The organism is Luteibacter jiangsuensis (assembly GCF_011742555.1).
In the GTDB taxonomy this organism is placed as follows: domain Bacteria; phylum Pseudomonadota; class Gammaproteobacteria; order Xanthomonadales; family Rhodanobacteraceae; genus Luteibacter; species Luteibacter jiangsuensis.
Map to the genome: position 1 here is coordinate 565,474 of NZ_JAAQQR010000003.1, position 115,343 is coordinate 680,816.

Below are 115,343 nucleotides of genomic sequence, written 5' to 3' on the forward strand. Positions count from 1 at the left end.
TGGCCTTGAGTACCGACTGGTGGGCGCGGTCGAGGTCATCGAAATGGCCGAGCAGTGCCTCGATGCGCCCCCCCACGTCGAACGGTTCGAGCATATGGCTGCGCACGAAGTCGGTCAGATTGCCAACCGATTTCATGGAAACCGTCTGATGGAACAGCTCCAGCGCCTGCTCGTGCTCGATGCCGAAGCGGCGGCGGAACCAGGCGCCGTAGGGCGGGAAGCTGTCATTCAGTTCGCAGCCCATCGCGCGCAGCTTCTTGCGCAGGCCGTTGATGTCGCTGCCGAATCCGGAAAAGTGCTCGGTGATGGACAGTTCCCGCTCTACAGTCACGAACAAGCGCGCGGGCTGGCCCTGTGGTTCGCGAAACCAGAAGACTTGCGCCAACGTGACCGCCTGGCCGTAGCCTTCGTTACGAAAGACACCCAGGATCACGCTGTAGCTAGTGGTGTCGCGTAACGCCACCGGGCGGGCGCTGCCGGTGGTTTCGTTGCGCTCGCTCTTGTAATGGCCCAGCACGTAGGACCGCAGTGATCGCTCACGCGTCTCGGCGCCTGCGGCCTTGTTGTAGGCGATGCGTTGCGCTGGCACCAGCAGCGTGGTGACGGCATCGACCAGGGTGGATTTGCCCGAACCGATGTCGCCAGTGAGCAGGCCGTTACGCCCATCGAGTTCATATCGCCAGACGCGCCGGTCGAATGTGCCCCAGTTCAGAACTTCCAGCCGCTGCAGGCGAAAGCCGACGCGGCTGTCGTCGGCCACGAAATCGAGCTCCTGTGGCGAAAAATCGTTCATCGGCCAGCTTCCTTGTCGTGATCGGCACCTGACAATGCGGTGCGATAGCCCTCCAGGCGCGCATCGAAGTCGGCCAGCCACTGTGCCTCGACGAACGCCTTGAGGATGCGCCGCACCTCGTAGCGAGGTGCCTGCTGAGCTGCGCCGGCAACGGGCTTGAGCTTGCGCAGATAGCCCAGTTCCACCACCTTGGTGATGGTCGAATCCACTTGGTCGACGAGGCGCGCCTCGTTGGTGCCTTCCGGCAGAAACACGCGCATCAGTTCGGCGATCTCCTCGCGCGACAGCACCAGCCGGGTATCGCCGCCGCCGGCGTCGGCTTCAGCCAGGCGCTTGCGCAGCAAGGCCAGCATCAGGCTGACCGGGTAGGACAGCGGCCGTCGCGCGATCAGGCGCGGCGGACGGGGTGTGGCGTCCACATCCTCCGGCTGCGGCTGGCTTTTGAAGAAGGCGTACCCCTCGGCTTCGTCCAGTACCAGATCCAGCAACAACACCGCCGCCTGCTCCCGCACCCGCGCTTGCAGGCTCAACAGGCTGGCCCATAGGCGCTCGTCGTCCTGACGGTACAACACGCCTTTGAGCAAATGCACCATCAGTTGCGAGAGTTCCGCTACAACGGGCGGGCGCGACTCGGTGCCGCCTTCTGGATCATCCTGGTGCATATCGTTCATGGGGCTCCGCTCTATCCGTCGCAGCTTGCGTTCAACGCGTAAAAATCACGCGGGGCATTCGCACCCGCCGTCGTACCGTTGAGCCAGGCGCGTCCTGCACGGCCCATTCGATGATCTCCTGCACATCGTCATCCACCGTGGCTCTGAGGCCATCCAGCGCGCGGCTGCCCGCGTGTGCCAGTTCCAGCCAGGTGACCAGTTCGGGCAATCCCTGTTGCAGCGGTTGCGTCTCTAGCAGCGCGCGCAAGCTGATCTGCGACTGCTGGCGCAATGCCTGCCGCAGGGCCTCACGCAGGCGAGTCTTGTCCACGACGTGCTGGTCGAACAGGCGTGTGGTGTCGATGTCGTCGTCCTCGCCGGATTCAAGTATCAGTTCCGCCAGGCGTGGCTTGGCATGGAGCGCAAAAAGGGGGCGTTCCTGCGGCAAGGCGATGTCCGCGCCCATCTCGTCGAGGAGCATCACTTCGCCGGCCGGTGGCATGTCGCGCAATGCAAGCGCCTTGGTCTCAATGCTGCGCAACAGTTCGAGGATGCGACGGTTTTCCTGGAAGGCCCGGTCATCCAGGAAGCGGCGCAGTTGTTGCGACAACTGCGCCACCATGCGTTGGGTATGTTCGCCCGCTTCCAGCCAATCGTGGTGCACCCGGCGGGTGCGCGGCTCCGGCTTGAGCGCAGCCACGGCGGGCAGATCGAGGATCTGGTCGAGCCGTGCGGACAGTTCTTCCTGGCGACGGCTGGACATCAGGAAATCCCAGAATGCACGGAAGCTGCGCCCCTGGTCGGAATCCCCGATGGCGTCGCGCTCGCCCATGACTTCGTCGAGTAAAGCCCCCTTGCTGCCGTCCCACAACGCGATCTTCTCGCGGACGCTGCGGTCGAGTTGGCGGAAGTTGTGTTCTACCTGGCGGAAATCGCTCAGCAGTTCGCGCGCCAACTGCTGGAATTGCAGGAAGCGATCTTTGATGGCCGTGTCATCCATGAGCGGCACATCGCCGGACAGGACGCGGCCGATTTCGGCATCGACCTCGTTGCGCTTTCGACGCAGCTCCTCCAGGCGCCTGGCCGGATCGGCCTCGCTTCCAGTGCTGATCTGCTCCAGCAGCGCGAACATGGTCAGCAGGCGCGATTCCGTACCGACGAAAGGCCGTTCGGTCAGCGACACCAGCCAGGCGATGGCCTTTTCCGTGGCAGGGGTGAGATCGAACTGGGCCTCGTCGGTGCCGGGCTTGTAGAACTTGCGCAGCCAGCCCTTGTCCGGCGCGCACCAGTCATTCAGGTATTCGGTTGCGGTTTTCGGATACACCTCGACACCGAGCTGTTCGCGCAGCGCAAACAGCTCGTCTTCCAGCATTTCGGCCAGATCCGCTTCGCTCGTCAGCCGCACGTTCGGTGCAACGAACACCCGGTATAGGAAGCTTGCTACCAATGGCGCATGTGGCGAGGCCAGCAATCGCCATGCAGGATGCCGCTCGCGGTATGTTGTCAGAGTGAGGTGGTCGATTGCCATGATGGGCCGCCTATTCGGACCGTTCGAAGAAAACGAGGTACCGACCCGAACGCGCGGACCACCTCGTCCAGCAAGCTGGAATCAAGGCGGTCAGGACACTCATGCGAACCGGATCAAGGTTTTGAGAGCCTTGATTGCAGTCGTGCGCGGCTGAGGCGCCACGGGCGCCGCCCGTCAGCATCCAGCAAATCGATGTTTCGACCGGCTATTCGAGAAGATTGTTCCCTCCGCAGATTGCCTGCCAGTTAGCGGAAACCAATGGATCGACGTATCTAAATGATTGGGGGGCGACCATTCCTCGCTCTACCTCATCAAGGCCTCTAGGCGACTCAAACCGCCGGGGATTTCTCACTTCAATGGCGACAGCACGCTCTCTTCCATTGAAGTACGACCGAAAGAACTCTCTCGATATCCCGGCATGGGCCTTGGTCGACTCCCAAACCTTCGTGGGGCGGCCGTCGATGACCCCTCCAATTTCGAAGTCACCGATGACCTTGCCAACAGGCATTGTCGCGTAGATGAGTACTCGGGTCACAGCAGGGTTCTTGAAGATACTCTTGCGGAATTCGAAGCGCTTCTCGCCCGATAGAATCTTGTCCGCGTGCTCAGGGTGTATTGACAATAAGACTTGCACTGACGCCTCCCAGACCGAGCACCTGCTTGAGTTGAGCTTCACGAAGTGGCACCGACGACCATCTTTCCGCACGGTTCAAACCGACAGTATCGGCGAGAACCTTCCGAATGATACGTTTTGGAAGCGCGATGTTGTAGCTAAACCGTATGACCCGAGTGTACTTCCTGTGCGCGTAGAGGTCGGTGAGCTCCGATCTATCGAAAACGCTGTATGGAAGCGCGTAAGATAAGAAATCTTCCAAAGTCTTGAACGAGTTTAGCCATCGAAATTCTTCGAAGACGCAAAGACTGGTCGCCACCGCGCTGTACTCAGCGGACTTGCCGGCTTCGGCTGTACGGTAAATCAGGATGGTGTCCCCCGGTAGGAGGTCTTCGAGTCCGGGGATGGACGACAGGTAGACCTTGTGAATGCTGTTCGTGGCTGATGTGTCGGTAACAAGCGACGTATCTTCTGTTTTGAGAATTGAATCCGGAAATAGCTTGCTGTGGTACTGAGGGTATATGGAAAGGAGGATGTGCTTTGTCCTTGGCGTAACCCGTACGAGCGGAAATGAAGTGGTCGCGGTTGCGCCTAGGGACACCATGCTCCGCGACATGACGTCCTCGGGCAGCCCACCCACCATCTTTTCTGCGACTTTGACAAAGCCGTACCGGGCGAGGAGTGAGACCAGTCCCTTGTGCTTTGGGAACACCGTTACATAAACTTCAACGACATTGCAGGTCACGGCGATATCAAAAATCTTCTTAATAAATCGTTCGCCTAGTTTTGTGCCGTGTGCGTTGACCTTAAATGTACCGATTTTCAGTCGATGCAGAGCAGGCATTATCGGAGATACATCTCCGAGCTGCTCACTCTCTTGCTTCGTGTAGAGAAATCCCTGCAGTTTCCCGTAGTCGTCGAGGAAGACGAACGCCCGCTCGTTCTTCTTCTTTTCGAACCATTTGTCAAAGCCGGGATAATCAGCTTTCAATGAATCGAAAAACGGGTCTGAAAGGTCAATTTCCGTAAATCGCTTCAGGGACAAAACGCCATCTGTTCCAGTCACCACGCTCTCCTTGATTCCCTATGAGTGACAGGGCGCCCCGAGGGCGCCGTGCAGGCCAAGCATACCCCGGACTGGGGTAGCATGAGGCGGTTTGCAGGTCGGCCGGTAGGTGCCGTGACGCGCTAGCGTACGCGAAATGACGCTATAGCTATCGCACCGCCTAGTCACGTGTCCGGGCTCAAAGTCGATCCATGCCAGGGAGGATGGAGGATCGAAGAGAGCGTTCCCTTCCCCTGCTCAGGGCTTTTCATACATCGGATGTGCAAGGGCATCTCGGTTGTCTTTCGGCCCATCGTTAGAATCAAGTGTTCGCATCATCCGTTCGATGTTTTCGATAATGTCAATTTCCGCTGGTCGACAGATCGCCTCGGTCCGAAGCATAGAGCACCGACGCTTTTGGTACGCACTCAAAGCCGTCGCGCGACCCCACCATGGTGCGAGCAGGTCCCTCGCCGGCTCGCGCTGAAGCTGAAGCTGCCGTCTCGGCACTTTGCTGATGCTCCTGCGGGGGCCTGCCCCGTATCGGTGTGTGCGGGACGATGGACGATCTGCCCCTGCCGGTTAACGTAGCTACCTTGTTCAAGCAATTGAGGTGAGCTGATGGTGGGCGTATCCGAACGCTGGGCAGGCAGTTCTCGCGCTTTAACGTTGGAGCCAGATATCTGCGGCAGCGACAACATGCAAAGTAGAAGGGCGAAGGTCACCCGAACGGCGAATGACATGAGAATCTCCGTGAGCGTTTCTCCTGACATCGGCATGGCAATGCCCTGGCTTCAGCACGATGTGAGTGCAATTTCGGCAAAGCGGCGATCAGTTTGGGTGGAGGTTCTACTCGGCGAGACCCTGGGCAACGCGATTCAACGCTACCCCCATTTCAGGGTTGGCTAGCCAAACCGGCCAAATACCATGCGGAGGGTTGCCCACGAGACCTCCCCGCATGCGCCGCTGTCGCCTACCCTGTCGCCTCCAGCGACTCGCCTTGAGTCTGCTCGCCCTCCTTTGCTTGCACGTTGTGTCCGCACAGAACGCGCCGACACACACCACCTACGGCACCTTCGGCCTCGACATGACGGCCATCGACTCCACGGTCCGGCCGGGCGACGACTTCTGGGCGTATGCGAATGGCGCCTGGGCAAAAACCGCGCACTTCGCAGGCAACCAGGAGGTCGTCGGCGTCGCGGTGGATTTCAACGCGCTGGCGGACGCCCGCGCGTTAAGCCTCATGGACCGCCCGGCATTCATGACCTCGACCGACTCCGACCAGCGCAAGGTCGCGCAGTTCTACGCCAGCTGGATGGATACGGCGACGAGGGAGCGCTCCGGCCTCGCGTCGCTCCGTCCCCTGCTGGTTCGCATCGCCCGCCTGAAAAGCCGTGCCGACCTGAGCGCGGCATTCGGCGCTGCGGAATTCGCCTCGCCTTTCGACATCGACGTGGCCCCGACGGCTGCGGATCCGAAGCGGAACGAGGTTGTGGTTTCCGCTGGAAGCCTGGGCATGGCACCCAGCTATTACCTCCAACAAGGCGCCGCTTTCGACGCGGATCGCGCAGCCTATCGGCACTACATCGAGCAGATCCTCACGCTGAGCGGCTTCACGGCACCGGCTGCCAAGGCCGACGCCATCGTGGCTCTCGAGATGCGCATGGCGAAGGCGCAAGCGCAGGGCACATCCGCGGCCGACATGGTCGTGCCTGTCCCGGCGCTGCCGAAGCAGTTCCCTCAAGTGGCATGGCGCGATCTTCTCAAGGCACGGGGGCTTGGCGATGCGCAGGAGCTTCGCTTGCAGTCGGGGGCATCGGTGCGAGCGCTTGCCGAGCTTGTGGCCAGCGTCCCCGTGGACACATGGAAGACCTATCTCGCGTTCCGCCTGGTAAGCGACCACGCCGACTATCTCCCGGCAGCGTTCGCGACAGCGCGTGAAGCCTTCTACGACCGCACCCTGTATGGCCTCACGGCGTCGCGTGATCGGGCGAGCCAGGGCGTTCGGCTGGTCGAAAAGGCCATGCCCGAGGCGGTGAGCCGGTTGTATGTGAAGCGTTACCTCGACACGGCGACGAGTCAGGCCATCCGCGAGATGTTCGACAACGTGAAGGCTTCTTATGCCGAACTGATCGACCGCGCGGCTTGGATGGACGAACCCACCCGACAAGCGGCGCGCGCCAAGCTGGCGGCATTGACGGCGTGCATCGGCGGTCCGGACTTGACCACCGACTTTTCCGACCTCGCCATCGCGAAGGACGACCTGTTAGGGAATGTCATTCGAAGCGAGCGTAAGCGCGTGGCACTGCTGGCGGCATCGTTGGCATCGCCACCCGACGCCTGCGCCCGCTATGGGTTCGCCCAGGGTGGTAACGACTTCTACGTGCGCGAAGAAAACCGGGTGCTCATTCCCTCCGGCAGCATGATTCCGCCGTTCTTCGATCCTGCGGCCGATCCGGCGGTGAACTACGGCGCGATCGGCGTCACGATCGGCCACGAGATAGGGCATGGCTTCGATGTGGACGGCGCCGCATTCGATGGGCATGGGAGGCGAGTGAACTGGTGGTCCGACGCATCGCGCAAAGCGTTTGCCGGAATGGCGGCCAGAGTGGCTGCCGACTACGCGACCATGGAAGTGCTGCCAGGTCTGCACGTGGATGGCGAAAAGACACTCGGTGAAGACATGGCCGACCTCACCGGCACCCAGGCAGCGTTCATGGCGTATCGAAAATACCAGCAGCGCCACGGCAAGGCGCCCGTGCTGAACGGTACGACAGGCGAACAGCGCTTCTTCCTGGCGCTGGCGCAGATGCGGCGAACGAATGTGCGCGAGGAAACCCTCCGGTTTCTGGTAGCCTCCGACACGCACACTCCGCCCCGGCAGCGCGTGAACGGTGTCGTTCGACATATCGATGCCTGGTACGACGCATTTTCCGTACGGCCCGGCGACGCGCTCTATGTGGCACCAGCCGACCGTATCCATCTCTGGTGATTCTCGCAGCCCATGGCCACCGCCACCTCCGATGTGCCTCCGCCGATTCGGGTGCTCGTCGTGGACGATCACCCGATGATGCGCCAGGGCCTGCACTCGCTCATCGGCCATGAGGCAGACATGCTTCTGGTGGGCGAGGCGAGCCGTGGAGACGAGGCCGTCGAAGCGTTCCGGCGCCTGCAGCCGGACGTGGTCCTGATGGACTTGCAGATGCAGGGTGGCGACGGACTGGGTGCCATCCGCTCGATCCGCGAGGTGTCGCCGGAGGCGAACATCGTGGTGCTCACCAGCTATGCGGGCGATGCGCGCATCGCGCGTGCCCTGGCCATGGGGGCCAGGGCCTACCTGCTGAAAGCATCCGGTGCGCAGGAAATACTCCGCGCCATTCGTGCGGCCGTGCGGGGGCGGCGGACCGTGTCTCCGGCAGCGGCGCGCCAACTAGCTGACCATGTGGGCACGGAAACACTCACGTCGCGGGAAGTCGCGGTGCTTCGCCTGGCTGCGCAGGGCCAGGGCAATCGCGCCATCGCGGCGTCGCTGCTCGTTTCCGAGGAAACGGTGAAGTCCCGAATGCGCAGTATCTTTACCAAGCTTGGCGCCGATGACCGTACCCATGCCGTTACCCTGGCGCGCGAACGGGGTTTCCTCGATTCCTAGGCGCTTACAGGTACGCGGTGCGGCGCGGAATCCTCACATGGATCTCCGTGCCTTCTCCCTGCGCCGTTTCGATCCGGATACTCCCGCGCAGGAAGGCCAAACGCTCGCGAATGCCCCGTAATCCGAAATGTCCCGTGGTCGATGCGCGTTCCACCGCGTCCGGATCGAACCCCAGGCCGTCGTCCGTCACCACGAGCCAAAGCTGCTTCGTTTCGTATGACACCGTGACATCGACCCGTGACCCTCGCGCGTGGCGAAACGCATTGGTCATCGCTTCCGTGGCAATGACAAGCAATGAGGCAGCCGTGCTCTCGCGCAGCGGCACGGGCTTGCCTTCGAGCGTGAGGGTGAAGGCGGGCCCATGCAAAGAAGCGAGGCGTTGTCCTTCGGCAAGCAAGGCGTCGTAAAGTCCTACGCCGGCATCGGGTGCACCGCGCAGTGTCTGGATGCGGTCGCGCCCTGCCACGATCACCTGTCTCGCCTCTTCGGCAACCTGGGCGATTTCGCGCCGCTCTTCGGTTGGAAGCGTGGGGCGGCGGGCCAACGCCTGCATGGTCAACATGGCGCCCTGAAAGCGCTGCAGCAGCGTGTCGTGTATGTCCCGTGCCAACGCGTCGCGTTCTTCCGAGCGCACGCGTAAACGCAGTGCCACGGCACGCATGCGCAACCACAGCACCAATACGAACAAGCCCGCCAACGCGCTCACCCACAAGACGGTAAAGCCCGCCGTCTCGCGAAACGCGGCCGTTCGGTGGATAGCGAGGACGGCCGGTTTGGCCGAGACCTCCGTGCCGAGCACCGCCCTCACTTCGAAAGTCGAACGTCCTGCGGGAAACTGGGGGAATGACACCTGCCGGCTTTCACCGGCATCCGTCCACGAGGGTGCTGAAGGAAGCAGCCGGTACTGGAAGCGAACCCGATCCGGGCGCGATAGTTCCGGTACGGTGAAGCGAATGGCCAGGTCTTTCTCGTCCGGCCCCAGGCCGAGCCCTGCGCCGTCCATCGACCGGTGACGGCCGCCGACGTCGACGCCCTCGATGCGAGGCGTCGCAGGTGCGCGAGGCTCGGGGTAGTGCGCCGGATCGATCCACGACAGGCCGGCCACGGTCTTGGCCCAGATCCGCCCGTCCGCGCTCATGCGAAGGCTTGGCAGGCCACGGTCGGGATCGGCACCGCCGGGGATGCCGTCCACGGAGTCGAAGCGGTCGAACTGGATGTGCGTGTTCGGATCTTCCAGGTTCATGCGGCTCGCGGGCATGCGCGAGCGGAAAACCAGCGCCGAGGTTTCCACCCAAAGGAAACCATCACGGTCGAGCGCGAGCCCGGTAACCCAGTTCAATAGATCGGGTGGCTCGGTACGAACGGTTCGGAAGCATGTGCCATCGAAAAACTGCACGCCCCGATCCCCGCCCACCCAAGCTCCCCCGCGGTCGGCGACGACCGCCTTGATGGGGCCGGTTGTCAGTCCCTGCGCTTCCCCTTCGATGGCGAGCTTGCCTTCGGTGATCCACGCGAGCAGGGGTCTTCCGGCAAGCCCCAGCCATAGGGCACCGCCGGAGCCTGCCGCGCCTGTCACGGGAAGGGCGGGCAAGGCAGGCAACGGCATCCACTGCGCGCCATTCCAGACGGAAGCGATTGATGTTCCACGACCCATGTCGGACGCCTTGGCCGCGACGATTTGCCCCGCGCCGGAAATCGCGACGAACGACACGTCGCGTGTGTTCCCGCCATACGGAAGCGGCGCCGCCAGCGATGGTTCGCCGTCGCCGAGGCGCCATACGCCCTGTTCGTTCGCCGCCCAGGCGATGTCGCGTTTCAGATCCAGCGCCATCGAGAACACCAGGGATGGCGGCCCATGGGGCGTTCGGGTGCCATCGGCGTCGATGCGCAGCAGGGGCATGTTGTCGCTGCCCACCCAGGTCGTTCCGCGCGCGGTGGTAGCTGCCTCTACCTGGTGCAAGCCTTCCGGCAGCGGCACGGGCACAAACGGAGTGCGCCGAAAGAGATCCAGGCCCCCTTCGGTCCCGACCCAGATATTCCCGGCGGTGTCCTCGAGCAGAGGCTGCGGGAACGCGCCGGTGAGGCCATTCGCCCGGGTGAACGTTTCCACGACCGGTACATGCCCGTCCCGCTCGGCGACATCGAGCGCTTCCCTCGATGCGTGCAGCACACCTGTCGTGCGGGTGATCCAGAGCGCCCCGCTGCGCGAGACGAGCAAGCCGTTGACCTGCGTGTCGAATATCGGTTTGGCGATCGGTGCCAGCCTCGTTCCCTGACGCCGGAACATGTGGACGCCATCATCGGTGCGGGTGAAGAGGCGGTCGCCGCGGCCAAGGGCCACCTCGCGAATGCCTTCATGTGCCACGGCGATCGAAGCGGCGGCGTCCTGCCCACGCGGCTTGACCCACAGATCGCCGTTGGCGACCCACCACGTATTGCCGTCCGCATCGGTGGCCGGACGCGGTTCGAGGATGCCGGGCACGGTCTGGAACGTACGAAAGGCCTTGCCATCGAACCGGGCTCTTCCCCGTCCGGCGCGCATCCAGAGGAACCCGTGGTCGTCCAGGGCCAGGCGGGAAATGTCCCCAGGGGCGCCGCCGAGCCTTGTGAACGACACGTGTTGGAACTGCGTCAGCGATTCGGCGGGTTGTTCGGCGGCGTACGCGGCCGCCCCCACTCCACCGGCGACGAAGAAGATGAGAGTGAGGAAGGGGGCCCTGAATCGCATGCCCCCTATTGTCCGTTACATCGGCGGCTGGGGCACCGTCCGGTAGACGGCTCAACTCACCCCCGTCGGCCCCTCCAACACCAACCGAACCTTCCGCGCCAGATCCGCCCGCGCATACGGCTTGTGGATCATCTCGAACTCCCGACCGCCCGCGTCCTCGCGCTCGATGGACGAGTTGGCATAGCCCGTGGTCAGCAGGATGCGCACGCGTGGCAGGCGCTCGCGCACCTGACGGGCGAGCATCACCCCGTTCATGCTGCCGGGCATGATCAGGTCGGTGAACAGCATGTCGAAGGTTTCGCCGTCGTCGAGCCGCTTCAGCGCTTCCGAGGCATTGTGCGAGACGGACACGTCGTAACCGTAGTCTTCGAGAATGTCGCGCGCGAGATCGGCCACGTCCTCGCGGTCTTCCACGACCAGGATGCGTGCGTGGCCACGTTGCTCGGCGGCCGCTTGGTGCTGCTTTTCGATGGGGTGCGTGATGTCCTGGCCCACGGCGGGGAAGAACAGTCGCACTGTCGTGCCCACGTTCTCCTCGGAATAGATGTGCACGCTGCCGCCGGACTGGCGGGCGAATCCATACACCATGGAAAGGCCCAGGCCCGTACCGCGACCTTCTTCCTTGGTGGTGAAGAACGGTTCCATCACGCGCTTGATGATTTCCGGGGGCATGCCGGTGCCCGTGTCGGTGATGGCGATCTCGACATATTCGCCCGCCTGCAAATCGCTGAAGAGCCGCGAATCGCCCGCCGCGATGTGCACCTTGCGGGTGCCGATGGTGATGCGCTGGCTCTCCCGGCCGGCCATGGCGTCGCGCGCGTTGATGAGCACGTTGAGGAGCGCCACCTCGCCCTGGGTCGGATCGATGCGACACAGTGGAAGGTCGTCGTCGAACTCCAGGCGGATATCCGCGGCCTCGCCGAGCACGCGCACCATCATGTCGTGCATGCCGGAGATCAGCGCATTCGCGTTCACCGTGCGGCCGTCCAGGCGCTGCTTGCGCGCGAATGCCAGCAACTGCTGCGTCAAGGTGGCGGCACGGTGCACCGCGCGCTGCGACGACTCCACATACCGGGCGACCCGCGCAGGATCGGCATCCGGCTTTTCGTTGGTCATCGCGATACCTTCGAGGTAGCCGGTGATGACCTGGAGCAGGTTGTTGAAGTCGTGCGCGATGCCGCCGGTCAATTGCCCGAGGGCTTCCATCTTCTGCGCTTGCCGGAGCGCGTCTTCGGCATCGCGGCGCCGGCTCACATCGAGCTGGGACGCGAAGAAATAGATCAACTTGCCGTCGCGGTCGTAAATCGGCGAGATGAACAATGCATTCCAGAACGTCGAGCCGTCCTTCTTGTAGTTAAGGATCTCGGTCGCGATTTCCCGGCTCCCTGCGATTGCCTTCCGAATCTCCGCGATCGTGTCAGGGTCGGTGTCCTTGCCTTGCAGGAACCGGCAGTTCTCCCCCATCAGTTCGTCCGCCTCGTAGCCCGTCATGCGAATGAAGGCTTCGTTGGCGAAGACGATGGGGTTGTCTGGCAAGTTGGGGTTGGTGACGATCATCGGCATGCGCGTGGTCTGCACGGCAGCAAAGAAGATGTCGTGTTCGGGATGATCCATCCCGGTGTAGCCCACCTCGACGCGCTTGCCCTGGGGCTTTGGCGTCAGCCATGTCGGTTCGTCGCTCATTGGTGTCCAGAGTTGTGGCGGCAACGGGGCGGTGGGTAGCCACCGCCTTGCGTATCGTCGCCCGGAGTCTGCAAAACGGCATCTTAGCGGCGGGTGACTCCCCGGATCCGCTCTTCACGCAGACATCATGGCGATGGTGGTCTCGCGCATGACCCGGCCGGTTCAGTTCCGGCCGCAGGCCAGCACCACCATGGCACGCGGCGGGCATATGAACGTCTGGCCGCCGGGGGCATTCAGCCCGGGCGCCAATTCGGTGGCTGTCGAGAGGGCCACCGTCCACTCGGGGCACTCGCTGCGCTCGGGCAGCTTGAACTCGACACCTTCGGCCCAGGCGTTCACCAGCAGGAGCAGGGTCGCGTCCGTACCGGGCCGGTGCACACCCGTTTGCTGCGCGCGTCCGTCCATGAGGGCGGCGATCGAGCGTGCCCCGGCATCGGTCCACTGCGCTTCGCCGGCTTCCGAGCCGTCGGGCGCAAGCCACACGATGTCGTGTACGCCGCTGGCCTCGTCATAGCGCCCATCGAGGAAGCGGCCGCGGCGAAGCAGGGGGAAGCGCTGGCGCAAGGCCGTCAGCTCCCGCACGAAGTCCGCGAGCCGGCCCTCGGTCGGGTCGCGCTCCCAGTCGATCCAGGCAATCTCGCTGTCCTGGCCATAGGTGTTGTTGTTGCCGCCTTGCGTCTGGGCGCGTTCGTCGCCGGCCAGAAGCATCGGCGTGCCCTTGGAGAGGAAGAGCGTGGCCAGCAGGTTGCGCATCTGCCGCTCGCGCAGCGCATTGATCTCGGCGTCGTCCGTTTCGCCCTCCGCCCCGCCGTTCCACGAATGGTTGTTGTCGGAGCCGTCCCTGTTGTCCTCGCCGTTGGCCTCGTTGTGCTTCTCGTTGTAGCTCACCAGGTCGTACAGCGTGAATCCGTCGTGGGCGGTGATGAAGTTCACGCTGGCCCAGGGGCGGCGTCCACGCTTGTCGAAGAAATCGGCCGAGCCCGTGAGCCGCTTGCCGAAGTCGGCCAGGGTGCCTTCGTCGCCCTTCCAGAAGGCGCGCACATCGTCGCGGAAGCGATCGTTCCACTCCGCCCAGCCCGGCGGGAAGTGGCCCACCTGATAGCCGCCCGGACCGCAATCCCACGGCTCGGCGATCATCTTCACGGATGCCAGCACCGGGTCCTGTGCCACGGCATCCAGGATGCCGCCGCGCTGGTCGAAGCCCGAGGGTTCGCGACCCAGGATGGTCGCCAGGTCGAAGCGGAACCCGTCCACATGCATGTCGGTGACCCAATACCGAAGCGAATCCATCACCATCTGGATCACCCGCGGGTGGCTCACGTTGAGCGTGTTCCCGGTACCGGTGTCGTTGATGTAGAAGCGCGGGTCCTCGGCCAGCCGGTAGTACGACACGTTGTCGATGCCGCGCAGCGACAGGGTCGGCCCCAGCTCGCTGCCCTCGGCCGTGTGGTTGTAGACCACGTCGAGCAGTACCTCGAGCCCCTGTCGGTGCGCCGCCTTGACCAGGTCGCGGAACTCGTCGCGGTGCCCGTTGGACAGGTAGCGGCGCTTGATCGCGAAGAAACCGATGGTGTTGTAGCCCCAGTAGTTCCGTCGATTCGCCTCGAGCAGATGCCGGTCGTCGAGATAGGCGTGCATGGGCAGCAGCTCCACGGCCGATACGCCCAGCGAACGAATGCCTTCCAGCACGGCAGGCGTGGCCAGGCCCGCGCAGGTGCCTCGCACGTCCTCGGCCACGGCCGGATGCCGCATGGTGTAGCCGCGAACGTGGGTTTCCATGATGACCGTCTCGTCCCATGGGGTCATCGGCCGCTGATCGTCACCCCAGTCGTAATTGTCTTCCACGACAACGGCCTTGGGCACGAACGGCGCGCTGTCGCGCTCGTCGAAGCTCAGGTCGGCGTCGGGGTGACCCACGGTGTAGCCATACAGCTCGTCGCACCACACCAGGTCGCCGGAAAGCTCGCGGGCATACGGGTCGATCAGGAGCTTGTTGGCGTTGAAGCGGTGCCCTTGCGTGGGTTCATAGGGCCCATGCACGCGGTACCCATAAAGCTGGCCGGGTTTGACGTCCGGCAGATAGCCGTGCCACACCTCGTCGGTGTATTCGGGCAGGTCGATGCGGGTCTCGTTGCCGTCGGCGTCGAAGAGGCACAGTTCCACCCGGGTGGCATTGGCGGAGAACAGCGCGAAATTGGTGCCGGAACCGTCGAAGGTGGCGCCGCGCGGGAACGGACGACCCTCCGCGACGACGATGGCGGAGGCAGGGGGATTCTGAGTCATGGACGAGGCGCCGACGGAAGGTGGCCAAGCATCCGGGGCCGACAGTCGAGAGGGCGTTGAGGACGGGCGATGCCCGCGTGCAGGGCGTTGGACCCGCCATGTGCGCTACACTTGTAGTGGCCTGCCATTTTCCCCTCCCGATTGCGGACTACCCATGCTCCTCCCAGACACCGAGTTGGAAGTCATGAAAGCCCTCTGGGAAAAGCACCCGCAAAGCGCGCGTGAATTACACGATGCGCTTGCCGCTCGCACCGGTTGGGCCCTGTCCACCACGCGCACGGTGCTCGATCGCATGCGCGCCAAGGAACTGGTCTCGCGCACCGAAGTGCACGGGCTCGCCGTGTTCTCGCCGGCCAGGAGCAAGGTCGACGTGCTCGGGACCTCGCTGGCCCATCTGTTCCGGGACGTTCTCGAAGTGCCGGGCAGCGTTCCGGTGTCCGCTCTGACCGGAAGCACGCTGCTCAACGACGACGAACTGGCGGAACTGGATCGCATGCTCAACGGCCGCAAGCGGCGCTCATGAATGCGCTGACGGTTCTCACGGGGTGCGTGTGCGGCGTGCTAGTGGGCACCGGCATGGCGGCTGCGCTGGCGCGCGTGCAGAACGGCCTCTCGGCACGAGTGCGTCACGCATGCGCGTCCGCGGCGTTCTGGCTCACGGCGACGCTTCCACTCCCGCTCGTCTGTTTCGGCGATGCCTTCGTCACGCCGAACGCGCAGGCCGTCTGGGGCAGGGCGGCGGCCGTCTTCTCCGATGCGTTGCCTGCCCAACCGTGGCTGGCAACGCTGGCACGCGGTCTGCTTTACGCGGGCATGGCCGTGGCCGCTGCGGGTATGTGTCGTCTCGCACGCCAGGTATGGCGAACGGCCGGCTTGCGCAGGGCCCTTCGTCCGAACGAAGCCACCCGGCCTGCCGTCGCGACGGCGAGCGTGCCTGGTCCCATGCTGATCGGATACCGCCGTCCCGTCGTCGTGATGCCTGAAACGATGCAGGGCTGCGCACCCGGTGTGGTGCAGGCGCTTGTTCGGCACGAGCAGGCGCACGCTGTCCGGTGGGACAACTGGCGGCTTCTGACGGAGAACGCTGCGATGTCGCTGCTGCCATGGTGCGTGCCGTTGCGCGCATTGCACCGGATGCTCGCGGCCGCGCGCGAGGAGCTGTGCGACGCGATGGCGCTGCGGAACGCCGACGAATCGACGCGAATCGGTTATGCGCAGGCACTGGTCGATGCGCTTCGACATGCCGCGACGTACCGCACTCTGGGTTCCACCATGTCGGGGCCCATGTCCGCGCTGCGTCGTCGCATGGATGCCATTCTGGAGCCGTCGTCTGCGACGGCATCGCCGCCATGGCGACAGCGCGGCATCGCCGGCATGGCCCTGTCGACGGGCACGCTGGCCGCCGCGCTCATGTGGTGCGTCGGCGGTGGCCTGGAGACCGTGGCCGGCCTGCACGGCATGACGATGCGCTTCGCGGCCCTGGATGGCACGGGCGGCGTTTATCGCGTGACCACCCTCGGCGGCCCGGCGGAAACGGGCATACACGCATTTGCCCCGGGGCCGTACCAGGTTCGCTTCGCCCGGACGTCTTCCGGCGAATGGGTGGTCAGGACGAGCCCGGTCGGCCAGCCCTGAGCGCCCCAGCGGAGGATTGTGCTTGCCATGCTACAGGTGTAGCGTATGGGCTACATAAGTAGCCCATAGGTGGATCGTGCTCTCAATTTTCCTCGCCGGCCTGTGGCTCGGTTCCAGCGCAACGACCGTTCCGGCAGCTGCCTCGACCACGGAGTCCGCGCCGCCTTCCCTGCTCGAGCAGCTCGCCATTCCAAGTGACTACCGCGTGTCGTTCGAAGACCAGACGGGTCGTCCGCTCTCGTACGCGCAGTTCAAGGCGGCGATGGCCACCCGGCCGTTCGGTGTCGAGAAGGACCGGATGACGCACAAGGCGATCTTGAAGCTCGAAAGCGACGCCGATATCGCCAAGGCGCATGCGGAACAGACCCAACCGAAGTCCCTCGCCATTCAGGGCCATCCGTTTCCGGCTTTCAGTGCGCAAACGCTCGACGGAAAGAAGATCGACTTGGCGTCGCTGCGCGGAAAGCCGTTCGTCGCGAACTTCTTTTTCGCCCAGTGCGCGCCGTGTATTGCGGAAACGCCGGTCCTTTCCGCGTTCCACAAGGCCCATCCCGACATCGCCGTGGTTGCATTCACTTTCGACGATGCCGCCACGGCGCGCGAGTTCGCGCGAGCCCGACATTTCAACTGGCCGGTGCTGCCCGATCAGCAGTCAGTGGCGGAGCAGGCCGGCATCAAGATCTATCCGACCATGATGCTGGTCGATGGCGACGGCATCGTCGCCAAGGCGACGGTTTCCGATGCGATTCACGCGGCAGGCAAGCCGCTTTCCGTGGCCGATCTGGAGCGCTGGGTGAAGGACACCCGATAACTGCGGCGAGGGGGCATTCCCAAGGGGAATGAGCGATATACCTCCGTCTGGCTGACCGGGAGGCCCTTCGCCGCGTAGCATGCGCAGCAGTCTTCGTACTGGAACTCCCCTCCATGTCCTCCTCCACCAGACCTGCCTCCGCGCCGGGCCGGGGCACGCTTTTCGCCATGGCGTTGGCAGCGGGCCTCGCCGTCGCATCCATCTATTACAACCAGCCCATGCTCGGGGTGATGTCCTCGTCGCTGCACGACGCGCGGGTCAGCGGCTGGATACCCACGCTCACCCAGCTGGGTTATGCGGCCGGCCTGCTGTTCCTGCTGCCGCTCGGCGACATGCTGGAGAGGCGCCGACTCATCGTCGTGCAGTTCGGCATCCTGGCGCTCGCGCTGGTGGTCATGGCGCTCGCTCCCGGACTTGCCGTGCTCGCCGTCGCATCCGTGCTCGTCGGGGCGGCCGCGACGGTGGCGCAGCAGATCGTGCCCTTCGCGGCGATCCTCTCCGCACCGGAAAAGCGCGGCGCAGCCATCGGCACCGTGATGAGCGGCCTGCTGACGGGCATCCTGCTCAGCCGCACGCTGGCCGGCATCGTGTCGAGCGTCGCCGGCTGGCGCACCATGTTCTGGGTGGCCGTGCCACTCGCGCTGCTGGGCGCCGTTCTCATGGCGCGCAGCCTGCCGGCGCACCACCCGGCCAGGAAGCTGCGCTATGGCGATCTGCTGGGCTCGCTCATCCACCTTTGGCGCAACGAGCCTGTCCTGCGCCGTGCCGCCGCCACCCAGGCAATGCTCTTTGCTTCCTTCTCCGTGTTCTGGACGACGCTGGCATTGCGCCTGGCCGAGCCGCCGCTGAATCTCGGCGCGGCGTCGGCGGGACTCTTTGGCATCGTCGGTGCGGTGGGCGTGGCCATGGCACCTGTGGCCGGGCGGGTCGCGGACCGGCGTGGCCCGGCACCGGTCATCGCCCTTGGCGCAGCGGCCACGGTGCTGGCGTGGCTGGTGTTCGGGTTCTGGCAGAGCCTGGCGGGGCTCGTGGTCGGCGTGATCGTGCTGGACTTCGGTGTGCAGATCGCCCTGGTGTCGAACCAGCACCTCATTTACGGTCTGCATCCGGAGTACAAGAGCCGTTTGAACACGTTGTTCATGACCACGATGTTCGTGGGCGGTGCGCTGGGCTCGTCTCTGGCCGCGGTCGCCTGGCATCGGGGCGGTTGGCCGGTGGTGTGCGTGCTTGGCGGCGTCTTGCCTATCGGCGCGCTGCTGCTCAGCCTTGCGCGTCGCCGGGCGGCCGAGCCGCAACAGGCGCACTGAGGACATCGGCCTCGTCGGGGCGCATCAGCGCCTCGACGAAGTCCGCAAAGGCTCGTGCCTTGGCGCTGGGCATGCGCCCCGAAGGAAATACCGCCCACAGGGTGACCGTGCCGAACGACCACCCGGGCAACAGTCGGACCACCTCGCCCGAGGCGAGCTCGGGTTGCGCCACCCAGCGCGATGTCACGCCGATGCCGATGCCGGCAAGGATGGCCGCACGCAGCCCTTCGGCAGAGGTGACATGCAAGGGGCCGTCGACGCCCACGCGTTCCGTGCGCTCGCCTTGCCTCGCGACCCATTCGCGCACCAGCCCGTCGTGGCCGTAAGACAACACCACATGGCTCGCCAGGGCGGCGGGATCGTCCGGCACGCCATGCGTTTCCACGTACCTGCGGGACGCCACCAGCACGCGCTCGGAGCCGGCAAGGCGCCGGGCGGTCATCGATGAGTCGTCCAGCGTGCCGATGCGCAGCGCCAGGTCAACGCCGGCTTCGAGCAGATCGATCTGGCGGTCGTCCTGAAGCATCTCCACACGCAGCCCGGGGTGCCGGTCGAGGAATCGGTTCAGACGCGGAACGATCTGCATGCAACTGAACGTTACCGGCACGCTGACGCGAAGCACTCCCGTCAAGGCTGCGCCTTCGCCGCGGGCGGCGTGGTCTGCGTCCTCCAGGTGCCTCAGTGCCAGTTGTGCATGCTCGTGGAATGCGCGCGCCGCTTCCGTCGCCACCAGCCCATGTGTGTTGCGGATGAAGAGCCGCACATGCAGGTTTTCCTCCAGCTGGGCGATGGCCTTGGAGACGGCCGGCTGCCCGAGATTGAGCCGCCGCGCCGCCGCCGAGAACGACCCGGACTCCATGACGGCTTCGAATACCTGCAATGTGGCAAAGCGATCCAAGTCAGCACGTCCTCATGGGGCTGGTGTCACGTCTCGCGACGCACCGTCGAACGAAGGCAGCGACCAGTCATGGAGCGCGGCCCAGAAGGCGATGCCGAGCGCCAGGGGCGCCACGAGCATCGAATCGCTCGTATGGTGAAGCAACACGAGCGACGCGGCCACCATGCCGCCCACCAGGGCGGCGGCGATGACGAGATCGCGCACGCACGCTTTCCATGCATTCGTCTTTTCCAGACGTGCGAGCGCCTCCACGGCGATGACCCGGTGCGTGCGCTCGACGAAGCGCGGGTCGGGCGTGTCGATATCCGCGCCGGCAAGCAGCCGGGCGAGGTCGTGGTCGTCGGGTGTCATCGCGATGTCTCCGGAGCGAGGGTGAGGCGGCGGCGCAGGATGTCGCGCGTGCGGGGAATGATGCTTTTCAGCGTGCCCAGCGGAAGATCGAGTAGCTTCGCCGCCTCGGTGTGTGACCAGCCTTCCACGTCGCATAGCAGAATGCAGGCGCGTTCGCGCGAGGGCAGTGTGGCCAATGCGGCGAGCACGTCGATCCGCGTGCCCGGATGGGAATCGACAGCGTCGAATGGCTCGGCCGACTGCTCGTGCTTGCGGCGCAGGTGCTGTTCATGGCGCTCCATGTCCAGGAAGAGGCGCCAGCCGATGCGCACGAGCCACGCAGGATAGCTGGCGTCGCTGGCGCTGCCGTCGAACTGCCTACATCGCTGCCACGCGCGCACGAACGTCTCCTGGGCGAGATCATCCGCCGTGGCCGCGTTCCCGCAGAGCTTGCGTAGAAAACCACGCAGGCGCGCCTCGTGCCGCGCGACGAGTACGTCGAAAGCCGAGCGATCGCCGGCGATCACGCGCCGGTTCAGCGCATCGTCGGCCGGTTCGGTATCAGCGGCCACGGCTCGCCCGCAGCGAAAGGAGCACGAGCGCGATGCCGGTCAGAAGCGGGAAGAGCGCCACACCCGCGGCCACGCGCATGGCTTCCTGCGTGCCTTGCAAGGCAACGCTGCCGCCGCAGGCCACGCCGATGGCGACGAGTATCCAGCCGTTACGACGATCGGTTGCGGCGCGCTCCGTGGCGGGCACCCGGCCGAGCGCGCGGTCCAGTTGTTCCACGGTAAGGGGCACGCCGGCTTGCAGGCCCTGGCGCAGGGTCCGGTGCAGCATGGCCACCATGGCCAGGCGGATCAGCTGGTGCAGCACGATGAGGATGGCGAGGGCAGTGATGGCACTGCCGAGGAAATGGGCGTCGAACATGGGAATCTCCTGCATGGGTGCTGCCATAACGGATGCCGGGCATCGATTGGATGAGCGGCCATGAACATCCAAAGCCCCCACGAGCCGCGTTTGGATGTCACCAGCGCCAAGCGCTTCCCTGGAGCATCCCATGAAATCCGCCTTCGTCCTGCTTGCCGGCCTCCTGGGCGCGGCCGCCGTCGCGTCGCCTGCGCCAAGCCTGCCCGCAACCCCGCCGCAGGTGGCACCCGGCGACGACTTCGACCGCTACGTGAATGGGTCATGGGAGCGCGAGCATCCGGTGCCCGCCGACCGCACGTCGATCGGAATGTGGCCGGACATCCAGGCCAAGGCCATCGAACAGTCACGCACCCTGGTGGAGGAAGCGGCCACGGCGAAAGCGCCGATGGGCATCCTCTATGCGAGCTACATGAACCAGTCGGTGCGCGACCGGGAGGGACTTCGGCCTCTCCGGTCGTGGCTGGATCGAATCGACACCATCCACGACCGCACGGCTCTCGCTACGGCCATCGGCCAACTGGCGAAGATCGATGTGGGTGCCATCGTCGTGCCTGTCATCGAAGAAGACGACGGGCACCCCGGGCAATCCATTCTCACCCTGCGCGAAGGCCGCCCCGGCCTGCCCAACGCCGATGCCTACCGTGCGACGGAGGGTCCGGCCGGTGCGCGTCGCGAGGCCTATCGCACGTACCTTGTCGCCATGCTGACCGCCACGGGCGTTCCGCCGTCGGAAGCCGCCGGTCGCGTGGATGCGGTGCTGGCGCTGGAGGCGCGCCTGGCCGAGTCGCAGCTCGGGCCCGCCGCCCAGCGAGACGCGGTGGGTTCTTACCATCCCGTTCCGGTTAGCCAGCTGTCGTCGCGTGTGCCGGGCTTCGCCTGGTCGTCTTGGTTCGCGGCGCTCGGTATCGAGCATCCGGATCGCGTGAACGTGGCGCACCCCGCTGTTCTGCGGGCGCAACTCGAGGTGGTCGCAGCCGCACCACTCGACGTGCTGCGCGACCTCCTCCGGTTGAAGCTCATGAATACGTACAGCCGCTATGTGGATACGCGAAGCGCCGCAGCCCGTCTCGCGTACTACGGCGGGGCGCTGCGTGGCACGACCGCGGAACCGCCGGCGTGGAAACGCGGCGTGGACCTCGTGACCAACCTTATGCCCGAAACATTGGGCCGTGCGTACGTCGAGCATTATTTTCCGCCCGCGGCAAAGGCGCGGGCACAAGCGATCGCCGATGACGTGCGCATCGCACTGGCCGCCCGGGTGAACAAGGCCACGTGGTTGTCGCCGTCCGCACGTGCGGAAGTGAGCCGCAAACTGAAGCGCACCCGCATCAGCATCGGTTATCCCGATACCTGGCCTGCTGCCCCGACTGTCGCGCTCCGGGAAGACGACCTCGCAGGGAATGTCGCGCGGCTGACCGCATGGCGTTTCGATCAGGCAGTTGCACGCCTGACGCAGCCTCTCGACCGTACGACGTGGCAGTCGCCCGTGAGCGTGCCGAATGCCTATGCCAGCGCGGCGGCGAACGAAGTGATTTTCCCCGCCGCCCTGCTGCAGCCGCCGCTGTTCGATCCGACGGCCGATCCGGCGGCGAACTACGCACGCCTCGGCGCCACCATCGGGCACGAACTGAGCCACCTCTTCGACGACCAGGGCCTCCATTACGATGCCGACGGACGCCTGCGCGACACATGGAGCACAACCGACGCACAGCGCTTCGAGGCAAAGGCCAACGCATTGGCGAAACAGCTGGAGGGCTATGAACCCCTGCCGGGCCACCACGTGAATGGACGGCTTGTGCTGGGCGAGTCGCTGGCCGACCTGACTGGCCTGCTGGCGGCGCACGATGCGTTCGCCGCGAAGGCGGCGCCCGCAGGCGAAGGCCGTCGCGAGGCTGACCGCCGCTTCTTCACCGCCTGGGCGCAACTGTGGCGCACGAGCTATCGAGAGGCCTATCTCCGCACCCTGCTGCCATCCGACGCGCACCCGCCCGGCGCGGTACGGCTCTCCACGGTGCGCAACGTGGATGCGTGGTACGACGCCTTCGACGTACGGCGCGGTGCCTTGTACCTCGCGCCATCGGAGCGGATTCGCATCTGGTAGCGACACGGCGGTCGTACCGTATCACCTGCGCGTAAGGTGCTTGTCGAGGAAGCTCTGCACGAGTTGCGCGATGGTGTCCACCTGCTCGTCCCAAGGGAAGTGGCCGGCGTCGAGCAGGTGTACTTCCGCATCGGGCAGGTCGCGCTTGTACGCTTCGCCGCCCGCGCCGATGAACGACGGATCGTTCTTGCCCCACACGACGAGGGTCGGTGGCTTGTGTTTGCGCAACCAGGCCTGCCAGGCCGGATACGACGCCACGTTCGTGCGGTAGTCGTACAGGAGTGCCGCCTGGATATCGCTCTGGCCGGGCTGGGAGAGATGCGCGAACTCGTCCGTCCATGTGTCGGGGTTGTAGCGTTCCGGATGCGAGGTGCCGAGGGTGTGGCGTAGTTCGGCTCCCTTCAGCGACACGAACGACTCGAACACCTCCGGATGTGCCTTCGGGTCTTTCCAGTACTCGGCGATCGCCGCCCATTTCTTGCCGAGACCTTCCTCGTACGCGTTCGCGTTCGACACGACGAGCGCGTCGACACGGTCCGGATGCGCCACCATGATGCGGAAGCCGACCGGACCGCCGTAGTCGTGCAGGTAAAGCGCGTAGTGCTTCAGGCCCAGCTGTTGCAGGAGGCCGTCGGTCGTCTTCGCCAGGTGGTCGAAGGTGTAGGCATAGCGTGTCGGGTCTGGCGCGTCGCTGTGCCCGAAACCCGGATAGTCCGGTGCGATCAGGTGGTATCGCGTCGCAAGCAAGGGCATCAGCGTGTCGAACTGTCGCGACGACGATGGGAAGCCATGCAGGAGCACGAGTGTCGGCGCGTCCTTCGGGCCGGCCTCGCGATAGAACACGCGGATGCCGTCCACCGTCGCGTAGTGGTACGTGGTGGTGGCCTGGGTGGACGGGAGCGGGGTCGCCTGCGCAGCGGTTCCCAGCAGCATGCCGGCGGCGAAGAATGCGAGAGTTTTCACGATATCGACCTCATGGATGACTGCCAGCGCTATCGTGGTTCTGCGACGACGGTCGCAGAACAGGCACGATGCCATGGCATGACGGGACGCTGGCACGAACCTGTCATGTTACGGCTCAACACTCGGTCGCCCAGGGCAACGCAAAGGGCCACCATGACATCTCAAGACCGGCGCCACTTCCTGAAGCTTTCACTCGGCGCCGCAGGCGCCGCGTTCACTGCCGGGGTCGTGCCGGCCTCGATCGCCAAAGCCCTGGCCATTCCGGCCTCGCGACGCACGGGCACGCTTGCGGATGTCGAACATGTGGTGATCCTCATGCAGGAGAACCGCTCCTTCGACCATTATTTCGGTTCCCTCCGGGGCGTGCGCGGCTTCGGCGATCCTAGGCCTTTCACGCTGGCGAGCGGGCAACCGGTCTGGAAGCAGCCCTATGCGGCGTCGCCGGACGATTATCTTCTGCCGTTCCGCCCGGAGGCCGACGACCTTGGCCTGCAGTTCCTCGAAGATCTTCCGCACGGCTGGAACGACACGCACGCCGCCATGAACGGCGGACGCTACGACGGCTGGGTGCAGGCCAAGGGCACGACCACGATGGCGTACCTCACCCGCGAAGACATCCCGTTCCACTATGCGCTGGCCGACGCCTTCACCATCTGCGACGCGTACCACTGCAGCATGCTTTCCTCGACCGATCCGAATCGCTATTACATGTGGAGCGGCTACGCGGGTAACGACGGCAAGGGCGCGGGCCCGGTGCTGGACAATGCGGAGAAGGGTTACGGCTGGACCACTTATCCCGAGCGGCTGGAGCAGGCGGGCGTGTCCTGGAAGATCTACCAGGACATCGGCACCGGACTGGATGCCGCCGGCGGCTGGGGCTGGACATCGAATCCGTACATCGGCAACTACGGCGACAATTCGCTGCTGTACTTCGACAACTACCGCAATGCCCAGCCCGGCGACGCGCTGTACGAGAAGGCCCGCACCGGCACGGAGATTGCCAAGGGGCAATCGCCGTTCGCCATTCTGCGCGACGACGTGCTCGCGGGCCGGTTGCCGCAGGTGTCGTGGATTGCGGCGCCCGAGGCATACACCGAACATCCGAGCTGGCCTGCCAACTACGGCGCCTGGTACCTCGACGGTGTTCTCGATGCGCTGACCGCCAATCCCGAGGTGTGGAGCAAGACGGCGCTTTTCGTCACCTATGACGAGAACGACGGCTTCTTCGATCACGTGGTGCCGCCGTATGCGCCATCGTCGCGCGATCAGGGCCTGTCCACGGTGAGCACGGAAGGCGAGCTTTACGCGGGCGGGAATGGATTCGTTGCCGGTGTGTACGGACTGGGCGTGCGCGTGCCGATGCTGGTGGTGTCGCCCTGGAGCAAGGGTGGCTGGGTCTGCTCGGAAACCTACGACCACACCTCGATCATCCGTTTCCTGGAACGGCGCTTCGGTGTGCGTGAGCCGAACATCTCTGCGTGGCGCCGTGCGGTGTGCGGCGACCTCACCCGCGCCTTCGACTTCGCGCGGCACGATGCCGACACCCCGCGTCTGCCGGGCACGAGCGGTTACGAACCAGATAAGAAAACCCATGACGAGCTTCGCCCGACGCCGCCGGACGATCAGCGCATGCCGCGGCAGGAGCCGGGACAACGGCCCGCGCGCGCGCTGCCTTACGACCTGGACGTGCAGGGCAGGGTGGATGTCGCGGCGGGCCGCTATCTTCTGGAATTCATCAACCAGGGCGAAAGCGCGGCGTTCTTCCACGTGTTCTCGTCCGCGCGGACGGATGGTCCCTGGGCGTACACGGTGGAAGCCGGCAAATCGCTCTCCGACCACTGGACCAGCCTGTACAGCGGCAATGCCTATGACCTTTCGGTCACGGGGCCGAATGGATTCCTTCGCCGGTTTGCGGGTAGCCAGCCCACGTTGGGAGAGCACGCCCGTCGTGCCCAGCCCGAAGTTCGCCTGGCAAACGGCGGCCTGGATGGACTCCTTCGCCTCGTCATCACCAACGAAGGCAGCCGCGCCTGCGTGGTCACGGTGACGCCGAGCAACGATTACACCCATCTGCCGCCACGGCGTCACTTCCTGTTACCGGGCGGTCGCGTCGAGAGCCTCTGGGAAATCCTCTCCAGCGACCACTGGTTCGACTTCTGCGTGACCAGCGACCACGACGCGCGATTCCTGCGGCGCCTGGCGGGTCACAGGGAAACGGGAAGGGCCTCGCGCTCGGATCCGGCGCTGTCGCCGGAAACGGGCCGCTCCGAAGAGCGGCCCGTGGTGGATTACCAGGGAAGCGTCTTGCCGAGGTAGGTGAGGCAAACAGGTTTGTATGACAACGGCTCTGTGTGGGAGCCGCTTCAGCGGCGATGGGGGCTCGCGGGCGTGCCCGCTGCCGCGGGATCGCCGGCATAGCCGGCTCCCACAAAGAGCTTTGGCGATTCTTATTTTCTATCGTTCCCGGAGCCGATCGCGCGCGCGATGTCCGCGAACAGGGCGTTTCGGGTCTTGGCGTCGGCGCGTGAGCCGGTGAGGAACGCGGCGACGATCACGGTGTGGCCGTCGGGCCAGGTGACGATGCCGATGTCGTTGAACGCGGCTGTCTGACCGTCGAGCGTGTACGAGGTGCCGCATTTGTCGGCGAAACGCACGCCGGGCGGAAGGCCGGCGCGCAGGCGATTAGGCACCGTCTGGTCGTACATGAGCCGCAGCAGGCGCTGCGTGGAGGCTGCGGAAAGCAGCTTGCCGCGCCAGAGCTTCTCCAGGAAGTCTGCCGCCGCATCCGGCGTGGTGGTGTTGCGCACGTCCACCATGAAGGCCTGGTATCCGCGCTGCCTGCGAACTGCCAGTGCGGCTTCGGTTTCATTCTCGGGAATGGTCTGGCCGTTGGCTGTGTCGTCGAAGATGTGGCTGACGTCGCCTTCGCTCAGGTCGACGCGCATGCCGTCGATCCCGTGATCGCGCAGGTAGCGGGTAACGACCGCCGGGCCGCCGAGCAATCGGATCAACGCATCCACCGCAGTGTTGTCGCTTTCGCTCACGGCCGCCACCAGCAGGCGCTCGACGGTGAAACGCATCTGCCCGCCCGCAAAATGCGCCCCGATCGAGGGGACCGCTGAGCCGCCCACCACGTCCTTGCGGCCGATCGTCACTTCCTGATCGAGGGCGATCTTTCCTGCGTCGACTTCCGCGAGCACGGCCGCAGCCACGGGGGCCTTGAAGACGCTCATCATCGGATAGCCACGGTCGGCGTTGATGCGCGTGCGCTCATGGGTTTCCATGTCCACCACGGTCACACCGAGCGTGCCCGGTTTCGCCCGCTCGGCAAGTTGGGCCAGGGTGTCGCGCAGATGGGCATCCGTGCCGGAAGCCCAGGCAGGCATGGACATGGCCACCGCGAAACACAAGGCCGATGAGGCGCGCAGCAGGCGAAGCATGGATGTGTGCATGGGACCCCCTGGTTGGATGCAAGCCAGATAGTCTGCCGCAATTGGGGCAGCGGGCGGGCAGATCGGCGGCACGATGCTGACCGGCCGCCAGACGGACCGGCAGTGGCCAACTTGTGACTACACGTGTAATCTGGACTACACGTGTAGTCAAAGGGGTGCGTCATGCGGTCTCGTATCGGGGTTATCGCTGCTCTGGGTCTGGCGGGCTTCGCCGTCACGGCCCATGCCATGGACACGTGGGTCCTGCGCACGGACCTCTGGCAATCGCCGGCGTTTTCCACACTCCATGCGCAGCAGGACGCGAAGGCCCTGCACGGCGATCTCGACGGCGATGCCATTCGGGGCTCGGTGGAAGGCAACGCGTGGGCATTCGAAAGCACGGATACGCAGGGTCGAACGTCGCGGTTCCGGCTGCGGCTGGATAAGGACGGAATCGCAGGCACGGCCGACATGCCGGACCCGAACGACGGAACCCGCCGTGTCACGCATGCGGTGACCGGATGGAAGGTGCCCGAGCGCACGGGCGGTCCGCGCGTCTGGGAATATCGGCCGACGAGCTATTCGAATACCTGGGACGCCGACCGGCACCCTGTACTCGTCGTGTGGCCGGGCGACACCATCCACACGACGACGCTCGATTCCGGCGGCGTCGACGAGAACGGTGTGACCCGCGCGCTGTTCGGCAATCCGCAGACCGGGCCGTTCTTCATCGCGGGTGCCGCACCGGGTGACACGCTCGTCGTGCATATTCGTCGCCTGAAGCTCAACCGCGACTACGCCGACAGTCTCGACACCATCGTGGGACGGGCGCTCGGCGCGTCGCTGGCAGGGCAGGCAGGGAATCTCGGCAAGCCGGTCCGCTGGAAGCTCGACCGCGACAAGGGACTGGCGCGCCCCGAGGGGTCCACGGGCGCCCTTGCGAACTACGCCGTGCCGGTGAAGCCGATGCTGGGTGGACTGGCCGTCGCGCCGGGTTTCGGCATGCCGGCGATCTCCACGGGTGACACCAGCCGCTTCGGCGGCAACATGGACTTCAACGAAGTGGTCGAGGGCAACATCGTCTACCTGCCGGTGCAACAGCCGGGCGCGCTGCTGTACTTCGGCGATGCGCACGCCCTCCAGGGCGATGGCGAAACCACGCAGTACGCGCTCGAAACATCCATGGATGTCACGGTGACCGTCGAACTGATCCGGGGGCGTACGGTGTCGATGCCGAGGGTCGAATCGCCCACGCGCATCATGGTGCTGGGACAGGCCGGCTCGCTCGACGACGCACTGAAGGCCGCGAGTACCGGCACGATCCAGTGGCTGCAGCAGGATTACGGCTTGACCCTGTCCCAGGCCGCGCAGGTGCTCGGCACGGCCGTGCACTACACGGTGGCCAACCTGGCCGGCCGGAGCGTCGGCGTCGCGGCGTCCATCGACAAGGCGCTGCTTCCCGAGCGGAGAGTGGGCCCACCGTGAGGTGGGCCCACGTCCGGCCTCACGCGGCTTCGCGCACCGGCGCCGCCTTCTTGCGGCGCTTGAGGTCGTAGCGGTCGAGGTTCATCACCTTCGTCCATGCCGAGACGAAGTCCTGCACGAACTTGTCTTCGCCATCGGCGCTTCCATAAACCTCCGCCAGGGCACGCAGCACGGAGTTCGAGCCGAACACGAGGTCGACGCGGCTGGCGATCCAGCGGAGCTTGCCCGTGCCGCGCTCGCTACCCTCGAACGATTCCCGCGCCGGCGAGGTGGGCTTCCACTCGGTGCCCATGTCCAGCAGATTGCGGAAGAAGTCGTTGGTGAGCTTGCCCGGACGATCGGTGAGCAGGCCCTGGTTGCTGCCGTCCACGTTGGTGCCGAGCACACGCATCCCACCCACCAGTACGGTCATCTCGGGGGCGGTCAGGGTCAGCAGCTGCGCCTTGTCGATGAGCAAGGCCTCCGCCGGCACGCTGTACGCGGCTTTCAGGTAATTGCGGAATCCATCGGCCACGGGTTCGAGCGGCGCGAACGAATCCACATCCGTCTGCTCCTGCGACGCATCGGTGCGGCCCGGGGCGAAGGGCACGCTCACAGAATGACCCGCGTCACGCGCGGCCTTCTCGATGGCCGCACCGCCGGCCAGCACGATGAGGTCGGCCAGCGAGATCTTCTTGCCCCCGGACTGCGCCGCGTTGAATTCGGAGCGGATGGCTTCCAGTCGCTCCAGCACGCGTGCCAGCTGTTCGGGCTGGTTGGACTTCCAGTCCTTCTGCGGTGCGAGGCGAATGCGCGCACCGTTGGCCCCGCCGCGCTTGTCGCCGCCGCGGAAGGTCGAGGCGGAGGCCCATGCGGTGGACACCAGCTCGCCCACGGTGAGGCCGGATGCAAGGAGCTTGTCCTTCAAGGCCTGGATGTCGCCGTCGCCGACCAGCGGGTGATCCACATCCGGCACCGGGTCCTGCCAGATCAGCTTTTCTTCCGGTACTTCGGGGCCGAGGTAGCGGGCGCGCGGGCCCATGTCGCGATGGGTCAGCTTGAACCACGCACGCGCGAACGCGTCGGCGAACGCTTCCGGATGTTCGAGGAAGTGGCGCGAGATCTTTTCATAGGCGGGATCGACCCGCAGCGAGAGATCCGTGGTCAGCATCGTCGGGCGCCGGTTCGGGCCGCCATGCGCATCGGGGATCACCGCCTCGCTGTCCTTCGCCACCCATTGGTTCGCACCGGCGGGGCTCTTCGTCAGCTCCCACTCGTAGCGGAACAGGTTCTCGAAGAAGTGATTGCTCCACTGCGCGGGCGTCTGCGTCCAGGTAACCTCGAGACCGCTGGTGATAGTGTCGCCACCGACGCCGCTGCCATATGAGTTCTTCCAGCCGAAGCCTTGCTGCTCCAGTTCGCCGGCTTCCGGTTCGGCTGCCACGTTCTTGGCATCGGCCGCACCGTGCGTCTTGCCGAAAGTATGTCCGCCAGCGATCAGCGCGACCGTCTCTTCGTCGTTCATCGCCATGCGCGCAAACGTCTCGCGAATGTCGCGCGCGGCGGCGACCGGGTCGGGGTTTCCTTCCGGGCCTTCCGGATTCACGTAGATCAGGCCCATCTGCACCGCGGCAAGAGGATTTTCCAGGTTGCGGCCGTGCTCGGTGCGGTCTTCCTCAGTGCCATGCAGGTGCGGGTCCGCGACCAGCACGCCGTCGTCGTCGGATTGCACCTTGCCGTAGCGATTGTCGCCGCCTAGCCATTCTTTCTCGCGGCCCCAGTAGACGTCCTCGTCGGGCTCCCAGGTGTCTTCGCGGCCGCCCGCGAACCCGAACGTCTTGAAGCCCATGCTCTCGAGCGCGACGTTGCCGGTGAGGATCATGAGGTCGGCCCAGGAAAGGCTGCTGCCGTACTTCTGCTTGATGGGCCAGAGCAGCCGGCGCGCCTTGTCGAGGCTGACGTTGTCGGGCCAGCTGTTCAGCGGTGCGAAGCGCTGCTGGCCGCGACCGCCGCCGCCGCGTCCGTCGCCGATGCGGTACGTACCGGCGCTATGCCATGCCATGCGGATGAACAGCGGACCGTAGTGGCCGAAGTCGGCCGGCCACCAGTCCTGCGAATCGGTCATCAGCGCCGCAAGGTCTCGTTTCACCGCGGCGAGGTCGAGCTTCTCGAACGCTTCCGCGTAGTCGAAGTCGGGATCGAGCGGATTCGATCGCGACGAGTGCTGGTTCAGCAGGTCGACGCGCAAGCGCTTCGGCCACCAGTCCTTGTTCGTCGTGCCGCCACCGGCGGTATGTTTGAAGGGGCACTTCGCTTCGGTCGACATGGCGCAACTCCTCTCGGCAGCCAGGAAGGGGGGAGAACTCCTTTCTGGATCATAGGCGCGTGAAGGAGATTGCAAAAATTGATTGATCCGATAGCAGCTAGAGGCGTGGCCTATCGTTGTGCATTGGGGCAGGCCAACGTCTGCCGAATATGTGCCGGGTGCCATCCACGACGCTCGCGGGGAGACGTGCGCGCCCGAAGGCGCGCACGCGGTGCGGTTACTCCACTGCGGGGAAATCGACGGTCGTGTCGTTGATGCGGTTGAACGTGTTGGTGAACGTGATCATGGAGATCGCATACGCGATGGCAAGCAACTGCGCATCGGTGTAGCCGGCGGCGCGGATGTCGGCCACGGCTTCGGCCGGCACCGTACCGCTCTGGCGGAGGACGCCCAGCACGAAGCGGATCAGCGCATCGCGCTTCGCATCGCCCGTGTTTTCCAGCTGCCGGATGGCGCGCACGTCGTCGGCGCTCAGGCCGGCCAGCTTGCCCAGCATGTTGTGGGCGGCAACACAGTAGTCACAGCCTGTCTGTGCGCTGACGAGGAGCTTGATCGTTTCGAGGTCCTTGCGCGCCAGGCCCGCCGTGCTGAGCGCGGTCTCCGCGTCCAGGTAGGCAGCCGTCAGGGACGGCGACAGCTGGCCCATAGTGGCGTACATGTTGGGCAACTTGCCGCCGGCTGCCTTGCGAACCTTGGCATAGACCTCGGCGGTGGCGCCCGTGGCGGTATCGACGGCGGGAAGGGGGATGCGGCTCATGGCTTGGCTCCGGTGCGTGTGTGGTTGGGATGGAGATAGTCTGGGCGCACGGAGTGATCTCGACGAGCCTCCAATAGCTCGATAAGATGCTCAAAAGTATCACCGGGGGTCGCATGTCCGAAGATGTCGATTGGTTGAGCCGCTTCCTGGCCGTGGTCTCGGTGTCGGGACGGCTGGAAATCCGCTGCGCGTATCGCGCGCCGTGGATCGTCAACGCCGAGATCTCGCTGCCCGGCGAGGTGCCCTACCACTTGCTCCTGCGCGGGACGGCGCGGGTGGAAGGCCCCCAGGGCGAGGTCGTGGAGTTGCATGCGGGCGACGCGGTGCTTTTCCCGCACGGTTCCGCCCATGTGTTGCGCGACGGCAGCGGTCTTCCGCCGGCGCGCACGCACGAGCGGCAGACGCCGAACGTCGTCCTCAGCGAGAACGAAGGCACGGGCGAGCCCCTGGACATGCTTTGCGGCCGGTTTGCCATCGCGGCGCCCCACGACCGCTGGCTGCGCAGCTATCTGCCTTCCACGCTGGTCGTGCGCACGGGCGGCGCAACAGGCGGCGACGAAGCCGATTCCGCCGCGCGGCACCTGGCTTCGCTGGTGGAGCTGATGCGCGCGGAGTCCACCGATGGCCGCCCCGGCGGATACGCGATACTGAACGCGCTGTCCGCCGCGCTCTTCGCGCTGGTGTTGCGCGTGGCAAGTCAGTCCGATGCGCCGCCGCCGGGCTTGCTTGCGCTGGCCGCGCATCCACGCCTCGCGCCGGCGATCTCCGCGATGCTGGCCGAGCCGGCGCGTGCGTGGACGCTTCCCGAATTGGCGGCGTTGTGCAATATGTCGCGCGCCACCTTCATGCGTCGCTTCCAGGAAGGCCTGGGCAAGTCCGCGAGCGAACTCCTGCAGGACATCCGCATGAGTCTGGCCGCCAATGAACTGAAGAATTCCGTGCGCTCGACGGAGGCGGTGGCCGAAGCCGTCGGCTATCAGTCGGTGGCCGCGTTCCGTCGCGTGTTCACGCAGTCGATCGGCATGGCGCCGGGAGCATGGCGGCGGCAATTCCGCATCGGGTCGGAAACGCAGGCGGCGCACGTATAGCCGCATACCGAAATTTCTTGCGTCGCGTCTTACAGGCAAGACCGTTCGCCAATGATGCTTGACCCTGTTCGCGCCTGCCGACTAAATAGCCGGCCGGGCCAGCGTCCGAACCCTCCCTCGCCAAGCGTATCCATGACCGTCACCGCCGATTCCGCTCACATCGACAACCGTCCGCTCGATCGAAGGGACGCGAAGACCCTCGTGCTTTCCGCGCTCGGTGGTGCCCTCGAGTTCTACGACTTCGTGATCTTCGCCTACTTCGCGAAGACCCTCGGCCATCTGTTCTTCCCGCCGGGTACGTCGGACTGGGTGGCGCAGTTGCAGGCTTTCAGCATCTTCGCGGTGGGGTATCTCGCGCGGCCGCTCGGCGGACTGGTGATGGCGCACTTCGGCGACCGCATCGGACGCAAGCGCATGTTCACCCTGAGCGTGTTCCTGATGGCGGTGCCCACGCTGATCATCGGCGTGCTGCCGACCTACGCGACCATCGGCGTGCTCGCGCCGGTGCTCCTCACCCTGCTGCGCGTGGTGCAGGGCATCGCCATCGGCGGCGAGGTACCGGGAGCATGGGTGTTCGTGGCCGAGCACGTACCGCGGCACCGCGTGGGCCTGGCGTGCGCCAGCCTCAGCGCCGGGCTCACCTTCGGCATCCTCATCGGGTCGCTCGTGGCGGCGGGCATGAATGCGCGAATGTCGCCCGCGGAAATGCTCGACCACGGTTGGCGCATCGCCTTCCTGCTCGGCGGCGTGTTCGGCTTCTTCGCGGTGTACCTGCGCCGGTGGCTGAGCGAAACGCCCGTGTTCGCGCGCATGCGCGAACGCAAGGAACTCACGACCGAACTTCCGGCATGGGTGGTGCTGCGCGACCACCTGCCGTCGGTGCTCCTGTCGATGGTGGTCACCTGGGTGCTCACGGCCGCCATCGTCGTGGTGATCCTGATGACGCCGACGCTCATGCAGACGGCGTTCCATGTGGCATCCGCGCGTGCGTTCACCGCCGGCAGTCTCGCGGCGCTGGCGCTCTGCATCGGTTGCGTGCTCGGTGGCCTTCTCGTCGACTGGCAGGGAAAGGCGCGAGCCATGCTGGTGGCGTCGCTGGGCCTCGCCATCAGCACCTATGCGCTTTATGCCGACCTGAAGGCCGGCGGCGCGAACCTGTTCGTGCTCTATTCGTTCGCGGGACTGTTTGCGGGCGTGGCCGGCATCGTTCCCTCCGTGCTCGTCGCGGCGTTCCCGCCCGCGATCCGCTTCTCCGGCATCTCGCTGTCCTACAACGTGGCCTATGCCATATGCGGCGCCGCGACGCCCGTGCTGGTCGGGTACCTGGCGAAGTCGGCCGGCGGTCTCGGTCCCGCGCATTATGTGGGCCTGGTGGCGCTAGTCGGCGCCTGCAGTGCCTTCTACATGATGCGCCAGCGAAAAACGTCCGCCTCGTAACCCGATCGCGACCCTTTCGTTTCACGCTCTTTTCATGCCCGTGACGGCGGCCCTCGGCCGCCCGCATATGACAGTTGCGCCGGCCACGGACGTTGGGCATCCTTTTCTCGCCGCGGCGGTGCCGCCGCGCTTACCGGATCGTTCCCCGCGGTCCACCGTCGTCCTCACACCTCGCTCCAGACCATGACTGACGTCATCACCCTCGGCTGGCGCGAACGGCTCGCTCTTCCGTCGCTCGGCGTTCCCGTCCTCAAGGCCAAGCTCGACACGGGCGCGCGCTCGTCGTCGCTGCATGTGGAATGGCTGGACGTGGACGAGCGGGCGGACGGCACCTGGTTGCGTTTCCAGGTGCGCACCACCCGCAAGGGCGGGGTATCGGCGCCGTGCGAGGCCCGGGCCATCGGCCGGCGTTCCGTCACCGATTCGGGTGGCCACACGACGACGCGCTGGTTCATCCATACCGACGTGGAGCTCGCCGGACGCCGCTTCATGGCGGAGGTGAACCTCACCGACAGGCGGCACATGCTGTTCCCCCTTCTGCTCGGCCGGACCGCCCTCGACGGACGCTTCCTGGTCGACCCATCGCTTTCCTATTCGCAGACGCCGCGCCGCGTCGTCCGGGACCCGTCATGAAGATCGCCATCCTGTCGCGCAACGCGCGGCTGTACTCCACCCAGCGCCTGATGGAGGCGGCGCGCAAGCGCAAGCACACGGTTCGTGTCATCGACCCCCTGCGCTGTTACATGAGCATCGCGCCGCAGTCGTTCGCCATCCATTTCAAGGGCAAGCCACTGGGGCCCGTGGACTGCGTGATCCCGCGCATCGGCGCATCCAGCACCTTCTACGGCACGGCCGTGCTCCGACAACTGGAACTGATGGGCGTGTTCACGCCCAATCCGTCCGACGCGGTGCTGCGCGCGCGGGACAAGCTGCGCTGCCTCCAGCTGCTCGCCGCCCGCGGTGTCGAGATGCCTCTCACCGTGATCGGCGACAACCCGGATGACACCGCCGACCTGATGGCCATGCTGGGCGACCCGCCGCACGTCATCAAATTGAACGAAGGCACGCAGGGCACCGGCGTGGTGCTGGCCGAGAAACGTTCGGCGTCGCAGAGCGTCATCGAGGCTTTCCGCGGGCTGTACGCCAACTTCCTGGTTCAGGAGTTCATCCGCGAGGCGAACGGGCAGGACCTGCGCTGCTTCGTCGTGGGCAACCAGGTGGTGGCGTCGATGCAGCGGTCCTCGGCCCCGGGCGAGTTCCGCGCCAATATCCATCGCGGCGGCACCGCAGCGGCCGTGGAGCTGTCGGACGACGAGCGCCGGGTGGCGGTGGAGGCCGCATCGGCCCTGGGGCTGGAGGTGGCCGGCGTGGACCTCCTGCGTTCCTCACGCGGCCCCCTGCTCCTGGAGGTGAACGCCTCACCCGGCCTGGAAGGCATCGAGGGAAGCACCGGGGTGGACGTGGCCGCCGCCATCGTCGCCCACTGCGAAGCCCGTCTGGCTGAACGGCCGGTCGCCCCGAAGGCCCGAAAACCGCGGGTCGCGAAGGGGTTAACGGCGATTTAAAGGGCCGTCCCCTATAAAGGTCCCACTGTGATTCCGCGACGCGGGGTGACGGTATCGGGGCAGTAGTTCTTTCGGCCCGGGCGGGTTTCCCCGCCCGGGCCTCTCTTTTAGGGAGGCAGGCAGGCCGCGGTGCTGTCCGCTTCACCCATTCCCCGTTAAGCTTGCTGTCGCAATACTCCTAAGACTCAAAGCGACCGCACAACACGGAGTGCCGCATGCGCGTTCTGGTCATCGAAGACAACACCGACATCGCGACCAACATCGGGGATTACCTCGAAGACCGCGGCCATGTTGTGGATTTCGCCGGCGACGGCGTCACCGGCCTGCACCTGGCGGTGGTGCACGATTTCGACGTCATCGTGCTCGACCTCACCCTGCCGGGCATGGACGGTCTGGACGTGGCGAAAAAGCTGCGCCACGAGGCGCACAAGCAGACCCCGGTGCTGATGCTCACGGCCCGCGACTCCCTGGAGCACAAGCTCACCGGTTTCGAGTCCGGCGCCGACGATTACATGACCAAGCCGTTCGCCCTGCAGGAACTGGCGGCGCGCCTGGAAGTGCTGGCCCGTCGCGGCAAGGGCCCGCAAAGCCGGGTGCTGAAGGTCGGCGGCCTCACCTACAACCTCGACACCCTCACGGTCACCCGCGAAGGCAAGTCCATCCAGCTGAACCCCATCGGCCTGAAGCTGCTCCAGGCGCTGATGGAGGCCAGCCCCTCGGTGGTCACCCGCCAGGACCTGGAACAGCGCGTGTGGGGCGAGGAACTCCCCGATTCCGACTCCCTGCGCGTGCACATCCACGGGCTGCGCGCGGCCATCGACAAACCGTTCGAGAAGCCGCTGATCCACACGCGTCACGGTATCGGATACCGCATGGTCGATCCGGATGCGGTCCAGGCGTAAGCTCCGTTTCCGACTCATCGTCACGTTCACGCTGTTCGGGTTCGGCCTGAGCGCCCTGTTCGCGTACGCCGCGCTCAACATTCGCGAGCGCGTCGAAGAGCAACTGATCAATTCGGCCCTCCAGGACGAAGTCGATTCGCTCAACGCCAAGGTGCGGGCCAATCCGAACGTGGCGCCGCCCTTCGACATCGTGAAGGGTGCGACCTTCAGCGACCGCACGATCTACAAGGCGCCGCTGAACTGGCAGTCGCTCGGGACGGGCGTGCACGATCTCTACGAGACGGGCAAGGACGGGCGAAGCCACCACTACAAGGTAGCCGTGCGCAGGGAAGGGGGCATCATCAGCTTCCTCCAGTTCGACGTGTCCCGCGACGAACTCGGCAAGCGCCAGCTCATCACCAGCGTGGTGGCCGCGGTGTTCCTGTTCGGCCTGATGTCGCTGGTGCTGGGCGTGTGGCTGTCTTCGCGCGTGCTGCGTCCCGTCACCGACCTCGCCAGCCGCCTGCGCGATTTTCGCCGCGTGGGCAAGGCCGAGGCTCTGGCGCCGCACTTTGCGGACGACGAGGTGGGGGAGCTGGCCGTGGCGCTCGACGAATACGCCATGCGGCTCACCTCGGTGGTGGAGCGCGACCGCGAATTCAATTCCGACGTGAGCCACGAGTTGCGCACGCCGCTTGCCGTCATCGCCAGTACCACCGAGCTGCTTCAGGGGTCGCCCGACCTCACCGACAAGTTGCGCGAACGCCTGAAGCGCATCGAACGCGCATCGCGCCAGGCCACGGAACTCATCGAGGCATTGTTGCTGTTGTCGCGCGCGGAGCGCCGCGGACCAACACGCGGCGAGACCACGGATGTGGCCAAGGTCGCCTCCGACGTCATCGAGAGCCAGCGGCCGCAGATGGGCGGCAAGCCGATCGAGATCGAACTGATCGCCGACGGCTCGGTGACCGTGAACGCGCCGGCCTCCGTAGTATCGGTAGCCCTGACCAACCTGATCGGCAACGCCATCAAGTACACGATGGAAGGCAAGGTCACGGTGCGCGTGCTCGACGGGCGCATCGACGTCATCGACACCGGCCCCGGCATCAAGCCCGAGGACGCGGAGAAACTCTTCCAGCGCGGCATCCGCGGCGAAAGTGCCACGGGTGGCGGCGCGGGCCTGGGTCTGGCCATCGTGCGCCGCCTGTGCGAACTCTACGGCTGGGACGTTTCCCTGCGGCCACGCCCCGAGATGGCTGGCGCCATCTCGACGATCGATTTCCGCTGAGGAATCGCGACCTGCGCGTCGCAGGACCGTCATCTCACGTGTCATCAAGATTTCATTTAGACGTCCGACCATGTGGCGCTTCCATGGCGCGTGTCGGGCAACCTCAGGGGAGGAACCGCCGCAGCGCGCCCGCGTAAGAAGGGACGTCGCTCGTGTTCTTCCGGCATACCGCTCTGGCCGCCGCCCTCGGCATGGCCCTCGTTTCCGTCGTGCACGCCACGGACACCGATACCACGTCGCCCGCGGCCAATGCGCCGGTGGCGAATCGTGAAAAGGCCCAGGACCTCGACGCGGTCTCCGTGATCGGCACGGGCGAAACGCGCCAGGTGCAGCGTCTGCGGCCGGCCGAGCAGAAGGTGCTGCCGCCCGGTACGAGCTTGCAGAAGGTGCTGAACACGCTGCCCGGCGTGAACGCGCAGTCCGTGGACGCGCTGGGTACCAACGAGCAGTCGATGACGCTCAGCCTTCGCGGTTTCAGCGGTACCCGTCTCGGTTACACGCTCGACGGCATGCCGCTCGGCGACAGCGCCTACAACAACTACAACGGGCTCTCGATCAATCGCGCGCTGATCTCGGAGAACTTCGGCGGTGCTGAGCTTTCCGAGGGCATCGGCAATCTCGGTACCCCGTCGACCAGCAACCTCGGCGGAACGATCGCCTACACGTCGAGCGACCCGCTGAAAACCATGGGTGGACGTGTGGCCCAGACATTCGGCAGCGACCACAACCGTCGCACCTACGCGCGCTTCGACACCGGCGATTACCACTGGTTCTCGATGTACCTCTCCGGCGCCCGTACGGAATCCGATCTGTTCAATCACCAGGATGCGTACAACCAGTCGACGACGAAGCAGTTCAACGGCAAGGCCGTATGGGACTTCGACTGGGCGCGCATCACCGGCTTCGCGGACACGTCGCGCACCACGCAGGCCGACTACTTCTACCTGTCGAAAAGCGAACTCGCTCGCGGCCTCGGTTGGGACTGGGGCGGCTACGCGCCGGACTGGCAACGTGCGATCGGCAAGGCGTACTGCAACAGCGGCACGTTCAACGCCCGGCTGTGCGATCGCAGTGGTCCGGACACCGACGCGGACGGCGCGTTCACGGCCGGGCAGATCCTGCGCGATGACGATCTTTACTACCTCGCGGGCGACTTCTTCCCGAGCGACGCGGTAACGATCCATGCGCAGGCTTACCATCACGAGGACGCCGGCGAAGGCCACAACTGGAATAGCGGTACGTATTCGTACCCTGGCACGGCCCGGCAGCTACCGATTATCTTTCGCAATACCCTCTACACGATCAATCGCTCCGGCGCGATCCTGTCGGCCTCGTGGGACATCGCCAACCACCACGTCGAAGGTGGCGTCTGGTACGAACATAATGTGTCGAGCGCATCGCGCTACAGCAGCTACGTGACCGGTCCGCGCGACCTCAGTGGTCGCATCGACGAGACGCCGGACCTCGGCGTGTTCGACCAGCGCACGGTGTGGAACACACGTCAGGCGTTTCTGCAGGACACGATCCGCTTCCTCGACGACGCGCTGGTCGTCGACGTCGGTGTGAAGAGCCCGCACGCGACCTCGCAGGCAACCGCGCTTCCGGGCGTGGCGGTGAAGCCGATCAGCCCTACGTCGAACAACCAGTTCGCCAGCGGCAAGCTCAGCGCCAGCAAGGCGCTGCTGCCCCAGTTCGGCGCCCGTTACAAGCTCGCCGAGGGGCAGGAGGTGTTCGCGAGCTTCGCGAAGAACATCGCCATGTTCCAGGGCGGATTCAAGCTCGGTCCCCAGGCGGTGAGCCAGGCGATCTGGAACGCGCAGGGCGACCTGAAGCCCGAGAAGTCGCGCAGCCTCGAGGCCGGATACCGCGTCGAGAGCGGCCCGCTGGCCGCGTCGCTCGCGGCGTACAAGGTGCGCTTCGACAATCGCCTGCTGCAGTACAACCCATGCGATTCGCGCCAACCTGTCGGGCCGTCCTGCGGTAACCGCTTCTACAACGTGGGCGGCGTGGACAGCCATGGCGTGGAACTGACCTTCGTCTGGACGCCCGATGAACATCTCCGCTGGTACAACTCGGCGTCCCTGAATCGCTCGACGTATGCCAGCGACTACGTGCAGGCCGGCGTGGTTCAGCACACGAAGGGACGGATCCAGACCGACACGCCGAAGAAGCTCTTCGCGACGCAGATCGACTGGACGCAGGGCGCGTGGTTCGCATCGCTGCGCGGAAAGTACACGGGCGAACGCTTCTACACGTACACCAACGACCGGGGCTTCGGCGGCTTCACCGTGTGGGACCTTTCGGGCGGATACGACTTCGGTGCGATGTCGTTCGCCAGCGACGTTCGCCTGTCGCTCAACGTGACGAACCTTGGCGACAAGCGCTACGCCAGCAACTTCGATTCCAGCGCCTTCGTACCGGCGGACCCGAACGGGACGGCCTATGTGTTCCATGCGTCCGCGCCGCGGCAGTATTTCGCCACGCTGGACGTGCGCTTCTGATGCGCCGCGCGGTCGCGGGGCTGGCCGTCGTCATCCTGTCGTCGCAGGTGGCGGCGCAATCCGTCGCGATCCGCGCGCCCGACATCGCGACCGCGCCGCTGCCGCGATCGATCCAGAGCGATGGCCGGACTTACGTCGACCAGGGCCTTGTCGCCAGTGGCTCCCTGTCCGCCGGCACCGTCGATTTCCTGGGCGACACGCTGGGTTCGTTCTCGTCGCTCTCGATCGAGCCTGGCACGTGGCGGCGCGACGGCGACGCGTATACCGGCATTCTGTGGACGCTACCGGACCGCGGGCGCAACGATCCGGAACATCAGGTGTTCTTCGACTACCGCGCACGGATGCATCGCTTTCGCTTGCGCATGGTTCCCGGAAAGGGCACGTCGATCGCCGGCACCGTCACGTTCATACCCGATGGCGGCCGCGTGCTCGCCGACTTTCGCGGCAAACCCTTCACCGGCGCCGACCCCGGCCCCGGCGTGCTCACGCAACATGGCATCGTGCTGCCGTCGCCGAAGAGGGGGACGGGTGCCGGCAAGGTCTCCCTCGATGCCGAGTCGCTCCAGTTCACGCGCGACGGCGGTTTCTACATCGGGGACGAGTACGCGGCGAACGTCTACCGCTTCGATCGCGGCGGTCGTCTCACGGGCGTGATCGAGCCGCCGCGCGCCGTGCGGCCGCTCGACACCCGCGGCGCGCCCGACTTCACCTCGCTGCGCCCGCCCGCCAGCGGCCGCCGCAACAATCAGGGCGTGGAGGGCATGGCGCTCTCCCCGGACGGCACGCGGTTGTTCGTGGTGCTGCAGAGCGCGCTGGTGCAGGACAGCCGTGGCGAAGACGGCGCGGGTCGTACACCGACGCGCGTGCTTGTCTACGACGTGAGCCGTAACGCGACGCCCAGTCGGCCCGTGGCCCACTTCGTCGTGGATCTGCCGGCATACGACGCGAAGGGAAAGGGCGGCGTGCCCGATCGCACGGCCGCGCAAAGCGAGATCCGTGTGCTCGACGATCACCGGTTCCTGATGCTCGCGCGCGACGCCGCGGGCCGCGGCGCGGAGAGCGATCGTCCCATCGTCTACAAGAGCGTGCTGCTCGTCGACACGACAGGCGCGACGAACCTAGCCGGCACGGCCTACGAGACCGCAACCACCTCGGTGCGCGAGGCGTCGGGTGCGCTGCGCATGGCGATCCGCCCCGCGACCTGGCAGCCGCTGGTCAACCTTCTTAACCCCGCCGACCTGGCACGCGCTGGGCTATCGCTGGCGCCGGGCGCGACGCAGCTGTCCGAGAAATGGGAAGCCATGGACCTCGTTCCCGCGCTCGACGACGGCCATCCCGACGACTGGTTCCTGCTCGTCGGTAACGACAACGACTTCGTCGCCAGACACTGCGTCATGGATGGCGAGCGCTGCGACTCGGCCATCGACAACGACAACCGCATCCTCGTGTTCCGGCTCACCCTGCCGGACATGCGTTCCACGACCGCCTCCCACCACCACTGAAGGCTAACGCGCATGATGAAACGTACGGTTCTCTCGCTGGTTTCCGCCTCGCTGCTGTTCGGCGCCGTCGCTGCGCATGCCAACACGCCGGCCTACGTCGACAGCAAGGAATACAAGGTGCTCCTGGACGCGTCGCGTTTCGCGACGAATCCCTCGACCGCCGCGGCGCAGCTGCTGAAGGATCTGTCCACGCGCCTCGCCGCGCTGAAGTTCGACAAGATGGTCACCGGCAGCTTCAGCGCGGGTGACCGTGACACACTGGCCTACTACGACACAGCGCACAGCTGCTCGCTCTACGGGCGCGGCTATACCGTGCGTACCCGCGCCGGCGACCATTCGGACATCCAGTTCAAGTTCCGTCATCCGGACGAAGAACTCTCGTACTGGACCGACGTCTCCGGCGCGGGCAAGAACAAGGACACGAAATTCGAGACGGACGTGACGCCGGGCAACCTGGTGCTCGCGCATTCGACGAAGCAGAACTTCACCACGACGCCGGCCACGGTGTCGGCGCTCATCTCGCAGTTCCCCGGCGCGTCCGCGCTGTCCGACATCTCTAGCGCCAGCCTGTCGGCGGTCGGTGGCGTCACCGTGACGCAGCAGGAGTACGGCGGCCCCGTGTCGGACATCGGCCAGTCGGTTGCCGAGTTCACGCTGACGCTGTGGTACGTGAACAACGCCGCCACGCCGTCGCTCGCCGAACTCTCGTTCCGCGTCGAAGCCGACGAAGACAGCTATTTCACCACGCCGGTGCTCACGCGCTCGCAAACGCTCAACAAGGCGATCGGCTCGATCGGCAACAACTGGAACATCGCCAACGATGGGGGCAAGACGAGCTGGCTCTACGCCTATCGCTCGGCGGCGTACCCGAACGGTTTCTGCAACTGAGCCATTGATGCATTGGCGAGCATAGCCGCAATGTAGGAGCGCGCCCTGCGCGCGACATGTTTTGGTGCCGTTACCTGGAGCTGGCGCGCCAGCTTGCGGACTGAGGCGAAAAACTGTCGTACCCGACGCGGGCATAAACGCGCAGGGCGCGCTCCTACGTGTCCTTACAGCGGCTCCAGCCAGCCCCAGCGATCGGCGGTCTTGCCGTTGAACAGACCGAAGAACAGTTCCTGCAGGCGGCGGGTGATCGGGCCGGCCTTGCCCGTGCCGATCTTCTTGCCGTCCACCGAGCGGATCGGCGTGACTTCCGCCGCCGTGCCGCACATCAGGATCTCGTCGGCGAGGTAGAGGTACTCGCGCGGCAGGTCGCGCTCGACCACTTCGATGCCCTCTTCCTGCGCAAGGGTCATCAGCGTGTGGCGGGTGATGCCGGTGAGGATCGACGCACTGGCCGGCGTGGTGTGCAAGGCGCCGTCGAACACGAGGAACAGGTTCTCGCCCGCACCCTCGCTGAGAAGGCCCGTGGACGCCAGGGCGATGCCTTCGCCGAAGCCGAGACGGCGCGCTTCACGCGCGATGAGCTGGCCGGAGAGGTAGTTGCCGCCGGCCTTGGCGCCTGCCGGAATGGTGTTGGGCGCGAAACGCTGCCAGCTCGACACGCAGGCGTCGATGCCGTTCTCGAGTGCCTCGGGGCCGAGGTACGGGCCCATGGGCCAGCTGGCCACGGCCACGTCGGTGGGGCACTCGGCGGAGAGGCCGAAACCGCCCAGGCCGCGGAAGGCTACCGGACGCAGGTAGGCGGCCTTCAGGTCGTTCTTTTTCACCACCTGGCGGCAGGCTTCCGCGAGCTCTTCCACCGAATAGGGAATCTCGATGTCGTAGATCTTGGCCGACAGATAGAGACGCTTCAGGTGGTCGGTGAGGCGGAAGATCGCGGCGCCATCGGGCGTTTCATAGCTGCGGATGCCTTCGAACACCGACGAACCATAGTGCAGCGCATGCGCCATCACGTGGACGGTGGCATCGCGCCACGGCTTGATCTGGCCGTTCTGCCAGATCCATTCGGGGTAGTTCTGAGACATGGGATCGCTCCGGAGGGGACCGCCCATGATAACGGGTGGCGCACCCGCCCACATGGCGCGATGCGTCAGTGCGCGGCCGGATGGGCCTCGGGAAGGCGCACCGCTCCGACAGAGCCGGCGCGTGCGCTTTGTGTGGGAGCCGCTTCAGCGGCGATTTCCGCGGCAGCGGGCCCGGCCGCCTCAGCCCGGTGGCCGCAACCAGAGGCAGCCGGAGTCGCGCACCACGGAAAAATGCGCGCGACGGGTCGTCGCGCCGTCGCCGCCGGGGGCCGAGGTCACCGCGTCGATGCCGGAACCCTCGTCGCCTTCAAGGGACACCAGCGGACGGCGGACCAGGGATTCCATGGTGCGCAGGTTCTCCACGGCCCCGGCGCTACCGTAGCCGGACCAAAGGATGAGCCCGCCCACGCGGTTGGCGCTCCGGGCGGCGAACGCCTCGGCGAGGCCGCCGCGAAGCTCGGCCATGTCCTTCGCACAGAGGAGGCCCGCGGAAGGGCCGTCCGACGACGACGTACTCGCGGACGGCGCGGGCAACAGCGACGTGGCGCCGACGCTCGCGCAGGGCTGGTCGCTGTAGACGGGCCGCCCGTCCGTGCCGACGCAGCGGTGGATCGCGGTCTGCGCCGCGGCGGGCAGGGCGACGAAAAGCAGGAGCAGCAGGACGATGGCACGGATCACGGCACGGAACGCGGTGGCGGACGGTGCGTCATCATCCCCGTCCGCCCTTCAGCGAAGGGTGACGGCGCGCACGTTACCGCGCGGCGAGTCGCTCCAGCACCGAGGCGGTCGCCCGCGCGCGGTTGATCGTATAGAAGTGCAGGCCGGGCGCGCCGCCGTCCAGCAGGCGGCGGCAAAGCTCCGCCACCACGTCGGCGCCCAGCTCGCGCACGGCGGCCGCGTCGTCGCCATGCGCCTGCATGCGCTTCACGATCCAGCGGGGAATCTCCGCGCCGCACTGGTCCGAGAACCGGCGCAACTGGCTGAAATTCGCGATCGGCATGATGCCCGGCACCACCGGCACATTCACGCCGAGCTTCGCCACGTCGTCGACGAAGCGGAAATAGGCGTCCGGGTTGAAGAAATACTGGGTGATCGCGCCATTGGCGCCGGCGTCGACCTTGGCCTTGAAGTGGCGAAGGTCGGCCAGGGCGTTCTCCGCCTGCGGGTGCGTCTCCGGATAGGCGGCCACTTCGATGTGGAAGTGATCGCCGCTGTGCTCGCGGATGAAGGCCACCAGTTCGGCGGCATAGCGGAAGTCGCCGGGGCTGGCCATGCCGGAGGGCAGGTCGCCGCGAAGGGCCACGATACGGCGGCAACCGGACGCCTTGTACGTGTCCAGCAGGGCACCGATCTCCGCCCGGGTGCCGCCCATGCACGACAGATGCGGTGCCACCGAGAGCGCATGCTCCGCCCGCAGCCGGCGCACGGTTTCGTCGGTATAGCTGAGCGTCGACCCGCCCGCGCCGAAGGTCACGGACACGTAGTCCGGCGCATGCGCCTTGAGACGGCTCACGGCGGCATCGAGCTGCTCGCGCTGCTCGTCGGTTTTCGGCGGGAAGAATTCGAAGCTGATGGCGGGCATGGGCGACCTCGGCAAGATGGCCGCAGTATAGATATCTTTCTATCCAGATGGAAAGATGGCTAAGAGTCGTGTGCGCATCACAGCGAGCGCCCCATGCTCGCCTGCGCCTGCTGCGCGCGCGTCTCCTCCATGATCTGCGCCTGCCGCTGGTCGTGCTGCTGGATCTGCTCGATGGCCTGTTCGGGTAAGGGCGGCTCTTTTTCCAGATCGATCAGGGCCGGCCGGGTCCGGACGCCGGTCCCGATGAACTCGATCGTCATCCGGTCCTCGTCCAGGCGCACGTCGAAAAGGTTGTCGGCCGTGATCCGGCTGGCATGGCAGGCGGCGGTAAATTCCAGCAGGCGGTCTTCCGAGGCATCCGGAACGCATCGCTCCAGCTCCTTGTAGAGCCCGTGCTGGGGATGGTCCGCATGGCGCGGATCGTTCCGGCCGATGTTCGATGACGTGGGAAGGTTCGCAGGCGAGGAGTCCAGGTCCACTTCTTGCGCCACGTCGTGCGACAGGGTCCGACGTTGTGCGAAGTCGTGCATGGCGGTCGACCACCTGTCGGCGCTGTGTGCCATCGTCGTGTTCATCGACGCGACGACGGACACCTCGCTGCGCCTTTCCGCCCGGTCGAACGGCGCTTCGATGGCCGTGAGCGTGGCGCCGTCCTTGCTGAGTTCGATGCGATCGATGCGCTCAAGGCCGTCGGAGCGGGCGGCGACGACGAGGGCGGCGCTGAGGTTGTCGCTGCGCTGGTCGGGCGTTCGGTTGACCTGCCGGTCGAGGTCGTACACATGCGTCTGGGCGTCGAGATACATGCGGTGATCGGGGTGGCTCGGGTCGTCGAGCCGGATGACGGGTACCACGGGCGGTGGTGGCGCCGGCGGTGTCGGTGCAGGACCGGGCATCGCGGGTGCTTCGACGGTTCGCGCCACCTCGGCGGTATCCGGCAGTTGTGGCAGTGCTTCGGGTGGTTCCGGGGTGACGCGCTGCCAGTCGAACCGGCTGGCCAGAGAGGGATCCACCGGCTCGGCATCGCGGCAGATATCGACGATCTTGCAATTCGCCAACTCGTCGCGAAGATTGCGCTGGCCGTCCTTGTCCATGCGCAAGCCGAAGGCGGCGGTGACGCCGTCTGCCTGGAAGATGGTGAACTGCGCCGGATCCGGCGGCACCTCTCGATGCGTGAACAGCGGCCGATCGGTCAGCGCGTTCAGATAGTCGGCCATGCCGTTGAAGGCCAGGGTTTCGAGCCCCGCGTCGTCGTTGCCGCCGCCGACATTGGAATGGCCGCCGGGGAGGGTGGCACTTAAGAAACGGCCGTCGTCGGACCAATCCGGATCGAGGATGGTCTGGTGCGGGAACAACTCGCGCTGCTCGTCGCGGGCAATCTGCGAGAAGCCCGACAGCACGGACTTCGGCAGGCGCGCGTCGTAGTTCTTCGGAAGATTCGTACCGACCGGATCGAACAGTCCGACGGCCTGGGCCACTTCGCCCGGCGGGACGAGGGTGCTCGGCGACTTCACGGTGAGGTTGCCGTGGGCGTCACGCCCGAACTTCAAACCTTCCGGATGGGCGATACCGAACTGATCGACCAGACGCGCCAACCCGGGTACGAGGACGGCGCCTCGGCTGTAGCCGACGCCGACGACGCGAATCTGCGCCTCCGGGTCCTCGTGCTTCCATTGTTCTGCCGCCCTGGAAAGGTCCCGGTAGACCTTACGGATCTTGTCGTCCCACGTGTAAGGGATGGCGCCATCGATGGCGCGGGCGAACGGATTCTTCTGTGTACCAATCCCTTCGGCATAGCCTACGCGGACTCGATTACTGTGCTCATCAGCAAGTTCGTCGGCTTGCTTCTTCAACTCGCCGATGTTCGTTAGTAATCGATCGTTGTAGGCACTCTGTCCTGTGCCATCGAACAGGGCGATGAACAGGTACTCGTGCGGCCGGTCACGGTGCTGCAGCACCGGCACGGTCTGTTTCGCCTGCTGTTCGCGCATCCGCTCATAGGCGTCCAGATCGCTGGCGCTTGCAGGGCGAGTCGTGCCGCCCGAAAGAAGTTGCCCCATGGGTCACGCTCCGTGTGTTTCAGTACTGGTAGGTCTCAGCGAGGATCAGTTCATCTCGCGAATTGCTATAGGGATTGCTCGGTTTCTGGAAATGCTTCGTCGGGACATAGGTGCGCATGTAGACCCGAATCGTCCGGTCGTTGATCTCCAGCAGTATCTGTGGGTCGACAGTGAGTTCCCCATCGGGAAGGTCGAGTACCTCTTCCCTAGGGACGTTATGCCTGGCAATCTCGTCGCGAAAGATCGCGCCGATATCGATATGAGCTTGATGTTCGGTGCCGTCCATGGAACGCCATGTCACTTCCGCCGGTTCGGGAAAATTGGCAATCCCGACATGGCCGCCGAGAAGGTGATCGAGATACTTCGGCCCATATTTGGATGAAGGCGGCGTCGGTTTATCGCGGATCGACCACGCGCCTGCATACCAGACCTTGCACATTTGCGTGCTGTAACAGACCACCCTGAAGGAATGGTCCTTGAACTTCAACGGCCATTTGGGCGGTTGAAGATTGAGTTCCGCACGCACCGCGGGGTCGATATAGCGCTCTTCGCTTAGCGTCTGTGCAGACGACGCGCAAGTGGTAAAGCTGGAAGATCCCACAGCGATCAGCGCCGCCATGGCAAGTTCGCGAGGTTTCATGTCTTCCCATTCCTTTTCGGGTTTCTGTTGAGGCGCGGGGCGTGGCGGTGGCCCCAACTCTCGCCGCACCTGCTCGTTGATGATCGCCACGTCGCGCAGCAGCTGCATGTCGTGCAGCGGGTCGCGCGTCGCGAGCTTGTGAACAGGGATGAGCGACGATGGACGCGCGCCTTCGTCACCGAAGTCGTCTTCCGATGTCATGATTTCTCCATTGCGCCGATCCAATCGCCTTCCATGGATGCATAGCGAGCCTTCCTTGCGTGGGCGGGAGGATGCTCAAGTAAGTGGCAGAGCATGGCAATAGTTCATTGCCGACGCGGGCTGTAGGCCGCATTCCGCAAGGGCTTGCTAGTGACCGCCAGCTTTGCGTCTGCCGCCGGCCCTTCAGATGTTTCGGGGCGACGAAACGAAAGAAGGCGCCCGAAGGCGCCTTCCGTCATCACTGCTTAGCGGTGATGTCGATCAGTAACGATAGTGGTCGGCCTTGTACGGCCCTTCCACCGGCACGCCGATGTAGTCGGCCTGTTCCTTCGTGAGCACGGTGAGCTTCACGCCGATCTGTTCGAGGTGCAGGCGGGCCACTTCCTCGTCCAGCTTCTTCGGCAGGCGGTACACCGTCTTCTCGTAGGTGTCCTTGTTCTTCCACAGGTCGATCTGCGCCAGCGTCTGGTTCGAGAAGCTGTTCGACATGACGAAGCTCGGATGGCCGTGGGCGCAGCCGAGGTTCACCAGGCGGCCCTCGGCCAGCATGTAGATGCTGTGGCCGGTGGCGCCGAAGGTGTAACGGTCGACCTGCGGCTTGATGGTCTCGCGGGTGACGTCCTTCGCGGTGTTCAGGCGATCCATCTGGATCTCGTTGTCGAAGTGGCCGATGTTGCAGACCAGGGCGTTGTTCTTCATCTTCGCCATGTGTTCCAGCGTGATGATGTCCTTGTTGCCCGTGGTGGTGACATAGATGTCGCCGATGCCGAGGGTGTCTTCCACCGTAGTGACCTGGAAGCCTTCCATCGCGGCCTGCAGGGCGTTGATCGGATCGATCTCGGTCACGATGACGCGTGCGCCGAAGCCCTTGAGCGAATGCGCGCAACCCTTGCCCACGTCGCCGTAGCCGCAGACCACGGCCACCTTGCCGGCCACCATGAGGTCGGTGGCGCGCTTGATGCCGTCGGCCAGCGATTCGCGGCAGCCGTAGAGGTTGTCGAACTTGCTCTTGGTGACCGAGTCGTTGACGTTGATGGCCGGCACCAGCAGCTTGCCGGCTTCGGCGAGCTGGTAGAGGCGGTGCACGCCGGTGGTGGTTTCTTCGGACACGCCGCGCCATTCGGCGGCGATCTTCTTGAACCAGCCCGGACGCGCCGCGGCGGTCTTCTTCACGAGGTCCTTGATGACCTGTTCTTCGTGGTTGCCGCTCGGGGTGTTGACCCAGTCGCTGCCGTCTTCGAGTTCCACACCCTTATGGATGAAGAGGGTGGCGTCGCCACCGTCGTCGACGATCAGCTGCGGGCCCAGCTCGCCCGGGTGCGTGAGCATGTCGAGCGTGCATTCCCAGTATTCCTCCAGCGATTCGCCCTTCCAGGCGAATACCGGCAGGCCGCCGGCGGCCAGCGCCGCGGCCACGTCGTCCTGGGTGGAGAAGATGTTGCAGGAAGCCCAGCGCACGGAGGCGCCCAGCTCGCGCAGGGTCTCGGCGAGCACGGCGGTTTCCTTGGTAACGTGCAGCGAGCCCGAGAGGCGCACGCCCTTGAGCGGCTTCTCGTTAGCGTAGCGGGCGCGGATCTGCATCAGGCCGGGCATTTCCTCTTCCGCCATGCGGATGCGGCGGCGGCCGAGGTCGGCCTGGGAAATGTCGCGGACCTTATAGTCCTGGAAAGAGGTGTCTTTGGTGACGGCGTTCATCTGGCGTAGCTCCGGAGATTCACGGGGGCGCCGTTCGGTGGGACGCCGCGCCGAGCCTGGCCTATGGGGAACCCCATGGTCGCAGCGCCCCTCGGCGGGCAAAACGGTCCCTCGATTATATCGCGGAATCCGGATGCAGGGATGAACGGCATTTTTCGGTACTCTCGGGGTTCCCGCCAGACACGAGAGCCCGATGGAAGCCGCACGCGACCCCGAATTCCTTCCCCACGACGGCCCCTTGCGCGACGACGTTCGCCGGCTGGGCGCCCTGGTCGGCCAGATGCTCGCGGAGCAGGGCGGGCAGGCCTTTTTCGAGCGGGTGGAGCAGGTGCGCACCGCGGCCATCCGCCGTCGGCGCAGCGGCGAGTCGGTCGATGCCCTGGCCGAGACCCTGACCGGCCTCGACGCCGCGGATGCCGAAGCCCTGGCCCGCGCCTTTGCCACCTACTTCCAGGCCGTGAACACCGCCGAGCGCGTGCACCGCATCCGCCGCCGGCGCGATTACCAGCGTGAAGGCCGCGCCCCGCAGCCCGAGTCGCTGGCCGCCGTGCTGGCGCAGCTGAAGAAGGACGGGGTGGACCGCAACGAGCTGACCCGGCTGCTCGGCCATCTGGACGTGGAGCCGGTGTTCACTGCCCATCCCACCGAGGCCGTGCGTCGCTCCCTGCTCGAAAAGGAACAGGAGATCGTGCGCGCGCTCGTCGACGAATTCGACCCGACCCGCACGCCCCAGGAGCTGCGCGACGACGATGCCCGCATCCTCATGGCGCTTTCCGCCGGATGGCAGACGGCCGAGGCATCGCCGGTGCGGCCGAGCGTGCAGGACGAGTTCGAGCACGTCGGCTTCTACATCGCCCGGCCGCTGTATCGTGTGCTGCCCGCGCTTTACGAAGCTCTGGAACAGGCGCTTGCCGACACCTTCGGCGAAGGCATTGCCGTGCCGCGCGTGCTGCGTTTTGCCACCTGGGTGGGCGGCGACATGGACGGCAACCCGAACGTCAACGCCGACACCATCGCGGCGACGCTGTCGGCGCAACGCTCGCTCGTGCTCGAACGCTATATCGAGGACGTCGGCGCACTGGGCCGCCTGCTCAGCCAGACGGAAGATCGCGTGAAGCTGGGCGACGGCTTCCGCGCACGCCTCCAGGCGTACCGCGACAGATTCCCCGAGGCGGCCGCGCGAATCCGGCCGCGGCACGCCGACATGCCCTACCGCGCGTTCCTCACCTTCGTCGCCGAGCGGCTGGATGCCACATTGCACGAGCGGGACGGTCGTTACGGCGCCGCCGACGAGTTCATCGACGATATCGTCCTGATCGAAACGAGTCTGCTGGAGCATGGCGGAAAGCACGCGGGCGCGTATGCCGTCGGCCGCCTGCTGTGGCGCGCACGCACGTTCGGGTTCCACCTCGCACGGCTGGATGTGCGCCAGGACGCGCGCCTGCATGACGAAGCCTTGTCCGCGCTGCTGGGCGACGGCGAATGGGCGAATCGCGACGCGACGACGCGCGCCGGCAGCCTGCGCCCTTATGCGGCGGGTGAGCGCAGCTTCGTCGCCGGTTCCGGCGACGAGAACGTGACGATGCTGCGCGACGTGTTCGCCACCCTGGCCGACTCGCGCAAGCGCTACGGCAACGAAGCCACGGGCCTGTACATCATCAGCATGGCCGAAACGGCGGCCGACGTGCTCGCCGTGCTGGCGCTCGCGCGCCATGGCGGCCTGGTGAACGAGGGCATCGTGCCTCTGGACGTCGCGCCGCTGTTCGAGACCATCGACGATCTCGCCGGTGGCGCGGAAACGCTGCGCACACTACTCGACGATCCTGTCTATCGCGCCCACCTCAAGGCACGCGGCGACCGCCAGTGGGTGATGCTCGGTTATTCCGACAGCGGCAAGGATGGCGGCACCGTGGCCTCCAAGTGGAGCCTGCAACGCGCGCAGGTGGAACTGCTGGACGTGGCGAAGCAGGCCGGCATCCGCATCGCCTTCTTCCATGGCCGCGGCGGCTCGGCCAGCCGCGGCGGCTCGCGTATCACGCCCGCGCTCATGGCCTCGCCGCGCGGTTCCGTCGCGGGCATCCTGCGCGTCACGGAGCAGGGCGAAGTGATCCATCGCAAGTACGGCATCCGCGCCCTCGCCGTGCGCAACCTCGAGCAGACGCTGGGTGCCGTCATGCGCGCTTCGTTGCGGCCGCGCGACAGCGAGGCGCGCGAAGAGGCCTGGAAAGACACGATGGCGCGGCTGTCGGACGCGAGCCGCAAGGCCTACCGGGCCTTCGTCGACAAGGAAGGCTTCGTGGACTACTTCCGTGGCGCCACGCCGATCGACGTCATCGAACGCATGACGCTCGGCTCGCGTCCGGCGCGCCGGCGCAGCATGAAGGGCGTCGAAGATCTGCGCGCCATCCCATGGGTGTTCTCGTGGACGCAGTGTCGCGCGGTGCTCACGGGGTGGTACGGGCTGGGCTCGGCGCTCGACAGCATTGCGAAGGAATGCGGCGACGAGGCCCTCGTTGGCATGGCACGGGACTGGCCGTTCTTCGCGACGATGCTCGACGACGTGGAAATGGTGCTGGCCAAGGCCGACATCGACATCGCGGAGGCGTTCTCCAGGCTTGCGGGACCGTTGCACGATCGCTTCTTCCCGATGCTGCGCGACGAGTTCGAGCGAACGGTGCGATGGGTATCGAAGCTAAAGGGCGACAAGGAACTGCTGGCCGGCGACCCGCGTCTGGCGACGTCGATCCGCCTGCGCAACCCGTACGTGGACCCGATGAGCCTGTTGCAGGTGGATCTGTTGCGCCGCTGGCGCGCCACCGGCGGCAAGGACGATACCTTGCTCAAGGCGCTGGTGGCTTGCGTGAATGGCGTGTCGCAGGGGTTGCAGAATACGGGTTGAAGCACCAGCCTTGCAGGAACCGGCCATCCTTTTGTGGGAGCCGGCTATGCCGGCGATCCCGCGGCAGCGGCATGCTTGCCGCAGGCATCCATCGCCGCTGAAGCGGCTCCCACACAAAGCTCGAAAAACCTCTGTGCTTGGAGATCCTCTGTGGGAGCCGGCTATGCCGGCGATCCCGCGGCAGCGGCACGCTTGCCGCAGGCATCCATCGCCGCTGAAGCGGCTCCCACACAAAGCTCGAAAAACCTCTGTGCTTGGAGATCCTCTGTGGGAGCCGGCTATGCCGGCGATCCCGCGGCAGCGGCACGCTTGCCGCAAGCATCCATCGCCGCTGAAGCGGCTCCCACACAAAGCCTCAGCCCTCCAGCTCTTCCCAACGCGCGAACGCCGCTTCCAGTTCCGCCTGCAGTTTCGCCAGTTCCTCGTTGCCGCGCGTGATCGTGGCCGCGTCCTGCTGGTAGTACTTCGGATCGTTCATCGCTTCGGTGCGTTTCGCGATCTCCGCTTCCAGCTGCTCGAGCTTCGCGGGCAGGAGGTCGAGTTCGCGCTGTTCCTTGAAGGACAGCTTGCGCTTCGGCGTGGCCGGCGGGGTCGCGGCACCGGTCGTCGCTGTCCCTGAGGATGGCGACGGAGCGGCTGGGCTCACCACGGGTGCCGACGCGCCTTTCGTCGCCGCGGGCTTCGCGCCGTTCGCGGCGGGACGCTGCCGCAGCCAGTCGCTGTAGCCGCCGATGTATTCGCCGACGAGGCCATCGCCTTCGAGCACCAGCGTGCTGGTGACCACGTTGTCGATGAAGTCGCGATCGTGCGACACCAGCAGCAGCGTGCCGGTGTACTCGTTGAGCAGTTCCTCGAGCAGTTCCAGTGTCTCGACGTCGAGATCGTTCGTCGGTTCGTCCATCACCAGCAGGTTGGACGGCTGCGCGAACAGCTTCGCCAGCAGCAGGCGGTTTCTTTCGCCGCCCGAGAGCCGCGTGATCGGTGCGCGCGCCCGCTCCGGCGAGAACAGGAAGTCCTGCAGGTAGCCGATGATGTGCTTGCGCTGGCCGTTCAGCTCGATGTACTCGCGGCCCTCGGCCACGTTGTCCAGCGCGTTCATGCGGTCGTCCAGCACGGAGCGGTGCTGGTCGAAGTAGGCCACTTCCAGGCCCGTGCCGAGCGTGACCTCGCCTTGCTGCGGCTTCAGTTCGCCGAGCAGGGTCTTCAGCAGCGTGGACTTGCCCGCGCCGTTCGGACCCATGATGCCCACGCGATCGCCGCGCATGATGGTGGTCGATACGTCGTCGAGCAGCGTGCGCCCGCCATAGACCTGCGTGATGTGCTTTGCCTCGATCACCTTGCGCCCCGACGCCTGCGCCGTGGCCAGGGTGATGCGTGCGTTGCCGGACTGCTCGCGACGCTCCGCGCGCTCCCGGCGCATCGCCTTCAACGCGCGCACACGACCTTCGTTGCGCGTGCGCCGCGCCTTGATGCCCTGGCGGATCCACACTTCTTCCTGCGCAAGCTTCCGGTCGAAATGGGCATTCGCCTGGGCTTCGGCGTGCAGGCGCTCTTCGCGGCGGCGCAGGTAGTTGTCGTAATCGCCCGGCCAGCTGGTAACGGTGCCGCGGTCGATCTCCACGATGCGCGTGGCCAGCGAACGCAGGAAGCTGCGGTCGTGGGTGATGAACACGATGCTGCCGGCGAAGCTCTTCAGGAAGCCTTCCAGCCAGGCGATGGCCTCGATGTCGAGATGGTTCGTGGGCTCGTCGAGTAACAGCAGGTTCGGGTCGCGCACCAGCGCCTGGCCGAGCAGCACGCGGCGTTTCATACCGCCGGAGAGTTCCGAGAAATCGGTATGCGCCGGCAGTTCCAGGCGCTCGATGACCTGCTGCACGCGCGAATCGAGATCCCACGCGTTCTGCGCCTCGATCTGCGCCTGCACGTCGCCGAGTCCGTCCATGTCGCCCGCGTCGAGCAGGTGGTGGTAGCGGGCCAGGAGGTGGCCCAGCTCCCCGAGCCCGTCGGCCACCACGTCGAACACGCTGCCTTGCGTGTCCTGCGGCACTTCCTGGGTCAGCCGCGCGATGCGCGTGCCGCCCTGCAACCGGATCTCGCCGTCGTCGGGATGCAGTTCGCCGGCGATGAGTTTCAGCAGCGTGGACTTGCCGGCACCGTTACGGCCGACGATGCAGACGCGCTCGCCGGTATCCAGCGAAAGATCGACCTGTTCGAGCAGGAGCGGGCCGCCGACGCTGTAGTCGACGTTAAGTAATTGGATTAATGACATCCGGGCATTGTAATGCCCACCCGGCCTGTAGGAGCGCGCCCTGCGCGCGACATATTTTGAGGCCGTGACTTGGAGCCGGCGCGCCAACTCGGGGACTGGCCCGAAACGATGTCGTACCCGACGCGGGCATAAACGCGCAGGGCGCGCTCCTACGAAGCGCCCGGCAGGTTCAGACAATATCGATGCGGTACCGCGTGTGCTGGCGCCAGACGGTGCCGGGGCGCAGGATCGCGCCTTCCGCGTCCGGGCCGTTCATCTGGTCGGGAAACGCCTGTGTTTCCAGCGCGAAGCCCGCGAACGGGCCGTACATGTCGCCATGGCGCCCCGGCTGGCCGGTGAGCTTCTGGCCGCTGTAGAACTGCAGCCCCGGGCGGTCGGTTTCCACGGTGAGCCGGCGCCCGCTGGAGGGCTCGGTGACCTCGGCCACCACCCTCGGGAGGGCTCCTGTCTCGCCGCGCGGTACGTAGCAATGGTCGAACCCGCCGACCAGCCGGAGTTGCGGGTCGGGCCAGTGCAGGCGCGAGCCGATCGGCGCCGCCTCCCGGAAGTCGAAGGCCGAGCCGGCGACCACCTGCCTTCCCACGGGAATGGCGCCCGCGTCGATGGCGAGGAAAGCATCGGCGTCGATCCGGATCACGTGATCGCGAATATCCGGCCGCCGGTCGTTGAGGTTGAAGTACGGATGGGCAGTGAGGCTGAGTGGCGTCGGCGCGTCGCTGGTGGCGGTATAGCGCAGGTCGAGGGTGCCGTCGTCCTCCAGGCGCAGGCGCAGTTCGACGCGAACCTCGCCCGGGAATCCGCCATCGCCTTCCGGCGACACCAGCCGGAGCAGAAGGCCGCCGTTATCCGGGTCCACGTCCCAGCGCTGCCGGTGGAAGCCGTCGTTGCCGCCGTGCAGGTGGTTGCCGCCATCATTGCGGTCCACCCGGTAGTCGATGCCGTCGAGGCGGAACCTGCCGCCCCGGATGCGGTTGGCCCAGCGTCCCACGATACCGCCCATGTAGGCATTGGAATCCAGATACTGCTGCGCGGTGGCATGGCCCAGCAGCACTTCGCCCAGGCGCCCCTGCCGGTCGGGCACCTGCCAGGAGAGAAGGGTGCCGCCGAGGTCGCTGATCTCCACCTGCGCGCCGCCGGCGTTTCTCAGTGTCCAGCGGTGCAAGGGGCGGCCGTCGGGCAAGTGGCCCCAGGCGGTGGCGTGCGATACGGGCATGGAGCGTTCCTGGCGGGCGACGATCATGTCGCCCCCGCCGTTCGATGAAGGTCGAGGTACTGTCGCGGCGTGCAATCGTACTCGCGACGGAATACCGCATACATGTACTGAAGCGACGTGAAGCCGCAGCGCAGCGCGATGTCGGCCAGCGGCGTGTCGGAATTCGCGATCAGGTCGCAGGCGGCATCGAGCTTGTGCTTCAGGATCACCTGGTGAACCGTCTGCTTCAGTTCGCGCTTGAAATGTTCCTCGAGCACCGTGCGGGACACACCCACGTAGTCCGCCACCTGCTCGGTCTTGATGCCCAGGCATCCGTATTGCCGTATGTAGTGGCTGGCGCGCATGACGTGCGGGCTGCGTACCGGGTGGTAACGGCTGGACACCTGCACGTTGATTCCCACAGGCGGCACCAGCACGCGCGTGCCCGAACAGTCCACGCCGCGGAGCATCTGGTGCAGCACGTGGGCGGCGGTGCGGCCCATTTCCTCCGCGCCCTGGATGACCGACGTGAGGGGAATGCGGGTGAGCAGCTGCGCCATCGGGTCATTGTCGATACCCACGATGGCCACCTGCTCGGGCACGGGAATGTCGCCGATCACACAGGCTTGCAGAACCTGCCGCGCACGGGCGTCCGTGGTGGCGATGATGCCGATGGGCTTCGGCAGCGCCGTGAGCCACGCCACCAGTTCTTCCACCGCCTCGCCCCAGCCGCCGGCGCTGGTGGGCGATCCTTCGTAGACCGTGGCCTCCACGCCCTCCGCCTCGACGACGGTCCGGAACGCATGCTCGCGCTCCTGGGCCCAGCGGCTGCCGGGATGCGCCGGGAGGCCGTAGAAGGCGAACCGACCTAGCCCCTGCTCGATGAGGTGATCGTAGGCGAGGCGCACGAGGCGCTCGTTATCCGTGGCGATGTAAGGCACGCCGGCCGGGTACGCGGCAGGGTCGTGATACGAGCCGCCCACCGCCACGACGGGAATGGGCAGGTCGCGAAGGGCTTCCTGCGCTTCCGGGTCGTCGAAGTCGGCGATGACGCCATCGCCCTTGAACTGGTGGATGTCGCGCATGCGGCTGCGGAAATCCTCTTCCATGAAGAGGTCCCATTCCACGCGCGTGCTGTTCAGGTAGTGGCCGATGCCCGCGATGACCTGGCGGTCGTACACCTTGTTGGCGTTGAACAGGAGGGCAATGCGATGCGGGTTGGTCATGGTGTTCCGCCGGGACAACTCATCGTTGCCACGCTAGCTTAGGTTGCGGGATGCGTCCATGACGCAGCGCGGCATCGAAAAAGACCTCGCGGGCGCCGGAAATCGCAATTGCACGGCATGGGGCTCGCTCGTCACGATCGTGGGAATCCGTTCCCGCGTTGGTCAAGGAAAGCGTCATGTCGTACTTCTCCCATATTCCGAAGATTCGCCACGAAGGCCAGGACAGCGACAACCCGCTGGCCTTCCGGCATTACGATCCCGACAAGCGGGTGCTGGGCAAGCGCATGGAAGACCACCTGCGCCCGGCCACATGTTACTGGCATACCTTCGTGTGGCCGGGTTCGGACGTGTTCGGCGCCGGCACCTTCGGCCGCCCCTGGCAGCAGCCCGGCGACCCGATGGAGCGCGCCCGCGAGAAGGCCGATGCCGCGTTCGACTTCTTCTCCCGGCTCGGTACCCCGTTCTACACCTTCCACGACACCGACGTGGCGCCGGAAGGCGATGGCCTCGCGGACTACCGCAAGAACTTCGCCGCCATGGTGGACGTGCTCGAGCGGAAGCAGGCCGACACGGGCATGCGTCTCCTCTGGGGCACGGCCAACCTGTTCAGCCATCCGCGCTATGCCGCCGGTGCCGCGACCAATCCACAGCCGGAGGTGTTTGCCTATGCCGCGACCCAGGTGCGTCACGCCATGGAAGCCACCCACCGCCTCGGCGGCGCCAACTATGTCCTGTGGGGCGGCCGCGAGGGCTACGACACCCTGCTGAACACCGATCTGAAGCGCGAACGGAACCAACTGGGGCGCTTCTTCCAGATGGTGATCGAGCACAAGCACAAGATCGGCTTCAAGGGCACCATCCTGATCGAGCCCAAGCCGCAGGAGCCCACCAAGCATCAGTACGACTACGACACCGCCACGGTGTACGGCTTCCTGAAGGAGTTCGGGCTCGAGAACGAGGTGAAGACGAACCTCGAAGCGAACCACGCCACCCTCGCGGGGCACTCGTTCCACCACGAAGTGGCCACCTCCATCTCGCTCGGCCTCTTCGGTTCCATCGATGCCAATCGCGGCGATCCGCAGAACGGCTGGGATACCGATCAGTTTCCGAACAGCGTGGAAGAACTCACGCTGGTGACGTACGAGATATTGAAGGCCGGCGGCTTCTCTACCGGCGGCTTCAACTTCGACACCAAGGTGCGCCGGCAGAGCAGTGCGCCGGAAGACCTGTTCCACGGCCATATCGGCGCCATCGACGCGCTCGCGCTCAGCCTCGAACGCGCAGCCAGGATGATCGAGCGCGACGCGCTGGCCGAGTTCAAGGCGAAGCGCTACTCGGGCTGGGACGGCGACTTCGGCAGCAGGATCCTGCAAGGCGGCTTCACCCTGGCCTCGCTCGCCGACGACGCCGTGGCCCGGGACATCCACCCAGATCACATTTCGGGTGGACAGGAGTTGCTCGAAAACATTGTGAACCGCTATATCTACGGCTGAATGAGACACGACATGGAAGCGCCGGCGCGCCTGTACCTGGGCATCGACCTGGGCACATCTTCGGTGAAAGCGGTCCTCATGGACGAGGCGGGAGCCGTGCGCGCCAGCGCCTCCAGCCCGTTGGAGGTATCGCATCCCCACCCCCGATGGTCGGAGCAGGATCCGGCCGCGTGGTGGGCCGCGACCGAGTCCGCGGTGGAGAAAGTCCTCATGCAAGGCGACGCGAAGCGCGTCGCCGGCATCGGACTCTCCGGCCAGATGCACGGCGCGACGTTACTGGACGAAGCGAACGCGGTCCTTCGCCCGGCTATCCTCTGGAACGACGGGCGTTCCGATGTCGAGTGCGCGGAACTGGAGCGCGTTCCCGGTTTCCGCGCCATCACGGGCAACCTTGCCATGCCGGGGTTCACGGCGCCCAAGCTCGCGTGGGTGCGCCGGCACGAGCCCGATGTCTTCCGCCGCGTGGCGAAGGTGCTGCTTCCGAAGGATTACCTGCGGCTGCGCCTCACCGGCGACTTCTACACCGACGCCTCCGACGCCGCGGGCACCTTGTGGCTGGACGTGAAGGGCCGCCGGTGGAGCGACGAGATGCTGGCCGCCACCGGTCTCGATCGTTCGCACATGCCGCAGGTGAAGGAAGGTACGCAACCCGCGGGGCGCCTCCATCCCGAACTGGCGGCCCGCTGGGGCATGGACACCGTGCCCGTGGCTGCGGGCGGTGGCGACAACGCCGCCGGTGCCGTGGGCGTGGGCATCGTGCGGCACGGGCAGGCCATGCTCTCGCTCGGCACTTCGGGCGTCTACTTCGCGGTGTCGGACGGTTTCCGTGCAAGCCCGGAGCAGGCCGTGCATGCCTTCTGCCATGCGGTGCCCGATACCTGGCACCTGATGTCGGTGATGCTCAACGCGGCCAGCTGCCTGAATTTCACCGCACGGCTTACCGGAACAAGCGACGTGCCTTCGCTGCTCGCCGAAGCGCAGGCCCGCGGCCTGGAAAAGCACGGGCCATTGTTCCTGCCTTACCTCACGGGCGAACGCACCCCGCATAACAACCCCCATGCGCGGGGCTCGTTCCTGCAGCTCGGGCCCGGTACCGATCGCCCCGAACTCGCCAATGCCACGCTCGAAGGCGTGGGCCTGGGCCTGCTCGACGGCCTGCTGGCGGTGGAATCCACGGGGCTGGTGGCCGACGAGATCACCGTCATCGGCGGCGGTTCCCGCAGTGCGTACTGGACGCAGATGCTCGCGGACATCCTCGGCAAGCGGCTGGTCATGCGCAGCGGTGGCGACGTTGGTCCCGCGCTCGGTGCGGCGCGGCTGGCGCGCCTGGCTGCAGAACCCGGCGCCACGCTGGATGAGGTCTGCCCCATGCCGCCCGTGACGGCCGCCTTCGAGCCCGATGCGGCGCGTCATGCTTATTTCCTGCAAACGCGCCACCCTCTGTTCCGCCGTTCCTACGAGCGACTGGAACCCTTGTATGCCGACGGCGCCATCGCCGGCGACGAATCCCGCCCTTCCACGAGGGCGATGCCATGACTGCACGGAGAAGCCCATGAAACAGAAGCCCCTGCACACCCTGCTGGCCGTATCGATGATCGCCGCCGGTGTCTTCGCCGCGCCGCAGGCGCACGCGAGCAAGGAAAAGCCGGTGATCGGTTTCTCCATCGACGACCTTCGCGTCGAACGCTGGACGCGCGACCGCGATTTCTTCAAGGCCGCGGCCGAGGCCAAGGGGGCCACGGTGTCCGTGCAGTCCGCCGACGCCAATGAGCAGAAACAGATCCAGCAGATCGAGAACCTGATCTCGCGCAAGGTCGATGTGATCGTGATCGTGCCCTTCAACGCGAAAACGCTCTCCACCGTGGTGGCCGAAGCCAAGCGCGCCGGCATCAAGGTGATCTCATACGATCGCTTGATCCTCAACGCCGACGTGGACGCCTACATCTCGTTCGACAACGACAAGGTCGGGCAGATGCAGGCGCAGGGCGTCGTCAACGCCGCACCCAAGGGCAATTACTTCCTGCTCGGTGGCGCGCCCACCGACAACAACGCGAAGATCCTCCGCGAAGGCCAGATGAAAGTGCTGAAGCCGCTGGTCGACAAGGGCGACATCAAGATCGTCGGACAGCAGTGGACGAACGAATGGCTGGCATCCAACGCGCAGTCGATCATCGAGAACGCGCTTACGGCCAACAAGAACAACATCCAGGGCATCGTCGCCTCCAACGACGGCACCGCCGGCGGCGCCATCGCCGCGCTCAATGGCCAGAAGCTGGCGGGCAAGGTCGCGGTGTCGGGCCAGGACGCCGATCTTGCCGCCATCAAGCGCATCAAGGCAGGCACCCAGACGATGACGGTGTACAAGCCGATCAAGACCATCGCCACCGATGCCGCCAACCTGGCCGTGCAGCTGGCGAAGGGCGAGACGCCCAAGTTCACGTCGAAGATGAACAACGGCAAGAAGGACGTCGACACCATCCTGCTGGAGCCAACCGCGCTGACGAAGCAGAACGTGGACCTCGTGGTGAAGGACGGCTTCTACACCCAGGCTCAGGTTGGCCCCTGATCCGGCCGTCATGAGCAACTACCTGTTCGAGATGCGCCGGATCGTCAAGGAGTTTTCCGGCGTCCGTGCGCTGGACGGCATCGATCTGGCCGTGCGGCCCGGCGAATGCGTGGGGCTCTGTGGCGAGAATGGCGCGGGCAAGTCCACCCTCATGAAGGTGCTGTCGGGTGTGTATCCCTACGGCACCTGGGAGGGCGAGATCCTCGTCGAAGGCAAGCCGCTGAAAGCGTATTCGGTACGCGACAGCGAGGACGCCGGCGTCGTCATCATCCACCAGGAACTCATGCTGGTGCCGCAGCTGTCGGTGGCGGAGAACATCTTCCTCGGCAACGAGATCCGCCGTTTCGGCGGATTGATGGACTACGACGCGATGTACGCGAAGGCGGAGGCCCTGCTCGCCCGCCTGAAGCTCAAGGACGTGAACGTGGCCGCGCCGGTCATGAACTACGGCGGCGGCTACCAGCAGCTGTTCGAGATCGCCAAGGCCCTGGCGAAGAACGCGCGCCTGCTCATTCTCGACGAGCCGTCCTCGTCCCTCACCTCGGCGGAAACGGACACCTTGCTGTCCATCATCGAGGACCTGAAGCGCGAGGGCGTGGCGTGCGTGTACATCTCGCACAAGCTCGACGAGGTGGCGCGCGTTTGCGACACCGTTACGGTAATCCGCGACGGCAGGCACATCCTCACCAGGCCGATGTCGGAGATGACCACGCAGTCGATCATCACGGCCATGGTCGGCCGCGACATTGAGAACCTCTTCCCGAAGGTGGAGCACGAGATCGGCGACGTGGTGTTCGAAGCGCGGCATGTCACCTGCTGGGACCTCGCCAACCCGAACCGCAAGCGCGTGGACGACATCTCCTTCCAGGTGCGCCGGGGCGAGATCCTCGGCATCGCGGGCCTCGTGGGCGCGGGCCGCACGGAACTCGTGTCGGCCATCTTCGGCGCGTACGCCGGCCGCTACGAGGCGGAACTCCTGCTCGAGGGCACGCCGATCAAGGTGCGAACGCCGGAGCAGGCGATCAAGGCGGGGCTGTCGCTGGTGCCGGAAGACCGAAAGCGGCAGGGCATCGTGCCGCTCCTCGGCGTGGGCGACAACATCACGCTGGCCACGCTGTCGCATTACGCCCACGCCGGGCAGATCGACCGGCAGGCGGAATTGCAGACGGTGGAAACCGAGATCCGGCGCCTTCGCGTGAAGACGGCCAGCCCGGAGCTGGCTATCGTCGGGCTGTCCGGCGGCAACCAGCAGAAGGCGGTACTGACGAAGATGCTGCTGCCCGAACCGAAAGTGCTCATCCTCGACGAGCCCACCCGGGGCGTCGACGTCGGCTCGAAGTACGACATCTACAAGCTGATGTTCGAGCTGGCCGCCAAGGGGGTGGCAATCATCATGGTTTCGTCCGAAATGCCCGAGGTGCTGGGCGTCAGCGATCGCGTGCTCGTGGTGGGCGAGGGCAGGCTGCGGGGCGACTTCCCGAGCCTTGGCCTCACCCAGGAGCAGGTGCTGGCCGCGGCCATCTCGCATGCCGCGGAAGGTCCCGCGCACGCGGCCTGATTCTTCATCCGTTCAAAGCGTCATCAGGAAAGGCTTCCATGCAGGCACAGAAAGTCCAGCAGCTGTTCGTCCGCTACAAGATCCTCGCGCTGCTCATCGCAGTGGCGATCATCTGGGTGTTCTTCCACGTGAAGACGGACGCCGCGTTCATCACTCCGGGGAACCTCTCGAACCTCTTCCGGCAGATGGCGATCACCGGCATGCTCGCGTGCGGCATGGTGTTCGTCATCATCGCCGGCGAGATCGATCTCTCCATCGGTTCCCTGCTCGGCCTGCTCGGTGGCGTGGTCGCCATCCTCACCGTGAACGAGGGCTGGGGAACGTGGCCGGCCATCGGGGCCGTGCTGGTGCTGGGCCTGCTGCTCGGCGCCTTCAACGGCTTCGTGGTCACGAAGATGCGCGTGCCTTCGTTCATCGTCGGTCTCGGCGGGATGCTCGCCTTCCGCGGCATCGTGCTGTACATCACCGGCAGTTCGACGATCGCGCCCGCGCCCGACGACCTCGTCGCGCTCGGCCAGGGCTTCGTGCCCGTGGAACTCTCGCGCTGGATCGGCGGAATCATTTTCGTGGCGATGGTCGCGATCACGGTGCGTCGCCGCATGCGCCGTTCGAAGCTCGGCCTGCAGCAGGCGGCTCTGTGGATCGACATCGCCCGTCTCGTGGCCATCGGCGTATTCATCGCGGGCTTCATCCGCATGCTCAATGACGCCAACGGCATTCCCATTCCGGTGATGATCCTCCTCGGCCTGCTCGCGGTGTTCACCTATGTGTCCACGCAGACGGTGTTCGGCCGCCACATCTACGCGGTGGGCGGCAACATGGAAGCCACGCGGCTGTCCGGCGTGAACGTGGCGAGAGTGAAGCTCGTGGTGTTCGCGCTGATGGGCCTCATGTGCGCCTTCGCGGGCATCATCACCGTGGCGCGCACGGGCTCCGGTTCGCCCTCGGCGGGCACGGGTGGCGAACTGGACGCCATCTCGGCCTGCTTCATCGGCGGCACCTCCATGCGTGGTGGCTCCGGCACGGTCTATGGCGCGCTGATCGGCGCGCTGGTGATGGCCAGCCTCGACAGCGGCATGCAGCTGATGGACGTGGACAACTCCTGGCAGATGATCATCAAGGGCGTGATCCTCGTGCTGGCGGTGTGGGTAGACGTGCTCTCCGGCTCCAACCGCAACGCCTGACAAACGTGTGGGGAGCCGGCTTTGCCGGCGATCCCGCGGCAGCGGGCAAGCTTGCCTCAAGGCAGGCTCTTCGCCATCTCCAGGTGATGCTTCAGCTTCGGCAGCGTCTTTTTGGCGAAAGCCTTCAACTCAGGGTTGGAACCCTTCTCGATCTCCGTTTCGAAGATCGCGACGGCCTCTTCGTGATCGGCCACCATCGTCTTCGCATAGGCCTTGTCGAACTCCGCGCCGTGCATCCGCGACATCGCGTCGATGATCTTCTGGCTGTCGGGCATGGGAGAGGTCACGAGCGAATAGCCCTTGTCCCCTGACTTCAGCCCTTCTAGTTCCTCGTTCGCCTGCGTGTGCTCGTCGATCATCGTCTGCGCGAACTTCTTCACCTTCGCGGACGACGATTGTTTCAACGCGAGCCGGCTCGCCTCGACTTCCGCGAGCCCCGATGCACCGGCATTCTTGAAGAACCCGGCATCGGTAGCGGTGCCGCCCTGGGTGTCCTTTTCCTGGGCATGCGCGGCAAGCCCGAGCGAGGCGGCGAAGAAGGCAATGGCGAGGACGGGGCGGCGGTTCATGGTGGTATCTCCGGCAGGTGTGCCCTAGGTGTCGCACCACGGCGATGAAGTGCTCGTGACAATGGTCAGTTCTCTGTGGGAGCCGGCTACGCCGGCGATCCCGCGGTAGCGGGCAAGCTTGACGCGGGCACCCATCGCCGCTGAAGCGGCTCCCACAAGAACAAAAAAAACGGGCACCCGAAGGTGCCCGTTCGCTATCGCATGAAGGAACCGCTTACTTGCGGCCGACCTTCGCGCCGAGGCCCGCGGCATCGCGCAGGATGTCGGCCTTGTCGGTCTTCTCCCAGGAGAACGCCGTGAACGTGTTGCCGTTCTTGTCGGTGATCTCGTAGGGCTTGCGGCCGAAGTGACCGTTCGAGGCGGTCGGCTGGTACATCGGGTGCACCAGGTCGAGCATCTTGATGATGCCGTACGGGCGCAGGTCGAAGTGCTTGCGGATCAGCTTCTCGATCTTCTCGTCGGGGATCTTGCCGGTGCCGAACGTGGTGACCGAGATCGAGGTGGGCTCGGCCACGCCGATGGCGTAGCTGACCTGGATCTCGCAGCGGTCAGCCAGGCCGGCCGCCACGATGTTCTTCGCCACGTAACGCGCGGCATAGGCGGCCGAGCGGTCGACCTTCGACGGATCCTTGCCCGAGAACGCACCGCCACCGTGGCGGGCCCAGCCGCCGTAGGTGTCGACGATGATCTTGCGGCCGGTCAGGCCGCAGTCGCCCACCGGACCGCCGATCACGAACTTGCCGGTCGGGTTGATGTGGAACTTCGTGCCCTTGTGCAGCAGCTTCGCCGGCAGCACGGGCTTCAGGATCAGCTCGCGCACGCCTTCGATCAGATCCTTCTGCTTCACGTCCGGATCGTGCTGGGTGGAGAGCACCACGGCGTCGATGGCGACGGCCTCGCCGTTCTCGTAGCGCAGGGTGACCTGGCTCTTCGCGTCCGGACGCAGCCACGGCAGCGGCGAGTTCTTCTTCTTGCGGACCTTGGTCTGCTGCTCGACGAGACGGTGGGCGTAGTGGATCGCCGCCGGCATGTACTCGTTGGTTTCGTTGGTGGCGTAGCCGAACATCAGGCCCTGGTCGCCAGCGCCCTGTTCTTCCGGCTTCTTGCGGTCCACGCCCTGGTTGATGTCCGGGCTCTGCTTGCCGATGAGGTTCAGCACGCCGCAGGTCTCGCCGTCGAAGCCGACGTCGGACGAGTCGTAACCGATGTCGAGGATCACCTTGCGGGTGAGGGCCTCGAGGTCGATCCAGGCGCTGGTGGTGATCTCGCCCGCGACGATGGCGACGCCGGTCTTCACCAGCGTCTCGCAGGCCACGCGAGCGCGCGGGTCCTGGGCCAGGATGGCGTCCAGAACGGCGTCCGAGATCTGGTCGGCGATCTTGTCCGGATGGCCTTCGGAGACCGACTCGGAGGTGAAGAGGTAGTTGCTCATCGGGGCGATATATCCTTCTTTACGGATAAAGAGATAAAAGGGCGCGCCATGATACACGCCCCCGGCCGGTTTTGCAGCGGGAAGGGTACCGCCGGGACGTGACGATTGCACCGATGTTCAGGGCCCCGGCGCCGCGGCGGGGCCTCAGAATCCCGCGACCGGATGCGGCCCGTAGGCTTCTTCCAGGAGCGCCGTCTCCTCGTCGGTGAGAACGAGGTCGATGGCGGCCACGGCGTCGTCCAGGTGGTGCGGCTTGCTGGCGCCCACGATCGGCGCCGTCACGCCCTGGCGGTGGGCCACCCAGGAGAGGGCGACCTGCGCGCGGGGGATGCCGCGCCCGTCGGCCACCTTCTTCACGGCGGCGACAATGGCCCGGTCGGAGGCCTCGGTGGCGTTGTAGAGGGTGCCGCCGAAGACGTCGCGCTCCTGGCGTGCGCTGCCCTCGTCCCAGTCGCGGGTGAGGCGGCCACGGGCGAGGGGGCTCCACGGAAGCACGGCGATGCCCTGGTCGATGCAGAACGGGATCATCTCGCGCTCTTCCTCGCGCTGGATCAGGTTGTAGTGATCCTGCATGCTCACGAACTCCGTCCAGCCGTGCAGGCGGGAGGTATAGACCATCTTCGCGAACTGCCACGCGTACATCGACGACGCGCCGATGTAGCGGACCTTGCCCGCCTTCACCACGTCATGCAGGGCTTCCATGGTCTCCTCCACCGGCGTGCCGTGGTCGAAGCGATGGATCTGCAGCAGGTCGATGTAGTCGGTGCCGAGACGGCGCAGGCTGTCGTCCACCGAGTGGAAGATGGCCTTGCGCGACAGGCCGCCCGCGTTCGGCCCCTCGCGCCAGCGGTAGAACGTCTTGGTGGCGAGCACCACTTCGTCGCGCCTCGCAAAATCTTTCAGTGCGCGTCCCACGATTTCTTCCGACGTGCCGTCCGAATACGCGTTCGCGGTATCGAAGAAGTTGATGCCGAGATCCAGCGCCTTGCGGATGAAAGGCCGGCTTTCCTCCTCGTCGAGCGTCCAGGCATGGTTGCCGCGATCAGGTACGCCGTAGGTCATGCAGCCGAGTACGAGTGGCGATATCTCGAGGCCGGTACGGCCCAGTTTCACGTAGCGCATGGGGAAACCTCCGCAGGGAAAATCGTCGCTTGCCGGAATGGCGTAGACGTTACATATACCTGACAAGGCTATCTTCAAGGGTCTGGTACCTGCGGAGAAGCACATGTCATCCCCCGGCACGCCACGGCGCGCACTACGCATCACCGGTTTCGTCGTCGCCATCCTCGGCCTGTTACTCGCCCTGGGCGGTGTCTGGCTGGTCGCCCTCGGCGGCAGCGCCTATTACCTCATTGCCGGCGCGGGTGTGTGCGCGACCGGCATCCTTCTCGTGCGTGGCTTGGGCACCGCCTTGTGGCTCTATGCGATCGTGCTCCTGGGCACCATCGTGTGGTCCATCGCGGAGGTCGGGCTGATCGGCTGGCAACTCGAACCGCGACTTCTTCTTCCTGTGTTGCTCGCCATCTATCTGGCCATGCCGTGGGTGACACGGCGGCTGGCGCCTGCGCGCGGCGGGGTGGTGGCGCTGCTGCTGTTAGCCGTTGTGGGCATCGGTGTCGGGGTGGCCGGCTTCATGCAGCCGGTGGGCACGCGCGGCGAGATGGTGGTGCGCAATGACGCCGGCGGGCACGACACCTCCGTGCCCGACGACGAGTGGCTGTTCTACGGACGAACGCCGCGCGGTGACCGCTTCTCGCCGCTGGATCAGATCAACACGGGCAACGTGAAGAACCTCAAGCTGGCCTGGTCGGCGCACACGGGCGACACCATGCGTCCGGGCGAGGACAAGGGCGGCACGGATGCCGGGCACGAATTCAACTTCGAGAACACGCCCATCAAGGTGGGCAACACGCTCTACGTGTGCACGGGACACAGCTGGGTGGTGGCCTTCGATGCGGCCACCGGCCAGAAGAAATGGACCTTCGATCCCAAGGCCGACACGGAAGCCGACGTCTATCTCGCCTGTCGCGGTGTCGCTTATTACGAAGCGCCGCAGGGTACGCAGACCGACTGCCCCCGGCGCATCATCGCGCCGGTGCTCGACGCCCGGCTCATGGCGCTGAATGCCGAGACCGGCAAGCCGTGCGAGGATTTCGGCGAGCACGGCTTCGTATCGTTGACGAAATACCTCGGCCATGTGCCGGCGGGTTTCCATTTCGTCACCTCGCCGCCGCTGGTGCTCAAGGACCGCGTGATGCTCGGTGGCTGGATATACGACAACCAGGCGGAAGGCGAGCCGTCCGGTGCCGTGCGTGCCTTCGATCCGCTTTCCGGCAAGCTCGTGTGGGCCTGGGACGTGGGACACGATCCGCAGAACTGGACACCTGGCCCGAACGATCAGCTGACCCGCGGCACGCCGAATGCGTGGGGCGTCTACACGGCGGACCCGGATCTCGGCCTCGTGTACCTCCCGATGGGTAACGCCACGCCGGACTACTTCGGCGGCCATCGCCGCCCGATGGACGAGAAGGTGTCCAGTTCCACGGTGGCGCTGGATATCGAAACCGGCGCGCCGAAATGGGTGTATCAGAACACGCACCACGACGTGTGGGACATGGACGTGCCGACGGGGCCGTCGCTGGTGGACTTGCCCGACGGCAAGGGCGGCACGGTGCCCGCACTCGTGCAGACGACCAAGCGCGGCGAATTCTTCGTGCTCGACCGCCGCACCGGCACGCCGCTCACCGAAGTGCGCGAAAAGCCGGTGCCGCAGGGCGCGGTGCCCGGCGACTTCACCTCGCCGACGCAGCCGTATTCCGTGGGCATGCCGTCGCTGGCGCCGAAGAACCTCACCGAAGCGTCGATGTGGGGCGCGACGCCGTTCGATCAGCTCATGTGCCGGATTCAGTTTCGCAAGTCGTACTACAAGGGGCAGTTCACGCCGCCGCAGCTGAAGGACACCATCGTGTATCCCGCCTTCGACGGCGTGATCGACTGGCACGGCGCGTCCATCGATCCGTACAACAAGCTGCTCATTGCGAACGCGAACTACATCCCGTTCATCATCAGCCTGGCGCCGCGTCAGGAGGCGGAAGCGAAAGGCCTGGTGAAGCCGTGGGACGGCAGCGGCAACGAGCCCAAGGTGGGCGGCGGTCTGGCACCGCAATACGGCACGCCATACGTGGGCAAGGTGCATCCGTGGCTCAATCCCCTCGACGTGCCGTGCAATCCGCCACCGTGGGGCACGCTCGCGGCGATCGACCTCGTCACGCACAAGCTGGTGTGGGAACACCCGATCGGCACCACGCGCGATACCGGGCCGTTCGGCACGCACTTCAATGCGCCGCTACCCACGGGCATCTTCAACATCGGCGGCAATATGACGACGAGAGGCGGCCTGATCTTCATCGGCGCTACCGCCGACAACTACCTCCGCGCCATCGACGAACGCACGGGCAAGGAAGTGTGGAAGGCGCGCCTGCCCGCGGGCGGTCAGGCGAACCCGATGTCGTACGCGGTGAACGGCAAACAGTACGTCGTGATCGCGGCCGGCGGGCATAGCGGCCTGGGTACGAAGTCGGGTGACTACGTGATGGCGTACGCACTGCCCTGATGGCAGGAGCCGCGATGGCGGCAATCGCCGGCATAGCCGGCTCCCACACAGAGCGGGCCGGCTTTGTGTGGGAGCCGCTTCAGCGGCGATAGGTGCTCGCCACGCACTAGCCCAGAGGGGCTTGAAAGGCCGCCGGGCGGCTCCATCTAAGCGCACTACGCCTTGCCGCCCTGGTGACACCGGCGTACGATCCGCTCCCATTCCAAGAGAGCCACCCCATGTTCCGCTGCAAGCACGATTTGATGCACGTCCCACCGATCGCCCCACGGGCGCGTCGCGGGTGCGCGCGCGCCGTGCATGGAGGCTCGTTGTCGTAAGACGGCGAGCCGGCCTGGAAGAACTCGAAAGCACCCGCAAGGGTGCTTTTTTTTGTCCCGAATCAGCCATTCGACCCGGAGCAACGTGCCATGAAGAACCGCCGCGATCCCCGATCCTGACCGTCCTGCTCAGCCAGGGGCGGCGGCAAGGGATCGGGGAGTGCCTCGCTCGAAGACGTATCGAGCCCCTGGCGTATCCCCATCAGGAACCGTTAGCCATGAGTACCACCCGAGAAACCCGCATTCCCGTCAGCCGTTGGCGCAACCTCGGCATCATCGCGCACGTCGACGCGGGCAAGACCACGCTCACCGAGCGCCTGCTCTACAAGACCGGCACGATCCACCGCACCGGCGAGGTGCACGACGGTGCGACCACCACCGATCACATGGAACTGGAGCGCGAGCGCGGTATCACGATCGGCGCCGCCGCCGTGCGCGCGAACTGGACGCCCGATGGCGGCCAGCCGCATCGCCTCACCCTCATCGACACGCCCGGACACATCGATTTCGCGATCGAAGTGGAACGTTCCCTGCGCGTGCTCGACGGTGCGGTGACGGTGTTCTCAGGCGTGGCCGGCGTGCAGCCGCAATCGGAAACCGTGTGGCACCAGGCGCGCCGGCACGGCGTGCCGCTCATGGCGTTCGTCAACAAGATGGACCGCCCCGGCGCGGACTTCGACGCAGTCGTGGCGCAGATGCGCGACAAGCTCGGGGCCAACCCGTGGGTGGTCGCGCGTCCCATCGTCGAAGACGAGCACATGACGGGTCTGGCGGACCTCGTGAGCGAGCGCACCTGGCGTTTCGACGACGCCGGTAACGCCACCGTGCACGCATGGAACGATGCCGAGCGTGACGCGTTCGGCGAAGCGCGCGCGGAGCTCGTGGCGGCTGTGGCCGATCGTGACGAGGCGCTGGCCGAACTGTGGCTTGCCGACGCCCCCGTCGACGCCGCCGCGCTCGCCGCGGCCTTGCGCCGCGGCACCCTGGCGGGCCTGGGTTCGCCGGTGCTGCCGGGTTCGGCGTTCCGCAATGTCGGTATCGAGCCGTTGCTCGACGCCATGGTGGCGTACCTGCCGTCGCCGCTGGATCGTCCGGCGGTGGTCGCGCATACGGACGATGGCGACATCGCGGTCGAACCCGATGCGAACGCACCGCTGGCCGCCCTGGTGTTCAAGGTGGTCAACCAGGCCCACGGGCCGCTGGCGTTCGTGCGTCTCTACGCGGGTCGGTTACATGTCGGCGACGCCGTGTGGCGCAGCGGAACGGATCGCGTGCAGCGCATCGGGCGCCTTGCCGTCGTGCGTGCGGAAGACACCGAGGCGGTCGACGAAGCGGAGGCCGGCGACATCGTTGCCATCGCCGGCTGGAAGGACGTGGCCACGGGCGAGACCTTGTCCGATGCGCACCGGCACGTGCGGCTGGAAGCCATCCAGGCGCAACCGGCGGTGCTGTCGTGGCGGCTGTCGCCCGAGCGTTCGGCCGATCTGCTGAAGCTCGGCAACGGGCTGGCGCGCCTGGCGCAGGAGGATCCGTCCTTCCGCGTCGGCACCGACCCCGATACCGGCGAGACGCTGGTCTGGGGCATGGGCGAGCTGCACCTGGAAGTGATGGTGGAACGTCTGCGCCGCGAGTGGGGCGTGCAGGTGCGCACCGGTTCGCCGCGCGTGGCCTACCAGGAAACGCCGGCGTCGGCGTCGGGCGCCGTCGAAGGGAAACTGGCCAAGCAGACGGGCGGCAGCGGGCAGTATGCGCGCGTGGTGCTGTCGGTGACGCCGAACGGCACCGATGCCAACACGTTCGAGGACCGTACCACCGGCGGCGTGATCCCCAAGCCGTTCCAGGCCGCGGTGGAGAGGGGTGCCCTGTCGGCCCTGCTCGAAGGTCCGCGGGGCTACCCGGTGGTCGGTGCGTCCGTCGTGGTGCTGGACGGCCAGGCGCACGCCGTGGACTCGAACGAGGCCGCGTTCCATCGCGCGGCGCAGATCGCGGTGAAATCCGCGCTCGAGGCCACGGGCACGGTGTTGCTGGAACCGGTGATGCGCGTCTCCGTGAGCGCCCCGGGCTCGGCGGTAGGCGACGTGCTGGGCGATCTGCAGCGCCGCGGCGGGCAGATCGTGAACCTCGTCGACCGGCAGGAACGCACGGAGATCGAAGCCGACGTTCCGCTGGCCCAGCTCGACGGCTACAGCACGGCGCTCCGCTCGCTGAGCCAGGGCCGCGCCTCGGCGACGGTCGCGTTCCACGCGTATCGCCCGGCGTTGCAGGAACCGTCGCGGCGCTTGGCATAAAAGAGAAACCCGGCTCCCACAGGCATGCTCCTGTGGGAGCCGGCTTGCCGCGAGCCCCCATCGCCGCTGAAGCGGCTCCCACACAAAGCCCGCATGCTTGCGAGGAAACGTCTGTGCTTGGGAGGTCTTCTGTGGGAGCCGGCTATGCCGGCGATCCCGCGGCAGCGGGCGCGCTTGCCGCAAGCACCTATCGCCGCTGAAGCGGCTCCCACATAAGGCAACCCATGGATGGTTGGCCCTGCGCATGGGTGGACGACCGTTTCGGGTTACGCTTGGTCCATGACGCGCGACGCACCCACGATCCTCGGCCTCATCCTCGCCGGCGGCCGTTCCTCGCGCATGGGCGAAGACAAGGCCATGCTCCGCATCGACGGGGAAACGCTCCTCGAACGTACCTCGCGCATCCTTCGCGAGGCCGGCGCGCAGCGTGTCGCGATCAGCGGCGCGCGGGCCGGTGGCATCGAGGACCTCTGGCCGGACACAGGCCCCGTCGGCGGCATGGCCAGCGCCATGCGGGAACTGCCGGATGGCGAATGGCTCGTCGTGCCGGTGGACATGCCGCGCCTCTGCCCGGCCGTTCTCGCGCCGTTGCTCGCCGACAGGCGCGCCGCCGCGACGCATTGGCAACGGCACCCGCTTCCCATGCGGCTGACCATGGACGCAAGGGCGCGCGCGGCGCTCGAAGAGCTGTTGAGCCGCCCCGGCCCCGCCTGCTCCGTCGCCGCCCTGCATGCGCGCCTGGGTGCCTCGACGCTGCCGCTCGACGGGCTGGACACGCGGCTGCTGGTCAACTGCAATACCCCCGACGAATGGCGAGAGGCGAACACATGAGGGTGCAGCTGGAAGAAGACACGATCCGCGTGAGGATCGACGAAGACGAGCTCAACGAACTGCTGCAGGACGTCGCGCTGCTGGGTTCCACGGCTTTCGGAAAGGCGTTCACGATGCGCTACGCGATCGACGCCACCGACAACGGTTGCACGCTCTCCGGCACGGCGCACGAGTGGCGGATGGAAGTGCCTCGCGAGGCCTTGCGCGATCTTCAGTCGCGTTTGCCGAGCAAGGACGGGCTCACCTTCGACATCCCAGGCCACGACACCGTCGCCACCACGGTGCGTTTCGATGTCGACGTGAAAGACAGTTTGCGCCGACGCCGCGGCTGAAGCACTTCAGCCGATCCTCTCCGGCCGGCTGTAGATATTGAAGCGACCGGGCCTGGCGAAGCCCAGCAGCGTCACGCCGCAATCGGCGGCCAGGTGCACCGCCAGCGCGGTGGGCGCGGAGATCGCCACCACCATGGTCATCCCCGCCACGGCCGCCTTCGTGACCATCTCGTAGCTGGCGCGGCTGGTGATGACGAGAAAGCCGTCGCGCGGGTCGGTGAGCGCGACGAGCATCGCGCCGATGAGCTTGTCCAGCGCGTTGTGCCGCCCGACGTCCTCGCGCACGTCCACGATGGTGCCGTCGGCCAGCGCCCAGGCAGCGGCGTGGACGGCGCCCGTGGCCGCGTTCACCGGCTGTCGCGCACGGAGTGCGTCCAGTGCGCGCTCAATGGCATCGGGTGTCACGACAGGACCTGCCGCCACCGGCGGCGGATGGCGCACTACATCTTCCAGTTCGCGGCTGCCGCAGATGCCGCAGCCGCTGCGGCCAGGCAATTCGCCCCTGGTGCGGGCGCCGGCGTCGTCCGTGGCAAGCGACGGACGAGGCTCCCCGCGGCGCCCACGCGACGTGTGCACATCGACGACCACGCCTTCCAATACTTCGCGCACGTCGATGTCCTCGATCTCCAGCATCGAAGCCACTTTTCCCTCGGTGAGGGCGAAGCCGCGCGCGAAGTCTTCGAGGTCGGCGGGCGTCGCCATCATCACGGCGAACGGCGAACCGTCGAAGTGCATGGCCACGGGAACCTCCTCGGCGAGGTGGTCCGTATCCTCGTTGCGCACCCCGCGTTCGACGCGAACGACGGGCCGCGCGGCGCTACCGGGTTGAGCGGGCTGCTCAGGCGACATGTTCCGCCTGCGGCTTCGACATCGCCGGACGGTTGGCCGTCGCGGTGGCTGCCTCGATGCGCACCGGTACCGATTTGTACGCGGGCGTACCGGAACGGCGGTCGTGACTTTCCAGGGCGATCAGCGCATTGCCCTCCGGGTAGTACATGGCCGCCGAACCTTCCGCGATGTCGTACGCCAATGCGACGAAGTTGCGCACCGCGCGCTCCTTGCCGTCGGCGACGTTCGCCCCGGTGGCGAACACGTCGACGCGGTCGCCGTGCGCGAGGCCGCGTGCGGCGAGGTCGTTCGGGTGCATGAACACCACGTCGCGCCGCCCGCTCACGCCGCGGTAGCGATCGTTGAGCCCGTAGATCGTGGTGTTGTACTGGTCGTGCGAACGCACGGTAGTGAGCATCAGTCCTTCCGCATCCGCCGGCGGATCTTCGTTCAGACCGCTGGCGAGCAGGAAGTGTGCGCGTTTGTCGGGCGTGGCCCAGTCGCGCTCGCTGGCGGCCACGCGCAGGCGGAACCCGCCGGGAACGCTCACGCGGCGATTGAAGTCGCGGAAGATCGGGAACACCTTTTCGATGTCGTCGCGGATGAGGTTGTAGTCGCCCACCAGGCGGTCCCAGTCCACGCGCGTGTTCGGTAGTGTCGCCTTGGCGATGCCGGCCACGATCCACGGTTCGGAGCGCAGGTGCTCGGATGCCGGCTCGAGCGTGCCCGCCGACGCATGCACCATCGACATCGAATCCTCCACCGTCACGGCCTGCGGGCCCGTGGCCTGCACGTCCAGCTCGGTGCGGCCCAGGCATGGCAGGATGATGGATTCCTTCGCCAGGATGAGATGCGAGCGGTTCAGCTTGGTGGCCACGTGCACGGCCAGGTCGAGCTTGCGCATCGCATCGAAGGTTTCCTCGGTGTCGGGCATGGCAACGGCGAGATTGCCGCCCAGCGCCACCAGGGCCTTGGAGCGGCCCTCGCGTATCGCGATCACCGCGGCAACGGCGTCGTGCCCGTGCACCGTCGGCGGCTCGAAGCCGTAGGTTCGGCGGATGCCTTCGTTCAGTTCGTCGTTGGGCTTTTCGGTGATGCCCACCGTGCGGTCGCCCTGCACGTTGCTGTGGCCGCGCAGCGGGCAGATGCCCGCGCCCTGGCGGCCGATGTTTCCGCGCAGGAGCAGCAGGTTGGCGATCTGCTGGACGTTCTCGGTGCCGTGCGTGTGCTGGGTGATACCCATGCCGTAGCAGACGATGACGTTCTTCGCCTTGGCGTAGATGTCGGCGGCGTCTTCGATCTCGCCCCGCGTGAGGCCGGAGTGGCGTTCGATGGCGTTCCACGACGTGCGTGCCACATCCGCCTCGAGCGCTTCGAAACCGGTTGTGTTGGCGGCGATGAATTCGCGGTCGAGCACGCCCGGCATGCCGGCGGCGACGGCGCGTTCGTCCGCGGTCAGCAGCGCCTTCATCATGCCTTTCAGCACGGCGACGTCGCCCCCGATCTTCAGCTTGTAGTAAGTGGACGCGATGCGTACCGACTTACCCGTGAGCATCTCCACCGGATGCTGCGGCGACGTGAAGCGCTCCAGTCCGCGTTCCGGCAACGGATTGAGCACCACGATGGGCACGCCGCGCAGCGACGCCTCGCGAAGCGTGGACAGCATGCGCGGGTGGTTCGTGCCCGGGTTGTGGCCGATGCAGAAGATGGCGTCGCAGTGCTCGAAATCCTCCAGCACCACCGTGCCCTTGCCGGAACCCACGGACTGAGGCAGGCCCACGCTCGTGGCCTCGTGGCACATGTTGGAGCAGTCCGGGAAGTTGTTCGTGCCGAACTCCCGCACGAACAGCTGATAGAGGAAGGCCGCTTCGTTGGACGCACGGCCCGAGGTATAGAACTCGGCCATGTTCGGATCGGGCAGGGCCCGCAGCGCCTTGCCGATCCGCTCGAACGCCTCTTCCCACGCAACGGGCAGATAGGTGTCGGTGGCATGGTCGTACGCCATCGGGTGGGTCAGGCGGCCGAGGCCCTCCAGGGCGTAGTCGGTGAGGTTCCAGAGATCGGCCACTTTGTTGCTGGCGAAGAATTCTGGCCGCACCCGCTTCGCAGTGGCCTCCCACGACACGGCTTTGGCGCCGTTCTCGCAGAATTCGAAGGACGAGGTCTCCTTCGGATCGGGCCAGGCGCAGCCTGGGCAGTCGAAGCCCTTCGGCTGGTTCACCCGATGCAGCGCCATCGATTCGCGGGCGATCGCCATCTGTCCGCTGAGCGCCTTCGCCACGGCCCCCAGGGCGCCCCAGCCACCGGCAGGCGCATCGTAGGGTTCGTAGCCGGGGACGGATTTCTCGCTCATGGTCGTCGCTTGCTGAGGGTGCCAGGTGCCCGATCATCCTACCGGCACTCGGTATGGGCAATTAAACCAAGGTTCGGGGCGGGCCTCCTGGCCTTCGGGACACGGGACAACCTGGAGGCGGGGCGCGGCGTGTCGGAACAACGGCACGCGGTATCATGCGTGGCTCAAGGGGGACAAGATGCTATTAAGGACACGTATGGCGGTGGCTGCCGCCGTTCTTGCCATGGCCGCGGGCGCACACGCCGTCGTGATCCGCGACGATGTGCCGGATGGCTCGTACCGCGTGGCGCCGTCGGAATTTCCGGCGCTGGTGGATCTCCCCGGCGAGGGGCACGGTGTCCTCATCGATCCGCGATGGGTGCTGACCGTCGCGCATGCCGTGCGGTTCGGTCCCGTCAAGGAGGTGACCATTCTGGGTATTCCCCGGGCGGTCAAGGCAAAGGTTGTCCACGATGGCTTCGCCATGCCGGGGGCCGAACTCCTCAAGGGAGACTCGGCGCCTCTCGTGGCATTTCTGAGCAAGAACGACGACGTGGCACTGCTCGAACTCGAGGCGCCCGTGGAAGACGTGGCGCCCGTGCCCCTCTACGACGGCCGCGACGAGAAAGGCAAGATCGCCACGCTTTATGGGAAGGGGGCGACGGGTAACGGTCTGACAGGGCAGGTCAAGGATTCTCCGCATCGGGGGGAGCTGCGTCGCGCAAACAACGTCATCGACACCGTCGACACGAAGTGGATCGGCTACACCTTCGACCGCGGCCGCGATGCGCTTCCGCTCGAAGGCCAGCTTGGCGATGGCGATAGCGGCGGCCCTGTGTTGATCGACGACGGCGGCCGCCCGACGCTGGCGGGACTGGCGGACTGGAAGATGCCCACGGGGTCCGTCGAATCGTTCCGTCCGGGCATCTATGGACAGCGCACGTTCCAGGTCCGCGTTTCGGTCTATAAACCGTGGATCGAGAAAGTCATGGCGTTCGCGCGGCAGATGGATGCGGCGGAAGTCGAGAAGGTCACGATCGAGTTCGGTTGGGCGACGCTTGGCGCCGCGGCGGGCGAAACTTATGTATTGACCAAGGATGCCACCGACTACCTCATCACCGGGGACGTGAATACCTCCGAGAGCATGTACGACGAAATGGTCCATGGTTTGGCGTCGGACCGGGCGTCGATCACGGGACATCGCTCGCTCGGCCAGGTGAAGGCGTTGCGCGAACTCTGGCGCGCTCCGCCCGTCTTGCGCGACAGCGCGCTGTCGCGGCTCGTGGATGAGGATTGGGCCAAGTCGAACGAAGCTTCCGTCTTCGCATCGCTCTACCTCAACCGTTGCTCGGCATCCGAGGATGCCTTCTCCAAAAGGTTCATGGACGCTCGCAGACGCGTCGCTGCCGCTGCCTCGTATTTCGAAGGCGGCTGGACCGACGATTATCCGCGCTATCGGGTGAGCGTCGTTCTTTCCGGCGGAAAAGTGCTGTCGATGCAAAGCCACATGCAGGCGAGGCCGACGATTCAATGGTTCCTCGACGATGTGGAGACATGGAATCCCGATATTCCGAATCGCATCGCTGCCTTGGTCCCCACGTGGTCGATCATGGGCCGGCGCATCACCTCTCGCCTCGAGGGCGCGAGGATCGCCGACGAATTCGGTAGGGACGACGCCATCCAGCAAGCCAGCGCTCGCTGTCTCTTGAAGCACTGAGCCGACGTACGTGCGGCGTCGCAGTGCGTGATACTTTCGAGCATCAAAAAGGGAAAAATAGGACTAAATAATCTCGAGATCCCTTCGTAAAGTGCGCTCGTCGCACTCAAAATCACGAAGGAATCGCCATGAACACCCTGCTCAGCCTCCTCGCCCGCTCCGGCCTCTTGAAGAAAGACCTCGACTACCACCTGCTTCGCGCCGCGATGGTCGTCATCTTCGCCTGGTTCGGCTACGACAAGTGGTTCGAATCCGAAATCACTGCGCTGGCCCCGCTGATCAGCCAGGGGCCGCTTATCTCCTGGACGATCCCGGTACTGGGTATCCACGGCACCGCCATTCTTCTCGGCAGCGCCGAATGGACGTTCGGGTCGTTGCTCCTTCTGGGTTTCTGGAACAAGAAGCTCGGTGTGCTGGGTGCGCTTGGTTCGATAGCCACCTTCGTCTCCACCCTGACCATTCTTCCCTTCGTTCCCGATGGCTGGGACGCCGGCGCCGGCGGATTCCCTGCGATGGCGATGAACGCGGCCTTCCTGCTGAAGGATCTCGTGCTGCTGGTCGTTTCGGTGTACCTGCTCAGGCAGGACGTGCTCCGCGCGCTGGCGGTCAGGCAGCCAGCGTGACGCCGGCTTCCAGGGCGTCGAAGTAGTCGCGTGTGAGGCGAAGCTGCGTGGCGGCGTCTTCCGCCCTGTTCACCACATGGCGGAAGGCGGCGTTCTCGGGCCGGTCCTTCGCGTACCACCCGAGGTGCTTGCGCGCGATGCGCACACCCATCGTCTCGCCGTAAAAGGCGTAGAGGTGTTCAAGGTGGCCGGTGAGGATGTCGCGCACTTCGGCCGGCGGGGGTTCCGGAAGGAAACCGCCGGTTTCAAGGTGATGGGCGATCTCGCGGAAGATCCATGGGCGGCCCTGGGCGCCGCGGCCGATCATGACGGCGTCGGCACCGGTGATGCGCAGCACGTCGCGTGCCTTCGCCGGGTCGACGATGTCGCCATTGGCGAGCACGGGAATGGAGACGCTGGCCTTCACCGCCGCGATGGTCGCGTATTCGGCTTCGCCCTCGTACTTGTCGGCGCGCGTACGTCCGTGCACCGACAGGGCGGCGATGCCCGCATCCTCGGCGATGCGGGCGATGGTGAGGGCGTTCCGATGCTCGCGATCCCAGCCGGTGCGGATCTTCAGCGTGACCGGCACGTCCACCGCCTTCACCACCGCGTGCAGAATGCGCGCCACCAGGGGTTCGTCCTGGAGCAGGGCGGAACCGGACCACACGTTGCACACCTTCTTGGCCGGGCAACCCATGTTGATGTCGACGATCTGCGCGCCGTTGTCGGCGTTGTACCGCGCAGCCTCGGCGAGCATGCCCGGGTCATACCCCGCGATCTGCACGCTTACCGGTTCGGGCTCGCCGTCGTGGTCCATGCGCCGCAGCGACTTGCGCGTGTTCCACAGCCGCGGATCGGCCGTGGTCATCTCGGACACCGCAAGCCCGGCCCCCATGCGCTTGCACAGGAGACGGAACGGCTTGTCGGTGACGCCGGCCATGGGCGCCAGCACCACGGCAGGCGCGATGGTGTAGGGGCCGATGCGCATGCCGTTGATTTTACGGCTTTCTGCGCTCCGCGCCCAGCGCGGCCACCGCGGCGGCCGCGTCCACCTCGAGCATGCCGTGGGTGACGCTGCTCGTGCGCAGGAGGATGTCGCGGGCCTTGGCCGCATCCAGTCGCGGCGAGATGGAGAGGAGGAGGGCGAGAATGCCGCTCACATGGGCGGCGGCCATGGACGAGCCGGAGGAGAAATCGTAACCGCCGCCGGGTTGCGTGGTGAGGATGTCCTTGCCTGGCGCGCTCAGAATGCCCGGTGCGGCGGGTGACGTGTCGCTCGAGCGCACGACGAGCACGCCGGGTGCGTTGTCGGGAAAACCGCCGGTACCGCCGCCCGGCGGCAGCGCGGCCACGACGATGCGGCCGCGTTCGAGCAACTGGGCGAGCAGCTTGCCCAGCAAGGGATCCGCGGGGCCGCCAAGGCTCAAGTTCACGATGCGGGCGTCGGTGTCGTTCACCGCGGCGAGAGCCTTGGCGAGAGTGAACGAATTGCAGCGCGCGCCCTTGTCGGGCTGGGGATACCAGCAGGCCTTGTACACGCTGATGCGCGCCTTCGGCGCCATGCCGACCATGCCCTGATGGTTGTCGCCCTCGGCGGCGATGATGCCCGCCACCTCGGTGCCGTGGCGGTCGCCGTTGTAACGTGCCGCGTCGCCGTCCACGGCATCGCCGGCATCGCGTACGTGATCACGCAGGTCGGGGTGGCTCATGTCCGCGCCGGTGTCGACGACGGCCACGTGCACGCCGTCGCCCTGGGTGACGGTATGGGCGACCGCCGCACGGGTTTCGACGAAGCCGCGCTGGAGGTCCGTGTACGGGTCGTTGTAGCGCCGACCCCCGGTCTGCGCGCTATCCGCGTCGCCGTAGACGGTGTAATCCTGAAGCGGCTGTGCCAATTGCACGCGGGCATCGGCGGCAAGCCGGGCGATCAATGCGTCGCGGTCCACGCCGGGCGGCGGCTGCATCACCACGCAATAAAGGCCCAGGGCCTTGATCGGCCAACCGGTGATCGTGTGCACGCCGTACGCTTTTTCGATGTCCGCGAGCGCCGAGGCCGCGCGCTGGCCCGAGCCGTAATTCGCCGCGGGGCTATAGCCGAGCAGGTTCGAGCCGGCGTGGGTCGGGGCGGGGTCCAGCGGATTCGCTACGGCCAGGACGATGTCGCGGCCGCTGTCCATGCCGGCGACACCGCCTGCGGGTGCGGTCGAAGCCGCCGGCTTGCCTGCAAGCGCGCGCGTCGGTGCGCAGCCCGCGAGAGCGGGCACAAGCAGGCATGCTGCGATGACGGCCAGCAAGCGCTTCATGGTGCTCCGGCGACACGCTCCGCGAAGCGGATGCCCTGCGTGCCCCGCAGGCGCTGCAATGTTTCGTCCGATGCCGGTTTGCCGTCTTCCTGGACCAGCGTGTACGCGCCGACCTCGTTCGGACCGCCCGCCACGCGCAGATGCAGGCTCTGCAACAGCTGGTTCCACTCGGCAACCTTCATCGCGGCCTGCGGCACCACACGCAACGAGCCGGCGGCCGCGGGGGCTTCGTCCTGGCTGCTCAGCGTTCGGTAGACGGGCGCGGGCGGTGCTTCGCCGCGCAGCTTCACGCCCAGCACGCCGATGCCGACAGCCTGCACCAGCACCGCGGCGGCCAGGGCGCGCACGAGCCAACCCGATGAGGCAAGGCGGCGCGCCACGGGCGGCCGTGCCTCCTCTTCGTCGAGGCGGGCCATCAGGCGGGCGAGGCCCGCTTCGGCGTCGAGCGGAAGATCGGACGGCAGGGACAGGGCTTCGCGCAGGCGTTCCTGCTGCGCGAATTCCTCTCGGCAGCCATGGCAGCCGGCGAGGTGCGCCCGCAGCCAGTCGTCTTGCGTGGTGGGAGCATCGCCCCGCAGTACCCAGGGCATCGCTTCCCAGGCTCGTGTGCAATCCCTGCCGGCATCCTTCTGGAGGGTCATGGCGCATTCTCTCTGTGTATGTTTCGCTCGCCGGCAAGGCCGGGGAGCACGTTGCGCAGCTTCACGCGCGCGTGGAAAAGACGGGCCTTCACCGTGCCCACCGGGCAACCCATGATGGTCGCCACGTCGTCCAGCGTGTGGCCCACGCCGTAGACGAGTTCCACCACCACGCGCTGGTCGGCCGAGAGCCGCTCCAGGCCCTTGCCCAGCCAGTCGCGCATCACGCGGTCGTCGTCCGGGTCGTGCGAAGGCGTGCGGTCCTCGGGCAGGCTGTCCTCGTCCACCGGCTCGCTGCCATGCTGGCGCAATGCCTTGAGGCCGCAGCGGTACGCGATGCCCATGATCCAGGTGGACACCCGGGAATCGCCCTGGAAGGTGCCGGCTTTCTGCCAGGCGATCCAGAAACAGTCGTTGATGGCTTCCTCGACGACATCGGCGCGCCGGGTGATGCGCGACAGGAACCGGCAGAGCCGGCCATGGTAGGCGCGGTACATCACGGAGAGCGCGGCCCGGTCGCCCTCCGCCATGCGCCGCAGCAGCTGGCGGTCTGTCGCGTCGGCCTGGTTGTCGGCGTCGCTCATGGGCGTGGCTCGTGGGTTTGCATGACTCTTGGGTGCCGGGCGGGACGAAAAAGGTTGCGCCCGTCACCTTTCAGAAAGTCCACGCCACGGTCGCGATCCATGGTGAGACCTTGTACTGGTACCTGGGCCGGTCGCGATCGCTCGTGACGTGGGCCACCTCAACGCGCCAGGGGCCGCGGTCCCAGGCCACGCCGGCGTGGCCGTAATAGTAGTGGTTCCGACGCTCGTAACCGGCGCCGCGCGGCGGCACCAGTTCCTGGGCGACGCCGGCGCTCGCCGTGAAGGCGAGCCCATGGGCCAGTGGCCACCGGAAACCCAGATCGGCGGCCCCGCGCGGCCTCTGCCCGCCGTAGCGGTCCAGATGCGACGCAGAGAGCCCGAAGGTCAGCACGTCGCGATAGATCCAGCTCACGCCGAGTTCGGTGCGGTCGTACGTTCTTCCGCCGCCGTGGCGCGGATAGCGGTAGTCGAGAAGGCTGGCCTGCATTTGCCAGTCCGGCGAGAGCGACCAGGAATGGGCAACCTGCGCAACGAATCCGACGAACCCGCGCGGTGTGCGCGCTTCCGCGCTGGCGGAGACGCCGGCGGACCAGCCCGAGGGCGAGGTCCAGTTGAGCGCGCCCTGGAAGACGGGGCCGGGGCGGGTGATCGCCAGGCCGCGGTCCACCAGTTGCGATGCGACGGCGACGGTACCGCTGAAGGGGGAGTCCTCGGCCCGTGCCTCGTGGCAGGCGAACGCCGCGCAAGCGGCCATGGCGCACGCGAACGCGCCGCGGTTCACGCGGACGCCGGCCCTCGGCCGGCGTTGCGGTGCGTTCGTGAACGCGGGACCGTACTCCATCTGTGCATTCAGCCCTCGGGCTCGGCTCGGCCCGCACACACTCTAATGAAGGGTCTCGAGATAGGAAATCAGATTGTCGAGGTCCTTCGCATCGTCCAGGCCGTCGTATTTCATTTTCGTGCCCGGGTTGGCTTTTTTCGCCGGCTGCGACAGATACGTATGCAACTGTTCCGTCGTCCATGTCCAGGGACTGTGCTTCAGTGCATCGGAATAGTCATAGTCGGAAACGCTACCGGCCTTCCTGCCGACGATACCGAACAGGCTGGGACCTTTCTTGTTGCGGCCTTCCGCTACGGCGTGGCATTCGGCGCATTCGGTCTTGAAGACGTCCTTGCCGGCGGAGGCGTCGCCGGCCCGGGCGGCCGGGGGTGCCAGGGCCCCGGCGACAAGTGCGAACAGTGCCAGGAAACAACGGTTGGATAACGACACGCGTGCGGCTCCCGTCATGGTCAGAAAGCGATGCTGGCCGAGATGGAGAACGCATTCAGATCGCGTGCGTCGGTACGTTGCGTGCCCGGTGCTGCGAAGAAGATGTCGTCCTCCCTGCCGGCGAAGCGGCTGAAGCGGAACCAGGTGGCCGCGAGCTTCAGGTTGGCGATCGAGGTATACGAATCGTCCTTACCGAACGGCGCCCAGTACAGGCTGATGAGGTTGGTGGTGGTATCCGGATCGCCCGACGGGCCGAAGCGGGCGAGGTCGCGCGAGCCCGTGCTCTTGAAGTGGGTGAAGGTCAGACCGTAGGTCTGCTTGAACGTATAGGTCACGGTCATCGTCTGGTCGTGCACGATGCCCTTGTCCCGCGCGAGCACGCCGCCGATCAGGGGCGTACTGCCGTAGTCGCGCTTCTCGAGGATGTTCACGTAGGCCAGTTGCACGATGTGATCGCGGTTGCCCAGGTACTGGTAGGTGAGGTCGTAGCCGAGGTCCACGATGTCGTCGCTGGGGCCGGAGCGCGGCAACTGCCGTTTCGTGGTGAGGCCCACCACGCCGGCCGAGAAGAACTGCTTCTTCATGTCCTTCATGTAGGCGAAGCGCCCGTAAGCGGTATCGCGCAGCCGGCCCGGATCGCCGCCGATGTTGTAGCCGAGGTGGTCCTGCTGCGAAGTGGGCAACGATCGATACGTGCCCGCCTCCCCGTACCAGTTGTCGTCATACAGGGCATAGGCCGTGGCCCCGATGACGCGGTTGGCCAGCGAGTTGGGGCTGGACGGGTTGAGGAGCGAGCCCGTGACGCCGGCGGGGCCGAGGAAGCTGGCGGAGGGCAGGGCGGAGATCGGGTCGTTGAAGCCCGGACTGTTGTTCACGCTGATGCCGAACAAGGTGTCCTTGCCGCCGATCTTCAGTTCCTTGGCCACGAAGCGGAGGTCCACGCTGCTGAGTTTCGTGTTGTAGGTGTTGTGGCCGGTGTGATCGGCCTCAGCCTTGACGAAGCCCCCCACCTGGTCGGTGAGCCGGCCGGCGAGGTAGAGGTCGCCTTCGGACAGATCGGTGCTGCTGTTGCCGCGTGCCGGATTGCTGTGCGTTTCGGTCAACTGCAGGGCCAGCGGAATCTTCGTGCCCTTGCCGTCCGTGTCGGTATAGCCACCCAGCTTGAAGCGCATGCCATAAGGCGTAAGCGCGGGGCCGTAGGCACCGGCGTGGCAGTCGGCGCAGGCAGCGCCGGTCTGTCGCGCATAGGCGGGAATGGCCTGCGCGGTGCCGGTGACGAACAGCAGCAGCGCGGCGAGCATGCCGCCCAGGATGAAAATGTGGTTCCTTCGCTTCGCGCGTCGGTTCGTTGGCGGCAGCATGGTCGGTTCCTTCTTACTGTCGATGGATCGCAACGTACGGCGGCCGCGCATCAGCGGCGGCGCCCGGGTAACATCATTCGCAAGGTGTGATCGCGCACCACGAAGTGGTGCCAGAGGGCGGCGGAAAGGTGCAGGGTCACCAGCACGAGCAGCGCCCAGGCCGCGTCCACGTGCCACGCCTGCAGCCTGTCCGCCAGGTCCTCGTTCTCGCCGACCAGGGCCGGAAGGGTGAGCCCGAAGAAGTGCACGTCCAGTCCCGCGGCTCCGCACATCGCCCAGCCGAGCAAGGGCAGCGCGAGCAGCAACGCATATAGGGCAATGTGCGTGACGCCGGCAGCGAACCGCACGATGCGCGAATGATCGCCGCCCGGCTGCAATTTGCCGTAGCGGATGCGCAGCCACACCCGAACACCGAAAAGCAGCAGCACCAGCAGTCCGGCGTGACGATGGCCTTCGAGCAACCAGGCGCGCAGGGCCCGGCCGTCGAGTTCGTCGCGAAGCAGGATCAGCGTGGCCGCGACGGCCACGCAGAACACGGTGAGCCAGTGCAACGCCACCAGCTTGCGCGGTCGCGTCGGTACCGGTTCGTTTCTCTCCATGCCGGGGCCCCTCGGGTGTCGTGTCCGGTTGAGTGCCGCCGTGGGGCGGGAAGGTTGCACTGCGCGGCCGCAACCTTTTGTCGAACGGCGTGGCACTCAGCCTCGAGTCCGCCGTCAGCACAGCAGGTCGCCCGCACATGGACATCCAATCGATACCCCTGCAGACGCACGGCGACAGCCGCGGGATGCTTGTCGCCCTCGAGCAGGAGCGCAACGTTCCCTTCCCGATCAGGCGCGTGTATTACCTTTTCGCGACCAGCACCGACGTGCACCGCGGCATGCACGCGCACCGGCACCTCAATCAGCTGGCGGTGGCGGTGCGAGGCAGCGTCACCTTCCTGCTCGACGACGGCACCGGCCCGAGCACGGTCACGCTGAACGACCCCACCCGGGGGCTTCTCCTCGGAAGCATGGTATGGCGCGACCTCTACGATTTCAGCGAGGACTGCGTGCTGATGGTGCTGGCCGACCAGCTCTACGACCCGGCCGACTACATCACCGATTACGACGAGTTCATTCGCGAGGTGAAGGGCGAAGCCAGGCTGGAGGGAAGCGCATGGTGACATCGGCGTCGCCGGTGGTGCCATTCCTCGACCTTCGCGAGGCCAATGCCGCGCATGCCGACGAACTGAAGGCCGCCGCGGCCAGGGTCATCGACTCCGGCTGGTACGTCATGGGCGAGGAGTTGTCCTGCTTCGAGCGCGAATTCGCTGCCTGGTGCGGCGTGCGCCACGCCGTGGGTGTGGGTAACGGACTGGACGCGCTGTCGCTGATCCTGCGTGCCTACATCGACATGGGCGAGCTGGCGGAGGGCGACGAGGTGATCGTGCCGGCCAACACGTTCATCGCGACGTTCCTCGCCGTGAGCGGCAACCGCCTGGTGCCCGTGCCGGTGGAACCGGACGATGCCTCGTTCAACCTCGATCCGTCGCGCGTCGAGGATGCCATCGGACCGCGTACGCGCGCGATCATGGCGGTTCATCTCTATGGCCGCCTTGCCGATATGGCCGCACTCGCGACCATCGCCCGGCGACACGGTCTCCTGCTGATCGAAGACGCCGCGCAGGCGCACGGCGCGGCGTCGCTCGGGCGAAAGGCCGGCGCGTTCGGCGACGCGGCGGGGTTCAGCTTCTATCCCGGCAAGAACCTCGGTGCCCTGGGCGACGGCGGCGCCGTCGTGACCGATGACGATCGGCTTGCCGCGGCCGTGCGCGCATTGCGCAACTACGGTTCGGTGGAGAAGTACCGGCACGACCGGCAAGGCGTGAACTCCCGTCTCGACGAATGGCAGGCCGCCGTGTTGCGGGTGAAGCTCCGCCACCTCGATGCGGAGAACCTGGCACGGCAGCGGATCGCCGCCGTCTATCGGCAGTCGATCGTCCATCCCGCCATCCGGGTGCCGGGTGAGGGAAGCCCGGGCAGCCACGCGTGGCATCTTTTCGTGGTGCGCAGCGCGCGACGCGACGCCCTGCGCAAGCACCTGGCCTCCCGGGGCGTGCAAACGCTGGTGCACTACCCGATTCCGCCGCACCGCCAGGAGGCCTATGTGCAGCTGCGGCACCTGTCGCTGCCGCTCACGGAGCGCATCCACGACGAGGTGGTGAGCCTGCCGATGGGGCCACGCCTTCGTGCGGACCAGGTGGCGCAGGTGGTGGACGCCTGCCTGTCGTTTCCCCTCGCATGAACATCGTCCGGACAGGTCTCTATTCGGCGGCGGGAACGGCCGCGCGCCTGCTTGCCGCGCTGCTCGTGGTGAAGCTGGTCGCCTCGTTCGCGGGCCCCGCCGGCGTCGGGCGGCTGGGCCAGTTCATCAGCCTGATGTCGCTACTGGCGGTGTTCGCCGGGGGAGGCATCGGCTCCGCGGTGGTGAAGTACGTGGCGGAATACCGCGACGACGCGGCGCGCCTTGCGCGTCTTCTGTCCGCCGCCCTGTGGTACGCGCTGCTGGCCTCCTGTGCGATGGGCCTCGTGACGTGGCTCTTCAGCGAGAGGATCGCCGCATGGTTGTTGGGCGACACGGCGTATGCCGGGCTCGTGCGCGTGCTCGCCATCGCGCAACTGGGCGTCGCAGCCGTCAACTACATCCTCGCGGTCATCAACGGTTTCATGGACGTTCGCCGGTTGGCGCTGGTGCAGGTCGCCGGTTCGGCGCTGGCGATGCTGGCGGCGCTCGCGCTCTCGCGCTGGCTGCATCTGTATGGCGCGCTGCTTTCCCTGGTGCTGGGACAGGTGCTGTGGCTCGTGGTGGGCTTGCCCGCATGGTGGCGCAGTCCGTACTTCCAGCGCGGGATGCTCCGCATGCGCTTCGATCGGGAGATGACCCGCCGGCTCGCCGCGTTCTCGACGATGACGCTGACGTCGGCGCTGGTGCCGCCGTTGGTGAACATCGCCGTGCGCGACGATCTCGCCGCCCGCTTCGGATGGGAGCAGGTCGGCTACTGGCAGGCGGTCACCCGTGTGTCGGACGCCTACCTTTTGTTCGTGGTCGCGGCGATCAACATGCATTACCTGCCCCGGCTTGCGGCGGCGAAGGAGCGGGGGGCTTTGGTCGCCGCCCTGGGCGAAGCGTGGCGTTACCTCCTGCCTGCGGTGATGGGGGTGGCGGTCGTCATCTACCTGATGCGCGATGTGGTCACCAGGGTGCTTTTCAGTGGCGATTTCGCGGCGGCGAACGACCTGTATGCGCCGCAGCTAATCGGCGACGTGCTGAAGATCGCTTCGTTCGTGCTTGCCTACCTCATGCTCGCCAAGGCGATGACTCGGCTCTTCATCGTCTCCGAACTCGTTTTCGCCGGAACGTACTTCCTCCTCGTGCACGCCTTGTCGATCCGTTTCGGTCTGGTCGGCGCGATGTACGCCTTTGCCGCGAACTACGCGATCTACCTGCTCTTCAACGTTGCCGTGGCAAGGCGCTACCTGGGAGCCCTGTGACATGACCGCCCCGGCGACAACGTCGATGCCGCTCGTTTCGGTGCTCGTGCCCGCCTACAACCACGAGGCTTTCGTGCGGGAATGCCTGGACAGCATTCTCGCCGACCACTACCCGGCGAAGGAGATCGTGATCATCGACGACGGCTCGACGGACGGCACCGCCGGATGCATCGAGGCGTGGCTGGCGCGGCACCGCGACGATATCCCCGTGGAATACGTGAGCCGCGAGAACAAGGGCATTGCCGCCACCCTGAACGAGCTGGCGGCACGCGCGCATGGCGAATTCCTGCGCATCGGCGCCAGCGACGATTTCTTCCTGCCGGGTGGTTCGGAGACCCTGGTGCGCTACCTGATGGCACATCCGGGCAAGGGCGCCGCCATTGGCGACTGCGTGGTCGTCGACCGCGACGGCCGGAAGTTGCTCGACAGTGGCATGAGCGACCTGCATGGCGCAGACAAACGCCTGTACCGTACCGACGAGGGCATTCGCCGTGCCGTGATCAGCCATTGGGCCATCGGCGGGCCGGTGACCATGCTGCGCAAGGGCGCCCTTGAAACCGTCGCGCGCTGGACCGAAGGCCTTCGCATCGACGACTGGGACCTCTTCCTGCGCCTTGCTGCGCGCGACGCCATCGGTTTCGTCGACGAGAAGGTCTGCGCATACCGTCTGCACGGTGCCAACTTCAGCAAGACGCGCCATACGGCCACACGCATCGTGAACCTCACCGAGGCACGCGAGGTGGCACTGCGCCGCGTCTGCATGTTCGCCGAGCCGGACCGCACGCTGCTGCGTGCGGAGGCATGCCGCATCGGTGCGAAGATCGCCTACCTGCAGGGCAGGATGGGAAAGGTCGCCGTGCACATGGCAGCCTATGTCGCGCTGCTGGCGATCTCGAGGCTCCGCGTCGCGCACGGTCGCCATCGCATGGGTGCGGCGTGAAACGATTGCTGCGTCTGCCGTCCACCTACCTCTGCCTGCCGATGCTGCTGGCGTGCGGCATCACGCTGCTTACCTACGACCTCCCCGAAGGATACGGACAAGGCATCCTCCTGCTCGTGTTCGCCTCGCTGGGCATCATGCTGGCGGACGTCTGCTGCGCACCGCGGCTGCCGGCGCCGTGGCGATTCCGCGAGCGCACGTACGCCGGCACGCGCGAAGGGTTCGTCGCGCTCGCCTTTGCCGGCGTGGTGGTCGTCTTCTGTCTGCTCGACCTGCTGCTCTATCCCGTGCCGCTCATCAGCAATCCTTCGTCGTACGCGACGCTGGAACCAGGGCGCGAACACCTTCGCCACATTTCCGACATGTGCTGGATCCTGCCCGTGATCGGCCTGCTTTGTGCGCGCCATCCTGCGCTGCGGTCCGGGCTGATCGTGATAGGACTCGCGTTCCCGGTGATGGTGATCGATCGCAACCGGATCTTCGCGGGACTGTTTTCCATCGCCTTCGTGCTGGCCTTCCGCCGCGACGAGGCCCGCCCTCTGCCATGGAAGGCGATCGCTCTCCTGGGCTTGATCGGTTGCGTCGTGTTTTCCGTGCTGGGGACACTTCGTTCGGGTTCCATCGAGCACGTGACGCTCCCCTTCGGCGATCTCTACCGCTCTGCGCCTCAGGGCGTGAAGTGGTTGTTGCTGTATGTGAGTGCCGGTCCCTACAACTTCGCCGCGATGCTCGCCAAGCACTACACGAATACGGATTTCCTGCTGCACCAGCTCGTACCCGGCAGCGGCGCCCTGGCCACTGCCGACACCGACATCCCCCTGGACGCCATCAACATCAACGTCGGCACCGAATACCTGCCGTTCCTGATGGCATGGGGCGCGGGTGGCGCCGTGGTAGCCATGGTTGCGGCCTATGCGCTGCTGCTGTGGTGCGTGCGGCGGCTTCGCCCCGCGGTGCCGCTCTTCGGGCTGCTCATGTTCCTGCGCATTGCCTACGTTTCGGTGATGTCGCCCTTCGCGCCGCAGATCTTCATCTGGATGAACGGCGGTTTCCTCGCCCTTTGCCTGTTGCTGCAACTGCTTGCCGGCCTGCTTCCGAACCGGCGTGCCGCGATGCCTTCTCTCCTTTCCGATCACCACCACGAGTTACCCGCATGGCAAACGACGACGAAATCTACCTGATCGACATGTGGCGCATCGTTGTCCGCGAATGGCGCTGGTTCGTCGGCGTGGGGTTCGTCGTCCTCGCCCTCACCGTCGCCTACCTCCATCATGCGCGCAGCCAGTGGGAGGCCACTGCGTGGATCCAGATCGGACAGGTGGGCACCGCCCCCACGGGCCAGGATCCGCACGTCGAGGCGTTCTCGCGCACGGTCGAGCGCCTCGAGACGCGGGCCTTCCAGGACGATGTGCTGAAAAGCGTGGGCGTGCCCGTCGACGCGCCCGAGGCGAAGCTCTTCCGTGGCAGCATGAAGATCGAGCAGCTGGCGTACGCCAATCTCGTGAAGCTGCGCGTGCGCGGCTATTCGGCGGAGGACGCGAAGGAACTGGCGACGGCGGCGGCGACGGTGTTGCACGCCGCACACGCGCAGATCGCCGCCGCCCCGCTGGCGTTCGTCCGTCATCGCCTCGACGCGGTCGACGCACGCCTGAAGGACGCGCAGGCGCGCCGCGACAAACTGCTCGCCGGCAACACGGGACGGAACGATCAGGCGGCGCTGACCGACCTGGCCGTCGCCACCAGCGACCAGGACATTCGCGCCCTGGAGCAGGTACGCGCCGAGCTCGCACTGCGGCAGCTGCCCAATTACACCTACGAAACCTCGCTCGCCTGGCCGGTCTACGTCGACAAAGACAGGGTATTCCCCAATACCTTGCTTACCCTCGGTATCGGGCTGCTGGCGGCGGCGTTTCTTGCGTCGCTGGCGGCTGTTGCTCGGCATGCGTTGCGCCGTTCGGCTAGGGATCTCGCGGCGGGCTCGGCTTCGCCATCGCATTAGCGGCTCGGCTGCCCCATCGCAGTAGCGCTCTGACGGTAGGGAGGGAGCCCTCGGCTGTCCCCCTCGGCGCTACGCTGCGGTGTCGCTTGGGCAAAGAGGGCCGCTGCGCGGCCCATGTCCTATGGCTTGCGCCCCGGCGCGCACGGACGGTCGGCGGGGTTTTCCGACTCGACATCCCTGTCTCGGCGGAAAAGGCCGGCCATCCTGGCCGGCCCCCTTCGGGCCTTATCCGCCGACCGCCCTCACCTCCGCTACCCGCGCCGAGGGGGACAGCCGAGGGCTCCTTTGACGGTTGGGAGTCGTGTGGGAAAGCCGGTGCGCCGTGAGGCGCGTCCGGGCCGACCTAGCGAATTGAAAGGGAACTGGACAGCGTGTTTCGCGGCCAGTTGTTGGAGGTGGAACGCACCACGAATACACCATTGCCTTTTCCGGTCGCGTCCCAGACACGAAGCCGACCTTCAATCGTCTGCCCGTTTCGACATTTCACCCAGTAGCCGCCACCGCGATCGCAGACACCAACCGTTTTCAGTTCCCTGAGATTCGCACCGTTCATCGTGGCGGCAGCCTGGCCCATACCGCGCTCCACCGTAACCACGTGCACATGGGCACCGCCATGGTGGGACTTGGTCATAGAGGCATGTTCCGTGTCCTCGAAGGCGACCGTTGCTGACTGGACCGCCATGACCGATACCTGCGAAATGCCAGGAGACACACCTCTACCGAAGTTGTGTGTCTGAGCGGACGCCGGGGAAAGAATGAGAAGTAGTGTCGCCGAAGCCAGTAGGGCTCGATACATGGGTTAAACCTCCATCTGCAGACGAGGCGCTGCAAGATGGGAAGCTACGTGCCCTTCATCACCACTTATGCCGTCTCTCCTTGCATAGGCGATCGCTCTTGACCCTGAAATATCTGTAGGCCGCTGCCCAAACGCATCGACCTGATCGGAACCGGCGTGCCAGTTGCATCATCCTCGGGCGACCAACCGACTCGTCGAGGAACGATATGGACATACAAGCGAACCGGACCGTCACAGTCCGAGTCCCTCCCGGCACTGCGAAGAACCCGCCAGCCGCAACTTTGGTATCGGTTGCCGAGCCCAAGGTCGACGCCGCGCCAAAAATAGATTTCCAGCACATGACAGTCGGCGAATACATAGACACGCTCAACCATCTATGTCAGTCGGGACAAATAACTCACGAAGAGGCGCTCGATATCTACATCACGTGCATTCCTCCCACCGCACCGTGCGCCACGAACGCCGAACACCTTCGCTTGCCCATGCGCATTTCCTATGACCGGATGCGCGATGAGATTGCCGAGCTCGCTTCCGGTGGGCGGCTCGAAGAGCGAGACCGGCACCAACGCGTGCTCGACCTGCTGGTCCGTCTGGACGGCACGCCACGCGGAATCGATATCAGAGCCTGAAGCGGAGCGAATCGCTTCTTTCGCAGGTTGCCGCGCCGCCTGGAAGAGCCCTCGGCCGGTCCCCTCGGCGCGGGTAGCGGAGGTGAGGGCGGTCGGCGGACAAGGCCCGAAGGGGGCCGGCCAGGATGGCCGGCCTTTTCCGCCGAGACAGGGATGTCGAGTCGGAAAACCCCGCCGACCGTCCGTGCGCGCCGGGGCGCAAGCCATAGGACATGGGCCACGCAGTGGCCCTCTTTGCCCAAGCGACACCGCAGCGTAGCGACGAGGGGATCGGCCGAGGGCTCTCGCCAATACGCACGAGCGTTCATGCGATGGCGTAGCCGAGCCGCTTCTGAGAGCGCTACCGAGACGGCCGGTTAAACCTAACCGCCCCAGCACGGCACCCACCGCCATGAACGAGCAAGCAGAAACGGGACAGCCGGCATCCGGGGCGTTCGACGAGGCACGTCTCCTCGACACGCAACGCGCCTTCGACAGCGTGGCGGCCGACTACGACGGGCCGCGTGGCAACAACGAACTGATCCAGCGCATGCGCACGACGATGTGGCATACCGTTGGCGCGGAACTTCCCGCCGGCTCGCGCCTGCTCGATCTTGGATGCGGCACCGGACTGGATGCGGTGGAATTCGCACGCCACGGCTACCACGTGGTCGCCAGCGACTGGTCACCGGAAATGGTGGCGCGCACGCGCGCCCGCGCGGTGAACGAGGGTGTGCAGGAGCATCTCAGTGCGGTGCACCTCGGCATCCAGCAGCTGTTCCTCCTGGGTGGACGGTTCGACGGTGTCTATTCCAACTTTGGGCCGTTGAATTGCGCACCCGACCTTCGCGCCGTGGCCGACGAGTGCGCGCGGCTGGTTCGCCCCGGCGGTAGCCTCGTCTTTTCCGTCATGGGTCGCGTGTGCCCATGGGAACTCGCGCACTATGCCGTTCGCCGCCGCTTCGGGCGGGCAGGCATCCGCTTCGGGAAGGGCGTGCGCGAGGTCGGTATGAACGGCCACACCATCTGGACCTGGTATTACACACCCCGCGAGTTTTACGCGGCATTCGCGGAGCACTTCTCGCTCGCAAGCTATCGCGCGCTCAGCCTGTTCCTGCCGCCGCCCTACATGGTGGACCGCTACCGCCGGCGACCCGAGCGGTACGAGCGCCTGGGCCGGCTGGACGACCGCTTCGGCGGTCTGCCCGTGCTGCGCGACATGGGCGACCATTTCCTTATCGTGATGCATCGGCGTTGAGCATGCGCGGCGCCGCCTTGCTACCGGGTTTCGCCCTCTCCGGTGCGCGTCTGGCCGGGGCGGGCCGCGCCCCTTTGCATCTTCGCGGCGACCGCATCGTCGCGCGGGCCGGCATCCGTTCCGTGCCGGTGGATTTGCGCGACCACGTGATCTTTCCGGGCCTCATCAATGCGCACGACCACCTCCAGGTGAATAACGTGCCGCCGCTGCCCGGCGACGCCGTATTTCCCAGCGCCTACGACTGGATCGCCGCCTTCCAGTCCCATTTCGCCGCCCCCGCCACCGTGGCGTCGCTCGCCGTGCCGAAGGCGCGGCGCATGCGCCATGGCGGGCTGAAGAACCTTCTTTCGGGTGTGACCTTCGTGGCGCACCACGATCCTTGGCATCCCGTCCTGGACGGCCCCGACTTTCCGGTGGGCGTCCTGCGCGACCACGGCTGGAGCTATGCGCTGCACGGACCGGCGTATGGGCCGCCCCTGCGGGCGAGCTTCGCCGCCACGCCGTTTGGCATGCCGTGGATGATCCACCTTGCCGAAGGCACCGACGACGTGGCCGCTAACGAACTCGGTGAACTCGACCGCATGGGTTGCCTTGCGGCGAACACCGTCCTGATTCACGGCGTGGGCATGGGCACCCGCGACGTCGCTCGCGTGATCGAAGTGGGCGCCTCCGTCGTTTGGTGCCCGGGCAGCAACCATCGCCTGCTCGGTCGCTCGCTCGACCCGCGTCCGTTGCAGGCGGCGGGACGGCTCGCGCTCGGCAGCGACTCGCGCCTGAGCGGCGCACGCGACCTGCTGGAGGAACTGCGCACGGAGGCTGCACGCGGCGAACTGGATGGCGAGGCGTTGCTGGGACTGGCGACCAGCGATGCGGCCCGCGTGCTTCGGCTGCCTGCGCGCGGCCGGATCGACCCGGGCTACGTCGCGGACCTGGTCATCGTCGAGGACCGCGGTGCGGGAAGCGCGCACAACCTGGTGGGGCTCTCGCGCGCCGATCTGCGTGCGGTCGTGCGCGACGGCTTGCCGTGCCTGGCCGACCCTGACTTCGCCCCGTGGTTCGACGCCGCGAAGGTCGACACGATGTCCGTGACGCTCGACGGCAAGCCGAAATTGCTCGCGCGCGCTTTCGCCGACGCCGACCTTCTGGCCATGGAGCCTGGACTGGAGCTTGTGGCACCCCTGCGTCCCGCGCGCCGCGCAGGGGAGTGCGCATGAACGGCACACCTATCCTGGAACCGGTGGAGGCCTATGAACTCTGGGCAGCTCATTACCCGGCGCACGCACACAATCCCGTGATGCGCACGGAAGAACGGGCGATGCTGGAACTGTTGCCCGACGACCTGACCGGTGCCACCGTGGTCGATGCCGGCTGCGGCAGCGGGCGCTATGTGAGGCATGTGCTCGCCCGCGGCGCGGCACGCGTCCACGGTGTGGATCTGTCGCCGGCCATGCTCGCCCGCGCAGCAACGGAGCTTGGGAGCGACATGTCGCGCGTGGTGCTGAGCGAAGGCGGTCTGGACGCCCTGCCATTGGACGATGCGACCGCCGACCTCACCGTGTGTGGTCTCACCGTCGGGCACGTCGAGGCACTGCAACCGGCGCTGGCGGAGCTGTGCCGCGTCACCCGGTCGGGCGGTTACGTGGTGTGCAGCGACGTCCATCCCATCGGGCACGCGCTGGGCTGGCTTCGCGATTTCAAGGCGGGCGGCCGACGCTATGCCGCGCGCCATACGCCACATCTGTACAGCCACTGGCACGCGGCCTGCGCGCGACTCGGCCTGGCCATCGAACAGGTGCGCGAACCCATGCTCGACCCTCGCGACATTCCCCCAGACGCGCACTTCGACCGCAAGGCGCTCGAGGTGCCGGTGGCATTGGTGTTCCTCCTGCGCCGCGTTGGCGTTTCCGTTCCCGGATGGCAGTCATGACGCCCACGAACACGCTTCTTGTGAATCCCACCGTCACCTCGCGCGCCAGCGCGCGCTTTCCCTTGTCGCTGTTGCACCTGTCGGCGGCCCTCGACCGGAACGGCAGCAGCCGCATCGTGGACGGCAATGTGGATCGCGACGTGGTGGACGCCACCCTGCGCGCGCTGGGCGAAGAGCGTTTCGACGCCGTCGGCATCAGCGTGATGGGAGGGCCGCAGATGGCGCCGTCGATCGCCGTGTCGAAGGCGATCCGCGAACACCGCCCCGACCTCCCGATCGTGTGGGGCGGCTATTTCCCCACGCTGTACACCGACACCGCGCTGTCCGCGCCTTACGTGGACTATGCGATACGCGGGCAGGGCGAGGAGAGCTTGCCGGAACTCCTCGCGGCGCTGGGACGGGGCGAACGCGACCTGTCGCGCATCGGCGGCCTTTCCTGGAAGAACGATGGCGTCGTCGTGCACAACCCCAACCGGCGTTTTTCGCTGGACAACAGCGGCATCGTGCTGCCTTACGACAAGCTCGGCGATCCGCGGCGCTACCTCGCACCCACGTTCCTTGGCCGGCGCACGGCGGCGCACCAGGCCGCCATCGGTTGCCGTTTCCGCTGCACCTTCTGCGGCGTGGCGGCGATGTTCGGCGGCGCCACGGCATTGCCCACCACCGCGCGCCTGGAACGCGATCTCGGTTACCTGAAGCATCAGCTCGGCGCCGACTCCATCCAGTTCTTCGACCATAACTTCTTCGACCGCGAAGCGGACATGGTGCCCCTGCTCGAGATCATGGCGAAGCTGGAACTGCCGTGGTGGTGCTACGCGCGTTCCGACGCCCTGCTGAACCTCTCCGAATCCACCTGGAAGCTGGTGCGCAAGAGCCGCCTGCGCATGGCGTATATCGGCGCGGAATCGCCCAGCGGTGCGATGCTCAAGGAGATACGCAAAGGCACGCGACCGGACCAGACCCTCGAGGTGGCGGAACTGTGCCGGCGGCACGGCGTGATCCCGGAGCTTTCGTTCATGGTTGCGCCGCCGGTGAACACCGAGGAAGAGACGCTGCACACGTTCGAGTTCATTCGCGAACTGAAGAAGATCAATCCGCAGTCGGAGATCATCGTTTATATCTACACGCCGTTGCCGGAGGGCAGCAAGCACGAGAAGGAGCGCGGCAAGCGTGCCTCGATGCCCTTGCTCGATCTCAACGGCGATCCGGTGGTGTTTCCCACCTCGCCGGAGGAATGGACCGAGCGCCGATGGGTGGACTATGCCTGCCATGCGGACGCGCCGTGGCTGAGCGACGACCTGCGCCGGCATATCCAGGATTTCGTGACCGTGCTGCGCTGCCGCTTCCCCACCGTGCAGGACCTGCGCTCGCCGCCCTGGGCCAAGCGCGGTCTCAGTGCGATGGCGGCGTGGCGCTACCGTCGGCGCCGCTACGACCGTCCGTGGGAGCTCAACCTGGCCAACCGGCTCGTGCGCCTGCGGATGCCGCAGGTCTCGGGCCTCTGACGGGGCAGCGCGCGTGCACGTTGCCATGGTGAACTTCCTTCCCGCGCCGCCGGGCGCGTCCCCCGAGAACGTGTTCGCGCACTGGCGTTCGCTGGCCGACATCGCCGAGATCGTCGGCCGCGGGGGCACGCGCGTGACGGTCGTCCAGATGGCCGACGCAGACCACGAGCTGGAGCGTGCCGGCGTGACGTACCGATTCGTGGGTACCGGCGGTACGCGGCGTGCGCGCGAACTCGGCCGCCGCGCCGCACGCGTCGTCGCAGGACTGGGCGCGGACGCGCTGCACGTGCACAGCCTCGCGTATGCACGTCATGCGATGGCGGTGTCGCGCGCGCTACCCTCGTTGCCGATCCTGCTTCAGGACCATGCGGACGGCGTACCGCGCGGATGGCGCCGGCTACCCTGGCGTCGCTGGTACGCCGCGGCCTCGGGCATCGTCTTCACGTCCGTCGCGCAGGCGGAGCCGTTCGCGCGGCAACGCCTGTTCCCGCGCGACACGCCGATCTTTGCGATACCGGAAAGCAGCAGCCGTTTCACGCCGGGCGATCGTGAGACGGCGCGCGTGGCCACGGGGCTGCGAGGCGATCCATGCGTGGTATCCGTGGGTCATCTCGCCCTTGGCAAGGACCCCATGACGATGCTCGACGGCGTGGCGCAGGCGGCCGAACGGCTGCCCGGCCTGCGGCTGTATTGCGCCTTCGGCACCGCGCCCCTGATGCCGGAGGTGCGGGCGCGCATCGAACGCGATCCGCGTCTCGCCACGCGCGTGAAGCTCCTCGGCAACGTACCCCACGCGGCGGTGGAACACCTGTTGCGCGCGGCGGATGTGTTCGTGTCGGCGAGTCTCGCCGAGGGTTCCGGTTATGCGCTTCTCGAAGCGCTCGCCTGCGGTGCGTTTCCCGTCGTGACGGATATTCCCGCTTTCAGGGCGATCACCGGGAACGGGCGCATCGGAAGGCTGTGGCCACGCGCCGACGCCGCGGCGCTAACGGACGCGCTGATCGGCGCGGCGGAGCAGAGGGCCGATCGCGGCACCGTGCGCGCGCACTTCGACAGCACGCTGTCGTTCGATGCCCTGGGGGCACGCTGGGCGAATACCTATGCACAGCTGCTTTCGGGGTCGCCATGAAGATCGCGCTGGTGTTGCCGGGTGGCGTGGACCGCGGCGGAGAGGAGCGTGTGATTCCCGTCTTCCTCGCCCTGATCGCGCGCCTGGCCCTCCATCACGACGTGCACGTGTTCGCCCTGCATCAGGAAGCGCGGCCGGATTCCTGGCCGCTGGCGGGCGCCACCGTGCACAACATCGGTGCCGGCCGGACCGTATGGCGCGCCATCCAGGCGATCCGCGAAGAACACAGGCAGGGCGCCTTCGACGTCGTGCATGCGATCTTCTCGGGCCATTGCGGCCTGATTGCGGTGGTGGCGGCAAGGTGGCTTGGCCTTCCCAGCCTCGTACACATCGCCGGCGGCGAACTGGTGGCGCTGCGGGCCATCGGTTACGGCGGCCGAAGGAAGTGGCGCAGCCGCCTGCGCGAGGCGGTGGTGCTGCGTGCGGCGCGTGCCGTTACCGCCGCGAGCGCACCGATACTGCATTCGCTGCGGGAACTGGGCATCGCGGCGCGGCGCGTGCCCCTCGGCGTCGATACGCAGGCATGGGCGCCGCTGCCGCCGCGCGCGCGCACCGGCGGGCCGGCCCGGCTCATCCACGTCGCCAGCCTGAACAGGGTGAAGGACCCTTCGACCTTGCTGCGGGCCATGCGCAAGCTGTCCGACGCAGGCGTGGACTTCGATCTTCGCGTCGTCGGCGTGGACACGCTCGGCGGCGAGATCCAGCAGCTTGCACGCACCCTCGGCCTAGAGGAGCGGGTGAGTTTCCTCGGCTTTCGCACCCAGCGCGAGTTGCGCCCGCTCATGGCATCGGCCGATCTTCTCGTGATGTCGTCGCTGCACGAGGCCGGGCCCCTGGTTCTGCTGGAGGCCGCGGTAGCCGGCGTGCCCACGGTCGGCACGGCGGTCGGACACCTCGTCGAATGGGCGCCAGCGGCGGCGCTCGCCGTTCCCGTGGGCGATGCGGACGCGCTGGCCTCCGCCGTGGCCATGGTGCTCGGCGACGACGACCTGCGGCTGCACCTCGCCCGGCAGGCGCAACAGCTCGCGCTCGTCGAAAACGCGGACCATACGGCCGCTTGCTTCGAGGCCCTTTACGAAGAGGCCGTGCGCCGCTGAACGGGGAACGGTGTCAGCCTGGAAGCGGTGCCCCATGTTCCAGCGCCTTGCGCACCACGTAGAGCGTGTCCATGCGCGGCACCGGACGCGTGAGCCAGGTAAGCAGGCGACGACGGTGGCCGAGGGTGACCCAGGGCTGGTCTTGCAGCCATGCCTGCGTGCGCAGCATGTCCTTGCGTTCCTGCACGCTCTCTTGTGTCGGCCGCAAGCGGTTGCGAAGGTAGCGCACCGCTTCGCGTGGCGAGCGCGACCATTCCAGGCCGGGCAAGGCGTTGAGCCACAGATTGGAGCAGGACAGGCTGCTCAGTGTCTGGTAGCGCGTGAAGGCGCGAAGCAGCGGCGGGCAATCCCGTTCCAGACTGCCCAGCACGGACGCCGGAACGGCGCCGCGGTAATAGCGGGCCACGAGGCGCAGCGGCGGCAGCGCCCACCATGGTGTCTCGCCGGCCCATAGCGGCAGCCAGTCGGCCGGCGTCATGCGCGTGGCCAGCAGGGCGATGTCGTTGAGGTGAATGAAGCGCAGGCTGCGTCCGCAGATGTTCCCTGCCGCATGCAGCAGCAGGTGGCTCATCAGTGCGCCGGGGGACGGATAGGGATGGATGCCGGGCGTGGCGTCGGCCGTCCGTACCTGCGCGGTGATGTCCACGGTGGCGACGGGCAGGCGTTCATGGATACGCGTATGCAGCTCGATATTGACCGGCGTATCGCAATGCTCCCCCAGCGCCATGACAGGCGAGGCGTCGCGGGGCTTGAACACACGGTGCTTCCACTGCGTGAACGAGGCTTCATAGCCGAGCGAGACGAGGAGGTCCGCCGTCGCGTCCGCGTGCGTGTCGTCGACGAGCAGGTCGATATCCGCCATGGGCCGGTCTCCCGCGGCGTAAAGACCCAGCGCATGCAGCGCCGCACCTTTCAACGCCATGAGCGGCAGGCCGCTGGCGCGCGCGCCAGCGTCGATCCGACGGAGCAGATCGGCGATGCGCTGGTGCCGTTGCTCCACGTGTCCGCGTTGCTCCACCAGGAAACGGCGCCACGCCGGCCGCTGCCATGTGGTGAACCGGCAGAGCGACGGCGAAATGCCGTGGGCGGCGGCCGCCGCCATGGCGAGCCGCCACTCGAGTTCGCTCCAGGCGGGCGTGTCGGTGCCGGGAAGCGCTCGCGCAAGCTCGTTCGCGAGGATCTCGGTGGTGTCGCGCAATCCGCGGCGGACGAGCTTGAGCGAAGGCGTCATGGTGGGCTTCAGAGGAGGGGGAGGGCGACGCTTTGCAGCGCCATGGGCGACGCGGGCGTGGGGGCCTCGCTGCGATGCGCTCGCTCGCTTGCGATGAGCGCGTCCCAGCGTTTGCGCAGCGACGCCTCGGCGTTCCTGTCGGGTGGCGCTTGCCGAAGCGTCACCTGCTCGTGCAACAGGTCGCGGAAGGCGCGGTAGAAATCGGAGTCGTAGGCGCCGCGGAACATCATCGCCAGGTCGGCGCTGTCTTCCCAATGCGTCTTGCGGCCGAGTTGCGCCTTCACTTCCTCGAAGAATTTCGTGCCGGGAAGGGGGTAGGACACGCTGACGCCGATATCGTCCGGTGCGGCCTCGGCCACCAGCTCGCGCGTGGCCAGCAGGTCGTCGAGCTGTTCGCCGATGTAGCCCAGCTGGATAAAGAATCCCACGCGGATGCCATGGACGCCGAGCCGGTGCCGGGCACCGATGAGCTCGGACACGCTCGTGCCTTTCGTCATGCGGTCGAGCACGCGCTGGCTGCCGCTTTCCGCGCCGATCCATGCTTCCGCACAACCGGCCTTCGCGAGCGCGGCGCACATGCGCTCGCTGGCGAGGTCGGCACGCGTCTGGATGGTGAAGGGAATCGAACCGTCTTCTTCTTCCAGGCGCTCGGCGAATTCGCCCACCCAGTCGGCGCGGAAGCCGAAGATGTCGTCGGCCATCCAGATGTGATCGGGCCGGTACGTCCGCTTGAGCCAGGTCATCTCGTCGGCCACTTCGCGCGCCGGCCGCTGATTGTAGTGATTGCCCCAGATGGGCTTGGCGCACCAGTTGCAGCGGAAGGGGCAGCCGCGCGACGCGGCCATGTTGAGGCTGAAATAGCCGTGCCGCTCGTGCCAGAAGCGGCGGTAACGCTCCACGTCGAGCAGGTCCCATGCGGGCTGCCCCACGACGCGCGGATCGGGCGGCCGTGGCCCCATGTGCGCACGCCTGACGCCGTCGCCGGTGCGCGTGGCTACGCCCGGCAAGCCGGCCGTCCAGGCTTCGTCGTCGATGTGCGGGTCGCGCTCCAGCCGGTCCACGAGCGCGAGCAGCGCGCCGATGCCTTCGCCTGTGAGCACCGCGTCGGCACCGGCGGCAAGGAACGGTTCCGGGTGATCGGAGGCGTCCGAGCCTGCGACGATCACGCGGGCACCGGCGGCATGCGCTTCGCCGATCATGCGGCAGGCCGCCTCGCGCATGCGGCCAAGACACATCTTGGTCAGGAAGTTGAAGTTGTCTTCGTAGAACACCACCAGATCGGGTGCGGCGTCGCGAAAGGCGGGCAGGAAATCCTCCGCGCCGCCGGACAGCATGGCATCGAACAGCGAAAGCTCGTGTCCCATACGGCGGAGCAGGGCGGCGATCTGTATGGTCGCCAACGGCGGATAGGGTTTGCCGCGCTCCCACTGTTTCCTGTCGTAGCGCAGGAAATAGGAGTGGCCTACCTGGATCTTCAGCATCGGTTGGAAGCCTCGAACGGAACCATCGGGACGCCGCGAGGGCGACGCTGCCATGGTCATGAGTGCCCGGCCCTGCCACCGAGGTTGCCTCTGGCTGCACAACCATTCCCGCGGTGTGTGGCACCCATGGGCAATGATTCATCCAGGCGAATTCCTCACCCGCGACGATCCCCGTGCCGACCCGTTCGGCGAGCGGTTGCGTCCGGCCATCTGCATGAGCCGCCAGGTGCTCGGCGGTCGCTTCCGCTTCGAGAGCGACAGCATCGCCTTGCTCGAACTGGTCGAGGCAGCCTATGGCTGCCTGCCGGCGCATCGCTTCCCCGGGCTGTCTCCGGAGTTCCATGTCGAACTGCGCCTGGTGCCCCGCACGGCGGGATCGGCGCTCACCGAGCCGCCGCCCGTGCGCACGCAGGGAGGCAAGGGGCTGCTCTGCGGTGTCGTGGACGCGTGCAATTACGTGCTGCTGGTGCCCGCGCAGCGTCGTGGGCTTGTCGTCGTCTCGGAAGACATGCTCGCGTTCCCCTATCACGTGCGCTACGAACTGATCGAGTTCGCGGTGTTCCTTCTCGCATCGCGCGTGCTGAACCTGGTGCCGCTGCATGGCGCATGCATCGGCAAGGACGGGTTGGGTGTGCTCCTGCTTGGCGCAAGCGGCGCGGGCAAGTCCACGCTCGCGTTGCACGCGCTGCTCGCCGGCATGCAGATGCTGGCGGAAGACAGCGTGTTCGTGCATGCCGAGAGCCTGCTCGCCACCGGCGTGGCGAACTTTCTTCACGTGAAGTCGGACACCTTGCGTTTCGTCGACGATCCCGCGGCGCGCGAGTGGATCGAACAGGCACCCGTCATCCGCCGGCGCAGCGGCGTCGTCAAACACGAGGCCGACTTGCGCGGGCGCGCCGGTCTCGCCGCACCCGCGCCGCTGCGCATCGTGGCGGCCGTATTCGTAACGGACGAGCCGGGCGACGCCACGCGCGGACTGTTGGACAGCATTCCCTGGGAATTCGCCGCCCCCATGCTGGCGGACGATCAGCCCTATGGCAGCGGACAGGTGGGGTGGGATCGCTTCGTGCAGAAGATCGTTCGTGCCGGCGTCTATCGCTTGCGCCGTGGCGCGCACCCTCGCGATGCGATCCGGGCGCTGGCCCCGCTGTTCGACTGTGCCCGCGGCGCGGGCTGACGTGACCGACGCCCGCGCTCGCGACGCGTCGCCGCTGCGTGCCATGCTGGACACGCTGCCGCGCGGCGAGCGGCGGAAGATCGCGGCATACGTGGGGCTGTCGCTGGCATCGGCGCTGGTGGGCAGCATTGCCGCCTTGTTGCTCGTGCCACTGGTGCAGCCGGCGCACGCGCTTTCGTTGCCCGGGTTCCTGCTTCCGTCGCCCCAGGGCGACGGACCCGTGATCGTTTTCGCCGTTGCCACGGCAGTGTTCGCCCTGCTGCGCTGGCATGCGTCGCAACGGGGTGCGCAGTTGACGGCGCGCTATGGCATGGCCCTGCGCAGGCGTGTGCAGGCGCGTCTGGTGGAGGCGCCGCTACCTGCGCTGGCGAATGCCACGTCGGCGGAGATCGCGAACGTGCTCACGCACAATACCGAGATCGCAGTGCAGGGTTTCAGCGCGTTGCAGCAACTGCTCGTCGCAGGCAGCACCGCGGCGGTGAATGTCGCGTTCGCGTTCTGGGTCGCGCCGCCGCTGATGCTTGCCGTGCCGGTGTTCGCCCTGGCAGGCCTTGTCGCATCGCGTGCGTTCGCGCACGAACAGGCCGAGGTGGGAAAGGCTTACGTCGCCGGCATGACGCGCCTGTTCTGGCATAGCGAGGACCTGCCGCGACGGCTTCGCCACGTGCGTTCGTTCGGGCGCGAGGAGGCGGAGAAGGCAAGCTACGGCGAAGTCGCTGCCGACCTGTGCCGGGGCTATGCGCGCCAACTGGAACTGATCGCGTCGGGCAGGCTCCTGCTCGAACTGGTCGCGGCCGCGGGCATCGCCGGTCTCTTCATGCTGGCCCGGCGCTGGCACGGGATCGACGCGGCATCGCTGGTGGCCGTGTGCCTCCTCCTGGGGCGTCTGCTGCCTTATGTCGCCACCACGCGGCAGAGCTTCCAGCAGTTGCGTTCGGCGGCGCCGGCCCTGGCCCTGTGGCAGCGCTACATGAACATCGATGCCGAACCGGCCGCTGCCGATGCGGCCGCGCCGGCGCCGGTCGCGGTGACGATCCGGCACATGCGCGTGCGTCCGCCGGCGCGGGGCGTGGAGGTCTCGGCTCTCGACCTCGTGCCTGGGGAACTCACGTTGATCGCCGGCGATTCCGGCATCGGCAAGACCAGTCTCGTGGACGTCCTGGCAGGCATGGTTTCGCCGGAGACGTTCGCGGCACGGATGGGTACCGCGGACATCGACTTCACGACCTACCGCGGCCTGGTGCGCAAGGGCGCCTACGTGAGCCAGGGGGTTCGCCTGTGGCAGCACTCGGTGCGCGAGTGTCTGGCCTGGGCCGCGCCCGAAGCCGACGAGGCCAGCTTGCGGGAGGTGCTGTCGGATGTGGGCCTGGCACGTCGCCTCGACGACGTCGCGGAGGGCCTGGACACGGCACTGGCCGGCGCATCGAGCCGGCTCTCCGGGGGCGAACTGCAGCGGCTCCTCCTGGCGCAGGTGATCCTCCGGCGGCCGAGGCTGGCCGTGCTGGACGAAGCCACCAGCGCACTGGACGCGGCATCGGAGCTGAGGGTACTCGCAGTCCTGAAGCGGCGCCTGCCGGAGACGATCCTGCTGGTGGTGTCGCATCGTCCGGGCGTCGCGGCCCTTGCCGAGCAGACGGTCGCGCTAGCCCACGGCCGAGCCGTGGTGTCGCGAGCTCGCGACACGGCGTGGGCTTCGTCCTCCCTTTGACCTCCCCGGCGCATGTTGCGCGCCGTCAACGGCTGGAGCCCGCTTCGTCGTACGATGTCCCAGGGCCATGAAACCGGGGAATTGCTTGGACGAGGGTGTCTGGGAGCGCAAGTACCATCTTGCGCTGGAACGGATGGAAAGCGACGAGCGCGAGTTCCGCGCCGTCGAGGAAGTGCTGCGCCGGCTGTCGCTCCGTCTCGCCGCCCTGGTCACCGCGCCCGGCGCCGAGGTTGCTGCCCTCCTGGAACGCCTGACGGCCGAGTTGCGCGGCAAGCCGTCACCCGCTTCGATCGAACCGATGCTCGACGCGCTGGCCGGCGTCGTCACCCGGCTGGACGACGACTCGCAGACCGAGGGCGGCGAGGACGCGGCGACCGTCGAAGCCCTTCGTGCCGATATCGCCCGGCTCCAGGAATTGCTGGCGACGGTGAGCGCGCGTCTCGGCGACGTGACCCGGTTCCTCGCCGGAGAACTGGAAGCGGCACGAAGTGGGCAAGGCGGTAGCCACGAGCTGGACGCACGCGTTCGCGAGGAGATGCGCGCACTCGGCGAAAAGACGCTCGCCGCGAGCGATCTCGCCAGCCTGCAGGCCGAAGTGAACGCGCGGCTGTCGCTCATCGACCGCCATTTCAGCGAGTACCGTGAACGTGAAGACGCCAGGCTGGCGGCGTACCGGCATCGCGCGGAACGCATGCGCGACCGCGTGGAGGAGCTGGAAAGCCAGACCACCAGCTTGCAGGACTCGTTGCGACGCGAACACGAACTGGCCCTGACCGACGGTCTCACCGGACTGCCGAACCGCCTCGCCTACGAACGCCGCATGGCGGAGGTGGAAAGCGAGGTGCGCCGCGGCGCCGTGGCGTGCGTGGGTGCCTTCGACATCGATCACTTCAAATCCATCAACGACGCGTATGGCCATGCCGCCGGCGACGCCGTGCTGCGCATCGTCGGGCAGACCCTTGCGCGCGAGCTGGAGGGGCGCGCGTTCGTTGCGCGCTATGGCGGCGAGGAGTTCGTGGTGGTGTTTCACGATACGGCGCCTGCCGATGCGGAAATGCTGTCGCAACGCCTCTGCCTCACCGTGGAGGCCCTGGCCTTCCATGCCAGTTCCAGGCCGGTGACGATCACCATGTCAGGCGGCATCACACGCTTCGACGCCCACGAGGAGGCGACCGACGCGTTCGACCGTGCAGACCGCGCACTCTATGCGGCGAAACGCGCAGGAAGGAATCGCTGCGTGCTGCTCTGAGTCATAATGGCCCACCTCCGTTTCGAAAAGAGGTGACGCCAGCCCATGCACGCCACGACAGAAAGCCGCGCCGGCACCGATGCGGCCGCACGGCCCGAGGCCATGGTGGAACGCGGCGACGTGCGCTTCACGGTACTCACCCCGCGCCTTGTTCGCCTTGAATGGAGCGCCGAAGGGGCGTTCCGTGACGGCCGGACGCAGGTCGTCGTCCAGCGTGCCCTGGAAGTGCCTCCTTTCACGCTGAGTGAAGACGGCCGCTTCATCGAGATCGACACGGGTCAGCTGCGCGTGCGCTACGAGAAGGGCACCGGACGTTTCGGCGCCGCGAACCTCGCGATCCTCGTCCGGCGCGACGGCAACCCCGTCACGTGGAATCCCGGCGATGCGCAGAAGGAGAACCTCGGCGGCACGTACCGCACACTGGACCGCTACGACGGCGACACGTGGCAGGACGGCAGCAAGCTTCCACTGGAAGATGGGCTCATCGCGCGAGACGGATGGCACCTGGTCGACGACACCGACGGCTTCGGCATCGACGCGCAGGACTGGGTGACGGAACGGCCGGCCGGCGAGCGCCAGGACCTCTATTTCTTCGGCTACGGGACCGACTACCGCGCCGCGCTCGCGGACTTCGCGGCCATCGCCGGGCCGCAGCCCATTCCGCCGCGCTTCGTGTTCGGGTACTGGTGGTCGCGCTACTGGAACTATTCCGACGAGGAGCTGCGCACGCTGGGCGCGCGCTTCGAAAAGGAACGCATTCCGCTCGACGTGCTGGTTCTGGACATGGACTGGCACACCACGCCGGGCCTTTCGCTTCGGCCCGGCCATGAACACGAGGACGTTTTCGGCGAAGCCTCGGGCTGGACCGGCTACACGTTCAACCGCAGCCTCTTTCCCGACCCGGAGGCGTTCATGCGCTGGGCGCATGGACAGAACCTGCGCATCACGCTCAACCTGCATCCCGCGTCCGGCGTCATGCCGCACGAGGAACGGTACGAAGCGATGGCGAAGGCACTTTCCTGGGATACCTCCACGCAGGCACCCATTCCGTTCGAAGGCGCGTCGCAGCCGTACATGCGCGCGCTGTTCGACACCGTGCTGCGCCCGCTGGAGGCGCAGGGCGTGGATTTCTGGTGGCTCGACTGGCAGCAGTGGCCGGAATCGAAAAGCCATCCGGGTCTTTCGAACACCTGGTGGCTCAACCATGTGTTCTTCACCGAGATGGAGCGCGATGCCGATCGTCGCGGGCTCATCTATCACCGCTGGGGCGGCCTCGGGAACCACCGTTATCCCATCGGGTTCTCCGGCGACAGCGTCATCTCGTGGACGTCGCTGGCCTACCAGCCGCACTTCACGTCGATGGCGTCGAACGTGCTCTATGGGTACTGGAGCCACGACATCGGCGGGCACACCTTCGACAAGAAGATTCCCCGGCCCGAGCGCCACCTGGACCCGGAGCTGTATGCGCGCTGGATGCAACTGGGCGTGTTCAGCCCGGTGCTGCGCACGCATTCGGCGAAAGAAGCGAGCCTGCACAAGGAGCCATGGCATTTCGGACCGCCTTACGGCGACGCCATCTTCGCGGCGATCCGCCTGCGCTACCAGCTTGCCCCCTACATCTACGCCGCGGCCCGGGCTGCCTTCGACACCGGCGTGTCGATCGTGCGGCCCATGTACTACCACTGGCCGGAGCACGACGAAGCCTATGCGTATCCGGGGCAGTACATGTTCGGAGACGACATCCTCGTTGCGCCGGTCACCGTGCCCGCGGGGGCCGACGGCACCGCGCCGTTCCCGGTCTGGCTGCCGCCTGGCCTGTGGTACAGCCGCGATGGCGCGGAGTCGTTCGAAGGTGGCAAGGTATTGGCGCGCTCGTACACGTTGGGAGAAATTCCGATCTTCGTCCGCCCGGGCAGCGTGGTGCCGCTTTACCCGGAAGGTTTGCACGATCTGTCCACTCCGCCGGACTGCCTCATTCTCCAGGTGTTCCCCGGCGAGGAGGGCTGCACGTCGTTGTACGACGACGACGGCACGAGCCAGGGTTACCGGCGTGGCGAATTCGCCACCACGCGCATCACGAGCTGGCGCGCCGAGCAGGTGCAACGCGTGCATCTGGATGCCATGCGTGGCGACTACCGCGACCGTCCCGCCACGCGGTCGTACGTGGTGGAGTTGCTGGATGCCGGCATCCCGGAGAGCGTGGAAGTCAACGGCGAGCCGCTGCCTTACAGCGCCGAACCGAAGCCGCGTACCTGGCTGTTCGACGCCGCATGGCTGTGCATCCGTGTGGACCTCGGGCCGGTGTCCGTCGACGAGCCGCAGGACGTCGTGGCGCGCTTCGCGCCGGAGCATGCGCCGCCGCCCGGGCTTCTGCACCGCATGCGTCGCGCAGGCGATGCCGTGAAGTACCTGAAGCAGGTATGGGGAGACATCTCCGCGCTACCCGACGACGTGAATCTGGCGGGACAGGCCGCCCGCGTGCTCGCCTATGCAGTGGAGGAGGGCGACGACGCCGGCAGGGCGGAACGGTTCGCCGCAGAGGTGAGGCGTTTCGAGGCGCGTTACGCCGCGCTGCCCGACAGCGTGGGCGCCACGCCGATCGACGACGCCTTCAAACTCGGTTTCGCCCAGATGCTGGGCCGCTGAGGTGCGCCGCCTCGCGGTGTTCGCCCTGGCGCTGATGACCTTCGCATCGCATGCGCAGGAACCGGTACGGGTCGGCTCGAAGGCGGACAACGAAGGTGCGTTGCTGGGGCAGGTCGTGTTGCAGGTGCTTCGCCATGCGGGTGTGCCCGTGGTCGACCGCACGCAGCTCGGCCCCACCTCCATCGTGCGCCGTGCGCTGTTGAATGACGACCTCGACGTCTATCCGGAGTACACCGGCAACGCGGCGTTCTTCTTCCATCGCGAGAGCGACCCTGCGTTCCGCGATCCCGCGAAGGCGTACGCGCTGGCGGCCTCGCTGGATCTCGCAGCGAACCGCCTGGTCTGGCTGGCCCCCGCGCCTGCCGACAACCATTGGGCCATCGGTGTGCGCGGCGACGTGGCGAAGCGCGAAGGCCTGCGCTCGCTACGGGACTTTGCGCGCTGGGTGAACGCCGGCGGCAAGGTGCTGCTGGCCGGCTCCGCGGAATTCGTGGAGAGCGACGCGGCGTTGCCGGCGTTCCAGTCCGCGTACGGTTTCACGCTGCGCGGCGAGCAACTGCTGGTGTTGGCAGGCGGCGACACGTCGGCGACGATCAAGGCGGCGGCGGAAGGCATCTCCGGTGTGAATGCGAGCATGGTTTACTCCACGGATGGCGCCATCGCGGTCACGGGGCTCACGGTGCTGGACGATCCCGCACACGTGGAAATGGTGTACCAACCGGCCGCGGTGGTCCGCGAACAGGTACTCCGGCGCTATCCGGGGATGCGGGCATCGCTGGAGGCCGCGTTCCGTCCGCTGACCGTGGAGCTGCTTCGTCAGCTCAATGCACGCACGCAGATCGACGGCGAGGATGCCGCCAAGGTGGCGGACGATTACCTTCGTTCGCAGGGATTGCTGAAGTGAGGGCGCAGGCGTTGCCGGTATGGGTGTTGTCGGCGGTCGGCCTGGCCGCGGCGTGGTTCCCGGCGTTTGTTCGCGTCGCACCCAACCGGTTGCTCACCGGCGAAGCGCTGAGCCCGCATGCATGGCTGCTGACGGGAGGGTGGCTGTTGATCGTTGCCTGTTCCTTCGTCACCGCCCCGGCGGGGCGATGGGTCCTGGCCTTGCTCGCCTGGACGGGTGTGGCGGGTTTTCCGCTGCTGGCCGGCGCGGACGCGCGGGACGTGCTCGCGCATGCCACACCGTTCACACGGGTGCAGCCTGGCGCGGGTTTCTGGCTCGGCTGGCTCGCCGCCGCCCTGCTGCTTCTCGATCGCCTCCGCGGCATGCGCAAGCCATGGCAGGCGGGCGCATGGATTGCCGCGCTCGCGGCGATCGTGGCGGCTTCCGCCCTGGGTGCGTTCGACGGCCTGTCGCTCGTGCGCGAATGGCAGGCTCAGCGCGCACCGTTTTCCGCCGCGCTCGGCGAACACCTCCGTCTTGCCGCCGTCACGCTGGTTCTCGCGCTTGCCTTCGGAGCGCCGCTAGGCTGGTGGGTGTGGCGCACGGGCCGCGCCAACGGTGCGCTGGTGGGCACGCTCGCCTTCCTGCAGACGGTGCCGTCGCTGGCGCTGTTCGCCTTGCTTATTGCGCCGTTCGCCTGGCTTGCACATGCCTGGCCCGCGTTGGGTGCGCTGGGTTTCGGTGGCACCGGCGGCGCGCCCGCGGTCTTCGCGCTGCTGCTGTATGCCCTGCTGCCGGTGGTGCGCTACACCGTCGCCGGCCTGGATGCCGTGCCGGCCGACGCACGCGAAGCGGCGCGCGGCCTGGGCATGAGCCGGGCGCAATTGCTGTGGAGCGTGCAGCTGCCTCTGGGATGGCCGGTGCTGCTCGCCGGGCTGCGCATCGTCGCGGTGCAGACGATCGGCCTTGCGGCGGTCGCGGCGCTGATCGGTGCGGGAGGGCTCGGCCGCTTCGTCTTTCTCGGCATCGGGCAGGGTGCGATGGACATGGTGTTGCTCGGTACACTGGCCATCATCGCTCTGGCGCTTGTCGTCGATCTTCTTTTCCAGGGGCTGCTGGCCCTCACGGAGCGTCGCGCATGATCGAGTTCGACCACGTCCACAAGCACTTCGGTCGACAGGTGGTGATCGACGACCTTTCCTTGCGCATCGAAAGCGGCGAGTTCTTCGTGCTCGTAGGGCCGTCGGGCTCGGGCAAGTCCACCCTGCTGCGCACGGTGAACCGGCTCGTTCCGGTCGACGCCGGGCAGGTGCGGATCGACGGCGAGGACGTGGTGACGCGCGATGCGGAAACCCTGCGCCGTGGCATCGGCTACGCGATCCAGTCGGTGGGGCTGTTCCCGCACCGCACGGTGGCCGAAAACATCGCGACGGTGCCGCGCCTGTTGCATTGGCCTCCGCACGAGATCCGCGCGCGTACCGCCGAGTTGCTCGCGCTGCTGCATCTGGACGAACCGGGCATGGGCTCGCGTTACCCCCATACGCTGTCGGGCGGACAGCAGCAGCGCGTCGGCGTGGCCAGGGCGCTGGCCGCGAGGCCGCGCATCGTGCTCATGGACGAGCCGTTCGGTGCGCTCGACCCGCTCACGCGCGAATCCCTCCAGGCCAGCCTGAAAGCGATTCAGCGCGACACCGGCACCACGATCCTTTTCGTCACCCATGACATGGACGAGGCGTTCGGGCTTGGCGATCGTGTGGGGCTGATGCTCGACGGAGGCCTTGTGCAGGTGGGCTCGCCGCTGGATCTGCTGCACGCGCCGGCGGACGACCGCGTGCGCGACTTCGTGGGCGGCACGCGCGCTCGCCTGCGCGAGCTGGCCGTACGCACTGTCGGCGACAACATGCGTCGTGGCGAGCAGGCGGACGGCGATCCGGTCGATGCGGAGGCCTCGTTGCAGGACGCGTTTGGCGCCATGCTCACCCAGGGGCGCGACCGCCTGCCGGTGCACGTGCGCGGCGAGAGGGTGGGTGCGATCGTCTTGGCCGATCTCGTGAGCCGGCGCGCATGAAGGCAGCCGTTTCGCTGGGGCTGCTCGTCGCGCTCCTCGTGGCGTTGCCGTACTCGGCTGCCTGGTTCCATGCGTGGCAGCCGGAGGTTTCGCATCCGCTGTACTCGCGGCATTCGTTCGTCGCGCTGACACTTTCGCACGTGGGCCTCGTCGTGGCGGCCACGTCGGTCGCGGTGGCGGTGGGCCTGGGGCTCGGCATCGTGGCCACGCGTCCGGCGGGTCGCTCGTTGCTTCCCACGGTGCGTGCGGTTGCCGTCATCGGCCAGACGGTGCCGCCCGTGGCGGTTCTCGCCATTGCCGTGCCGTTGCTCGGCTTCGGCGCCGCACCGACCTTGCTGGCGCTTGCGCTGTACGGCGTGCTGCCCGTGCTGGGCCAGACCGTGGCAGGACTCGACCAGGTGCCGAAGCCCGTGTTGCACGCGGCCGACGGCATGGGCTACGGCCGCTGGCGACGCCTGCTCGACGTGGAGTTGCCGCTGGCCGCCGGACCCATCATGACGGGTGTTCGCCTTTCGGCCATCGTGAGTGTCGGCACGGCCACCATCGGCTCGGCCGTGGGCGCGACGACGCTGGGCTCACCCATCGTCGAGGGGTTGGTCGGGAACAACGCCGCCTATGTCGTGCAGGGCGCCCTACTGGTGGGCGCCCTGGCCTTGACGATCGACGCCGCGCTGGCCGCGGTGGAGCGGCGAATCCGCCGCGGCCGGTCGTAGGGGCGTGCGGTTACCAGATCCGCACGCGCTGCTTCGGGTCGAGGTACAGCTTCTGCCCCGGTTTCGGCTGGAACGCGTCGTACCAGGGATCGAGGTTGCGTACCGTTTGTGCGCGGAACTGGCCCGGCGCATGGCCGTCGCCGATGACCTGCTGACGGAGCGCGGCGTCGCGCGTCTTCGTGCGCCACGATTGCGCGAAGGCGAGGAAGAAGCGCTGGTCGCCGGTAAGCCCGTCGATCACCGGCGCCGGCTTGCCGCCCAGGCTTTCCTTGTACGCGGCATAGGCGATGGCAAGGCCAGACACGTCGGCGATGTTCTCGCCCAGCGTCTGCTGGCCGTTGATGTGCAGGCCGGGTAGCGCTTCGTACTGGTTGAACTGCGCCACCAGCCGCTGGCCGGCTTCCTTGAAGTGCTTCTCGTCGGCCGGCGTCCACCAGTTGGCGAGGCGTCCCTGCGCGTCGAACTCCGCGCCGGTGTTGTCGAAGCTGTGACTGATCTCGTGGCCGATCACCGCGCCGATCGAACCGTAGTTGGCCGCCGGGTCCGCCTTCGGGTCGAAGAACGGGGCCTCGAGGATCGCGGCCGGGAAGTTGAGCGCGTTCTGCAGGGGCAGGTTCACGGCGTTCACCGTCTGCGGCGTCATCCACCATTCGTCGCGGTCCACCGGCTTGCCCAGCTTGGCGACCTGATGCCGATATTCGGCAAGTTCGGCGCGCTGGTGGTTGCCGAGCGGATCGTCCGGACGGACTTCCAGCCCGGAGTAGTCGCGCCAGGTGTCGGGGTACCCGACGCCCACCTTGATGGTGGCGATCTTCGCTTTTGCCTTCTGCTTCGTGCCCGCCGACATCCAGTCAAGTGTGTCCACGCGCTCGTCGAAGGCCTTCAGGATGTTCTTCACCATGTCCTGCACTTCCGTGCGGGAGGACGCGGGGAAGTACTTCTTCACGTAGATCTGGCCCACGGCATCGCCGAGGTCGACGTTCACGCGGCTCACGCCGCGCTTCCAGCGGTCGCGCTGCTTCGGCGTGCCGGTGAGCGTCTTGCCGTAGAAGCCGAACGCGAGGTCGTCGTAGGTCTTGGGCAGAAGGCCCGAGGCGTTCTCGTTGATGGTGTGGAAACGCAGCCAGGCCTTCCAGGTGTCGAGGGGCTCGCTGGCCACGAGGGCAGCGAACTTCGTGACGGTGGACGGCTGCCACACGATGAAGGTGGGCTGGTCGTCGAGGCCGGCGGCCTTGAAGTAGGCGTTCCAGTCGATGCCCGGAGCCTTCGTGGCGAAGCTGGTGCGCGGCCATGGGTTGTTGGCCTTGTGGATGTCCTCGCTTTCCACGATCGACAGCTGCGCCTGCGCCAGCTTCGTTTCCAGCGCCACGATGGCCTTGGCCTTCGCCGCCGCATCGGGCGTGCCGGCTTCGGTAAGGATCGCCTGCACGTACGCCTGATACTTCGTGCGCGTCTCGACCATGTCCTTGTCGTTCTTGAGGTAGTAGTCGCGGTTGGGCATGCCCAGGCCGCCCTGCAACAGGTAGGGGACATTCCTGGAGGGATCTTCCAGCCCCTGCGCAACGAACAGCCCGAGCAGGTGCTCGGTGTCGAGGTTGGTCGCGTTGATCGGATCCACATCGGCCCGCAGCTGCGCGCCGAGGGCGGTGGAAAGTTCGC

Annotated in this window: 94 protein-coding genes and 1 riboswitch (2 of these 95 only partly in view); of the genes, 51 read left to right on the top strand and 43 right to left on the bottom strand. The window is 66.5% G+C overall.

The annotated features are described in order from the left end of the window. The 6 genes from HBF26_RS09425 to HBF26_RS19925 all read right to left on the bottom strand — a co-directional run. Positions 1 to 793, bottom strand: partial view of an ATP-binding protein gene (locus tag HBF26_RS09425; protein WP_167125293.1) — the 5' end (the start) only. It extends 2,585 nt beyond the left edge of the window; only the first 793 of its 3,378 coding nucleotides appear in the window; its start codon is at positions 791 to 793; the stop codon falls past the left edge of the window. Beyond that, positions 790 to 1,464 (bottom strand): DUF4194 domain-containing protein, encoded by a 675-nt coding sequence (locus tag HBF26_RS09430; RefSeq protein WP_167125295.1) that lies wholly within the window; start codon positions 1,462 to 1,464, stop codon positions 790 to 792. Before HBF26_RS09430 ends, HBF26_RS09425 begins: the two co-directional genes overlap by 4 nt. 31 nt (positions 1,465 to 1,495) lie before the next feature. Further along, positions 1,496 to 2,965 carry a DUF3375 family protein gene (locus HBF26_RS09435; RefSeq protein ID WP_167125554.1) on the bottom strand — a complete coding sequence of 490 codons (1,470 nt, stop codon included), beginning with the start codon at positions 2,963 to 2,965 and terminating at the stop codon, positions 1,496 to 1,498. A 211-nt stretch (positions 2,966 to 3,176) separates the two neighbouring features. Further along, positions 3,177 to 3,677: an ASCH domain-containing protein gene (locus HBF26_RS09440; protein ID WP_338039654.1), complete on the bottom strand. Its 501-nt coding sequence runs from the start codon at positions 3,675 to 3,677 to the stop codon at positions 3,177 to 3,179. Then, entirely contained in the window at positions 3,577 to 4,650 is a 1,074-nt protein-coding gene (locus tag HBF26_RS09445; RefSeq protein ID WP_167125299.1) for an N-acetyltransferase, read from the bottom strand. Before HBF26_RS09445 ends, HBF26_RS09440 begins: the two co-directional genes overlap by 101 nt. 407 nt (positions 4,651 to 5,057) lie before the next feature. After that, positions 5,058 to 5,408, bottom strand: coding sequence for a DUF3761 domain-containing protein (locus HBF26_RS19925; protein ID WP_343162795.1), 351 nt, complete (start codon positions 5,406 to 5,408; stop codon positions 5,058 to 5,060). A 221-nt stretch (positions 5,409 to 5,629) separates the two neighbouring features. Here HBF26_RS19925 and HBF26_RS09455 point away from each other — a divergent pair, with 221 nt between their 5' ends. Together HBF26_RS09455 and HBF26_RS09460 are read left to right on the top strand one after the other, a co-directional pair. Next, positions 5,630 to 7,621 (top strand): M13 family metallopeptidase, encoded by a 1,992-nt coding sequence (locus HBF26_RS09455; RefSeq protein WP_167125301.1) that lies wholly within the window; start codon positions 5,630 to 5,632, stop codon positions 7,619 to 7,621. 12 nt (positions 7,622 to 7,633) lie between these two features. After that, positions 7,634 to 8,278 (top strand): response regulator, encoded by a 645-nt coding sequence (locus HBF26_RS09460; RefSeq protein ID WP_167125303.1) that lies wholly within the window; start codon positions 7,634 to 7,636, stop codon positions 8,276 to 8,278. 4 nt (positions 8,279 to 8,282) lie between these two features. Here the strand turns inward: HBF26_RS09460 and HBF26_RS09465 are convergent, their stop codons facing one another. The 3 genes from HBF26_RS09465 to glgX all read right to left on the bottom strand — a co-directional run bounded on the left by HBF26_RS09465 (position 8,283) and on the right by glgX (position 14,972). Then, positions 8,283 to 11,006, bottom strand: coding sequence for a sensor histidine kinase (locus HBF26_RS09465; RefSeq protein ID WP_167125305.1), 2,724 nt, complete (start codon positions 11,004 to 11,006; stop codon positions 8,283 to 8,285). Between the two features lie 51 nt (positions 11,007 to 11,057). Beyond that, the gene (locus HBF26_RS09470; RefSeq protein WP_205287620.1) at positions 11,058 to 12,620 is read right to left on the bottom strand and encodes a histidine kinase famiy protein; all 1,563 of its coding nucleotides are present in this window, start codon (positions 12,618 to 12,620) and stop codon (positions 11,058 to 11,060) included. A gap of 231 nt (positions 12,621 to 12,851) precedes the next feature. Continuing rightward, positions 12,852 to 14,972: a glycogen debranching protein GlgX gene (gene glgX / locus HBF26_RS09475; protein WP_167125309.1), complete on the bottom strand. Its 2,121-nt coding sequence runs from the start codon at positions 14,970 to 14,972 to the stop codon at positions 12,852 to 12,854. A gap of 154 nt (positions 14,973 to 15,126) precedes the next feature. Between glgX and HBF26_RS09480 the strand changes: the two genes are divergently transcribed. The 4 genes from HBF26_RS09480 (at position 15,127) to HBF26_RS09495 (ending at position 18,725) form a co-directional block, all read left to right on the top strand. Next, on the top strand, positions 15,127 to 15,495 hold the full coding sequence (locus HBF26_RS09480; RefSeq protein ID WP_167125311.1) for a BlaI/MecI/CopY family transcriptional regulator: 369 nt from the start codon (positions 15,127 to 15,129) through the stop codon (positions 15,493 to 15,495). After that, positions 15,492 to 16,607 (top strand): M56 family metallopeptidase, encoded by a 1,116-nt coding sequence (locus HBF26_RS09485; protein ID WP_167125313.1) that lies wholly within the window; start codon positions 15,492 to 15,494, stop codon positions 16,605 to 16,607. The genes HBF26_RS09480 and HBF26_RS09485 overlap by 4 nt, the downstream gene beginning before the upstream one ends. A gap of 76 nt (positions 16,608 to 16,683) precedes the next feature. After that, entirely contained in the window at positions 16,684 to 17,418 is a 735-nt protein-coding gene (locus HBF26_RS09490; RefSeq protein ID WP_167125315.1) for a redoxin domain-containing protein, read from the top strand. Between the two features lie 113 nt (positions 17,419 to 17,531). Beyond that, positions 17,532 to 18,725 (top strand): MFS transporter, encoded by a 1,194-nt coding sequence (locus HBF26_RS09495; protein WP_167125318.1) that lies wholly within the window; start codon positions 17,532 to 17,534, stop codon positions 18,723 to 18,725. Here HBF26_RS09495 and HBF26_RS09500 read toward each other — a convergent pair. The 4 genes from HBF26_RS09500 to HBF26_RS09515 are packed head-to-tail and all read right to left on the bottom strand — an operon-like array spanning position 18,679 to position 20,883. Further along, complete coding sequence (locus HBF26_RS09500; protein WP_167125320.1) at positions 18,679 to 19,623, bottom strand: LysR family transcriptional regulator; 945 nt, start codon at positions 19,621 to 19,623, stop codon at positions 18,679 to 18,681. The two genes, HBF26_RS09495 and HBF26_RS09500, sit on opposite strands and share 47 nt — an antisense overlap. A gap of 12 nt (positions 19,624 to 19,635) precedes the next feature. Next, positions 19,636 to 19,974 carry a hypothetical protein gene (locus tag HBF26_RS09505; RefSeq protein ID WP_167125322.1) on the bottom strand — a complete coding sequence of 113 codons (339 nt, stop codon included), beginning with the start codon at positions 19,972 to 19,974 and terminating at the stop codon, positions 19,636 to 19,638. Next, positions 19,971 to 20,525 (bottom strand): sigma-70 family RNA polymerase sigma factor, encoded by a 555-nt coding sequence (locus HBF26_RS09510; protein ID WP_167125324.1) that lies wholly within the window; start codon positions 20,523 to 20,525, stop codon positions 19,971 to 19,973. Before HBF26_RS09510 ends, HBF26_RS09505 begins: the two co-directional genes overlap by 4 nt. After that, a complete protein-coding gene (locus HBF26_RS09515; protein WP_167125326.1) occupies positions 20,515 to 20,883 on the bottom strand; it encodes a hypothetical protein in 369 nt (122 codons plus the stop codon). Before HBF26_RS09515 ends, HBF26_RS09510 begins: the two co-directional genes overlap by 11 nt. A gap of 130 nt (positions 20,884 to 21,013) precedes the next feature. Here HBF26_RS09515 and HBF26_RS09520 point away from each other — a divergent pair, with 130 nt between their 5' ends. Then, positions 21,014 to 22,984, top strand: coding sequence for a M13 family metallopeptidase (locus HBF26_RS09520; protein WP_167125328.1), 1,971 nt, complete (start codon positions 21,014 to 21,016; stop codon positions 22,982 to 22,984). Between the two features lie 21 nt (positions 22,985 to 23,005). Here the strand turns inward: HBF26_RS09520 and HBF26_RS09525 are convergent, their stop codons facing one another. After that, the gene (locus tag HBF26_RS09525; protein ID WP_338039655.1) at positions 23,006 to 23,947 is read right to left on the bottom strand and encodes an alpha/beta fold hydrolase; all 942 of its coding nucleotides are present in this window, start codon (positions 23,945 to 23,947) and stop codon (positions 23,006 to 23,008) included. Positions 23,948 to 24,100: 153 nt separating this feature from the next. On the opposite strand from HBF26_RS09525, the gene HBF26_RS09530 reads away from it, so the two are divergent. Continuing rightward, positions 24,101 to 26,263 carry a phosphocholine-specific phospholipase C gene (locus HBF26_RS09530; protein WP_167125330.1) on the top strand — a complete coding sequence of 721 codons (2,163 nt, stop codon included), beginning with the start codon at positions 24,101 to 24,103 and terminating at the stop codon, positions 26,261 to 26,263. 131 nt (positions 26,264 to 26,394) lie between these two features. On the opposite strand, the gene bla is transcribed toward HBF26_RS09530, so the two are convergent. Further along, positions 26,395 to 27,399, bottom strand: coding sequence for a class A beta-lactamase (bla, locus tag HBF26_RS09535; protein WP_167125332.1), 1,005 nt, complete (start codon positions 27,397 to 27,399; stop codon positions 26,395 to 26,397). 162 nt (positions 27,400 to 27,561) lie between these two features. Here bla and HBF26_RS09540 point away from each other — a divergent pair, with 162 nt between their 5' ends. After that, a complete protein-coding gene (locus HBF26_RS09540) occupies positions 27,562 to 28,863 on the top strand; it encodes an acetamidase/formamidase family protein (RefSeq protein ID WP_167125334.1) in 1,302 nt (433 codons plus the stop codon). Between the two features lie 19 nt (positions 28,864 to 28,882). Here HBF26_RS09540 and katG read toward each other — a convergent pair whose 3' ends face one another. Further along, on the bottom strand, positions 28,883 to 31,168 hold the full coding sequence (gene katG / locus HBF26_RS09545; protein WP_167125336.1) for a catalase/peroxidase HPI: 2,286 nt from the start codon (positions 31,166 to 31,168) through the stop codon (positions 28,883 to 28,885). Between the two features lie 217 nt (positions 31,169 to 31,385). Further along, entirely contained in the window at positions 31,386 to 31,925 is a 540-nt protein-coding gene (locus HBF26_RS09550) for a carboxymuconolactone decarboxylase family protein (protein ID WP_167125338.1), read from the bottom strand. A gap of 113 nt (positions 31,926 to 32,038) precedes the next feature. Here HBF26_RS09550 and HBF26_RS09555 point away from each other — a divergent pair, with 113 nt between their 5' ends. The 9 genes from HBF26_RS09555 (at position 32,039) to HBF26_RS09595 (ending at position 43,075) form a co-directional block, all read left to right on the top strand. After that, entirely contained in the window at positions 32,039 to 33,013 is a 975-nt protein-coding gene (locus tag HBF26_RS09555; RefSeq protein WP_167125340.1) for an AraC family transcriptional regulator, read from the top strand. Between the two features lie 132 nt (positions 33,014 to 33,145). Further along, positions 33,146 to 34,450 carry an MFS transporter gene (locus HBF26_RS09560; RefSeq protein WP_167125342.1) on the top strand — a complete coding sequence of 435 codons (1,305 nt, stop codon included), beginning with the start codon at positions 33,146 to 33,148 and terminating at the stop codon, positions 34,448 to 34,450. A 183-nt stretch (positions 34,451 to 34,633) separates the two neighbouring features. After that, on the top strand, positions 34,634 to 35,083 hold the full coding sequence (locus HBF26_RS09565) for an ATP-dependent zinc protease family protein (protein ID WP_167028164.1): 450 nt from the start codon (positions 34,634 to 34,636) through the stop codon (positions 35,081 to 35,083). Beyond that, on the top strand, positions 35,080 to 36,015 hold the full coding sequence (gene rimK, locus HBF26_RS09570; protein WP_167125344.1) for a 30S ribosomal protein S6--L-glutamate ligase: 936 nt from the start codon (positions 35,080 to 35,082) through the stop codon (positions 36,013 to 36,015). The genes HBF26_RS09565 and rimK overlap by 4 nt, the downstream gene beginning before the upstream one ends. 215 nt (positions 36,016 to 36,230) lie before the next feature. Next, the gene (locus HBF26_RS09575; protein WP_166699672.1) at positions 36,231 to 36,917 is read left to right on the top strand and encodes a response regulator transcription factor; all 687 of its coding nucleotides are present in this window, start codon (positions 36,231 to 36,233) and stop codon (positions 36,915 to 36,917) included. After that, on the top strand, positions 36,901 to 38,184 hold the full coding sequence (locus HBF26_RS09580; protein ID WP_167125346.1) for a sensor histidine kinase: 1,284 nt from the start codon (positions 36,901 to 36,903) through the stop codon (positions 38,182 to 38,184). The genes HBF26_RS09575 and HBF26_RS09580 overlap by 17 nt, the downstream gene beginning before the upstream one ends. A gap of 191 nt (positions 38,185 to 38,375) precedes the next feature. Further along, entirely contained in the window at positions 38,376 to 40,685 is a 2,310-nt protein-coding gene (locus HBF26_RS09585) for a TonB-dependent receptor (protein WP_167125560.1), read from the top strand. Beyond that, on the top strand, positions 40,685 to 42,187 hold the full coding sequence (locus HBF26_RS09590) for an esterase-like activity of phytase family protein (RefSeq protein WP_167125348.1): 1,503 nt from the start codon (positions 40,685 to 40,687) through the stop codon (positions 42,185 to 42,187). The genes HBF26_RS09585 and HBF26_RS09590 overlap by 1 nt, the downstream gene beginning before the upstream one ends. Positions 42,188 to 42,199: 12 nt before the next feature. Beyond that, positions 42,200 to 43,075: a hypothetical protein gene (locus tag HBF26_RS09595; RefSeq protein ID WP_167125350.1), complete on the top strand. Its 876-nt coding sequence runs from the start codon at positions 42,200 to 42,202 to the stop codon at positions 43,073 to 43,075. A gap of 164 nt (positions 43,076 to 43,239) precedes the next feature. Here HBF26_RS09595 and HBF26_RS09600 read toward each other — a convergent pair whose 3' ends face one another. The 6 genes from HBF26_RS09600 to ahcY form a co-directional block, all read right to left on the bottom strand. Beyond that, positions 43,240 to 44,157, bottom strand: coding sequence for a branched-chain amino acid transaminase (locus HBF26_RS09600; protein ID WP_167125352.1), 918 nt, complete (start codon positions 44,155 to 44,157; stop codon positions 43,240 to 43,242). A gap of 180 nt (positions 44,158 to 44,337) precedes the next feature. After that, a complete protein-coding gene (locus HBF26_RS09605) occupies positions 44,338 to 44,835 on the bottom strand; it encodes a DUF4124 domain-containing protein (protein WP_167125354.1) in 498 nt (165 codons plus the stop codon). A gap of 73 nt (positions 44,836 to 44,908) precedes the next feature. After that, entirely contained in the window at positions 44,909 to 45,739 is an 831-nt protein-coding gene (metF, locus tag HBF26_RS09610; protein WP_167125356.1) for a methylenetetrahydrofolate reductase [NAD(P)H], read from the bottom strand. Between the two features lie 77 nt (positions 45,740 to 45,816). After that, positions 45,817 to 47,796 (bottom strand): T6SS phospholipase effector Tle1-like catalytic domain-containing protein, encoded by a 1,980-nt coding sequence (locus tag HBF26_RS09615; protein ID WP_167125358.1) that lies wholly within the window; start codon positions 47,794 to 47,796, stop codon positions 45,817 to 45,819. 19 nt (positions 47,797 to 47,815) lie between these two features. Next, entirely contained in the window at positions 47,816 to 48,637 is an 822-nt protein-coding gene (locus HBF26_RS09620; RefSeq protein ID WP_167124426.1) for a hypothetical protein, read from the bottom strand. Positions 48,638 to 48,898: 261 nt separating this feature from the next. Next, positions 48,899 to 50,332: an adenosylhomocysteinase gene (gene ahcY, locus HBF26_RS09625; protein ID WP_167125360.1), complete on the bottom strand. Its 1,434-nt coding sequence runs from the start codon at positions 50,330 to 50,332 to the stop codon at positions 48,899 to 48,901. 18 nt (positions 50,333 to 50,350) lie between these two features. Beyond that, positions 50,351 to 50,431, bottom strand: a riboswitch (S-adenosyl-L-homocysteine riboswitch). A 94-nt stretch (positions 50,432 to 50,525) separates the two neighbouring features. Between ahcY and ppc the strand changes: the two genes are divergently transcribed. Continuing rightward, entirely contained in the window at positions 50,526 to 53,231 is a 2,706-nt protein-coding gene (gene ppc / locus HBF26_RS09630; protein ID WP_167125362.1) for a phosphoenolpyruvate carboxylase, read from the top strand. Positions 53,232 to 53,586: 355 nt separating this feature from the next. On the opposite strand, the gene HBF26_RS09635 is transcribed toward ppc, so the two are convergent. The 3 genes from HBF26_RS09635 to HBF26_RS09645 form a co-directional block, all read right to left on the bottom strand. Further along, entirely contained in the window at positions 53,587 to 55,500 is a 1,914-nt protein-coding gene (locus HBF26_RS09635; RefSeq protein WP_167125364.1) for an ATP-binding cassette domain-containing protein, read from the bottom strand. A 169-nt stretch (positions 55,501 to 55,669) separates the two neighbouring features. Beyond that, positions 55,670 to 56,740 (bottom strand): aldose epimerase family protein, encoded by a 1,071-nt coding sequence (locus HBF26_RS09640; protein WP_167125366.1) that lies wholly within the window; start codon positions 56,738 to 56,740, stop codon positions 55,670 to 55,672. Continuing rightward, positions 56,737 to 57,918: a XylR family transcriptional regulator gene (locus HBF26_RS09645; protein ID WP_167125368.1), complete on the bottom strand. Its 1,182-nt coding sequence runs from the start codon at positions 57,916 to 57,918 to the stop codon at positions 56,737 to 56,739. The genes HBF26_RS09640 and HBF26_RS09645 overlap by 4 nt, the downstream gene beginning before the upstream one ends. Before the next feature lie 176 nt (positions 57,919 to 58,094). Between HBF26_RS09645 and xylA the strand changes: the two genes are divergently transcribed. The 5 genes from xylA to HBF26_RS09670 are packed head-to-tail and all read left to right on the top strand — an operon-like array spanning position 58,095 to position 64,719. Then, the gene (gene xylA / locus HBF26_RS09650) at positions 58,095 to 59,411 is read left to right on the top strand and encodes a xylose isomerase (protein ID WP_167125370.1); all 1,317 of its coding nucleotides are present in this window, start codon (positions 58,095 to 58,097) and stop codon (positions 59,409 to 59,411) included. Positions 59,412 to 59,423: 12 nt separating this feature from the next. Then, a complete protein-coding gene (gene xylB, locus HBF26_RS09655) occupies positions 59,424 to 60,947 on the top strand; it encodes a xylulokinase (protein WP_343162796.1) in 1,524 nt (507 codons plus the stop codon). A gap of 16 nt (positions 60,948 to 60,963) precedes the next feature. Beyond that, positions 60,964 to 61,977 (top strand): D-xylose ABC transporter substrate-binding protein, encoded by a 1,014-nt coding sequence (gene xylF / locus HBF26_RS09660; protein WP_167125372.1) that lies wholly within the window; start codon positions 60,964 to 60,966, stop codon positions 61,975 to 61,977. A 10-nt stretch (positions 61,978 to 61,987) separates the two neighbouring features. After that, a complete protein-coding gene (locus HBF26_RS09665) occupies positions 61,988 to 63,535 on the top strand; it encodes a xylose ABC transporter ATP-binding protein (protein WP_167125374.1) in 1,548 nt (515 codons plus the stop codon). A 38-nt stretch (positions 63,536 to 63,573) separates the two neighbouring features. Then, positions 63,574 to 64,719 (top strand): sugar ABC transporter permease, encoded by a 1,146-nt coding sequence (locus tag HBF26_RS09670; RefSeq protein ID WP_167125376.1) that lies wholly within the window; start codon positions 63,574 to 63,576, stop codon positions 64,717 to 64,719. Between the two features lie 56 nt (positions 64,720 to 64,775). On the opposite strand, the gene HBF26_RS09675 is transcribed toward HBF26_RS09670, so the two are convergent. The 3 genes from HBF26_RS09675 to HBF26_RS09685 all read right to left on the bottom strand — a co-directional run bounded on the left by HBF26_RS09675 (position 64,776) and on the right by HBF26_RS09685 (position 67,842). Then, the gene (locus HBF26_RS09675; RefSeq protein WP_167125378.1) at positions 64,776 to 65,288 is read right to left on the bottom strand and encodes a DUF4142 domain-containing protein; all 513 of its coding nucleotides are present in this window, start codon (positions 65,286 to 65,288) and stop codon (positions 64,776 to 64,778) included. A gap of 214 nt (positions 65,289 to 65,502) precedes the next feature. Then, positions 65,503 to 66,720, bottom strand: a complete 1,218-nt coding sequence (gene metK, locus HBF26_RS09680; RefSeq protein ID WP_167125380.1) for a methionine adenosyltransferase — start codon at positions 66,718 to 66,720, stop codon at positions 65,503 to 65,505. Positions 66,721 to 66,864: 144 nt separating this feature from the next. Then, the gene (locus HBF26_RS09685; protein WP_167125382.1) at positions 66,865 to 67,842 is read right to left on the bottom strand and encodes an aldo/keto reductase; all 978 of its coding nucleotides are present in this window, start codon (positions 67,840 to 67,842) and stop codon (positions 66,865 to 66,867) included. 103 nt (positions 67,843 to 67,945) lie between these two features. On the opposite strand from HBF26_RS09685, the gene HBF26_RS09690 reads away from it, so the two are divergent. From HBF26_RS09690 to HBF26_RS09705, 4 genes are all read left to right on the top strand, one after another. Next, positions 67,946 to 70,333, top strand: coding sequence for a membrane-bound PQQ-dependent dehydrogenase, glucose/quinate/shikimate family (locus tag HBF26_RS09690; protein ID WP_167125384.1), 2,388 nt, complete (start codon positions 67,946 to 67,948; stop codon positions 70,331 to 70,333). 535 nt (positions 70,334 to 70,868) lie between these two features. Beyond that, positions 70,869 to 72,938: an elongation factor G gene (fusA, locus tag HBF26_RS09695; RefSeq protein WP_167125386.1), complete on the top strand. Its 2,070-nt coding sequence runs from the start codon at positions 70,869 to 70,871 to the stop codon at positions 72,936 to 72,938. Between the two features lie 279 nt (positions 72,939 to 73,217). After that, on the top strand, positions 73,218 to 73,769 hold the full coding sequence (gene mobA, locus HBF26_RS09700; protein ID WP_167125388.1) for a molybdenum cofactor guanylyltransferase: 552 nt from the start codon (positions 73,218 to 73,220) through the stop codon (positions 73,767 to 73,769). Beyond that, positions 73,766 to 74,101, top strand: coding sequence for a DUF7009 family protein (locus HBF26_RS09705; RefSeq protein ID WP_167125390.1), 336 nt, complete (start codon positions 73,766 to 73,768; stop codon positions 74,099 to 74,101). Before mobA ends, HBF26_RS09705 begins: the two co-directional genes overlap by 4 nt. 6 nt (positions 74,102 to 74,107) lie before the next feature. Here the strand turns inward: HBF26_RS09705 and fdhD are convergent, their stop codons facing one another. Together fdhD and HBF26_RS09715 are read right to left on the bottom strand one after the other, a co-directional pair. Continuing rightward, the gene (fdhD, locus tag HBF26_RS09710; protein ID WP_167125392.1) at positions 74,108 to 74,950 is read right to left on the bottom strand and encodes a formate dehydrogenase accessory sulfurtransferase FdhD; all 843 of its coding nucleotides are present in this window, start codon (positions 74,948 to 74,950) and stop codon (positions 74,108 to 74,110) included. After that, positions 74,940 to 77,282: an FdhF/YdeP family oxidoreductase gene (locus HBF26_RS09715; protein ID WP_167125395.1), complete on the bottom strand. Its 2,343-nt coding sequence runs from the start codon at positions 77,280 to 77,282 to the stop codon at positions 74,940 to 74,942. The genes fdhD and HBF26_RS09715 overlap by 11 nt, the downstream gene beginning before the upstream one ends. A gap of 202 nt (positions 77,283 to 77,484) precedes the next feature. On the opposite strand from HBF26_RS09715, the gene HBF26_RS09720 reads away from it, so the two are divergent. Both HBF26_RS09720 and HBF26_RS09725 read left to right on the top strand, forming a co-directional pair. Next, the gene (locus HBF26_RS09720) at positions 77,485 to 78,978 is read left to right on the top strand and encodes a S1 family peptidase (RefSeq protein WP_338039657.1); all 1,494 of its coding nucleotides are present in this window, start codon (positions 77,485 to 77,487) and stop codon (positions 78,976 to 78,978) included. 128 nt (positions 78,979 to 79,106) lie between these two features. Beyond that, complete coding sequence (locus HBF26_RS09725; protein ID WP_167125399.1) at positions 79,107 to 79,601, top strand: DUF417 family protein; 495 nt, start codon at positions 79,107 to 79,109, stop codon at positions 79,599 to 79,601. On the opposite strand, the gene dusB is transcribed toward HBF26_RS09725, so the two are convergent. The 8 genes from dusB to HBF26_RS09765 form a co-directional block, all read right to left on the bottom strand. Further along, positions 79,585 to 80,571 carry a tRNA dihydrouridine synthase DusB gene (gene dusB / locus HBF26_RS09730; protein ID WP_167125401.1) on the bottom strand — a complete coding sequence of 329 codons (987 nt, stop codon included), beginning with the start codon at positions 80,569 to 80,571 and terminating at the stop codon, positions 79,585 to 79,587. The genes HBF26_RS09725 and dusB overlap by 17 nt on opposite strands. Positions 80,572 to 80,581: 10 nt before the next feature. Beyond that, on the bottom strand, positions 80,582 to 81,886 hold the full coding sequence (locus tag HBF26_RS09735) for a S8 family peptidase (RefSeq protein ID WP_167125403.1): 1,305 nt from the start codon (positions 81,884 to 81,886) through the stop codon (positions 80,582 to 80,584). Continuing rightward, on the bottom strand, positions 81,883 to 82,527 hold the full coding sequence (locus HBF26_RS09740; RefSeq protein ID WP_167125405.1) for a zf-HC2 domain-containing protein: 645 nt from the start codon (positions 82,525 to 82,527) through the stop codon (positions 81,883 to 81,885). Before HBF26_RS09740 ends, HBF26_RS09735 begins: the two co-directional genes overlap by 4 nt. Then, entirely contained in the window at positions 82,524 to 83,108 is a 585-nt protein-coding gene (locus tag HBF26_RS09745; RefSeq protein WP_167125407.1) for an RNA polymerase sigma factor, read from the bottom strand. Before HBF26_RS09745 ends, HBF26_RS09740 begins: the two co-directional genes overlap by 4 nt. 70 nt (positions 83,109 to 83,178) lie before the next feature. Then, complete coding sequence (locus tag HBF26_RS09750) at positions 83,179 to 83,949, bottom strand: TorF family putative porin (RefSeq protein WP_167125409.1); 771 nt, start codon at positions 83,947 to 83,949, stop codon at positions 83,179 to 83,181. 42 nt (positions 83,950 to 83,991) lie between these two features. Beyond that, on the bottom strand, positions 83,992 to 84,378 hold the full coding sequence (locus HBF26_RS09755; protein ID WP_338039658.1) for a c-type cytochrome: 387 nt from the start codon (positions 84,376 to 84,378) through the stop codon (positions 83,992 to 83,994). A gap of 20 nt (positions 84,379 to 84,398) precedes the next feature. Beyond that, positions 84,399 to 85,739: a cytochrome C gene (locus HBF26_RS09760; protein WP_167125413.1), complete on the bottom strand. Its 1,341-nt coding sequence runs from the start codon at positions 85,737 to 85,739 to the stop codon at positions 84,399 to 84,401. A gap of 50 nt (positions 85,740 to 85,789) precedes the next feature. Beyond that, entirely contained in the window at positions 85,790 to 86,338 is a 549-nt protein-coding gene (locus tag HBF26_RS09765; RefSeq protein ID WP_167125415.1) for a cytochrome b, read from the bottom strand. Between the two features lie 137 nt (positions 86,339 to 86,475). Here HBF26_RS09765 and HBF26_RS09770 point away from each other — a divergent pair, with 137 nt between their 5' ends. The 6 genes from HBF26_RS09770 to HBF26_RS09795 are packed head-to-tail and all read left to right on the top strand — an operon-like array spanning position 86,476 to position 92,208. After that, a complete protein-coding gene (locus tag HBF26_RS09770; protein ID WP_167125417.1) occupies positions 86,476 to 86,901 on the top strand; it encodes a sugar 3,4-ketoisomerase in 426 nt (141 codons plus the stop codon). Beyond that, complete coding sequence (locus HBF26_RS09775; RefSeq protein ID WP_167125419.1) at positions 86,895 to 88,022, top strand: DegT/DnrJ/EryC1/StrS family aminotransferase; 1,128 nt, start codon at positions 86,895 to 86,897, stop codon at positions 88,020 to 88,022. The genes HBF26_RS09770 and HBF26_RS09775 overlap by 7 nt, the downstream gene beginning before the upstream one ends. Further along, positions 88,019 to 89,269 carry an O-antigen translocase gene (locus tag HBF26_RS09780; protein WP_167125421.1) on the top strand — a complete coding sequence of 417 codons (1,251 nt, stop codon included), beginning with the start codon at positions 88,019 to 88,021 and terminating at the stop codon, positions 89,267 to 89,269. Before HBF26_RS09775 ends, HBF26_RS09780 begins: the two co-directional genes overlap by 4 nt. 1 nt (position 89,270) lies before the next feature. Further along, a complete protein-coding gene (locus HBF26_RS09785; RefSeq protein WP_167125423.1) occupies positions 89,271 to 90,209 on the top strand; it encodes a glycosyltransferase in 939 nt (312 codons plus the stop codon). After that, complete coding sequence (locus HBF26_RS09790; RefSeq protein WP_167125425.1) at positions 90,206 to 91,390, top strand: hypothetical protein; 1,185 nt, start codon at positions 90,206 to 90,208, stop codon at positions 91,388 to 91,390. Before HBF26_RS09785 ends, HBF26_RS09790 begins: the two co-directional genes overlap by 4 nt. After that, positions 91,363 to 92,208: a Wzz/FepE/Etk N-terminal domain-containing protein gene (locus HBF26_RS09795; protein WP_167125427.1), complete on the top strand. Its 846-nt coding sequence runs from the start codon at positions 91,363 to 91,365 to the stop codon at positions 92,206 to 92,208. Before HBF26_RS09790 ends, HBF26_RS09795 begins: the two co-directional genes overlap by 28 nt. 343 nt (positions 92,209 to 92,551) lie before the next feature. Here HBF26_RS09795 and HBF26_RS09800 read toward each other — a convergent pair whose 3' ends face one another. Then, positions 92,552 to 93,004 (bottom strand): DUF4879 domain-containing protein, encoded by a 453-nt coding sequence (locus HBF26_RS09800; RefSeq protein ID WP_275690574.1) that lies wholly within the window; start codon positions 93,002 to 93,004, stop codon positions 92,552 to 92,554. Positions 93,005 to 93,210: 206 nt separating this feature from the next. Between HBF26_RS09800 and HBF26_RS09805 the strand changes: the two genes are divergently transcribed. The 7 genes from HBF26_RS09805 to HBF26_RS09835 all read left to right on the top strand — a co-directional run bounded on the left by HBF26_RS09805 (position 93,211) and on the right by HBF26_RS09835 (position 100,528). Further along, positions 93,211 to 93,633, top strand: a complete 423-nt coding sequence (locus HBF26_RS09805) for a hypothetical protein (protein WP_167125431.1) — start codon at positions 93,211 to 93,213, stop codon at positions 93,631 to 93,633. A gap of 391 nt (positions 93,634 to 94,024) precedes the next feature. Then, on the top strand, positions 94,025 to 94,870 hold the full coding sequence (locus tag HBF26_RS09810) for a class I SAM-dependent methyltransferase (RefSeq protein WP_167125433.1): 846 nt from the start codon (positions 94,025 to 94,027) through the stop codon (positions 94,868 to 94,870). Positions 94,871 to 94,872: 2 nt separating this feature from the next. Beyond that, positions 94,873 to 96,084: an amidohydrolase family protein gene (locus HBF26_RS09815; RefSeq protein ID WP_167125435.1), complete on the top strand. Its 1,212-nt coding sequence runs from the start codon at positions 94,873 to 94,875 to the stop codon at positions 96,082 to 96,084. Beyond that, positions 96,081 to 96,797 (top strand): class I SAM-dependent methyltransferase, encoded by a 717-nt coding sequence (locus HBF26_RS09820; RefSeq protein ID WP_167125437.1) that lies wholly within the window; start codon positions 96,081 to 96,083, stop codon positions 96,795 to 96,797. The genes HBF26_RS09815 and HBF26_RS09820 overlap by 4 nt, the downstream gene beginning before the upstream one ends. Further along, positions 96,794 to 98,302, top strand: coding sequence for a B12-binding domain-containing radical SAM protein (locus HBF26_RS09825; protein WP_193569831.1), 1,509 nt, complete (start codon positions 96,794 to 96,796; stop codon positions 98,300 to 98,302). The genes HBF26_RS09820 and HBF26_RS09825 overlap by 4 nt, the downstream gene beginning before the upstream one ends. A gap of 25 nt (positions 98,303 to 98,327) precedes the next feature. Further along, on the top strand, positions 98,328 to 99,431 hold the full coding sequence (locus HBF26_RS09830; protein WP_193569860.1) for a glycosyltransferase family 4 protein: 1,104 nt from the start codon (positions 98,328 to 98,330) through the stop codon (positions 99,429 to 99,431). After that, positions 99,428 to 100,528: a glycosyltransferase family 4 protein gene (locus HBF26_RS09835; RefSeq protein ID WP_167125443.1), complete on the top strand. Its 1,101-nt coding sequence runs from the start codon at positions 99,428 to 99,430 to the stop codon at positions 100,526 to 100,528. The genes HBF26_RS09830 and HBF26_RS09835 overlap by 4 nt, the downstream gene beginning before the upstream one ends. A 13-nt stretch (positions 100,529 to 100,541) precedes the next feature. On the opposite strand, the gene HBF26_RS09840 is transcribed toward HBF26_RS09835, so the two are convergent. Further along, positions 100,542 to 101,759: a nucleotidyltransferase family protein gene (locus HBF26_RS09840; protein WP_167125445.1), complete on the bottom strand. Its 1,218-nt coding sequence runs from the start codon at positions 101,757 to 101,759 to the stop codon at positions 100,542 to 100,544. 8 nt (positions 101,760 to 101,767) lie between these two features. Beyond that, on the bottom strand, positions 101,768 to 103,240 hold the full coding sequence (locus HBF26_RS09845; RefSeq protein WP_167125447.1) for a B12-binding domain-containing radical SAM protein: 1,473 nt from the start codon (positions 103,238 to 103,240) through the stop codon (positions 101,768 to 101,770). A gap of 133 nt (positions 103,241 to 103,373) precedes the next feature. Here HBF26_RS09845 and HBF26_RS09850 point away from each other — a divergent pair, with 133 nt between their 5' ends. From HBF26_RS09850 to HBF26_RS09885, 8 genes are all read left to right on the top strand, one after another. Beyond that, positions 103,374 to 104,417, top strand: coding sequence for a phosphoenolpyruvate carboxykinase (ATP) (locus tag HBF26_RS09850; protein ID WP_167125449.1), 1,044 nt, complete (start codon positions 103,374 to 103,376; stop codon positions 104,415 to 104,417). A 1-nt stretch (position 104,418) separates the two neighbouring features. Beyond that, a complete protein-coding gene (locus HBF26_RS09855; protein ID WP_338039659.1) occupies positions 104,419 to 106,125 on the top strand; it encodes an ATP-binding cassette domain-containing protein in 1,707 nt (568 codons plus the stop codon). An 85-nt stretch (positions 106,126 to 106,210) separates the two neighbouring features. Continuing rightward, positions 106,211 to 107,374, top strand: a complete 1,164-nt coding sequence (locus tag HBF26_RS09860; RefSeq protein ID WP_167125451.1) for a GGDEF domain-containing protein — start codon at positions 106,211 to 106,213, stop codon at positions 107,372 to 107,374. A 45-nt stretch (positions 107,375 to 107,419) separates the two neighbouring features. Next, positions 107,420 to 110,020 (top strand): glycoside hydrolase family 31 protein, encoded by a 2,601-nt coding sequence (locus HBF26_RS09865; protein WP_167125453.1) that lies wholly within the window; start codon positions 107,420 to 107,422, stop codon positions 110,018 to 110,020. A 1-nt stretch (position 110,021) separates the two neighbouring features. Beyond that, entirely contained in the window at positions 110,022 to 110,924 is a 903-nt protein-coding gene (locus HBF26_RS09870) for a glycine betaine ABC transporter substrate-binding protein (protein WP_205287612.1), read from the top strand. Continuing rightward, on the top strand, positions 110,921 to 112,045 hold the full coding sequence (locus tag HBF26_RS09875) for an ABC transporter permease subunit (RefSeq protein ID WP_167125455.1): 1,125 nt from the start codon (positions 110,921 to 110,923) through the stop codon (positions 112,043 to 112,045). Before HBF26_RS09870 ends, HBF26_RS09875 begins: the two co-directional genes overlap by 4 nt. After that, positions 112,042 to 112,971 carry an ABC transporter ATP-binding protein gene (locus HBF26_RS09880; RefSeq protein WP_167125457.1) on the top strand — a complete coding sequence of 310 codons (930 nt, stop codon included), beginning with the start codon at positions 112,042 to 112,044 and terminating at the stop codon, positions 112,969 to 112,971. Before HBF26_RS09875 ends, HBF26_RS09880 begins: the two co-directional genes overlap by 4 nt. Continuing rightward, positions 112,968 to 113,684, top strand: a complete 717-nt coding sequence (locus HBF26_RS09885) for an ABC transporter permease (protein WP_167125459.1) — start codon at positions 112,968 to 112,970, stop codon at positions 113,682 to 113,684. The genes HBF26_RS09880 and HBF26_RS09885 overlap by 4 nt, the downstream gene beginning before the upstream one ends. Positions 113,685 to 113,694: 10 nt before the next feature. On the opposite strand, the gene HBF26_RS09890 is transcribed toward HBF26_RS09885, so the two are convergent. Next, on the bottom strand, positions 113,695 to 115,343 hold the 3' portion of the coding sequence (locus HBF26_RS09890) for a M13 family metallopeptidase (RefSeq protein ID WP_167125461.1). It continues 403 nt past the right edge of the window; 1,649 of the gene's 2,052 nt are visible here — the last part of the coding sequence; the start codon falls outside the window, past its right edge — the gene reads right to left on this strand; the stop codon is at positions 113,695 to 113,697.

What these genes read in the sequence shown, in the direction of transcription:
- HBF26_RS09430 (WP_167125295.1), bottom strand. Translation starts at nt 1,464, where the DNA reads ATGAACGATATGCACCAGGATGATCCAGAAGGCGGCACCGAGTCGCGC.
- HBF26_RS19925 (WP_343162795.1), bottom strand. Translation starts at nt 5,408, where the DNA reads ATGCCGATGTCAGGAGAAACGCTCACGGAGATTCTCATGTCATTCGCC.
- HBF26_RS09460 (WP_167125303.1), top strand. Translation starts at nt 7,634, where the DNA reads ATGGCCACCGCCACCTCCGATGTGCCTCCGCCGATTCGGGTGCTCGTC.
- HBF26_RS09465 (WP_167125305.1), bottom strand. Translation starts at nt 11,006, where the DNA reads ATGCGATTCAGGGCCCCCTTCCTCACTCTCATCTTCTTCGTCGCCGGT.
- HBF26_RS09470 (WP_205287620.1), bottom strand. Translation starts at nt 12,620, where the DNA reads ATGGATCATCCCGAACACGACATCTTCTTTGCTGCCGTGCAGACCACG.
- glgX (WP_167125309.1), bottom strand. Translation starts at nt 14,972, where the DNA reads ATGACTCAGAATCCCCCTGCCTCCGCCATCGTCGTCGCGGAGGGTCGT.
- HBF26_RS09480 (WP_167125311.1), top strand. Translation starts at nt 15,127, where the DNA reads ATGCTCCTCCCAGACACCGAGTTGGAAGTCATGAAAGCCCTCTGGGAA.
- HBF26_RS09485 (WP_167125313.1), top strand. Translation starts at nt 15,492, where the DNA reads ATGAATGCGCTGACGGTTCTCACGGGGTGCGTGTGCGGCGTGCTAGTG.
- HBF26_RS09495 (WP_167125318.1), top strand. Translation starts at nt 17,532, where the DNA reads ATGTCCTCCTCCACCAGACCTGCCTCCGCGCCGGGCCGGGGCACGCTT.
- HBF26_RS09505 (WP_167125322.1), bottom strand. Translation starts at nt 19,974, where the DNA reads ATGACACCCGACGACCACGACCTCGCCCGGCTGCTTGCCGGCGCGGAT.
- HBF26_RS09515 (WP_167125326.1), bottom strand. Translation starts at nt 20,883, where the DNA reads ATGTTCGACGCCCATTTCCTCGGCAGTGCCATCACTGCCCTCGCCATC.
- HBF26_RS09520 (WP_167125328.1), top strand. Translation starts at nt 21,014, where the DNA reads ATGAAATCCGCCTTCGTCCTGCTTGCCGGCCTCCTGGGCGCGGCCGCC.
- HBF26_RS09530 (WP_167125330.1), top strand. Translation starts at nt 24,101, where the DNA reads ATGACATCTCAAGACCGGCGCCACTTCCTGAAGCTTTCACTCGGCGCC.
- bla (WP_167125332.1), bottom strand. Translation starts at nt 27,399, where the DNA reads ATGCACACATCCATGCTTCGCCTGCTGCGCGCCTCATCGGCCTTGTGT.
- HBF26_RS09540 (WP_167125334.1), top strand. Translation starts at nt 27,562, where the DNA reads ATGCGGTCTCGTATCGGGGTTATCGCTGCTCTGGGTCTGGCGGGCTTC.
- katG (WP_167125336.1), bottom strand. Translation starts at nt 31,168, where the DNA reads ATGTCGACCGAAGCGAAGTGCCCCTTCAAACATACCGCCGGTGGCGGC.
- HBF26_RS09550 (WP_167125338.1), bottom strand. Translation starts at nt 31,925, where the DNA reads ATGAGCCGCATCCCCCTTCCCGCCGTCGATACCGCCACGGGCGCCACC.
- HBF26_RS09555 (WP_167125340.1), top strand. Translation starts at nt 32,039, where the DNA reads ATGTCCGAAGATGTCGATTGGTTGAGCCGCTTCCTGGCCGTGGTCTCG.
- HBF26_RS09560 (WP_167125342.1), top strand. Translation starts at nt 33,146, where the DNA reads ATGACCGTCACCGCCGATTCCGCTCACATCGACAACCGTCCGCTCGAT.
- HBF26_RS09565 (WP_167028164.1), top strand. Translation starts at nt 34,634, where the DNA reads ATGACTGACGTCATCACCCTCGGCTGGCGCGAACGGCTCGCTCTTCCG.
- rimK (WP_167125344.1), top strand. Translation starts at nt 35,080, where the DNA reads ATGAAGATCGCCATCCTGTCGCGCAACGCGCGGCTGTACTCCACCCAG.
- HBF26_RS09575 (WP_166699672.1), top strand. Translation starts at nt 36,231, where the DNA reads ATGCGCGTTCTGGTCATCGAAGACAACACCGACATCGCGACCAACATC.
- HBF26_RS09580 (WP_167125346.1), top strand. Translation starts at nt 36,901, where the DNA reads ATGCGGTCCAGGCGTAAGCTCCGTTTCCGACTCATCGTCACGTTCACG.
- HBF26_RS09585 (WP_167125560.1), top strand. Translation starts at nt 38,376, where the DNA reads ATGGCCCTCGTTTCCGTCGTGCACGCCACGGACACCGATACCACGTCG.
- HBF26_RS09590 (WP_167125348.1), top strand. Translation starts at nt 40,685, where the DNA reads ATGCGCCGCGCGGTCGCGGGGCTGGCCGTCGTCATCCTGTCGTCGCAG.
- HBF26_RS09595 (WP_167125350.1), top strand. Translation starts at nt 42,200, where the DNA reads ATGATGAAACGTACGGTTCTCTCGCTGGTTTCCGCCTCGCTGCTGTTC.
- HBF26_RS09600 (WP_167125352.1), bottom strand. Translation starts at nt 44,157, where the DNA reads ATGTCTCAGAACTACCCCGAATGGATCTGGCAGAACGGCCAGATCAAG.
- metF (WP_167125356.1), bottom strand. Translation starts at nt 45,739, where the DNA reads ATGCCCGCCATCAGCTTCGAATTCTTCCCGCCGAAAACCGACGAGCAG.
- HBF26_RS09615 (WP_167125358.1), bottom strand. Translation starts at nt 47,796, where the DNA reads ATGGGGCAACTTCTTTCGGGCGGCACGACTCGCCCTGCAAGCGCCAGC.
- HBF26_RS09620 (WP_167124426.1), bottom strand. Translation starts at nt 48,637, where the DNA reads ATGACATCGGAAGACGACTTCGGTGACGAAGGCGCGCGTCCATCGTCG.
- ahcY (WP_167125360.1), bottom strand. Translation starts at nt 50,332, where the DNA reads ATGAACGCCGTCACCAAAGACACCTCTTTCCAGGACTATAAGGTCCGC.
- ppc (WP_167125362.1), top strand. Translation starts at nt 50,526, where the DNA reads ATGGAAGCCGCACGCGACCCCGAATTCCTTCCCCACGACGGCCCCTTG.
- HBF26_RS09635 (WP_167125364.1), bottom strand. Translation starts at nt 55,500, where the DNA reads ATGTCATTAATCCAATTACTTAACGTCGACTACAGCGTCGGCGGCCCG.
- HBF26_RS09640 (WP_167125366.1), bottom strand. Translation starts at nt 56,740, where the DNA reads ATGATCGTCGCCCGCCAGGAACGCTCCATGCCCGTATCGCACGCCACC.
- HBF26_RS09645 (WP_167125368.1), bottom strand. Translation starts at nt 57,918, where the DNA reads ATGACCAACCCGCATCGCATTGCCCTCCTGTTCAACGCCAACAAGGTG.
- xylA (WP_167125370.1), top strand. Translation starts at nt 58,095, where the DNA reads ATGTCGTACTTCTCCCATATTCCGAAGATTCGCCACGAAGGCCAGGAC.
- xylB (WP_343162796.1), top strand. Translation starts at nt 59,424, where the DNA reads ATGGAAGCGCCGGCGCGCCTGTACCTGGGCATCGACCTGGGCACATCT.
- xylF (WP_167125372.1), top strand. Translation starts at nt 60,964, where the DNA reads ATGAAACAGAAGCCCCTGCACACCCTGCTGGCCGTATCGATGATCGCC.
- HBF26_RS09665 (WP_167125374.1), top strand. Translation starts at nt 61,988, where the DNA reads ATGAGCAACTACCTGTTCGAGATGCGCCGGATCGTCAAGGAGTTTTCC.
- HBF26_RS09670 (WP_167125376.1), top strand. Translation starts at nt 63,574, where the DNA reads ATGCAGGCACAGAAAGTCCAGCAGCTGTTCGTCCGCTACAAGATCCTC.
- HBF26_RS09675 (WP_167125378.1), bottom strand. Translation starts at nt 65,288, where the DNA reads ATGAACCGCCGCCCCGTCCTCGCCATTGCCTTCTTCGCCGCCTCGCTC.
- metK (WP_167125380.1), bottom strand. Translation starts at nt 66,720, where the DNA reads ATGAGCAACTACCTCTTCACCTCCGAGTCGGTCTCCGAAGGCCATCCG.
- HBF26_RS09685 (WP_167125382.1), bottom strand. Translation starts at nt 67,842, where the DNA reads ATGCGCTACGTGAAACTGGGCCGTACCGGCCTCGAGATATCGCCACTC.
- HBF26_RS09690 (WP_167125384.1), top strand. Translation starts at nt 67,946, where the DNA reads ATGTCATCCCCCGGCACGCCACGGCGCGCACTACGCATCACCGGTTTC.
- fusA (WP_167125386.1), top strand. Translation starts at nt 70,869, where the DNA reads ATGAGTACCACCCGAGAAACCCGCATTCCCGTCAGCCGTTGGCGCAAC.
- mobA (WP_167125388.1), top strand. Translation starts at nt 73,218, where the DNA reads ATGACGCGCGACGCACCCACGATCCTCGGCCTCATCCTCGCCGGCGGC.
- HBF26_RS09705 (WP_167125390.1), top strand. Translation starts at nt 73,766, where the DNA reads ATGAGGGTGCAGCTGGAAGAAGACACGATCCGCGTGAGGATCGACGAA.
- fdhD (WP_167125392.1), bottom strand. Translation starts at nt 74,950, where the DNA reads ATGTCGCCTGAGCAGCCCGCTCAACCCGGTAGCGCCGCGCGGCCCGTC.
- HBF26_RS09715 (WP_167125395.1), bottom strand. Translation starts at nt 77,282, where the DNA reads ATGAGCGAGAAATCCGTCCCCGGCTACGAACCCTACGATGCGCCTGCC.
- HBF26_RS09725 (WP_167125399.1), top strand. Translation starts at nt 79,107, where the DNA reads ATGAACACCCTGCTCAGCCTCCTCGCCCGCTCCGGCCTCTTGAAGAAA.
- dusB (WP_167125401.1), bottom strand. Translation starts at nt 80,571, where the DNA reads ATGCGCATCGGCCCCTACACCATCGCGCCTGCCGTGGTGCTGGCGCCC.
- HBF26_RS09735 (WP_167125403.1), bottom strand. Translation starts at nt 81,886, where the DNA reads ATGAAGCGCTTGCTGGCCGTCATCGCAGCATGCCTGCTTGTGCCCGCT.
- HBF26_RS09740 (WP_167125405.1), bottom strand. Translation starts at nt 82,527, where the DNA reads ATGACCCTCCAGAAGGATGCCGGCAGGGATTGCACACGAGCCTGGGAA.
- HBF26_RS09745 (WP_167125407.1), bottom strand. Translation starts at nt 83,108, where the DNA reads ATGAGCGACGCCGACAACCAGGCCGACGCGACAGACCGCCAGCTGCTG.
- HBF26_RS09750 (WP_167125409.1), bottom strand. Translation starts at nt 83,949, where the DNA reads ATGGAGTACGGTCCCGCGTTCACGAACGCACCGCAACGCCGGCCGAGG.
- HBF26_RS09760 (WP_167125413.1), bottom strand. Translation starts at nt 85,739, where the DNA reads ATGCTGCCGCCAACGAACCGACGCGCGAAGCGAAGGAACCACATTTTC.
- HBF26_RS09765 (WP_167125415.1), bottom strand. Translation starts at nt 86,338, where the DNA reads ATGGAGAGAAACGAACCGGTACCGACGCGACCGCGCAAGCTGGTGGCG.
- HBF26_RS09770 (WP_167125417.1), top strand. Translation starts at nt 86,476, where the DNA reads ATGGACATCCAATCGATACCCCTGCAGACGCACGGCGACAGCCGCGGG.
- HBF26_RS09775 (WP_167125419.1), top strand. Translation starts at nt 86,895, where the DNA reads ATGGTGACATCGGCGTCGCCGGTGGTGCCATTCCTCGACCTTCGCGAG.
- HBF26_RS09780 (WP_167125421.1), top strand. Translation starts at nt 88,019, where the DNA reads ATGAACATCGTCCGGACAGGTCTCTATTCGGCGGCGGGAACGGCCGCG.
- HBF26_RS09785 (WP_167125423.1), top strand. Translation starts at nt 89,271, where the DNA reads ATGACCGCCCCGGCGACAACGTCGATGCCGCTCGTTTCGGTGCTCGTG.
- HBF26_RS09795 (WP_167125427.1), top strand. Translation starts at nt 91,363, where the DNA reads ATGGCAAACGACGACGAAATCTACCTGATCGACATGTGGCGCATCGTT.
- HBF26_RS09800 (WP_275690574.1), bottom strand. Translation starts at nt 93,004, where the DNA reads ATGTATCGAGCCCTACTGGCTTCGGCGACACTACTTCTCATTCTTTCC.
- HBF26_RS09805 (WP_167125431.1), top strand. Translation starts at nt 93,211, where the DNA reads ATGGACATACAAGCGAACCGGACCGTCACAGTCCGAGTCCCTCCCGGC.
- HBF26_RS09810 (WP_167125433.1), top strand. Translation starts at nt 94,025, where the DNA reads ATGAACGAGCAAGCAGAAACGGGACAGCCGGCATCCGGGGCGTTCGAC.
- HBF26_RS09815 (WP_167125435.1), top strand. Translation starts at nt 94,873, where the DNA reads ATGCGCGGCGCCGCCTTGCTACCGGGTTTCGCCCTCTCCGGTGCGCGT.
- HBF26_RS09820 (WP_167125437.1), top strand. Translation starts at nt 96,081, where the DNA reads ATGAACGGCACACCTATCCTGGAACCGGTGGAGGCCTATGAACTCTGG.
- HBF26_RS09825 (WP_193569831.1), top strand. Translation starts at nt 96,794, where the DNA reads ATGACGCCCACGAACACGCTTCTTGTGAATCCCACCGTCACCTCGCGC.
- HBF26_RS09830 (WP_193569860.1), top strand. Translation starts at nt 98,328, where the DNA reads ATGGTGAACTTCCTTCCCGCGCCGCCGGGCGCGTCCCCCGAGAACGTG.
- HBF26_RS09835 (WP_167125443.1), top strand. Translation starts at nt 99,428, where the DNA reads ATGAAGATCGCGCTGGTGTTGCCGGGTGGCGTGGACCGCGGCGGAGAG.
- HBF26_RS09840 (WP_167125445.1), bottom strand. Translation starts at nt 101,759, where the DNA reads ATGACGCCTTCGCTCAAGCTCGTCCGCCGCGGATTGCGCGACACCACC.
- HBF26_RS09845 (WP_167125447.1), bottom strand. Translation starts at nt 103,240, where the DNA reads ATGCTGAAGATCCAGGTAGGCCACTCCTATTTCCTGCGCTACGACAGG.
- HBF26_RS09850 (WP_167125449.1), top strand. Translation starts at nt 103,374, where the DNA reads ATGATTCATCCAGGCGAATTCCTCACCCGCGACGATCCCCGTGCCGAC.
- HBF26_RS09865 (WP_167125453.1), top strand. Translation starts at nt 107,420, where the DNA reads ATGCACGCCACGACAGAAAGCCGCGCCGGCACCGATGCGGCCGCACGG.
- HBF26_RS09880 (WP_167125457.1), top strand. Translation starts at nt 112,042, where the DNA reads ATGATCGAGTTCGACCACGTCCACAAGCACTTCGGTCGACAGGTGGTG.
- HBF26_RS09885 (WP_167125459.1), top strand. Translation starts at nt 112,968, where the DNA reads ATGAAGGCAGCCGTTTCGCTGGGGCTGCTCGTCGCGCTCCTCGTGGCG.